General features: G+C 61.8%; 80 protein-coding genes and 2 pseudogenes. 30 read left to right on the plus strand and 52 right to left on the minus strand.

The window, feature by feature from the left end; all coding sequences use genetic code 11:
- The 5 genes from HX786_RS14335 to HX786_RS14355 all read right to left on the minus strand — a co-directional run.
- Positions 1-295: DUF2946 domain-containing protein (locus HX786_RS14335; RefSeq protein WP_178912258.1), on the minus strand; the 295-nt coding region annotated here is incomplete at its 3' end.
- Between the two features lie 64 nt (positions 296-359).
- Positions 360-842, minus strand: a complete 483-nt coding sequence (locus HX786_RS14340) for a copper chaperone PCu(A)C (RefSeq protein ID WP_177020779.1) — start codon at positions 840-842, stop codon at positions 360-362.
- Between the two features lie 46 nt (positions 843-888).
- On the minus strand, positions 889-1,284 hold the full coding sequence (locus HX786_RS14345) for a DUF2946 domain-containing protein (RefSeq protein WP_102368005.1): 396 nt from the start codon (positions 1,282-1,284) through the stop codon (positions 889-891).
- A 97-nt stretch (positions 1,285-1,381) separates the two neighbouring features.
- Positions 1,382-1,669 carry an addiction module antidote protein gene (locus HX786_RS14350; protein ID WP_008439033.1) on the minus strand — a complete coding sequence of 96 codons (288 nt, stop codon included), beginning with the start codon at positions 1,667-1,669 and terminating at the stop codon, positions 1,382-1,384.
- On the minus strand, positions 1,662-1,976 hold the full coding sequence (locus tag HX786_RS14355) for a type II toxin-antitoxin system RelE/ParE family toxin (RefSeq protein WP_102368006.1): 315 nt from the start codon (positions 1,974-1,976) through the stop codon (positions 1,662-1,664). Before HX786_RS14355 ends, HX786_RS14350 begins: the two co-directional genes overlap by 8 nt.
- 644 nt (positions 1,977-2,620) lie before the next feature.
- Between HX786_RS14355 and HX786_RS14365 the strand changes: the two genes are divergently transcribed.
- Entirely contained in the window at positions 2,621-2,872 is a 252-nt protein-coding gene (locus HX786_RS14365) for a DUF6124 family protein (protein WP_087693137.1), read from the plus strand.
- 121 nt (positions 2,873-2,993) lie between these two features.
- Here the strand turns inward: HX786_RS14365 and HX786_RS14370 are convergent, their stop codons facing one another.
- Entirely contained in the window at positions 2,994-3,713 is a 720-nt protein-coding gene (locus HX786_RS14370; RefSeq protein WP_178912259.1) for a cobalt-precorrin-6A reductase, read from the minus strand.
- Positions 3,710-4,915 carry a precorrin-6y C5,15-methyltransferase (decarboxylating) subunit CbiE gene (cbiE, locus tag HX786_RS14375; protein ID WP_178912260.1) on the minus strand — a complete coding sequence of 402 codons (1,206 nt, stop codon included), beginning with the start codon at positions 4,913-4,915 and terminating at the stop codon, positions 3,710-3,712. Before cbiE ends, HX786_RS14370 begins: the two co-directional genes overlap by 4 nt.
- A 95-nt stretch (positions 4,916-5,010) precedes the next feature.
- On the opposite strand from cbiE, the gene cobG reads away from it, so the two are divergent.
- From cobG to HX786_RS14400, 5 genes are all read left to right on the plus strand, one after another.
- Positions 5,011-6,312: a precorrin-3B synthase gene (gene cobG, locus HX786_RS14380; RefSeq protein WP_178912261.1), complete on the plus strand. Its 1,302-nt coding sequence runs from the start codon at positions 5,011-5,013 to the stop codon at positions 6,310-6,312.
- Positions 6,305-6,931: a precorrin-8X methylmutase gene (locus HX786_RS14385; RefSeq protein WP_003217338.1), complete on the plus strand. Its 627-nt coding sequence runs from the start codon at positions 6,305-6,307 to the stop codon at positions 6,929-6,931. The genes cobG and HX786_RS14385 overlap by 8 nt, the downstream gene beginning before the upstream one ends.
- Positions 6,931-7,662, plus strand: coding sequence for a precorrin-2 C(20)-methyltransferase (locus tag HX786_RS14390; RefSeq protein WP_003217336.1), 732 nt, complete (start codon positions 6,931-6,933; stop codon positions 7,660-7,662). Before HX786_RS14385 ends, HX786_RS14390 begins: the two co-directional genes overlap by 1 nt.
- Complete coding sequence (gene cobJ / locus HX786_RS14395) at positions 7,662-9,302, plus strand: precorrin-3B C(17)-methyltransferase (protein WP_102606173.1); 1,641 nt, start codon at positions 7,662-7,664, stop codon at positions 9,300-9,302. Before HX786_RS14390 ends, cobJ begins: the two co-directional genes overlap by 1 nt.
- Positions 9,303-9,604: 302 nt before the next feature.
- Entirely contained in the window at positions 9,605-10,396 is a 792-nt protein-coding gene (locus HX786_RS14400; protein ID WP_102606174.1) for a hypothetical protein, read from the plus strand.
- Between the two features lies 1 nt (position 10,397).
- Here the strand turns inward: HX786_RS14400 and HX786_RS14405 are convergent, their stop codons facing one another.
- From HX786_RS14405 to HX786_RS14465, 13 genes and pseudogenes are all read right to left on the minus strand, one after another.
- Entirely contained in the window at positions 10,398-10,994 is a 597-nt protein-coding gene (locus HX786_RS14405) for a MarC family protein (protein WP_003217330.1), read from the minus strand.
- Between the two features lie 211 nt (positions 10,995-11,205).
- Positions 11,206-13,980, minus strand: a complete 2,775-nt coding sequence (locus tag HX786_RS14410; RefSeq protein WP_003217328.1) for a hybrid sensor histidine kinase/response regulator — start codon at positions 13,978-13,980, stop codon at positions 11,206-11,208.
- 102 nt (positions 13,981-14,082) lie between these two features.
- Positions 14,083-15,375, minus strand: coding sequence for a phosphoribosylamine--glycine ligase (gene purD / locus HX786_RS14415; RefSeq protein ID WP_003217326.1), 1,293 nt, complete (start codon positions 15,373-15,375; stop codon positions 14,083-14,085).
- 138 nt (positions 15,376-15,513) lie between these two features.
- Positions 15,514-17,121 (minus strand): bifunctional phosphoribosylaminoimidazolecarboxamide formyltransferase/IMP cyclohydrolase, encoded by a 1,608-nt coding sequence (purH, locus tag HX786_RS14420; protein ID WP_003217323.1) that lies wholly within the window; start codon positions 17,119-17,121, stop codon positions 15,514-15,516.
- 81 nt (positions 17,122-17,202) lie between these two features.
- Positions 17,203-17,523, minus strand: coding sequence for a DNA-binding transcriptional regulator Fis (gene fis, locus HX786_RS14425; protein ID WP_003186237.1), 321 nt, complete (start codon positions 17,521-17,523; stop codon positions 17,203-17,205).
- Positions 17,520-18,533 carry a tRNA dihydrouridine synthase DusB gene (dusB, locus tag HX786_RS14430; protein ID WP_003217321.1) on the minus strand — a complete coding sequence of 338 codons (1,014 nt, stop codon included), beginning with the start codon at positions 18,531-18,533 and terminating at the stop codon, positions 17,520-17,522. Before dusB ends, fis begins: the two co-directional genes overlap by 4 nt.
- A gap of 185 nt (positions 18,534-18,718) precedes the next feature.
- A complete protein-coding gene (locus HX786_RS14435) occupies positions 18,719-19,981 on the minus strand; it encodes a DUF3426 domain-containing protein (RefSeq protein ID WP_178912262.1) in 1,263 nt (420 codons plus the stop codon).
- Positions 19,982-20,011: 30 nt separating this feature from the next.
- Positions 20,012-20,890, minus strand: coding sequence for a 50S ribosomal protein L11 methyltransferase (prmA, locus tag HX786_RS14440; RefSeq protein ID WP_003217316.1), 879 nt, complete (start codon positions 20,888-20,890; stop codon positions 20,012-20,014).
- A gap of 288 nt (positions 20,891-21,178) precedes the next feature.
- Complete coding sequence (gene accC / locus HX786_RS14445) at positions 21,179-22,540, minus strand: acetyl-CoA carboxylase biotin carboxylase subunit (RefSeq protein WP_003217312.1); 1,362 nt, start codon at positions 22,538-22,540, stop codon at positions 21,179-21,181.
- 17 nt (positions 22,541-22,557) lie between these two features.
- A complete protein-coding gene (accB, locus tag HX786_RS14450) occupies positions 22,558-23,019 on the minus strand; it encodes an acetyl-CoA carboxylase biotin carboxyl carrier protein (RefSeq protein WP_003217309.1) in 462 nt (153 codons plus the stop codon).
- Positions 23,020-23,044: 25 nt separating this feature from the next.
- Positions 23,045-23,500 (minus strand): type II 3-dehydroquinate dehydratase, encoded by a 456-nt coding sequence (gene aroQ, locus HX786_RS14455; RefSeq protein WP_003217307.1) that lies wholly within the window; start codon positions 23,498-23,500, stop codon positions 23,045-23,047.
- Between the two features lie 264 nt (positions 23,501-23,764).
- Positions 23,765-24,259: pseudogene (locus tag HX786_RS32320) on the minus strand (methyl-accepting chemotaxis protein); the annotation flags it as partial.
- 1,519 nt (positions 24,260-25,778) lie between these two features.
- Positions 25,779-27,449 (minus strand): PleD family two-component system response regulator, encoded by a 1,671-nt coding sequence (locus HX786_RS14465; RefSeq protein ID WP_008439016.1) that lies wholly within the window; start codon positions 27,447-27,449, stop codon positions 25,779-25,781.
- A 274-nt stretch (positions 27,450-27,723) separates the two neighbouring features.
- Here HX786_RS14465 and HX786_RS14470 point away from each other — a divergent pair, with 274 nt between their 5' ends.
- The 5 genes from HX786_RS14470 to HX786_RS14490 all read left to right on the plus strand — a co-directional run bounded on the left by HX786_RS14470 (position 27,724) and on the right by HX786_RS14490 (position 33,170).
- Entirely contained in the window at positions 27,724-28,791 is a 1,068-nt protein-coding gene (locus tag HX786_RS14470) for a DUF2333 family protein (protein ID WP_003217301.1), read from the plus strand.
- A gap of 2 nt (positions 28,792-28,793) precedes the next feature.
- Complete coding sequence (locus tag HX786_RS14475; protein WP_008439015.1) at positions 28,794-29,330, plus strand: NUDIX hydrolase; 537 nt, start codon at positions 28,794-28,796, stop codon at positions 29,328-29,330.
- Between the two features lie 297 nt (positions 29,331-29,627).
- Positions 29,628-29,999 carry a translation initiation factor Sui1 gene (locus HX786_RS14480; RefSeq protein ID WP_003217297.1) on the plus strand — a complete coding sequence of 124 codons (372 nt, stop codon included), beginning with the start codon at positions 29,628-29,630 and terminating at the stop codon, positions 29,997-29,999.
- A gap of 212 nt (positions 30,000-30,211) precedes the next feature.
- On the plus strand, positions 30,212-32,125 hold the full coding sequence (gene speA, locus HX786_RS14485) for an arginine decarboxylase (RefSeq protein ID WP_003217295.1): 1,914 nt from the start codon (positions 30,212-30,214) through the stop codon (positions 32,123-32,125).
- Positions 32,126-32,306: 181 nt separating this feature from the next.
- Positions 32,307-33,170, plus strand: a complete 864-nt coding sequence (locus HX786_RS14490; protein WP_008439014.1) for an alpha/beta hydrolase — start codon at positions 32,307-32,309, stop codon at positions 33,168-33,170.
- Here HX786_RS14490 and HX786_RS14495 read toward each other — a convergent pair.
- The 3 genes from HX786_RS14495 to HX786_RS14505 all read right to left on the minus strand — a co-directional run bounded on the left by HX786_RS14495 (position 33,154) and on the right by HX786_RS14505 (position 35,552).
- Complete coding sequence (locus tag HX786_RS14495) at positions 33,154-34,500, minus strand: MATE family efflux transporter (protein WP_177080367.1); 1,347 nt, start codon at positions 34,498-34,500, stop codon at positions 33,154-33,156. The two genes, HX786_RS14490 and HX786_RS14495, sit on opposite strands and share 17 nt — an antisense overlap.
- 164 nt (positions 34,501-34,664) lie before the next feature.
- Positions 34,665-34,967 carry a DUF6124 family protein gene (locus HX786_RS14500; RefSeq protein WP_023659366.1) on the minus strand — a complete coding sequence of 101 codons (303 nt, stop codon included), beginning with the start codon at positions 34,965-34,967 and terminating at the stop codon, positions 34,665-34,667.
- Between the two features lie 294 nt (positions 34,968-35,261).
- Entirely contained in the window at positions 35,262-35,552 is a 291-nt protein-coding gene (locus tag HX786_RS14505) for a hypothetical protein (protein WP_003212934.1), read from the minus strand.
- Between the two features lie 162 nt (positions 35,553-35,714).
- Here HX786_RS14505 and HX786_RS14510 point away from each other — a divergent pair, with 162 nt between their 5' ends.
- The 5 genes from HX786_RS14510 (at position 35,715) to HX786_RS14530 (ending at position 40,150) form a co-directional block, all read left to right on the plus strand.
- Positions 35,715-36,020, plus strand: coding sequence for a MazG-like family protein (locus HX786_RS14510; RefSeq protein WP_008439012.1), 306 nt, complete (start codon positions 35,715-35,717; stop codon positions 36,018-36,020).
- Positions 36,017-36,766: a methyltransferase domain-containing protein gene (locus HX786_RS14515; RefSeq protein WP_076017967.1), complete on the plus strand. Its 750-nt coding sequence runs from the start codon at positions 36,017-36,019 to the stop codon at positions 36,764-36,766. The genes HX786_RS14510 and HX786_RS14515 overlap by 4 nt, the downstream gene beginning before the upstream one ends.
- A 24-nt stretch (positions 36,767-36,790) precedes the next feature.
- Positions 36,791-37,396, plus strand: coding sequence for a DUF4136 domain-containing protein (locus tag HX786_RS14520; protein ID WP_008439011.1), 606 nt, complete (start codon positions 36,791-36,793; stop codon positions 37,394-37,396).
- A gap of 45 nt (positions 37,397-37,441) precedes the next feature.
- On the plus strand, positions 37,442-37,999 hold the full coding sequence (locus HX786_RS14525) for a DUF4136 domain-containing protein (protein ID WP_003212927.1): 558 nt from the start codon (positions 37,442-37,444) through the stop codon (positions 37,997-37,999).
- A gap of 129 nt (positions 38,000-38,128) precedes the next feature.
- Positions 38,129-40,150, plus strand: coding sequence for a pilus assembly protein TadG-related protein (locus tag HX786_RS14530; protein ID WP_256344538.1), 2,022 nt, complete (start codon positions 38,129-38,131; stop codon positions 40,148-40,150).
- Here the strand turns inward: HX786_RS14530 and HX786_RS14535 are convergent.
- Positions 40,147-42,894, minus strand: coding sequence for a PAS domain-containing sensor histidine kinase (locus tag HX786_RS14535; RefSeq protein WP_178912263.1), 2,748 nt, complete (start codon positions 42,892-42,894; stop codon positions 40,147-40,149). The genes HX786_RS14530 and HX786_RS14535 overlap by 4 nt on opposite strands.
- On the minus strand, positions 42,891-43,331 hold the full coding sequence (locus tag HX786_RS14540) for a TadE/TadG family type IV pilus assembly protein (protein ID WP_003212919.1): 441 nt from the start codon (positions 43,329-43,331) through the stop codon (positions 42,891-42,893). The genes HX786_RS14535 and HX786_RS14540 overlap by 4 nt, the downstream gene beginning before the upstream one ends.
- Positions 43,332-43,402: 71 nt before the next feature.
- Between HX786_RS14540 and HX786_RS14545 the strand changes: the two genes are divergently transcribed.
- Together HX786_RS14545 and HX786_RS14550 are read left to right on the plus strand one after the other, a co-directional pair.
- Positions 43,403-43,888 carry a prepilin peptidase gene (locus HX786_RS14545; protein ID WP_003212917.1) on the plus strand — a complete coding sequence of 162 codons (486 nt, stop codon included), beginning with the start codon at positions 43,403-43,405 and terminating at the stop codon, positions 43,886-43,888.
- A gap of 114 nt (positions 43,889-44,002) precedes the next feature.
- Positions 44,003-44,791 (plus strand): response regulator transcription factor, encoded by a 789-nt coding sequence (locus tag HX786_RS14550; RefSeq protein WP_003212915.1) that lies wholly within the window; start codon positions 44,003-44,005, stop codon positions 44,789-44,791.
- Here the strand turns inward: HX786_RS14550 and HX786_RS14555 are convergent.
- Genes HX786_RS14555 through cpaB form a run of 8 tightly spaced genes read right to left on the minus strand, consistent with a single transcriptional unit; the run spans position 44,788 to position 52,233 of the window.
- Complete coding sequence (locus tag HX786_RS14555) at positions 44,788-45,060, minus strand: DUF3613 domain-containing protein (RefSeq protein WP_008439006.1); 273 nt, start codon at positions 45,058-45,060, stop codon at positions 44,788-44,790. The genes HX786_RS14550 and HX786_RS14555 overlap by 4 nt on opposite strands.
- 22 nt (positions 45,061-45,082) lie before the next feature.
- Positions 45,083-45,805 carry a tetratricopeptide repeat protein gene (locus HX786_RS14560; protein ID WP_087693100.1) on the minus strand — a complete coding sequence of 241 codons (723 nt, stop codon included), beginning with the start codon at positions 45,803-45,805 and terminating at the stop codon, positions 45,083-45,085.
- An 11-nt stretch (positions 45,806-45,816) separates the two neighbouring features.
- On the minus strand, positions 45,817-46,701 hold the full coding sequence (locus HX786_RS14565; RefSeq protein WP_003212910.1) for a type II secretion system F family protein: 885 nt from the start codon (positions 46,699-46,701) through the stop codon (positions 45,817-45,819).
- Between the two features lies 1 nt (position 46,702).
- Complete coding sequence (locus HX786_RS14570; RefSeq protein ID WP_003212908.1) at positions 46,703-47,587, minus strand: type II secretion system F family protein; 885 nt, start codon at positions 47,585-47,587, stop codon at positions 46,703-46,705.
- Positions 47,588-47,598: 11 nt separating this feature from the next.
- Positions 47,599-48,870, minus strand: a complete 1,272-nt coding sequence (locus HX786_RS14575; protein ID WP_008438997.1) for a CpaF family protein — start codon at positions 48,868-48,870, stop codon at positions 47,599-47,601.
- Complete coding sequence (locus HX786_RS14580; RefSeq protein WP_177008345.1) at positions 48,867-50,057, minus strand: pilus assembly protein; 1,191 nt, start codon at positions 50,055-50,057, stop codon at positions 48,867-48,869. Before HX786_RS14580 ends, HX786_RS14575 begins: the two co-directional genes overlap by 4 nt.
- On the minus strand, positions 50,054-51,277 hold the full coding sequence (locus HX786_RS14585; RefSeq protein WP_008438995.1) for a type II and III secretion system protein family protein: 1,224 nt from the start codon (positions 51,275-51,277) through the stop codon (positions 50,054-50,056). Before HX786_RS14585 ends, HX786_RS14580 begins: the two co-directional genes overlap by 4 nt.
- A gap of 20 nt (positions 51,278-51,297) precedes the next feature.
- Positions 51,298-52,233 (minus strand): Flp pilus assembly protein CpaB, encoded by a 936-nt coding sequence (gene cpaB / locus HX786_RS14590; RefSeq protein ID WP_102605223.1) that lies wholly within the window; start codon positions 52,231-52,233, stop codon positions 51,298-51,300.
- A 315-nt stretch (positions 52,234-52,548) separates the two neighbouring features.
- Between cpaB and HX786_RS14595 the strand changes: the two genes are divergently transcribed.
- The gene (locus HX786_RS14595; RefSeq protein WP_008438993.1) at positions 52,549-52,740 is read left to right on the plus strand and encodes a Flp family type IVb pilin; all 192 of its coding nucleotides are present in this window, start codon (positions 52,549-52,551) and stop codon (positions 52,738-52,740) included.
- Positions 52,741-52,804: 64 nt separating this feature from the next.
- The gene (locus tag HX786_RS14600; protein WP_003212897.1) at positions 52,805-53,212 is read left to right on the plus strand and encodes a response regulator; all 408 of its coding nucleotides are present in this window, start codon (positions 52,805-52,807) and stop codon (positions 53,210-53,212) included.
- 115 nt (positions 53,213-53,327) lie between these two features.
- On the opposite strand, the gene HX786_RS14605 is transcribed toward HX786_RS14600, so the two are convergent.
- The 4 genes from HX786_RS14605 to HX786_RS14625 form a co-directional block, all read right to left on the minus strand.
- On the minus strand, positions 53,328-55,013 hold the full coding sequence (locus HX786_RS14605) for a ShlB/FhaC/HecB family hemolysin secretion/activation protein (RefSeq protein WP_087693095.1): 1,686 nt from the start codon (positions 55,011-55,013) through the stop codon (positions 53,328-53,330).
- 175 nt (positions 55,014-55,188) lie between these two features.
- Complete coding sequence (locus HX786_RS14610; RefSeq protein WP_218647742.1) at positions 55,189-56,889, minus strand: collagen-like triple helix repeat-containing protein; 1,701 nt, start codon at positions 56,887-56,889, stop codon at positions 55,189-55,191.
- A 292-nt stretch (positions 56,890-57,181) separates the two neighbouring features.
- Positions 57,182-58,030 carry a MaoC family dehydratase gene (locus HX786_RS14620; protein ID WP_177080362.1) on the minus strand — a complete coding sequence of 283 codons (849 nt, stop codon included), beginning with the start codon at positions 58,028-58,030 and terminating at the stop codon, positions 57,182-57,184.
- Positions 58,031-58,032: 2 nt separating this feature from the next.
- Entirely contained in the window at positions 58,033-59,385 is a 1,353-nt protein-coding gene (locus tag HX786_RS14625; protein ID WP_178912265.1) for a 3-oxoacyl-ACP reductase, read from the minus strand.
- 114 nt (positions 59,386-59,499) lie between these two features.
- Between HX786_RS14625 and HX786_RS14630 the strand changes: the two genes are divergently transcribed.
- Both HX786_RS14630 and HX786_RS14635 read left to right on the plus strand, forming a co-directional pair.
- On the plus strand, positions 59,500-60,777 hold the full coding sequence (locus tag HX786_RS14630) for an acetyl-CoA C-acetyltransferase (RefSeq protein ID WP_087693751.1): 1,278 nt from the start codon (positions 59,500-59,502) through the stop codon (positions 60,775-60,777).
- A gap of 151 nt (positions 60,778-60,928) precedes the next feature.
- Complete coding sequence (locus HX786_RS14635; protein WP_008438985.1) at positions 60,929-61,828, plus strand: PA4780 family RIO1-like protein kinase; 900 nt, start codon at positions 60,929-60,931, stop codon at positions 61,826-61,828.
- A gap of 145 nt (positions 61,829-61,973) precedes the next feature.
- Here HX786_RS14635 and HX786_RS14640 read toward each other — a convergent pair.
- The 4 genes and pseudogenes from HX786_RS14640 to HX786_RS14655 all read right to left on the minus strand — a co-directional run.
- Positions 61,974-62,183 (minus strand): annotated as a pseudogene (locus tag HX786_RS14640) (MerR family DNA-binding protein); the annotation flags it as partial.
- A 213-nt stretch (positions 62,184-62,396) separates the two neighbouring features.
- A complete protein-coding gene (cueR, locus tag HX786_RS14645) occupies positions 62,397-62,798 on the minus strand; it encodes a Cu(I)-responsive transcriptional regulator (RefSeq protein ID WP_008430758.1) in 402 nt (133 codons plus the stop codon).
- The gene (locus tag HX786_RS14650) at positions 62,795-64,996 is read right to left on the minus strand and encodes a cation-translocating P-type ATPase (protein ID WP_178912266.1); all 2,202 of its coding nucleotides are present in this window, start codon (positions 64,994-64,996) and stop codon (positions 62,795-62,797) included. Before HX786_RS14650 ends, cueR begins: the two co-directional genes overlap by 4 nt.
- A 76-nt stretch (positions 64,997-65,072) precedes the next feature.
- On the minus strand, positions 65,073-65,453 hold the full coding sequence (locus tag HX786_RS14655; protein WP_003211148.1) for a hypothetical protein: 381 nt from the start codon (positions 65,451-65,453) through the stop codon (positions 65,073-65,075).
- A gap of 147 nt (positions 65,454-65,600) precedes the next feature.
- Here HX786_RS14655 and HX786_RS14660 point away from each other — a divergent pair, with 147 nt between their 5' ends.
- A complete protein-coding gene (locus HX786_RS14660) occupies positions 65,601-65,801 on the plus strand; it encodes a heavy-metal-associated domain-containing protein (RefSeq protein WP_003211150.1) in 201 nt (66 codons plus the stop codon).
- An 87-nt stretch (positions 65,802-65,888) separates the two neighbouring features.
- Complete coding sequence (locus HX786_RS14665; protein WP_003211152.1) at positions 65,889-67,082, plus strand: multidrug effflux MFS transporter; 1,194 nt, start codon at positions 65,889-65,891, stop codon at positions 67,080-67,082.
- Positions 67,083-67,088: 6 nt separating this feature from the next.
- Here the strand turns inward: HX786_RS14665 and HX786_RS14670 are convergent, their stop codons facing one another.
- From HX786_RS14670 to HX786_RS14680, 3 genes are all read right to left on the minus strand, one after another.
- Positions 67,089-67,268: a hypothetical protein gene (locus HX786_RS14670; protein WP_003211153.1), complete on the minus strand. Its 180-nt coding sequence runs from the start codon at positions 67,266-67,268 to the stop codon at positions 67,089-67,091.
- A 145-nt stretch (positions 67,269-67,413) separates the two neighbouring features.
- On the minus strand, positions 67,414-68,427 hold the full coding sequence (locus HX786_RS14675; RefSeq protein ID WP_003211156.1) for a zinc-binding alcohol dehydrogenase family protein: 1,014 nt from the start codon (positions 68,425-68,427) through the stop codon (positions 67,414-67,416).
- A gap of 28 nt (positions 68,428-68,455) precedes the next feature.
- Positions 68,456-68,749: a putative quinol monooxygenase gene (locus tag HX786_RS14680; protein WP_003211158.1), complete on the minus strand. Its 294-nt coding sequence runs from the start codon at positions 68,747-68,749 to the stop codon at positions 68,456-68,458.
- Between the two features lie 117 nt (positions 68,750-68,866).
- Here HX786_RS14680 and HX786_RS14685 point away from each other — a divergent pair, with 117 nt between their 5' ends.
- On the plus strand, positions 68,867-69,796 hold the full coding sequence (locus HX786_RS14685) for a LysR family transcriptional regulator (protein WP_087693475.1): 930 nt from the start codon (positions 68,867-68,869) through the stop codon (positions 69,794-69,796).
- 138 nt (positions 69,797-69,934) lie between these two features.
- Positions 69,935-70,627, plus strand: a complete 693-nt coding sequence (locus HX786_RS14690; protein ID WP_008430768.1) for a helix-turn-helix transcriptional regulator — start codon at positions 69,935-69,937, stop codon at positions 70,625-70,627.
- On the opposite strand, the gene HX786_RS14695 is transcribed toward HX786_RS14690, so the two are convergent.
- Complete coding sequence (locus HX786_RS14695) at positions 70,624-71,577, minus strand: adenosine deaminase (protein WP_008430770.1); 954 nt, start codon at positions 71,575-71,577, stop codon at positions 70,624-70,626. The two genes, HX786_RS14690 and HX786_RS14695, sit on opposite strands and share 4 nt — an antisense overlap.
- A 194-nt stretch (positions 71,578-71,771) precedes the next feature.
- Here HX786_RS14695 and HX786_RS14700 point away from each other — a divergent pair, with 194 nt between their 5' ends.
- On the plus strand, positions 71,772-72,860 hold the full coding sequence (locus HX786_RS14700; RefSeq protein ID WP_003211166.1) for a calcium:proton antiporter: 1,089 nt from the start codon (positions 71,772-71,774) through the stop codon (positions 72,858-72,860).
- Positions 72,861-73,015: 155 nt separating this feature from the next.
- Here HX786_RS14700 and HX786_RS14705 read toward each other — a convergent pair whose 3' ends face one another.
- The 3 genes from HX786_RS14705 to HX786_RS14715 all read right to left on the minus strand — a co-directional run bounded on the left by HX786_RS14705 (position 73,016) and on the right by HX786_RS14715 (position 75,584).
- Positions 73,016-74,374, minus strand: a complete 1,359-nt coding sequence (locus HX786_RS14705) for an 8-oxoguanine deaminase (protein WP_178912267.1) — start codon at positions 74,372-74,374, stop codon at positions 73,016-73,018.
- A 146-nt stretch (positions 74,375-74,520) separates the two neighbouring features.
- Positions 74,521-75,207: an SDR family oxidoreductase gene (locus HX786_RS14710; RefSeq protein WP_003211169.1), complete on the minus strand. Its 687-nt coding sequence runs from the start codon at positions 75,205-75,207 to the stop codon at positions 74,521-74,523.
- 26 nt (positions 75,208-75,233) lie between these two features.
- Positions 75,234-75,584, minus strand: coding sequence for a MerR family transcriptional regulator (locus HX786_RS14715; protein WP_003211171.1), 351 nt, complete (start codon positions 75,582-75,584; stop codon positions 75,234-75,236).
- 83 nt (positions 75,585-75,667) lie between these two features.
- Here HX786_RS14715 and HX786_RS14720 point away from each other — a divergent pair, with 83 nt between their 5' ends.
- Positions 75,668-76,060 carry a hypothetical protein gene (locus HX786_RS14720; protein WP_178912268.1) on the plus strand — a complete coding sequence of 131 codons (393 nt, stop codon included), beginning with the start codon at positions 75,668-75,670 and terminating at the stop codon, positions 76,058-76,060.
- 302 nt (positions 76,061-76,362) lie between these two features.
- On the opposite strand, the gene HX786_RS14725 is transcribed toward HX786_RS14720, so the two are convergent.
- From HX786_RS14725 to HX786_RS14740, 4 genes are all read right to left on the minus strand, one after another.
- A complete protein-coding gene (locus HX786_RS14725; RefSeq protein ID WP_102368022.1) occupies positions 76,363-76,944 on the minus strand; it encodes a YigZ family protein in 582 nt (193 codons plus the stop codon).
- Positions 76,945-76,956: 12 nt separating this feature from the next.
- A complete protein-coding gene (locus HX786_RS14730) occupies positions 76,957-77,616 on the minus strand; it encodes a TetR/AcrR family transcriptional regulator (RefSeq protein ID WP_003211175.1) in 660 nt (219 codons plus the stop codon).
- 87 nt (positions 77,617-77,703) lie between these two features.
- Positions 77,704-79,098, minus strand: coding sequence for a uracil-xanthine permease family protein (locus HX786_RS14735; RefSeq protein ID WP_003211176.1), 1,395 nt, complete (start codon positions 79,096-79,098; stop codon positions 77,704-77,706).
- A gap of 86 nt (positions 79,099-79,184) precedes the next feature.
- Positions 79,185-80,105 (minus strand): LysR family transcriptional regulator, encoded by a 921-nt coding sequence (locus tag HX786_RS14740; RefSeq protein WP_087693467.1) that lies wholly within the window; start codon positions 80,103-80,105, stop codon positions 79,185-79,187.
- A gap of 125 nt (positions 80,106-80,230) precedes the next feature.
- On the opposite strand from HX786_RS14740, the gene HX786_RS14745 reads away from it, so the two are divergent.
- Together HX786_RS14745 and HX786_RS14750 are read left to right on the plus strand one after the other, a co-directional pair.
- Complete coding sequence (locus tag HX786_RS14745) at positions 80,231-81,580, plus strand: aspartate aminotransferase family protein (protein ID WP_177080352.1); 1,350 nt, start codon at positions 80,231-80,233, stop codon at positions 81,578-81,580.
- A 39-nt stretch (positions 81,581-81,619) separates the two neighbouring features.
- Complete coding sequence (locus tag HX786_RS14750) at positions 81,620-83,113, plus strand: CoA-acylating methylmalonate-semialdehyde dehydrogenase (RefSeq protein ID WP_003211182.1); 1,494 nt, start codon at positions 81,620-81,622, stop codon at positions 83,111-83,113.
- Positions 83,114-83,388: the final 275 nt, after the last annotated feature.

Raw genomic sequence — 83,388 nt, forward strand, 5'->3', positions numbered from 1 at the left:
GGGTCAGGGCGTTGGCGGGCGGCGGGCTGCCGAGGGTGACAAACGACACGCTGCCAGGCAGCGCCGGGCAACTGAAGAGCAGGCTGCAATAGCCGCACTTTTCCCAGAGCACGTGGTGTTCGTCGGGTGCTTTGTGGTGATCGGTCGCAGGCTTGGCGGCGCCATGGCAGCTCGGCGCGTCCATGGACATTTCCATCGACATGCCGGCGTGATGATCCATCGGCATCGCTTGGGAAATCAGCGGACCGATAAAGATCATCAGCATGGCGAACAGGCTGATCCAGCTGCCGCGCATAAGGCCTACAGGCTTACGGCGGTGCGGGGACAACCTGGCGCGTGGGGCGCCCATCGAGGTTTATCTATTGGGCGTGCATGTGTTCGTGGCCGGCCATGGGCGGCTGCTTCTGCACTGACACTTCCACCTTCACTGGCCCGGCCTTTTCAAAGTTCAGGGTCAGCGGAAAATGCTGGCCGTCGCGCAAAACGCTGCGGTCCTTCAGGTCCAGCAGCATCACGTGGTAGGCCATGGGCGCGAACGCCAGGTCACCTTTGGCCGGCACCGCGACGCTGGTCACCTGCTGCATCTTCATCAGATCGCCCTGCATCACATGCTCATGCAGTTCGGCCTTGGCGGCCACGGGCGTGTCGACGCTGAGCAAGCGATCCGCATGCTCGCCCTGGTTATGAATCACGAAATACGCCGCGACGGTCGGCGCATTGGGCGGCAGTTCCTGGGACCAGGGTTCGCTGACCACCAGTTCGCCGACCTTGAAGTCTTCGGCATTGGCAGCAGCACACACCGGCAGCAACAACGCAGCCAGAAGCAGGGAAGATTTGAGCATGGCAGTTCTCCAGAACGGTTCTAAACGCAGTTCACTTGCGAAGAAATCAGACCGTTGGAGAGGCGCGGGGGTTAAGGCTCGGCCATTGCTGGCGCGGGGTGGGGGATTGCAATGACGGCGGCGGCAGGTCTTGCACCGCGTCGAATCGTGCGAAATACAGTGTTGGTGAATGCCCCGGCAGCGCCACTAATGGCGCCGAGCCCGAGCAGCACCAGCAATGCTGCATGGTGGAGTGATCGTCCTGCTGCGGCGCCGGAATCTCCAGCTTGCCCAGGGCAATGGCCGTCAGCTTGTTGGCATTGGAGGAGCAGAAACTGCCCCAGAGCAGTTGGTCGAGGGAATTGTTCGAGCGCTGCATCGCTCCGGCCATCGGCATGGCAAACGCATTGAACAGCACTGCAAAGCAGGCGATCCAGGCAATTGCAAAGCGTTGACGGGCCATGGCGGACAATCCGTAGGGTTAAGCGATCAGGTGGGTATTTAGCCTGATCGGGGAGGATAAGTAAAAAGGGGCGGTGTGGTTTGGTGTCGCAGTGCTATCAACCAGCTGTGGCGTGCAGCTTCAGGCCGAGCGCTTTCATGACCTTCATGATAGTCGCGAACTCGGGATTGCCAGTGCTGGAGAGGGCTTTATATAAACTTTCGCGTCCGAGGCCTGCGTCGCGGGCTACTTGAGTCATGCCTTGGGCGCGGGCGATGTTGTTGAGGGCTGAACGAATAAGCAGTCCGTCACCGGCATCCTCCTCGAAGCACGCTTCAAGATACTCAGCCATATCTTCAGGAGTCTTGAGGTGTTCCGCTATGTCGAAGTCTGTAAATTCAGTCATGGCTTACTCCTTTTTTTTCAAAGTCTGCTGCAATTTGCTTAGCGCGCTGGATATCGCGTTTCTGCGTTGATTTATCGCCGCCTATCAACAACAGGTAAACCACCTCCTCTCTACGAGTGAAATAAACCCGGTATCCAGGACCGTAGTGGATGCGCATTTCCGAAACGCCATTTCCTACTGTCTCACAGTCTCCGAAGTTGCCTGATTGTGCGTTATTCAACCTTGCCAGTACGCGTGCACGGGCCGGTTTATTGTTTAACGAATCAAGCCACTCCAGGAAATGCTTGGATTTCTTGAAGTGAATCATCTTGGATCGTATTCCTTGGGATACAGAATGACAAGTCACGATGCTCCGCAAAAGCAGTGCATCCCCATCGCAGACTCTGGTGCAAAACTGCGGGAGGGGAGCTTAGGGCGAGGGCTTTTGGCTGAACCAGCCGGCTGGTTCGGAGGGGGGTGTAAGGCGAATCAGTTTTTAAAGCGAGGTTGTCAAAAGGATGTCGATGATTGAGGCGCTTTCCTACGAGGTCATTGCACCTTGCGATACAGGCGACTCGGTCTTCCTGCTGGAACGAGGTGATGCTATCGCAGGCAAGCCAGCTCCCACAGTTTGGATTGTGTTCGATTCGAATGTGGAGGCCCTCCACAGAAATTTCCGACAGTGATTGGCGGTTGTCTCTAGGAAACTCAATCTCTAGTCTCCGAACACCACTGCAAACTCAGTGGTCGGGCGTCGCGGCCCGGATTTCTTCAGACGCAAAAGCGTCATCGTGTCCTTTCAGTTGGCGCTTTTTTATCGTCTACTGTGCGGCGCTATGGTGGCTGTGCGCGGGATACCTTCGGGTATGCCGGTGTTCTGGAGAGCCGGTCCGCGAACCCGCGTTCAGCTACCACCCCCATCGCATCGCGGCGATCAGTGGTAGCTCCTTTGTACTTCTCCGGAGCTTCACAATGATTAAACCTACCCCCAATCCCCCTTTTCGGCTGTTCACCGTAGCCGACGGAATCAGCACCGAAGACCTGTTGGTCAACCTCATTGAAACACTCGCCTCGGCTAACGCGCTGAGTTGCGACTTGGCGTTTAGCCTGGAAGGATCGAAGCGAGAGGAGTTGTTGGGCGTCGCTCAGTTGATCGAGCTGGCGGAGTTACTGGCTGATCGGGTGCACGATGCAGCCGGACAGACGGCTGCCGCGCGGAGCTAACAGCGCGACGCAGGTTAGTGTGGGAGCTGGCTTGCCTGCGATAGCATCGCCGCGGTGTATCTGAATGACCGTGTCGTTTGCATCGCAGGCAAGCCAGCTCCCACCTTTGTTTCGTGTTGCGTCATACAGACTGGAATGCTTCCAGTACCGAGTTGACTGTCGTGAATGCCCTATCCACCTGCGCCAACACCGGCCGCCTCAACACCAACACCGGCACCCCCCGCTCCCGTGCCACTTCCAGCTTCGGCTCGGTAGCCGTGCTGCCGCTGTTCTTGCTGATCAGCACATCAATCTGCCGCCGCTCAAACAGCGCCCGTTCATCCTCGATCAAAAACGGCCCACGGGCGCCAATCACTTCGCAGCGTTCATTGCCGGGGTACACATCCAGTGCGCGCAGTGTCCAGAACTGCTCGGCGGGGATTTCGTCGAGGTGTTGCAACGGTTCACGGCCCAGCGTGAACAGTGGTCGCTTGAAGGGTTTCAGAGCTTCAATCAACTCCGCCCAGTCACCGACTTCGCGCCAGTCATCACCCGCCTGTGGCTGCCACGCCGGGCGGCGCAGGGCCCAGCAGGGAATGCCACACACACCCGCAGCACGGGCGGCGTTGGCGCTGATCTGTGCGGCATACGGATGGGTCGCGTCCAGCACCAGCTCGATACCTTCATCGCGAATGAACTGCGCCAAACCTTCCGCGCCGCCATAGCCACCGACGCGCACCTGGCACGTAAGGTCGGTGGGAACGCGGCCAACACCCGCCAGGCTGTAGATATGTTCGGGCCCCAGTGTGCGGGCGATGGCCAGGGCTTCCGTCACGCCGCCCAACAGCAGGATGCGTTTCATAGCGGCTTGATCACTTCCAGCAGGGTGATCGGCAGCGCCTGGCGCCAGGTATCAAAGCCCCCCAGTGGCTGGGCCTGGGCCACATGAATGCGGGTCAGCTCGCCGCCGTGTTGTTCGCGCCAGGCCATCAGGGTCATTTCACTTTGCAGGGTCACGGCGTTGGCCACCAGCCGGCCGCCCGGGCGCAGGTGTTGCCAGCAAGTGTCGAGCACGCCGTCGCGGGTGACGCCGCCGCCGATGAAGATGGCGTCCGGCGCTTCCAGCCCGTTCAGGGCGTGGGGCGCGGTGCCGCGAATCAGTTGCAGGCCGGGGACGCCAAGGGCATCACGGTTATGTTCGATCAACAGTTGCCGGCCTTCATCGGCCTCGATGGCCAGGGCGCGGCAGCTGGGGTGGGCGCGCATCCATTCGATCCCGATGGAGCCGCTGCCCGCGCCCACGTCCCACAGCAGTTCACCGGGCATCGGCGCGAGGCGGGCGAGGGTCATGGCGCGCACGTCGCGCTTGGTCAGTTGGCCGTCGTGCCTGAAGGCCGAGTCCGGCAGCCCTGCCAGGCGTGACAGGCGCGCTGTGTTGGCGTCGGCCACGCAGTCGATGGCCAGCAGATTCAACGCGGCAATCGGTTCGCCAGGCCAATCCCGGGCGATGCCGTCGATGCGGCGCTCATCCGGCCCGCCGAGGTGTTCAAACACACTCAGGCGACTTGCGCCAAACCCGCGCTCGGCCAATTGTGTGGCAATCGCCGCCGGGCTCTGGCCGTCATTGCTCAGCACCAGCAAACGCACGCCGCTGGCCAGATGCGCATTCAGCGCCGCCATCGGCCGGGCAACCACCGATAGCGTCACTACCTCTTGCAACGGCCAGCCCAGACGCGCCGCCGCCAGGGACACGGAAGAGGGCGCCGGCAGGATCAGCAGCTCATTGGCGGGCACCTGTCGCGCCAGGCTCGCGCCTACGCCATAGAACATCGGGTCGCCGCTGGCCAGCACGCACACCGCTTCACCACGCCTGGCCAGCACCGGTTCCAGGGAAAACGGGCTGGGCCACAGCTGGCGTTCGCCACGGATACACACCGGCAACAAGTCCAGCTGGCGTTGGCCGCCAACAATGCGCGAGGCGCGCAACAAGGCGTGCCGGGCGTTTCTGCCCAGGCCCTTGAAGCCGTCTTCACCGATGCCTACTACTGTCAGCCAGGGCGACATATGAATTCCTTGAACGACATCCGACGGGCAGGCTTTTCATGCCGCCGGACAAAGCAGGCATAATACCGCGCCTTTACCCGTGAACCGGTAGCCCCGTGAAACCAACACCACTGTCCAATACCTTGCGCCCCTCGGCCTGTCCGGGGTTGCTGCGTATTGTCCAGGCGTTGGATGGCGGGATTTGCCGCATCAAACTGGCGGGCGGTTCGATCCGTGCCGAGCAGGCGTTTGCCGTGGCCGACGCCGCCCAGGCCCATGCCGGCGGGGTGATCGAGGCGACCAACCGCGCCAACCTGCAGATTCGCGGGATCGGCGCCGAACAGGATGCATTGATCGCCGCCTTGCTGGCCGCCGACCTGGGCCCCAAGCGTGCCGCCGGTGATGATGTGCGCAACCTGATGCTCAGCCCCAGTGCCGGCATTGACCGCGAGATGCTGTTCGATACCCGACCGTTGGCCGACCAGATCCTCACCACCCTGGAAACCCACCCGCGTTTCCATGAGCTGTCGGCCAAGTTCGCCGTGCAACTGGACGGCGGTGAAGCCCTGGCGATGCTCGAGCATCATCACGACCTGTGGCTGTCAGCCTTCGATGCCAATGGCAACACGCTGTTGGCATTCGGCCTGGCAGGCTGCCCGGCGCGGGATGCGCCCTTGGCGGCGGTACCTTTGGCGCAAGGGCATGCACTGGTGGTGGCGGTGCTGGAGCGGTTCCTTGAACTGGCCCGGCCTGATCAAACCCGCATGCGCCACCTGCTGGCTGAAACCGCTGTGGATAACTTTTTGCGGCAGCTGAATATGCCATTGCAGCCGGTTGATGGCTTTTCCAGGCACTACAACCCCGCGCCGCTGCACCTGGGAAGTTATCCACAGCGCCAAAAAAACCAGGTCTACGTCGCCGCCGTCGCACCCTTGGGCCGCCTGGATTCGGCGATGCTCAGGGGCGCTGCGCAACTGGCCGTCGACCATGGCGACGCCACCTTGCGTGTCACGCCATGGCAAGGCCTGCTGCTGCCCAATATCCAGGATGCGTCGGCTGTCACCGAACGCCTCGAACAGCTTGGCTTTTTGTGTTCGGTGGACCAACCCCTCGCACGGATGATCGCCTGCACCGGCGCCGGCGGTTGCGCCAAAGGCCTGTCCGACACCAAGGCCGACGCCGTGCAACTGGCCGCGCTTGCGCCCGGCCACAGCGTGCACCTGTCCGGCTGCCCGCGTTCCTGCGCGGCCGCACACACCGCGCCGGTCACCCTGCTGGCGGTAAGCCCCGGCCACTACGACCTCTATTTTCGCGACGCAGGCCTGCCCGGTTTCGGCCGCCTGCACGCGCGCACTCTTTCTATTGAAGCGGCGGGCGCCTTGTTGCGCGCTCACCCACGGAGCAACACCGATGATTGATTACATCCGCGACGGTCAGGAGATCTATCGCAACTCCTTCGCGATCATTCGCGCAGAAGCCCGGCTTGATCGCATCCCTGCCGACCTGGAAAAACTCGCGGTGCGGGTGATTCATGCCTGCGGCATGGTCGACGCCATCGACGGCCTGCAATTTTCCGAAGGTGCCGGCAAGGCCGGGCGCGAAGCCCTGGCCGCTGGCGCGCCGATCCTGTGTGATGCGCGGATGGTCTCCGAAGGCGTGACCCGTACGCGCCTGCCGGCCAACAATCAGGTGATCTGCACCCTGCGCGACGACAGCGTGCCGGAGTTGGCCCGCGAGCTGGGCAACACCCGTTCCGCCGCCGCCCTGGAGCTGTGGCGCCCGCACCTGGAAGGCAGTGTGGTGGTGATCGGCAATGCGCCGACAGCGCTGTTTTACCTGCTGGAAATGCTCGACGCCGGCGCGCCAAAACCTGCACTGATCCTTGGGTTCCCGGTGGGCTTTGTCGGCGCCGCCGAATCCAAGGCGATGCTGGCGGCAGACAGCCGCGGCGTACCGTTCGTGATCATGCAGGGCCGCCTGGGCGGCAGTGCGATGGCCGCCGCCGCGGTCAACGCCTTGGCCACGGAGGTCGAATAATGCCGGCACGCGGACGTTTGATCGGCCTGGGCGTAGGCCCCGGCGATCCGGAACTGATTACCCTCAAAGCCCTGCGCCTGCTGCGCGAATCGCCGGTGGTGGCGTACTTCGTGGCCAAGGGCAAGAAGGGCAACGCCTTCGGCATCATCGAAGACCATTTGGTGCCCCAGCAAACCCTGATGCCGCTGGTGTACCCGGTGACCACTGAAGTGTTGCCGGCGCCGCTGTCCTACGAGCAAGTGATCAGCGATTTCTACGACACCGCCAGTGTCGACGTTGCGGCACACCTGGACGCGGGGCGCGATGTGGCGGTGATCTGTGAAGGCGACCCGTTCTTCTACGGCTCCTACATGTATTTGCACGACCGCCTGGCCGAGCGCTACGAAGCCCAGGTGATCCCGGGTGTGTGCTCGATGCTCGGTGGCGCCTCTGTACTGGGCGCACCGTTGGTGTACCGCAACCAGAGCCTGTCGGTGCTTTCCGGCGTGCTGCCCCATGACGAACTCAAGCGTCGCCTGGCGGATGCCGACGCGGCGGTGATCATGAAGCTGGGGCGCAACTTCACCAAGGTGCGTCAGGTACTGGAAGAATTGGGATTGGCGAGCCGGGCGTTGTACGTCGAGCGCGCGACCATGGCCAATCAGAAAATCGTCGCTCTGGATCAGGTCGATCCGACGTCCTCGCCGTATTTCTCGTTGATCATCGTTCCCGGTGAAAGGTGGCAAGGCTGATGACGGCTCCCGCGATTGTCATCCTGGGGCAGGGCAGCCTCGCCACGGCCCGCGCTATCCAGCAGGTGTATCCCGACGCACTGATCCACGGCCTGGCCGGGCGGGTCGAGGGCGCAGATCAGGCCTATAACGAATTCGGCGCCACAGTGCGCCAGTTGTATCAACAGGGCACGCCGATCATCGCCCTGTGTGCCGCCGGGATTGTGATCCGCACCCTGGCGCCGCTGCTGCTGGAGAAGGGCATCGAGCCTGCTGTGCTGGCCGTCGCCGAAGACGGCAGCGCGGTGGTGCCGTTGCTCGGTGGCCTCGGTGGTGTAAACGTGATGGCGCGGGAAATCGCCGCTGCCCTGGACGTTGCCGCCGCGATCACCACCAGTGGCGAGCTGCGTTTTGGTACCTGCCTGCTTAACCCGCCCCATGGTTATCAGCTGGGGGATCTGGAGCTGGGCAAACGCTTTGTCTCGGATTTGCTGGCTGGCGAATCAGTACGCATTGAAGGCGCGGCGCCGTGGCTGGATCAGGCCAACTTGCCCCAGGATCAACAGGCGCGCCTGGCGATTCACGTCGGCAGTGCCGAGCGCACACCTGCGGCCAATGAGTTGCTGATTTATCCGAAGACGGTGCTGGTTACCTGCCAGCCGGGGCCGCAACTGGCCGGGCGAATTCGTGCGGCGTTGCAGGATGCCGGGCTCGCCGTGCAGTCCCTGGCTTGCCTGCTGGCGGCTGAAACGGAGATGGCCGATTCGTCATTGCACGAAGCGGCGTTGGAGCTGGGCGTGCCATTGCGCTTCGCCGATCTGGCGCCTCAGGCGGACATTGCGATCACGGTGGCCGAGGCTCCTCTGGACCTGTCCCTGATCGGTCGTCCCCGTGGCCGCCTCGCGGTGATCGGTCTGGGCCCCGGCGCTGCCGAACTGATGGTTCCGGCAGTAAAAGCCGAGCTGGCCCGCTGCACTGACGTGCTGGGTTACGAAACCTATGTGCGCATGGCCGGGCCGTTCCGCGCGGACCAGATCCAGCATTGCACCGACAATCGCGAAGAGATGCAGCGCGCGCGTCATGCCTTTGAGCTGGCGGCGCAGGGGCGTTCGGTGGTGGTGGTGTCTTCGGGTGACCCGGGTGTATTCGCCATGGCCGCCGCGGTGATCGAAGCCTTGCACGAGTCCAGCGACCCGGCCTGGCATCAGGTCGACCTGGAGATTTTGCCGGGCGTGTCGGCATCCCTCGCCACGGCGGCCCAGGCAGGTGCCCCGCTGGGGCATGACTTCTGTGTGATGTCACTGTCGGACAACCTCAAACCCTGGTCGATCATCGAGAAGCGCCTGGACCTGGCGTCCCAGGCCGACCTGGCGCTGGCGTTCTATAACCCGATCTCCCGTGCGCGGCCCTGGCAGTTGGGACGCGCCCTGGAAATCGTCGCGCAGCACCGCACGCCTGAAACACCGGTGGTCTTGGGCCGTGACATCGGTCGCCCGGGCCAGACCCTGCGAGTCACCACCCTGGGGCAACTGACGCCGGAGCAGGTGGACATGCGCACCATGGTGCTGATCGGTTCGTCCACCACCTGCGTCTTTGCGCGGGCAGGTGGTGGCGAGTGGGTCTACACGCCACGTTGGTACGGCGAGAAACCCGCCTCCTGAAAACAACGGCGGCCCCGCCATGGGGCCGCCTTGAAACGTCAGTCATTTATGCCGGAAAGGTCTGCTTGCCGAGGTTTTTTTGCATCGGCTCAAGTCATACCTTTCTCTACGGCTTGAAGAAAAGCACGGCGCTTTTGTGTGCCGCCGCCTCATCCCCAGCGTTTACTCAGCTGCGCCGCCTGCAGTGATTTTTCCTGCGGGTCGCGGCGCGTCCCGTGGTCAATTTCCAGCAGCTCAAAATCCCCGGCAAGTCGACTAGTGTTGGCGTTGAGCCCCATGTTGGGGGTTATGGAGAAATGACTATGGAGCGAAACAACAAACGGATCAACAGCGCAAAAAGGAGGAAGCTGATTGCCGCTTACCGGCTTCCGGGCGCGCCCGGCCTGGCGTCGGGGTTGAGCGCGCCGGTGAAGCCCGAGGCGGATGATGAGCTGGACGCGGCGGTGGTGAACAACAGCGTCATGTCGTTTGTGCAAGGCATGACCAGCCTCAACAAGGAGTACACCCGCAAAAGCTATTTGCTGGCGAGCAGCTACGTCAGCGATGTGCTGCGGGTCGCCCGGGGCACAGAGGCCTGGTACAACGAATTCATCAAGGTCATGAGCAGCCTCGGCTGGATGCCGGTCAGGAGCAGTTTCGAGCGGGTGTACACCTCTCGCAAGGGGCTGTCGGTACAGCTGGCGGCGCTGAACCTGATGGCGGCCACCGTGGCCTCGACGTTTCTGTCGGGGCCGCTGATCAGTGTATTGCCCAAACGGGTGGCGGAGGCGGTTGAAGCCTTGAAGCAGCTCCCGGCCTCATTTGAGTTATTCAAGCGAAATACCACCACGCGTGACGGTGGCGATTTCGGCTTGGCGTCCTGCTCGGAAATCGCCGGGGAAGTTTCGATGGTGCTGGTGACGTACAGCTCTCACGGCGTCAGCAAGCAACTGGGCATACCGTTTCTGGAGTGGGACAGTGCATCCGTCGAGGCCTTCAGTGGCCGCACGTGCCTGGTGCTGAACAGCTCGGTGGTCAACGAAGACACGATTCAACTGCTGCGGGACAGCGCAGGGGACAAGGTCCGCCTGGCTATCGCCAACTACAGGATTTGATCTACGGCACCAGGTAACCGCGTACACCGGTGAAGATGATTTGTGCGGCCAGGGCGCACACGAACAGCCCCATCAACCGGCTGACAATCTGCAAGCCCTGGTCGCCGAGGATGCGTTCGATACGGTTGGACAGGTACAGCACCACGCCCACCGTCAGGCTGGCCAGGGCGATACTGAGGATCGCGGTGATCTTGTCGTCCCAGTGCGGCTGGCTGACGCCCATCACCAGCAGCGCACCGATGGTGCCGGGGCCGACGGTCAGGGGAATGGTCAGCGGCACGATGGTCACGTCCTGCTGCACGTTGTCGGTCTGCACCGCTGACTTGCCCTGGGCCATGCCCAGGGCCGAGATGAACAGCACACTGCCTGCGCCGATGCGGAAGGCGTCGACGGTGATGCCGAACACACTGAAAATCACCCGGCCGAACAGGTAGAGCAACACGCTCGATACCAGGGTGGCGAGGGCCACTTTCCAGGCCAGGCGCCGCCGCTCCTTGCTGGAGTAACCGCGAGTCAGGCTGATAAAGCAGGAGAGCACGAAGAAGGGGCTGTAGAGCACCAGCATCTTCAGGTAAACGCTGAATAGCACGTGGAGCATGGTGGGAGCTCGCAGCGAAGGAGGGCGAGCGGGAGTTTATCAGGCCTGTGGCAGAGCGCTATCTGTGAAGCGACAACAATCCAATGTGGGAGCGGGCTTGCTCGCGAAAGCGGTGTATCAGTCAAACATGTAGTGGCTGACGCACCGCTTTCGCGAGCAAGTCGAATCGTCGCACCGCCGCTCCCACATTTTGATCTGCGTCATGCATGGGTCAGGTGGGAGCGTGCTCAGGGCGCTGTTGGCGCTGTGCCACCCAGTACTCCACCAACTCGCGTAATTGCGACAACTCCACCGGCTTGGCCATGTGCCCGTCCATCCCGGCCTGGCGTGCACGCTCTTTATGTTCCGAAAGAATGTGCGCGGTGAGTGCCACGATTGGCGTACGAATCCGCTGGTTGCTGACTTCCCACGCGCGCAGTTGCTGGGTGGCGGAGAAGCCGTCGAGGATCGGCATTTCACAGTCCATCAACACCAGGTCGTAGCGCTGGGCCTTCATTGCCTGCAGGGCTTCTTCGCCGTTGCTGGCGGTGTCCGGCTGCAGGTTGAGCTTGCCGAGCATGCCGCGAATCACCTTGGTGGAGATACTGTTGTCCTCCGCCACCAGGATCCGGAAGTCACTCGGCACGGTCACCGGGGCCGGCGCGCTGATCGCCGGCTGGCGTGGCTGCACGGAGCCCTTGCTGCGCTGGGTCAACTCATCGGCAAGGGTGGTCTTGAGGGTATAGCCGGCCACGGGTTTGGCGAGGATGCGCTTGATCCCGCAGTTGCGCGCGATGATCTTGCTCGGCGCATTGCTGATGCCGGTGAGCATGATCAGCAGGATGTCGTGGTTCAGGCTCGGGTCTTCCTTGATCTTCGCCGCCAGTTGCATGCCGGTCATGCCGGGCATGTTCTGGTCCAGCAGCACCACGTCAAAATAGTCCCGCAGGTGCGCCTTGGTGCGCAGCAGCGCCAGGGCTTCCTTGCCCGAAGGCACGGCACTCACGTTCAGGCCCCAGGCCGTGCATTGCTGCACCAGCACTTTGCGGCAGGTGTCGTTGTCGTCCACCACCAGCACGCGCGCGCCCTTGAGCGGGCCGTCGAGGTCGGAGGTCGGGTGCTCCAGGCGTTCCGGGTCCAGCGGCAAGGTCAGCCACAGGGTGCTGCCTTGCTGGCTGCCACTCTTGATGCCGAATTCGCCGTTCATCAACAGGATCAGCTGGCGGGCAATGACCAGGCCCAGATGGCCGCTCAGGCGGGTGGCAGAGAGGAAGTTCTTGCTGTGCAACTCGCTGTGCAGCAGGGCGTCGCGCTCGGCGGGTTCCATCGGCAGGCCGCTGTCTTGCACGGCAATGCGCAGGCGCGGTTTGCTGCTGCGCTCGTCCAGTGCGACGACGATCAGTACTTCGCCTTCATCGGTTTTTTGCAGGGCATTTTCCAGCAGGCTCAACAGTGCCTGGCGCAGCCGCGTCGGGTCGCCGCTGATCACCCGGGGTACCTGGGGCTGGATAAAGCTGATCAGCTCGACGTTCTGCTGCTCGGCCTTGGCGCGGAAAATACTCAGGCAGTCTTCGATCAGCGCGTTGAGGTCGAACTGCACATCGTCCAATTCGATCTGCCCGGATTCCAGCTTGGAGATGTCGAGAATCTCGTTGATCAGGGTGAGCAGTTCGTTGCCGGCGCTGTGGATGGTTTGCACGTAGTCGCGTTGCTTGACTGAAAGCGGGGTGCCCAGCAGCAGTTCGGTCATGCCCAGCACGCCGTTCATGGGCGTGCGAATTTCGTGGCTGATCTTCGCCAGGAATTCGGCCTTGGCGGCGATTTCGGCGTTGCTGGCCGCCAGGTCGCGGCTGAGGCTGAAGTTGTCTTCGGTGATGGCGCGCTGGCGTTCGCCCAGGGCCAGGCTCATCAACAGGCCACTGAGGCAGATAAAGCCGAGCAGGGTGATGATCAAGCCTTGTGGCGGCACCAGCGTCAGGCCCAGCAAGGCCGGGAGAATAATCAGCGTGCCGATGTTGAAGATCACCATCGCCAGCATGAACAGGCGCGCCGGGCGGTAGCCCTTTTGCCAGTGATAGGCCGAGACGAACAACATGCTCAGGCCGGCCAGCGCCACCAGGGCGTAGGTGATGATGTTCAGGGGCAAGGTGTTGACGAACAGCAGCAACAGGCCGGTCAGGACGATCAGCAGGATGTCGGCCATCAACAGCTTGTTCAGCGGATGCGGGCCCAGTGGCGCAAAGAAGCGGTAGGCAAACATCAGCCCGCACGGCGCGGTCAGCAGCAGGGCGAGGTAGGCACCGGGGGTTTGTACCGCGTGCCAGTTCGGCAACCACGGGCCCAGCACGTTGAGCAGCAGCGCAAGGCTGAGCAGCAACAGCAATTCGCAGGCGGCGAGCCACAGGCTGCTGCGGGAGCGATGGTAGGCGTAGCGGGTGAGGTTGTGCAGGATCAGCATCACCAGGCAACCGAACAGCAGCCCGTAGATCAGCGTCTGGTTCTGGTTGGCCGCAGCCAGCACGGCCGGCTCAAGGGTGATGTAGGGGCGCAGCTCGTGTTCCGAGACCATGCGCAGGTACACGTCCAGCGGCTTCTGGCTTTGCGGCATCGGCAGCATGAAGTCGCTGCTGGGCAGCGGGCGCTCGGCCTGGGGCTGGCGGGTGCCGGTAGCTTCCTGCTCCACCAGGGTGTCGCCGTCGAGTACATACAGGTTCAGGTGTGACAGGTCAGGGGCGAATACCCGCAGCACTTGCTCGTGTTTGCCGGGTTGCAGCCTGAAGCGTACCCACAACGCACCGTCCGGTTGCGCGGCGGTAATCCGGTCCAGTTCGATGGGGCTGAATTGATTGATGTAGCGGGGCGAGCGGATGTCGCTCAGTTGCAGATCGGCCTGTTCATCAAGCAATACTGCCCAGCCACTGCCTTGTGCGGCGGCCTGGGCCGGGAGCAAGCAGAGCAAGGTCAGCAGACTGACAGTGAAACCTATGGCGATCCTGAGCCAGCGCACGGCGAAATCCCTTCGTAGGTTGATGCATGGGTATAACTATGCGCGGGGCCACAAGCGTAGGGCAAGGGCCAGAGGCCCCTGCCTAACCGAACGGATAGCTGTTTACTGACTTTCGCCACGCTCACGGGCAATGGCGCGGTAGCCAATGTCGGTGCGGTAGAAGCAGCCTTTCCAGTCGATCTTCGCCGCCAGCTTGTAAGCCTGTTGCTGGGCGGCATCTACGCTGCTGCCCATGGCGGTTGCGCACAGTACGCGACCACCGGCGGTGACGACCTTGCCATCCTTGAGCGCGGTGCCCGCGTGGAACACCTTGCCTTCCAGCGTAGCAGCCGCGTCCAGACCTTCAATCACATCGCCCTTGGCGTAGTCGGCCGGGTAGCCGCCGGCGGCCAGCACGATGCCGACGCTCGGGCGCGGGTCCCACTGGGCTTCGACCTTGTCCAGGGCCTGGGCCAGCGCAGCTTCCACCAACAGCACCAGGCTCGATTGCAGGCGCAGCATCACCGGTTGGGTTTCCGGGTCGCCGAAGCGGCAGTTGAACTCGATGACTTTCGGGTTACCGGCCTTGTCGATCATCAAGCCGGCGTACAGGAAACCGGTGTACACATTGCCTTCGTCGGCCATGCCGCGCACGGTTGGCCAGATGACCAGGTCCATCACGCGCTTGTGCACTTCGGCGGTAACCACTGGCGCCGGGGAGTAGGCACCCATGCCGCCGGTGTTCGGGCCGCTGTCGCCGTCACCCACACGTTTGTGGTCCTGGCTGGTGGCCATCGGCAGTACGTTCTTGCCGTCGACCATCACGATGAAGCTGGCTTCTTCGCCGTCGAGGAACTCTTCGATCACCACGCGCGAACCGGCTTCACCGAAAGCGTTGCCGGCGAGCATGTCGCGCACGGCGTCTTCGGCTTCAGCCAGGGTCATTGCGACGATCACGCCTTTACCGGCGGCCAGGCCGTCGGCCTTGATCACGATCGGTGCACCGACTTCACGCAGGTAGGCCAGGGCCGGCTCGATCTCGGTGAAGTTCTGGTAGTCGGCGGTCGGGATCTTGTGGCGCGCCAGGAAATCCTTGGTGAAGGCTTTCGAGCCTTCCAGCTGGGCAGCGCCGGCGGTTGGGCCGAAGCAGTCCAGGCCGCGGCTGCGGAACAGGTCCACAACGCCAGCTACCAAGGGCACTTCCGGGCCGACGATGGTCAGGGAAACGTTTTTCTCGGCAAAGTCCGCCAGTTGCTCAAGGGCCAACACGTCGATGGCGACGTTTTCGCACTTGGCTTCAATGGCGGTACCGGCGTTGCCGGGGGCGACGAAAACTTTCTGGACACGTGGGTCCTGGGCAACTTTCCAGGCCAGGGCGTGTTCACGGCCACCGCTGCCAATGATCAAAACATTCATTTCAAAAACCTCGGATGACGCTGAATTCTGACCGTTCCCACGCTCTGCGTGGGAATGCCTCTTGTGACGCTCTGCGTCACGCTTTGGGACGCGGAGCGTCCCGGCCTGCATTCCCACGCAGAGCGTGGGAACGAGCAATCAGTGACGGAAGTGGCGCATGCCGGTGAAGACCATGGCAATGCCGGCTTCATCAGCCGCTGCAATCACTTCTGCGTCACGCATCGAGCCGCCCGGTTGGATCACGGCGGTAACACCGGCTTTCGCGGCGTTGTCCAGGCCATCACGGAACGGGAAGAATGCGTCGGACGCCATCACCGAACCCTGCACCTGCAAGCCGGCATGTTCCGCCTTGATCGCAGCGATGCGTGCCGAATTCACGCGGCTCATCTGGCCCGCGCCGACACCGATGGTCTGGCGGTTCTTGGCGTAGACGATGGCGTTGGATTTAACGTACTTGGCGACTTTCCAGGCGAAGATCAGGTCGTTGATTTCCTGTTCGGTCGGGGCGCGCTTGGTCACCACTTTCAGATCGGCGCTGCCGATCATGCCGATGTCGCGGCTCTGTACCAGCAAGCCGCCGTTGACGCGCTTGTAGTCCCAGGCAGCGGCACGCTCGGCCGACCACTCGCCGCAGGCCAGCAGGCGCACATTGGCCTTGGCGGCAACGATGGCGCGAGCCTCTTCACTGACGGATGGCGCGATGATCACTTCAACGAACTGACGCTCGACGATCGCCTTGGCGGTCTCGGCATCCAGCTCACGGTTGAAGGCGATGATGCCGCCGAAGGCCGACTCGGTGTCGGTGGCGTAGGCCAGTTCGTACGCCTGGCGGATACCGCCTTCAGCGTCCGGGCTCACGGCCACGCCGCACGGGTTGGCGTGCTTGACGATCACGCAGGCTGGCTTGACGAAGCTCTTCACACATTCCAGCGCGGCGTCGGTGTCGGCCACGTTGTTGTACGACAGCTCTTTGCCTTGCAGTTGGGTCGCGGTGGCGATGCCGACTTCAGCAGGCTTGGCCTCAACATAGAACGCCGCGCTCTGGTGCGGGTTCTCGCCGTAGCGCATTTCCTGGGCCTTGATGAACTGGCTGTTGAAGGTGCGCGGGAACTGGCTGCGACCTTCTGTGCTGAGGGTTTCAGCGGCCTGGTTCACGGTGCCCATGTAGTTGGCGATCATGCCGTCGTAGGCAGCGGTGTGTTCGAAGGCCTTGAGCATCAGGTCGAAGCGCTGGGCGTAGGTCAGGCCGCCGGCTTTCAGGCTTTCCAGTACGTTGGCGTAGTCGCTGGCGTTCACCACGATGGCCACGTCTTTGTGGTTCTTGGCTGCCGAGCGAACCATGGTCGGGCCGCCGATATCGATGTTTTCGATGGCGGTCGGCAGGTCGCAGCCTGGCTTGTTGATGGTGGCTTCGAACGGGTACAGGTTAACGGCCACCAGGTCGATCGGCTTGATGCCGTGCTCGCTCATGATGGCGTCGTCGATACCGCGACGACCGAGGATCCCGCCGTGGATTTTCGGGTGCAGGGTCTTGACCCGACCGTCCATCATTTCTGCGAAACCGGTGTAGTCCGCCACTTCCACTGCGGCCACGCCGTTGTCCTGCAGCAGTTTGAAGGTCCCGCCGGTGGAGAGAATCTCCACGCCCAGGGCTTCCAGCTCCCGGGCAAATTCGAGGATCCCGGTCTTGTCGGAGACACTGATCAAGGCACGGCGGATCGGCAGGCGGGTAGTCTGGTCGGTCATTTCAATTTCCATCAAAAGCAAAGGAGTCAGCAAAAAAGGCGTCCGTTTTTACGCGGGCGCCTTTCTGGTTTGATTGAATGCTTACAGCAAATCGTACTGCTTGAGTTTCTTGCGCAGCGTGCCACGGTTCAGACCGAGCAGCTCACTGGCCTTGGTCTGGTTGCCCTTGACGTAGTTCATCACGCTTTCGAGCAACGGCGCTTCGACTTCGGAGAGCACCAGGTTGTACACGTCCGTGACGGCAGCGCCCTCAAGGTGGGCGAAATAATTGTGCAGCGCCTTCTCGACACTCCCGCGAAGGGTCTGGCCTTCTTCGCTCGGCGTGTTGAGGTGCTGTTTCAAATTGACGTTGTCGCTCACGGGTGTTGTTCCACTCACTAAAGTCTCGGTCATCATCGTCATGCGGCCACCCCTTCTCCGTCCCCTGTCACCAGGCTCTTGTAACGCTCGGAGAAGAACTCACGAACGTTGGCGCACTGTGCTTCCGTATCATCCAAACGATTGAAGTGGGCGCGAAACTCCCTGGCGCCCGGCAAGGTTGCGAGATACCAGCCCACATGCTTGCGAGCAATGCGTACTCCCATCACGTCTCCGTAGAAGGCGTGCAGGGCGGCCAGATGCTCTAGCAGAATACGTTCCACCTCGATCAGCTCCGGTGCCGGCAAGGTTTCGCCGGTACGCAGAAAATGCTCGATCTCACGAAAAATCCACGGCCGCCCCTGGGCAGCCCGGCCAATCAACAGGCCATCGGCGCCGGTCGCGTGCAGCACGCGCCGGGCTTTCTCGGCTGAGTCGATGTCGCCGTTGGCAAAGACGGGAATCGACACCGCCTGCTTGATCGCGGCAATGGTGTCGTACTCGGCTTCACCGGTGTAAAGGTCGGCGCGGGTGCGGCCATGCACCGCCAGCGCTGTAATGCCCGCCTGCTCGGCGATCTTCGCCACCGTCAGGCCATTCTTGTTGTCCCGGTCCCAACCGGTGCGGATCTTCAGGGTGACCGGCACATCCACTGCTGCGACAACGGCATGCAGGATCTCGCTCACCAACTGCTCATCCTTCAACAGGGCAGAACCTGCGGCCTTGTTGCAGACCTTCTTGGCCGGGCAACCCATGTTGATATCAATAATCTGCGCCCCCAACTCCACGTTGGCCCGGGCCGCATCCGCCAGCATCTGCGCATCACCGCCGGCGATCTGTACCGAGCGGGGCTCGGGATCACCTTCGTGGATCATGCGCATCCGCGATTTGCGGGTGTTCCACAGGCTCATGTCGCTGGTGACCATTTCCGAGACTACAAGCCCTGCGCCCAAACGCTTGCAAAGCTGACGAAAGGGCTGGTCGGTGACGCCCGCCATCGGGGCGAGGATCAAGCCGTTGTGCAATGTGTATGGGCCGATGCGTACCGCCGACATAGGACTTCCCTGTTGTGGGGCCGGATCATTAGAGTTCGAAAAAGGGTTGGCATGATACCCGCTCTCGATGACTGGATAAAGGCTGAATTGGATAAAATCTGAGCAGTTATTTTCTTATCGCCGCAGGTTTGGTCAAAGGCGATGCAGTCAATAATCTGCCGTCAAGCACCGGCCAGGCAGCCGTTTCACTCGGGGGAGTGGAAGCTCAGGCTGTAATTCACCGCTTTGTTGCCCGGGTCGAGGATGTCCAGGGCAATGTGGATCGGCGTCTGGGAGGGCATCTCGGTCACGCCTGCCAACTCGCCGCTGAGGTATTCGGCGGGTTTGAAGCGACGGCTGGCGATCATATTCCCGTTCATGTCGGCAAAGCGTAGCTCCAGCAGCGGGAACGGTTGGGAGAATGTCGCGCGGTTATAGATGATCGCGTCTACCACCAGGGCACCGGCAAACTCCGGGTGGCTGCGCACCACCAGGTTGCTGCTCTTGATGTGGGCGATATCGACCCGGGATGGCACGGTGCAGCCCAGTTTCGGGCACAGTTCCTGGAACCATGGGCGGTAGGCGTCCTGGCGTGCCAGGTCGTCGAATTGGTAGGCGACGTATTGTCCCGCCAGGCCGGCGGCGGCCAGCAGCACCAGCAAGCCCCAGAACAAACGGCGGCCCCAGCCGGAGGAGCGCTTCCGGGAATACAGGTGCAGCGGGTCGTCTTCCAGGTCCGAAAGCAGGTCGTCGTGGGCGCCGGCCTCGGGGCGAGGGCGCTTGCGTTTGGGCTGCGGGCGTTCCGGTTGTTCGGGTTCCGGCTCGTCTGCTACGGCGGTTACCGGTGGGTCGAGTTCGTCATCGGTGGGGCTTGTGTGCAGCGGTGGTTCGTCGTCCGGCTCGACCGCTTCAAACGACATCGACGGTTCGGTGCGCTTGGGTTTGCCTGGGCTTGCCTTGGCCGGTTGCGGTTCCTCGTCGACCGTTTGCGGGGCTTGGGCCCGTTCATCCCGGGGTTCGCTGAACAGGCTGGAGGCCCATTGCTCTTCCTCGGCCTTGGCCGTATCACGGCTGGCGCTGAGGGCATCTTCCTTTTGCCGACGATCGGCGCCGGGCTGGCGACGGTCGGCACCCACGGGTTGGGTGTGCTGGATCTCGCGGCGTTCCAGCTTGGCCAGTTCTACGTCGAGGTCCAGGTTATCCAGGTCCAGCTCTTCGGCGGTCCATTGCTTCTGGCTGATGGCTCGCGGCGCTTGGGGTGGCGGTTCTACGGCTGCCGGCGGCTCTGCCGCAGGTGGTGCCTGGGGCGCGGGCGCATTGGCGCGCTGCTCCAGCAGTTGGCGAGCGGCATTGAACACTTGCAGGCACGACCCACAGCGCACCACGCCACGGGCCACGCTCAATTGAGCGTGGTTGATGCGAAAGCGTGCTTGGCAGTGTGGGCACTGGGTGACGAAACTGTCGGTCATGCGGCCATCCGATTCATGCAGGCGCTCATTCTAGCGCCGACGACCACTGATGCGTACCCAGCCATCGCGGTTGGCGATCGGATCCAGCTCAAAATCCTGGGCGTAGGCGGCGGCAACATCTTCGCCCTGTTCGGCGAGGATGCCCGACAGCGCCAGGCGGCCGCCCGGCTTGACCAGGCTCGACAGCTGCGGCGCCAGGGAAACCAGCGGCCCGGCAAGGATATTGGCCACCAGCACGTCGGCTTGCACCTGGGGCAATTGCTCCGGCAGGTACAGCGGGAATTTCTCTTCAGCGATGTTATTGCGCCCGGCGTTATCGCGGGAGGCTTCCAGGGCTTGCACGTCGATATCGGTACCGACCGCTTCCTTGGCGCCCAGCAGCAGGGCAGCGATCGCCAGGATCCCCGAGCCACAGCCGAAGTCCAGCACGTTGCAGTCTTTCAGGTCCTGGCCATCGAGCCATTCCAGGCACAGCGCGGTGGTGGGGTGGGTGCCGGTGCCGAACGCCAGGCCCGGGTCCAGCAGCAGGTTCACGGCGTCAGGCTCGGGGGCGGCGTGCCAGCTCGGCACGATCCACAGGCGCTGGCCAAAACGCATTGGCTGGAAGTTGTCCATCCAGCTGCGTTCCCAGTCCTGGTCTTCGATGATTTCGCTGTGATGCTCCGGCAGCGGGCCGCCGGTGAGCAGTTCCATGTGGGCCAGGACGCTGGCGGCATCGGTGCCGTCTTCGAACAGGGCCAGCAGATGGGTGTGGGACCACAGCGGGGTGGTGTTGAGCTCGGGTTCGAAGATCGGCTGGTCTTCGGCGTCCATGAAGGTCACCGACACGGCGCCCACTTCGAGGAACGCGTCTTCGTAGGTTTCGGCTTGTTCTGGGCTGATGGCGAGACGGACTTGCAGCCAAGGCATGGCGGGCACCTTTGAAAAAATGAGTGTGCAGCGGGGTAGGGCTGCGAAAGACGCGCAAGTTTACGCGAGCGAACAGCAGAAGACGACTGTACTGCTGGTGTACACAGAACAAAATGTGGGAGCGGGCTTGCTCGCGAATGCGGTGTGTCAGTAATGGATGTGTTGACTGGCACACCGCATTCGCGAGCAAGCCCGCTCCCACAAGGGGAATGTATCCATCCAGAAAAATCGGGTGGGCAGAAACAACAAAACCGCCCGAAGGCGGCTTTGTTGGGTGGAGCACTTCGCTTACTGATTAGCCAGCTTGTGTTCCAGGTAGTGAATGTTCACACCACCTTCGCAGAAGCCTTCATCGCGAACCAAGTCCCGATGCAGCGGGATGTTGGTCTTGATGCCGTCTACCACAATTTCGTCCAGGGCATTACGCATACGGGCCATGGCCTCGTCGCGGGTGGCGCCCCAGGTGATCAGCTTGCCGATCAGCGAGTCGTAGTTGGACGGAACCTTGTAGCCGCTGTACAGGTGCGAATCCACACGTACGCCGTTGCCGCCGGGCGCGTGGAAATGCTTGACCAGGCCAGGGCTTGGGATAAAGGTTTTCGGGTCTTCGGCGTTGATCCGGCACTCCAGGGAGTGGCCGTGGATCTTCACATCATCCTGGGTAAACGACAGCTTGTTGCCAGCGGCGATGCTCAGCATCTCCTTGACGATGTCGATACCGGTGACCATCTCCGAAACCGGATGCTCTACCTGCACACGAGTGTTCATCTCGATGAAGTAGAAACGGCCGTTCTCGTACAGGAACTCGAAAGTGCCCGCGCCACGGTAGTTGATGTCGATGCACGCCTTGACGCAGCGAGCCAGTACTTCCTGGCGAGCTGTTTCGTCCAGGCCCGGTGCCGGCGCTTCTTCCAGCACCTTCTGGTGACGACGTTGCAGCGAGCAATCGCGGTCACCCAGGTGGATGGCGTGGCCCTGGCCGTCGGACAGTACCTGCACTTCCACGTGACGTGGGTTGGTCAGGTACTTTTCTAGGTAGACCATCGGGTTGCCGAACCAGGCGGCAGCTTCCGAGCGAGTCTGCTTGGCGGCTTCGATCAGTTCTTCTTCCTTGTGCACCACGCGCATGCCGCGACCACCACCGCCACCGGCGGCCTTGATGATCACCGGGTAACCGACTTCGCGACCAATGCGCAGGGCGGTTGCCTCGTCTTCAGGCAGCGGGCCGTCGGAACCTGGAACGGTAGGTACGCCGGCCGCGATCATGGCGTCCTTGGCCGATACCTTGTCGCCCATCAGGCGAATGGTTTCGGCTTTCGGGCCGATGAAGGCAAACCCGGATTTCTCCACCTGTTCGGCGAAATCGGCGTTTTCCGCGAGGAAGCCGTAGCCGGGGTGGATGCCATCAGCGCCGGTCACTTCAGCGGCGGCGATGATGTTCGAGACTTTCAGGTACGAGTTCGTGGCCAGTGGCGGGCCGATGCAGATGCTTTCGTCCGCCAGTTTCACGTGCATCAATTCGGTATCGGCCGTCGAGTAAACAGCGACGGTCTTGATGCCCTCTTCCTTACAGGCGCGCAGGATACGCAGCGCGATCTCGCCGCGGTTGGCGATCAGGACTTTTTGCAGTTTCTTCGCAGGTTTCAACATCGAAGGCGCTCCGCGGTTCAAACGATGGTGAACAGCGGCTGGTCGTACTCAACCGGCTGACCGTTTTCTACCAGGATGGATTCGATGACGCCGGCTTTTTCCGCCGTGATGTGGTTCATCATCTTCATCGCTTCAACGATGCAGATGGTGTCGCCCACTTTCACGGTTGCGCCGACTTCAACGAAGGCTGGCGAGGTCGGTGCCGGGGTGCGGTAGAAGGTACCGACCATTGGCGACTTGACCACGAAACCGTTCAGTTTTGGAGCCGCAGGGGCTTCGGCAGCAGCCGCGACCGGAGCAGCCGCCACGGGTGCAGCGGCCGGAGCCGGCGCTTGCATCTGTGGTGCGTAGAACTGTTGGGCCGGGGTCTTGCTGTGACGGCTGATCCGTACGGACTCCTCGCCTTCCTTGATCTCCAGCTCGTCGATACCGGATTCTTCCAGCAGTTCGATCAGTTTCTTAACTTTACGGATATCCATGAATCATCAACTCCCAAAGGGTCGGTCAGGGGCGCTTGGCCGTGTCTTCAAGCTGTTCCAGGGCGGCCTCCAGGGCCAGTCGGTAACCGCTGGCGCCAAGGCCGCAGATCACTCCTACCGCAACGTCGGAGAAGTAAGAGTGATGGCGGAAAGGTTCGCGTTTGTGCACGTTCGATAAATGCACTTCGATGAATGGGATGCTCACCGCCAGCAGCGCGTCACGTAATGCAACGCTTGTGTGCGTAAAAGCGGCGGGATTGATCAGGATAAAGTCCACGCCTTCGCTGCGCGCGGCATGGATGCGATCAATCAGTTCGTACTCGGCATTGCTTTGCAGGTAGAGCAAATGGTGGCCGGCATCACGTGCCCGTCGTTCCAGATCGAGGTTGATCTGTTCGAGGGTCACTGCCCCGTAGACGCCCGGTTCGCGGGTGCCGAGCAGGTTCAGGTTGGGTCCGTGAAGAACCAGTAAGGTCGCCATCGGCTGTTCCTTGTTATTGATGTGGGCACGGTAGAACCCGGCGACTATGCCGCAAAGGCTTTGTGACTGTCCAGTTCTATGCAGTAGGCAGCACGATTAGCGAGGATTGCGCAAAATATGTGACCGCAAGGCTGAATCCGGTCAGTGTGGGAGCTGGCTTGCCTGCGATGGCGGTGGTTCAGCCGCCACATGCGTTGACGGGTGCGCCGCCTTCGCGAGCAAGCCCGCTCCCACATTTTGATCTTCACAAGACGGGAGAGCCGGTCAGACGCGGAATGCCTGCACGGCGGTGTTGAGTTGCCCGCCTAGTACCAATAAGTGCTCGCCCTGGCGGCGTCCCTGGCCAATTCGCAGCAAGTTGTCCTCGCCCAACTGGTGAATCCTCTCACTGTTATCGCGGATTTCACTCACGGCGCCACTTTGCTGGGCCGTCACATCGGCGATCCGCACGGCGGTGTCGGAAATGGTCTGGATCGCCCCGACGATTTCATCCAGCGCGCCGTCAGCCGCCTGGGCTTGTTCGGCAGTGGCCTCGGCGTGTTCGACCTGGGCACGCATGCCTTCCACCGATTGCCGGGCGGCGGTTTGCAGGCCGGCGATCAGGTGCTGGATTTCGGCGGTGGCGCCAGCGGTGCGCTGGGCCAGGGAGCGCACCTCATCGGCCACCACGGCGAACCCGCGCCCGGCTTCACCGGCCCGGGCGGCTTCGATGGCGGCGTTCAGCGCCAGCAGGTTGGTCTGGTCGGCAATCGAGCGAATCACCGTGAGTACGCCGCCGATGGTCGCGGACTCTTCGGCGAGTTTCTCGATCATCTGCGCATTTATCTGCACTTCGCCGACCAATGCGTGCAACCCGGTCAGGCTCAGGCCGATTACCCGTTGGCCCTGCTCGACGGCCTGGCCCGCGCTGCGGCTGGCCTCGGCAGCCTGGCTGGCGTCGCCGGCAACCTGCTGGATAGTCGCTTCCAGTTCGCCCAGGGAATCGCGAATTTGCGCGGTATCACCGGCCTGGCGCTCGGCCCCGTCGTGCATGCCGCTGCTCAACTCCGCCAGCGCGCTGCTGCTGCCGGCCACTTGCTCGGCGTTGCCTCTGATGGTGCCCACCAGGTCCACCAGGTAGGCGCGCAGGCGGTTCAGGGACTCTTCGATATCGTGCAGTTCGCGGTTGGTCTTGCCCAGGGCAATGTGTTGGCTGAAGTCACCTTCGGCCCAGGTGGACAAGGCCGGCGCCAGGTTGGTCAGCACCCGCGCCAGGCGCCGCTGCAAGGTGTCGATCAAGAGGGCGATCAGCAGAATCAGGCCGATCATCACGCCTTGCATCAGCCGCACTTCGCCCTGGATCTGCGCGTGCTGGGCGCGCACCACAGGCTCCAGCCCGGCGATGGCTTGCTGCACGGCGTTGATTTTCAGGTGGGTGGCGGTGGCCAGTTCGGTGCGTTGCTGGATTTGCTCGCGGGTGCGTTTCAGCTCGGCGGGGTAGCGGGTCAGCAGGCTGTTGAGTTCGCGCTTGAGGTCGACGCCGGTGTCCTGGGCCACGGTTTTTTCAGTGTTTTCCAGGCCCATCATGGCCGAGAAATCGTCGGTACTGGACTCGCTGCTGGTGGTCACCCCCAGTAATGGCAGCTGCCCCAGCACGTCAGCCTGGCTGCGGATATTACTGACTTCGCGCTCCACATCGTCGGCCAGTTCGCTGCGCCCGCTGCTCACCAGCTTGTCCCGGGCCAGGGAGAGTTTCGCCAGGTGCTGGGACGCAGCGAGCAACGGCGGCAGATAGCGCGCCGCCTCGGGCGTACTGACGCCGCTGGCGTACTGGTTCAGTTGCTCAAGGTTGGCACCGAGTTCGCGTTCGGCTTGCAGCAACAGGGCTTGCGGGTCGCCGGCCAGCTTACCGGCGGCCAGCAGGTCGGTCTTGCCGAAGGTGTCCAGGTCGGCAAGGCTGGGACGCAGGTTTTGCGCCAGCTCTGCGGGTAACTCATCCAGCTGCTGTAACAGGTTTTCCAGGCTCTGGCTGGCGCCGCTCAGGCGCAGGGCGTCGCCGCTGGCGAGGTAATCGTCGATATTGCGCGCGGCCTGGTTCTGGAACGTCTGCGACAGGCCAAGGTAGCGCTCCATCAGCAGGTAAGGCCGTTCCAGGGCACGTTGCGACCACCAGAGCGTAGCGCCCAGGGCCAGGCAAACGGCGACCAGAAGGAGGGTGTTCAGATTCGTCAGCAGCTTCAGGCGCATGCGTGGTTTCAACCGACAGCAGAAGTAAGTGCCTGAAGTTATTGCGTTTCCATTACAGAGTTATGACGGATTCGGTGGATTCCGGTGAAAAGGTGGCACTTTGCTTTGATGCACGCGCCGACATCACCCGGTTACGCCCGGCATCCTTGGCGCGGTACAGCGCCTCGTCGGCCTGGGCCGCCATCATCAGGCTGTCGGAGCCATCACACAGCTCCACCACGCCGGCACTGAACGTGCACCACAAATCCTGGGGCTGGGCGGGATAGTGAATCTCGGCAAAGCGCCCGCGAATCTCGTCAAGTACTTGGCAAGCCCTGTCGAGGTCGGTGTCGGGCATCACGATGGCAAATTCTTCGCCGCCGTAACGGCCTATATAGTCGGTCTTGCGCAGGCGCTGCTTGAGAAACAGCGCGAGGCTCTTGATCACCCGGTCGCCCATGGGGTGGCCGTGGCTGTCGTTGACCCGCTTGAAGTGGTCGATGTCGAGCATCGCAAAGCTCAGTGGCTTGCTCTCGCGTCGCGCGCGGAAGCTGCAGTCTTCGAGCAGTTGCAGGATGTGGGTGTGGTTGTACAGCCCGGTGAGGCTGTCGCGCACCATCCGCGCCTTGAGGTTGCGTGCCCGCGCGGCGCGGTTGCGTACGGTGGTGATCAGGTGCCGGGGCTTGATCGGCTTGGTGAGGAAGTCGTCGCCGCCTTCGCTCATGGCGTCCAGTTGCTTGTCCAGGTCGTCTTCGGCCGAGAGATAGATGATCGGCACGCTGACGTAGCGGTCATTGTGACGGATCACCTTGGCCAGCTCGGTACCGGTGCAGGCCGGCATATACATGTCGAGGATGATCAGGTCGGGCTGGAAGTCCGCCAGCTCGGCCATGGCCTGGATCGGTTCGATCAATGTGCGGGTGACGATGCCGGCGCTGTTGAGCAGGCGCTCGGTGTGCATCGCCTGGGCCCGCGAGTCGTCGATGATCAGCACTTTATAAGGTTCGTACTGGGCGACGCAGGTCAGCACTTCGATTTTTTCCAGCAGGCTCGACGCCTCCAGGGTGCCGGTGAGGAACTCCTGGCCGCCGGCGCGCACGGCGGCCAGGCGGGTGGGGGTGTCGGTTTCGTGCAGGCTGAAAAACAGCAGTGGCAGCTTTTGCTCCAGGCCTTCCTGAGCTTCGGCGGCGAGCTTCAGGCCGAGGCCGGCGCCGCAAAAATCCACATCCATCACAATGGCCGCCGGCAAGCGCTCGGCCATGGATGAGCGAAACGCCGCCACGCTGTCGAGGGACTGGGCGCTCAAGCCGAAAAATTCCAGCTGCTTGGCCAGGCGGTCGGCGCGGTCGTGATCGGCCAGCATCACGTAGATCGGCTTGCGCATCGGCGGCAGCAGGGTTTGTTCCAGCTGGTCGCCCTGGCGCAGCCCGGTGCGCGACAGGCGCTGCATCAAACGGTTGAGTTCGGTGATCAGGTGGCTGCTCAGGCGGCCGCGGTTGTCGTCCACCGCCTTGAGTGAAGCGCCGATCTGGTGCGCCAGCTGGCCGTGTTCCGGCTGCTCGAAGCGCTCGGCAAAACGCAGCAGGCGCAGGTTGGCCTCACTGAGCTCGGACAAGTCAGTGGTCGACCATTCGCTGCGTTGCAGGCGCTGCCAGATCTCAAGAATTTGACGTGCCTGATGAATTACCCGCTGGGCAAAATGGTGCTTGAGACGCTCACGGCTGGGGTCTTCTGGCTCGGTCATATCCTGACTACTAGTTAGGCTGCATGCTGAGGTCGAACTGATGGCTCTATGCTAGCACCTCTTTTCCGTTGCACGAGTGTCATACGTCAATTAACTGCAAGGTCGCAGAGATTCATTTATCGACCATGCAGTCGCGCGGGCGTAAACAGCGTGCATCCTTTATAGTCGAACCGCGTACTCGCGCCACCCTGGCTAAAAGCGCCGCACTGCTCGGCACGATGGGGCAGGGTTGTGGTCGTAGCTATTGAACTCAAGTGATTGAAAGGATATCGCCATGCTGGACTGGAAAAACCGCGCAGGCAGTGCAAAGGGCCCGGCCCCTGAAACCAAGTCGGCCCCCCGCAGCTATTTCCGTAACCTGCTGATGAGCCGCGCGTTGCTCTCGCTGGTTGCGTTGTACCTGTTGGTCACCGGTGCCCTGGGTTGGTACTGGAGCGAAGAGCCTGCGTTGTTCCCGGTCCAGCAGAATGCGCAAATTGCCGCCGAGAAGGACGGCAAGCAGATGGTGGTGGGCTTTACTACCGTCGAAACCCTCAAGACGGTGGTGGGCACCCTGCTGAACAAGCCGGGTGGCTACATTTCCAACGACCGTTTCCCGCCGGGCCTGTGGATGGACAACATGCCAAGCTGGGAGTACGGCGTACTGGTGCAGGTGCGTGACCTGACCCGTGCCCTGCGCAAGGACTTCGCCCGCTCCCAGTCGCAGTCGGCGGAAGACGCAGACCTGGCCAAGGCCGAACCGCGCTTCAACTTCGACAACAAGAGCTGGGTGCTGCCGTCCAGCGAGTCGGAATACCAGGAAGGCATCAATTCCCTGAGCCGCTACGAAGCGCGCTTGTCCGACCCGAATCAAAAAGGCGCGCTGTTCTATGCACGTGCCGACAACCTCAACAACTGGCTGGGTGATGTGGCGACCCGCCTGGGCTCGCTGTCGCAACGGCTGTCGGCCAGTGTGGGGCGGGTCAAGCTCAACACCGCGCTGAAAACCGAAGCGCTGGCGCCGGGTGAAGTGCCGCAGGTCGACGAAGAAGTGGTGGAAACCCCATGGATGCAGATCGACAACGTGTTCTACGAAGCCCGCGGCCAGGCCTGGGCCCTGTCGCACCTGCTGCGCGCCATTGAAGTCGACTTCGCCGATGTGCTGGCCAAGAAGAACGCCACCGTCAGCGTGCGCCAGATCATTCGTGAGCTGGAAGCTTCGCAAGAGCCGGTATGGAGCCCGATGATTCTCAACGGCAGTGGCTTTGGCATCCTGGCCAACCATTCGCTGGTCATGGCCAACTATATTTCCCGGGCCAACGCTGCAGTGATCGACCTGCGTCAGCTCCTGAACCAGGGTTGATGATGGACGCTTCCACCAGGGAGGCAGCGCACCGCGCCGCCTCCGACGCCGAACTGATTGCCTGGGTCGACGAGCAGGACAACCTGCTCGGCAGCCTCGTACGTTCCGATCTGCGCCGGCGCGGGCTGATCGGGCGCTGCACCTTTATCTTCCTGTTCAACTCGGCCGGTGAGCTGTGTGTGCACCGGCGCACCCTGAGCAAAGCCATGTACCCGGGTTTCTGGGACACGGCGGCGGGCGGAATGGTGGCGGCCCACGAGTCCTATGCCGAATCGGCGGCCCGTGAGCTGGAAGAAGAGTTGGGCGTCAGCGGCGTCGAACTGACCGCCCACGATCACTTCTACTTCGAAGACGGCGACAGCCGGCTCTGGTGCACCTCGTTCTCGGCCGTGTGGGACGGGCCGCTGCGAATCCAGCCGGAAGAAGTCATGGAGGCGCGCTTTCTGCCCCTGGCCACGGTGCTTCAGGAGGCCGAGCAAAAGCCCTATTGCCCGGATGCCCAGGAAGGGTTGCGTCGTTATTTGGCCCTGCGTCGCTAAAGTTGCATAAATTGGCGCCATTTGGCTCTTAGCAAGGGGCGTTTTTGCCGTTACACTGCGCGACTTTTCAGGCTGAACCGCTGTTGTTCCACCCTGTAGGAGCGAGCTTGCTCGCGAAAAACGTAAGCACGACGCGTGCTGTCTGAAGGCCCGCGTTATCGTTGACGACCTTCGCGAGCAAGCTCGCTCCTACAGTGGTTTGAACATCGGCGGCTCAGTAGCGCTGCCCCTGCCTGAGTGGGGCTTCGCGGTCGATGATCCCATCGATCAGTCTTTGTCCTCCCAAGAGGATTGCCGGTGGCCAAAAAAGCCGCATCCTTCGCCGCCCTTGGTGGCCTGGTATTTTCCACCGACGCAGGTCGACACTGCCCGGACTGTCGCCAGCCCGTGGACGCTTGTACCTGCAAAACAACCCTGATTCCCGAAGGCGATGGTATTGCCCGCGTTCGTCGCGAGAGCAAGGGCCGTGGCGGCAAGACAGTGACCACCATCACTGGCGTGCCCCTGGCCGAAGAAGCCTTGAAGGAACTGGCCACCACGCTGAAAAAGCGCTGTGGCACCGGTGGCGCCCTGAAAGACGGCGTGATCGAGATCCAGGGCGACCACGTCGAGTTGCTGTTGGCCGAGCTGATCAAGCTGGGTTACAAGGCGAAGAAATCCGGCGGCTAGCAGCCTCTGTGAAAACCACCCCGATAGCCCGCTGGCTGAACGCGAACTGTCGTCTCCATGGTTTTCACAGAGCCTGTTCCTGACCGGTGTCTAAACTCTGTCCTGCAAGTGGGGTCTACCCCTCTCACAGGCAAATCGTCATTTTAATTCTTTAGACTGCGCCAGCCTCTGATCAGGCCGGTGCACTTCGACTTCATTTATAGGGGACTTCGATGTCCGTACGACGCACACGCAAAGACGATGGCAGCCAATGGACAGTTGCGGACAGCCGCAGTGTTTACGGGATTCGCCATTGGGGGGCCGGGTATTTCGCGATCAATGATGCCGGTCGCGTTGAAGTCCGTCCGAACGGCCCGAACAGCACGCCTGTGGACCTGTACGAGCAAGTCGACGAGCTGCGCAAAAGCGGCCTGTCCCTGCCGTTGCTGGTGCGCTTCCCCGACATCCTGCAAGACCGCGTGCGCCAGCTGACCGGCGCGTTCGACTCCAATATCGAGCGCCTGGAATACCAGAGCAAATACACCGCGCTGTACCCGATCAAGGTGAACCAGCAGGAAGCGGTGATCGAGAACATCATCGCCACCCAGGACGTGTCCATTGGCCTGGAAGCCGGCTCCAAGCCCGAGCTGCTGGCCGTGCTGGCCCTGGCCCCGAAAGGCGGCACCATCGTCTGCAACGGTTACAAGGACCGTGAGTTCATCCGCCTCGCGCTGATGGGCCAGAAGCTGGGCCACAACGTGTTCATCGTGATCGAGAAAGAATCCGAAGTCGGCCTGGTGATCGAAGAAGCCGCCAACCTCAAGGTCAAGCCGCAGGTGGGCCTGCGGGTGCGCCTGTCGTCCCTGGCGTCGAGCAAGTGGGCGGACACCGGCGGCGAGAAATCCAAATTCGGTCTGTCGGCGGCGCAATTGTTGTCGGTGGTCGAGCGCTTCCGCGCGGCGGGCCTGGACCAGGGCATCCGCCTGCTGCACTTCCACATGGGTTCGCAGATCGCCAACCTGGCCGACTACCAGCACGGGTTCAAGGAAGCCATTCGTTACTACGGCGAACTGCGCAACCTCGGCCTGCCGGTAGACCACATCGACGTGGGCGGCGGCCTGGGCGTGGACTACGACGGTACCCACTCGCGTAACGCCAGCTCGATCAACTACGACATGGACGACTACGCCGGCGTGGTCGTGGGCATGCTCAAGGAATTCTGCGACGCGCAGAGCCTGCCGCACCCGAACATCTTCTCCGAGAGCGGCCGTTCCCTGACCGCCCACCACGCCATGCTGGTGGTGCAAGTTACCGACGTCGAGAAGCACAACGACGACGTGCCGCTGATCGAGAACAAGGAAAGCCTGCCGGAAACCGTGCAATGGCTGGTGGACCTGCTGGGCCCGACCGACATTGAAATGGTCACCGAAACCTACTGGCGCGCCACTCACTACATGAGCGACGTGGCAACCCAGTACGCCGACGGCAAGATCACCCTGGCCGAGAAGGCCCTGGCTGAACAATGCTACTTCGCCGTCTGCCGCCGCCTGCACGACTCGCTGAAAGCCCGCCAGCGTTCCCACCGCCAGGTGCTGGACGAACTCAACGACAAGCTGGCCGACAAGTACATCTGCAACTTCTCGGTCTTCCAGAGCCTGCCGGACACCTGGGCCATCGGCCAGGTGCTGCCGATATTGCCGCTGCATCGCCTCGACGAAGAACCGTTGCGCCGTGCGGTGCTGCAGGATTTGACCTGCGACTCCGACGGCAAGATCAAGCAGTACGTGGATGAGCAAAGCATCGAGACCAGCTTGCCGGTGCACGCTGTGAAAGAAGGCGAGGACTACCTGCTGGGGATCTTCCTGGTGGGTGCCTACCAGGAAATTCTCGGCGACATGCACAACCTGTTCGGTGACACCGACTCGGTGAACATCTACCAGCGTGACGACGGTTCGGTGTACAGCGCCGGGATCGAGACCCACGACACCATCGAAGACATGCTGCGCTACGTGCACTTGTCGCCGGAGGAGTTGATGACTCACTACCGTGACAAGTGCGCCAGCGCGAAGATCACGGCGGCGGAGCGGACTCAGTTCCTGGATGCGTTGCGTCTTGGTTTGACGCGTTCGTCGTACCTGTCCTCGTAAGGACACCGCTCCCAGGCTGACAAAGATCTCAATGTGACAGAGATCCAGTGTGGGAGCGGGCTTGCTCGCGAAGGCGGTGTGTCAGTCGATACATGTGCAGACTGATACACCGCCTTCGCGAGCAAGCCCGCTCCCACATTTGGATCGCCGCAAGTCCTGCAGTTTTTATAGGGCCTGAATAATGTCGAAAAAACTCCTGCAAGTGTTCACTCTGGCCATCGCGACGCTGCTCGCAGCCTGCTCCCCGATCAAAGTGCTCAACGCACTCACCCCCACCAGCACCTTCACCAAAACATCCGCCATCGCCTACGGCGATGACCCCCGCCAGAAACTCGATATCTACCGCCCCGTCACCGCCTTGCCCGACGCGCCCGTCGTGGTGTTTTTCTATGGCGGCAGCTGGAACAGCGGCTCAAGGGATGACTACGGTTTCGTCGGCGAAGCCCTGGCTTCGCGCGGCATCGTGGTGGTGATCGCCGACTACCGGCTTTACCCGCAAGTGCGCTACCCACTGTTTTTACAGGACGGCGCCCAAGCAGTCGCGTGGGCGTATCAGCACAGTGCCGAATACGGCGGCGATCCCCGCAAGCTGTATGTGATGGGCCACAGTTCCGGTGCCTACAACGCCGCAATGCTGGCGCTGGACCCGCAGTGGCTGGCCGGGGTTGGCCTGTCGCCGTCAGTCTTCAAGGGATGGATCGGCCTCGCCGGGCCGTATGATTTCCTGCCGATTGAAAACCGCGATGTGCGGCCGGTGTTCTTCTACCCGGACTCGCCGCCCGATTCCCAACCCATCAACCACGTGAGCCAAAGCGCGCCCCCCAGCCTGTTGATTGCTTCGGTGGACGACAACCTGGTCAACCCCAAGCGCAACACCGGCGGGTTGGCGAAAAAGCTGCGAGCGGCGGGTGTGCCGGTGGAGGAGTTCTACTTCACCAAGACCAGCCACGCCACATTGGTGGCGTCGATGTCCCGGCCGCTGCGCTGGCTGGCGCCCGTGCTGGACCGGGTCACGGCGTTTATCACGTTCACGCCGGGCCAGTAAGCCAGCGGTCCTGCTTGTTCAGGCGCCAGGCAATTGCCCACAGCGTCAGGCTGCGCAGGGCCATGAACAACAGGAAGGTTATCCACAAGCCGTGGTTGCCCAGGCCCTGCAAGGCCCAGGCGAAGGGCAGCACAATCACCACCGTCAGCAGCATGCCGTTGCGCATTTCCCGGGCGCGGGTGGCGCCGATGAACAGGCCGTCCAGCAGGTAGCTCCACACGGCGATCAACGGCAGTACGGCGAGGTAGGGCAGGTAGATGTCGGCGGTTTCGCGCACGCTCGGGATATCGGTTTGCATGGCGATAAACAGGTGGCCGAACACGGCGAACAGGATCGCGAAGCCGATACTCGCCAGCAACGACCAACCACAGGCCACCACCAGCGAGCGGCGCAAGGCCTGGCGGTCGTGGGCGCCGATGGCGTGGCCGCACAAGGCTTCCACGGCGTGGGCCAGTCCGTCCAGGGCGTGGGCCGTCAGCAACAGACCATTGAGCAGCAGCGCATTCGCCGCCACCGTGGCATCCCCCAAGCGAGCGCCTTGCACGGTGATCATGAAAAACACCGATTGCAGGGCCAGGCTGCGGATGAAGATATCGCGGTTCACCGCCAGCAGCGGGCGCCAGCTTTGCCACAGCTTGAGCGCGGCCCAGGCGATATGGCCGGGGTAGGCGCGCAGGGCTTTTTGGGTGAGGGCCAGGCCGAGCAGGGCGCCGGTCCATTCGGCGATCACCGAGGCGCGGGCCGAGCCGACCACGCCCCAATCCAGACCCAGCACGAACCACAGGTTGAGCGCGATGTTCACGAGGTTGGTGGTCAGCAGAATCGCCAGCGGCGCGCGGGCGTTCTGGGTGCCAAGGAACCAGCCCACCAGCGCATAGCTGGCCAGCGCTGCGGGCAGGCCGAGGAGCCGGGTGTGGAAGAATTCGCGGGTCAGCTGGTTCAGTTCGGGCGAGGGCTGCATCCAGTCCAGCACCAGGCCGCTTAACGGAATGCCGATGCTGCCGAGCACTATGGCCAGGCCCAGCGCCAGCAACAGCCCCTGCAACAGAATCTGCCGCAGCGCCGCGCCATCACCACGCCCGGCGGCCTGGGCGGCAAACCCGGTGGAGCCCATGCGCAGGAAGCCCATGGCCCAGGCGAGGAAGGTGTACAGGCTGGCGCCAACGGCCACGGCGCCGAGTTGGTGGGCGTGGGGCAGGTGGCCGATGACCATGCTGTCCACCAGCGCCACCAGTGGTACGGAGATGTTCGACAAAATCATCGGCGCGGCGAGGGCCCACACGCGGCGGTGGGTGGGGCGGTCGCGCCAGTCGGTTAGCAGGGAAGTCATGCGGGCTCCTTTGGGGAGCGGTAGTGTAACTGTCCATTAGCTACGCCGCAGGGCCAATGTGGGAGCGGGCTTGCTCGCGAAAGCGGTGTGTCAGTCGCCGGATGTATTGGCTGATCCACCGCTTTCGCGAGCAAGCCCGCTCCCACATTTTTGACCGCGTAGTGTCAGGTTTTGCGCGGGTGCAGGCATTCGATGGAGCGGTCGACGGTGGTCTTGGCAATTTCCAGCAGATGCCACACCGCCAGGATCTTCGCGCGCTGCGGGCTTTCCAGCAGTTCGCCGCAATCAAGCGCAGTCGCCGAGGCGCTGCTGAGCAGGCTGGCGGTGTAGAGCAGGGAATCTTCGAAGCTCAGGTCTTCGTTGATGGTGTGGAAGCCTTGGGATGGCAGGTAATGTTCGAGGGCGCGATTGAAGGCGGCGCGGTCGTTGAGGAGGTCGCTGGGTGGGTCGGGGACGAGCTTATGCATGGTGTAACTCCACTAGTAGGTAAGGAGCTGACACCCGCGCGACTAAACGAGGGTGGCGGCTGTACGCAGGTTAGTCGACCGGCTAGTGGAACCCGGCGCACCCGAAGGTGCCCTGCGCACAGCCGCCATGAAGCATGGCGACAACTTGCGCTCACTAATTCCGGGCGACTAAACCCGATCACTGATATGCAGTGAAGGGCCGAAGACTAGCCACCCATCCCAACAGGCACAAGGCCGAAAGATTGTCTCGGAAACGTCCCTCAAATTAAAGGGATTTACCCTGCTGGCCCTTTATTAATGCACCACCCAACTGAGCACCCAGAGCCCGAGCATCAACCAGATAATCCCCATGATGATTGAAGCCCGCATAAACGCGCGCACCGCCGAGTACAGCAGCATCAAGCCGATAATCAGCATGAGGATGCTGATGATCGAGGTGTCCATCCCCAAGGATCTGGACAGCCCGTCGACAAAGTCGCCGCCCGCGTGGGACAGGGTATTGAACAGCCCGCTGAACAACTCGACGATAAAGTGGATGATCTGGCCGATCTTGAGACCCAGCCATCCGAAAAAGTCTGTTTGCATGTGTGTGTCCTGATAAGACGGTGGGCGTAGCTGCCGAACCTGAGCCTTTGTTCGTTATTGGCCCAAGCTAGTTCCCTTCTAGCATAGAGGTTTACGGGCCGCAGGGATTCACTTGCCTTCGCGCGGCTTGCGCCCGAAGCTATACACCTTCAGGAGCCCCCCATGAACCTCGATCACCTCACCGAACGCCTGCACCGCATCCGCGATACCAACGACTGGAAGCAGTTCCACAGCCCCAAGAACCTGGCCATGGCCGCCAGCGTCGAAATGGCAGAGCTGGTGGAAATTTTCCAATGGTTGAGCGAAGACCAGTCGCGCGAGTTACCCGCCGACAAACTCGCCCATGCCGGCCAGGAAGTGGGTGACATTGTGCTGTATCTGCTGCTGTTGTGCAGTGAATTGGGGTTGGACATGGATCAGGTGGTACAGGCCAAGCTGGCCGACAGCGAACGGCGGTTTGCCAAATGAGCGACCGTCATTTCGACCAGTTGGCCACCCGTTTCGCCGAGAAGATCTATGGCGGTGCCAAGGGCGCGATTCGCCTGGCGGTGCTGCAGGCCGACCTGATTGAAGCGCTGCCGGACCGCCCGTTGCGGGTACTGGATATCGGCGCGGGGCTGGGCCATATGTCGCTGTGGCTGGCCGAGCGCGGCCACGATGTAACCCTGGCCGAACCCGCCGAGCCGATGCTCGAAGGCGCGCGCCAGCGTTTCGCCGAAGCCGGGCAGACCGCCACCTTCATTCAGGCACCCTGGCAGGACCTGCTGGGCCAGCTCACCGAACCCTATGACCTGGTGCTGTGCCACGCCGTGCTGGAATGGCTGGCCGAACCCCATGCGATCCTGCCGGTGCTGCACCAGTTGACCGCGCCCGGTGGCTGGCTGTCGCTGGCTTTCTATAACCGCGACGCCTTGATTTACCGCAACCTGCTCAAAGGCCACTTCCGCAAAATGCGCAAGAACGACATGGCCGGCGAAAAGCAGAGCCTTACGCCGCAACAACCCCTGGACCCACGGGAGTTGGCGACGCAACTAGAGGGCCTGTGGCAGGTCGAAACCCAAAGTGGCGTGCGGGTGTTCCACGACTATATGCCGGTGGAATTCCAGGCCCGCGCCGAGTTGCAGGATTTGTTGGAGATGGAGCTCGCACACCGTCGTCACCCAAGCTTTGCCGGACTTGGGCGTTATTTGCACTGGATCTGCCGTCCGGTTTAAGCGGCCCAGTCTGCGGAGGTCGAAATGAAGCGCTGTCTTGGACTGATCCTGCTGGGCCTGGGCCTGGCGGGTTGCCAAAGCCCCAACCCGTATGTGGCGGCGTCTGCCCCGATGCCGCCGGCGCCTGCCCAGGCGGCCAACACCTTTGATGCCAGCGCCTACCCGGCGCCGGTGCGCGACTACGGCGCGTACCGCAGTTGGGCCTGGCTCAACAACCAGCTGCCGGCAGGCTCGGCCTGGGCGGATTCGGCGCAGATTGCCGAGGCGGTCAGCGGCGCCCTCGACCAGCGCGGCCTGCGCCCCTTGCATGACAACCGCGCCCCCGACCTGCTGGTAAGCGCCGACGTGCGCCTGGAAAAACGCCTGCGCCAGGTCCAGGACGACTATGGCTACGGTTACGGCGGCTATAACCGCTACGGCAACGGCTACGGCATGTACAACACGGTGCCGGTGGTACGCACTTATGAAGTGACGGTGGCCGTGGCGCGCATCAGCCTGTTCGACGCGCGCACCCGCCAGCCGGTATGGAGCACCAGCGCCGAAACCACGAGCCAGGGCAGCCTCAGCGAGCGCGCCGACTCGCTGCGTGAGGCGATGCAAAAGGCAATGACTGCCTACCCACCCAGTTAGCAGCTATTCTCATCTCAGGCCCGGATTGTCTTTTGGAGAAAAACCATGCTTCGTCGTATTGCTGCACTTGCTGTTGTTGTGTTGCTGGGCGGTTGCCAGACCAGCCAGGTCAACCATGATTTCGACGCCAGCCGGGACTTTGGCGCCTACCGCAGCTGGAGCTGGAAAGAACCCGCGCTGCAATACCGCCCGGATGACCCACGGATCAAGAGTGACCTCACCGAACAACGCATCCGCCAGGCCGTGGGCGAGCAGCTCGACCAGCGTGGCCTGCGCCCTGCCGCGCCGGGCACCAAGGCTGACCTGAATGTACAGACCTACCTGATCGTCGAAGACCGCCAGCAACAAGTCACCACCAATTACGGCGGCGCCTGGGGCGGCCCGTGGAATGGTTATTGGGGCGCGCCGATGTATAACGAAACCCGCAACATCACCTACAAGGTCGCGACCATCCAGATTGACTTGCTCGACGGCAAGGATGGCAAGCTGGTGTGGCGTGGCAGCGATGAGCAGATCCTCGCCAGCTCGCCTGAACCCCAAGACCGCAGTGCCGCTATTCGTGCCACGGTGACCAAGGTGCTTTCCAACTACCCGCCGCATTGATCGCCTGATCAGCCCTCCGCCAGTCGTCGATCTATGGCGACTGGCCTGCAGCCCCCGCCGCTCTTGACTACACTCCCAAGCAACACAGGAGAGTAAGCGCTCGGCAGTGTGCCGGCAAAGGAGTGCTCGATGTCTCTTCGACTTCGTTCCGGTCACCACGCCGGGCCTGCAAGGCAGCGCGGTGCGGTTGGCTTGGTGGCGGTCTTGACCCTGGGCATGGTGCTGGTATTCATGTTGCTGGTGGTTGATAGCAGCCGTTTGTACCTGGAAAAACGCCAGTTGCAGGGGATTGCCGATATGGCGGCACTGGAGGCAGTGCAGCGTAAGGGGGATTGCCTGCCCGCCACCAATACCGCGCCCACCTATGCCGGTGCCAGCGCAGTGCGCAACGGTTATGTCATCCCGCCAGCAAACGCCCTGATAGTGAAATGCGGCGTGCTGACCACCGGCGCCACCAACCAGCGGGTGTTCTCCGCAGACGCGACCAAGACCGATGCCATCCAGGTAACTGCCTCGCGCCCGATCATGACCAGCGTTGCCGGGGGTGTCTGGGCGTTGTTCAGTGGTAGCGGCTACAACTTCAACACCCAGTTGTCTGCCGTCGCGGTGGCGGCGCCGAAGATCCTGCCGCCTCAGGCGCAACTGACGATCAAATCGACCCTGGTCACCGTGGACTCGAGCAAATCAGCAGCACTGAACCTGTTGTTCGGCCAACTCTTGGGCGGCTCACTGAACCTGAGCGTGGCAGGCTGGCAGGGCCTGGTAGACACCAACATCAACTTGCTCAGCTACCTCAACCAGTTGGCGTTGAACGTGGGCGTCACGGCCGGAGCCTACGATCAACTGCTGACCAAGACGGTCAAGATCAGTCAACTGGTCGACGCAGCCATTACGGTGCTCAGTGCCGGAGGCAATACGACCAGCGTGGCGGTCAGCGGTCTTACCAGTATCAACGCGATAATCGGCAACCTTGATGTCACCCTGGGCAGCCTGCTTCAGCTGCAAACGGGGGCGGTGTCGGCGGGGCTGAACACCAGTTTGAACGTATTTCAACTGGCCGAAGCCTTTGTACAACTGGCCAACACCAAGAACGGCGCGGTAGCTACCATCCCCATGAATATCCCGGGCCTGCTTAACGGCGGGGTCCAGTTGAAAGTGATCCAGCCGCCACAATTGTCGGCGATCGGTGACCCTACCTATGCCAAGGACAAGACTCCAGCGACGCGTATTTATGTGAAAACCGCCCAGCTAAGCCTGGGCCTGACCCTGGGGCTGCCAGTGCTGAGCTCTCCGGCGGTGGACCTCGCGTTGAATGGCCTGGTCGGACCGCTTTCCGACGTATTGAACAACCTGTTGAGCTTGAACCTGGGCGGAACAATCAATTCGGTGTTGTGCCTGCTGGGTGGCTATTGCCAGATGACGAGTTTGCAGGTGTTGTCGTCTTCCTCAAATCCACCGGCTGCCAGAATAGACGTGGTACTTCAACTGGGTACGGCGGAAAGCTATGTCACCGGGTTTACCTGTGTCAGCGACGCGACGAAGACCCTGACTACCCAAACCAACGCCTCGATTGTTACCGTACAAATTGGTCAGAGCCCGCAGTTGATCAACGCGTTTAACAGCAACACCGTGCTCAATCCGATTCCGCCTTTACCAGTGGTGGATATCGGGGCCATTACCTGTTTCAGGCCCTTGCTGGGGCTCGGCCCGACGACGTGCGACCCTGCGACCCGCAAGCCGTTTTACGGTGGTGGTATTGGCCTCAGCATCAATAGCTCGGTGGGCGCTGCGACGAGTGCTTTGCCTTCCCACACGTACCCCCAACCGCCGGAAATCAACCTGCCGCCGCAGTACTACGCCTCATCGACAGCCAGCCTTCTCAGCGCGATCAGTAACGCGTTGAGCGGTATCCAGTTCCAGGTCTACAAGCCAACGGGGTTCAATCTGCTGGGAGGGTTATTGACGACGGCGGGCACAGTGCTCAACGGGCTCAACAGCACCTTGGGCACCGTGATTGGCGGAGTGCTCAGCCCTATTCTGGACCCGGTGGTGAACAGCCTGTTGTCGAACCTTGGGGTTAACCTGAACGCGGTGGAAGTGGGCGCCAATCTCAGTTGCCGGCCCCATGGGCAAGCGGCCCTGGTGAATTAGGCTTCAACCACCGGCAACTCCACACAGAACTTCGCCCCATGCTCGCTGTTGGCGACGCTCAACCGGCCGCCCATGTTCTCGACAATGCCGTAGCTCACCGACAACCCCAGGCCGGTGCCCACGCCAATCGGCTTGGTGGTGAAGAACGGCTCGAAAATCCGCTCCAGCAGCCGCGGGTCAATCCCGCCGCCGTTGTCCTCGACCCAGATGCGCACGTGGCGGCTGTCGTGCTCGATCTGCACCGAGATCCACGGTTGCAGGTCGCGGTCGTGCTCGCGTTTGCTCAGCAGGGCATCGCGGGCGTTGACCATCAGGTTGATCAGCACCTGCTCCAGCTGGTCGACATAGCCTTTGACCTGCACCGCAATGTCCGTCTGCGTCACCCGCAGTTCTATGCCTTTGCCACGCAGGCCTTCCGTGAGCAGCGACAAGGTGCCTTCCACCGCCTGCGCCGGGTTGAAGGGCTGTTGTTCGACTTCAGAGCGGCGGCCGAACACGCGCATATGGTCCACCACGCGGGCGGCTCGCTGGACCTGGGAATCGATGCGTTGGAGTTTTTCCGTCAGGTAGTCGATCTGTGCATCACCGTTGCTCAAGCGCTTGAGCACGTTGACGATGGCCATGCGCATCACATTCAACGGCTGGTTGATCTCGTGGGCCAGGCCGGTGGCCATTTCGCCGAGGGTGGCCATTTTGGCGCTTTGGGTCAGTTGCTGCTGGGAGCGGCGCACTTCAGTGTTGTCGCGGCCCACGGCCTGCACTTCCTGCAACTGGCCCTGTTCGTCGAACACGCCCCGGTCCGACCACACCCACCAGGCATGTGTGCGCCCCGGCAGTTGCAGGCTGATTTCGGCGGTGCTCACGGGGAATTCCGGGGTGAGCTGGCGGATGCGCAGTACAAACGCCTCGTGTTGTTCGTCCGACAACCATTGGCGGAGGTTCATGCCCGGCAGCTGTCCAGGCAGGCATTCCATGTAGTTGGCCAGGGGCGTGTTGCCGAAGGTCAGGGTCAGGTCCGGAAGGTAGCGGCAGATCATGGCCGGGGAGTCTTCCACGAGGATTCGATAGCGCTCCTCGCTTTCCTTGACCCGTTGCGCCGCCAGGGTCGTCTCGGTCACATCCAGCCACAGGCCCACGGCTTCCACGGGCAACCCGAGGTCGTCGCGCAGCAGCCGGGCTTCATCCAGCAGCCAGTGGTAATTGCCCTGTGTGTCGAGCACCCGGTAGCGACTGCGCACGCTGCCTTCGCGCAGCAGTTGGCGGGTACGGTCGAAGTAGAGGTCGCGGTCTTCGGGGTGGATCCACTGGTTCAGCGTCGCCGGGGTGAAATCGGCCAGGGTGCGGCCAAGCAGCGGCAGCAAACTGTCGCTGAAGAACACCGGTTGCAGCGTGCCCTCGACGTAGCGCTGCACATAGATCACAGCCGGGGAACTGGCGATCAGGTTATCCAGGCGTGCGTGGGCGGCGGCGGCCTGTTGCTCCTGGTTTTTTATGTCGCTGATGTCGAGCATGAAGCCCACCAGGCGGCGATGCTCACCCGAGCCCAACGCTTGCCCCTGCACGCGATACCAGATGGGGTTAAGCGCCGCGTCGGCACGTTGCAGGCGCACGCTGGTGGACAGCGGTTTGCCCAGGGTCTTCAGGTCTTGCAGGCGGCTGGCGAGTTCTTCCCGGTCGGCAGGGTGAATCAGCTTGAGCCACATGGGTAGCGACAGCTGTGTGATGGCCTCGCCTTGGCTCAGGGTGTGCAGCAGCGGTGGGGCGAGTTCGAGGTCTTCAGTGTGTGGGGACAGCTCCCACCAGCCGGTGCCGAGCAATCCTTGCAGCGCGTCGAGGCGTTCCAGTTGCTGTTGATGGCGCAGTTCGCGCAGGCGGCCGAGCAGCGGTGCCGCGAGGGCGGCGGTCAGTTGCAACCAGTCACGGTCGCTGGTGTGTTCCTGGCGGTGATACACCCCGCACAGCAGCCATGCGCCCACGCCCAGTCCATCGCGGTAGGGCACCAGAAAACCATCGGTATTGCCAAACAGGCCTTGCAGGCGTGGGTGTTCGCTGTGGCCACGGTTTACCTCCAGGCTCACTGGCGCCGTGCCGCCCAGGCTGTCGAGGCTGGAGCCCAGGGCTTGGCCGTTGCTCCAGAGTACCGGCGCATCGTGGGCGGTGTAACAGCCCTCGATGCACCACGCCTGGCCCTGCTCATCCTGCAAGGCGATGGCGACGCAGGGGATGTGCCAGTGCTGGGAAATAGCCTGCAGAGTGTCTTGCAGTACCTCGGGCCGGCGCACCAGGCTGCAGACCCGCAGTTGCTCGCTGATCTGGTCGCTCACCCGTTGATTGTGTTCGCGCACCTGGGTGAGTTGGCGATGGGCAATCAGGTCGCCAATGTCGAGCAATTGCAGGAGCCAACCCTTGCCTTCGGGTTGAACCCAGCCACGGGTATGCAGGGTTTGCCCGGCGAGCCCCTTGAACTCCAGGTCCAGGCTTTGCCCCTGCCAGTCGCTGGGCGTGCCCTCGATCACCAGGCGGCTCGCCGCAGTGAGGTAGTCGAGCAGCGAGGGTGCCTGTTGCTGTTGCGCAGCGGGGTGTTCGAGTCGATGGCGAAGCGGGCCATGGACATCCACTACGCGGCCCTGGGCGTCCAGGTAGAACAACAACGCGGCGGTTGCCGGGATCGCTGCCGGTGCGTCAGCAGGCAGCTGGTTGCCGCGTCCGAGCAGGCGGCCGAAGAGTTTATCGCCTGAGGTCAAAACTGCATGCTCGACTGGGCGGACAGCATGGGAGGCAGGGCGGGGACGGTACCGATGCCTGGCAGTACCAGGAACGGCAGCACACTTTGGAGGCTGGACGTCGGGTAATTGATGTACACCGTCAACACGCCTGACGAGTTGTAGACGGCCGTCACGTACCCGGGAAGGAATTTGAACTGGGAGGGGATCCACGCCAGTTGTGCCTGCGCCGCACTGACGGCCTGCAGCGGCAGTGCCGTGACGTAGCCAGGCGTGGCGGGGTCCAGCGCGACGCTACGTCTTACGCCTTCGGCGGCGGCCTGGGTAAAGGACTGCATCAGCAATAACGGCAAGCTGTAGCTGACCAGGCCATAAAAAATCGCAAAAAAAATCATGAAGACCATCGCGAACTCCAGCGCGGCGGCACCTTTTTGCTTTTTAGCGAGGCCTTTTTTCATGACTCGTCTACCCTGACTACTACTACCTGATATCAGCATAGAATCATTCAGCAAAAAGGGATTTTTTTTACGTGATTCAAAGCCTCGTCCTGGTCGTTTGGCTCGCGCTGTGCGCTGTGCAAGATATCCGTCTACGTCAGGTCTCCAACCGTTTGACCCTCGGCGCAGCCTTGCTGGCGTTGGGTTACCTGTTCTGGAGCGGTACGACCTGGCTCGGTGCGCCGGCTGTCGAGGGCGGCGTGGCCTTTGTCCTGGCGTTGTTGTTCACCCTGCCGGGGTACGCGCTGGGCCGCCTGGGCGCCGGTGACGTGAAGCTGATCGCGGCATTGGGGCTGGCAACCGACTACCTCTACGTACTGGGCACTTTTATCGGCGCCGGCCTCGCGAGCGCAGCCTGGCTGTTGCTGGCGCCCAGGGTGTGGCCGCTGATGAATCAAGGGCTTAGGAATACCTTGCAGTACCTTGATCCGGCACATTCGGCCAGGCAGCCGTTCGTGCCGTTTTTACTGATCGGTTTTTGCCTGTCCTGGTTTTGGATCCCATTAGTCGCCACGTAGGGTATCGCTATGTACATAGTAGGAAAGTACGTCTACGTTTATGGGTAAGTTGTATAGGAAAAATGGTCGGAATGGATACATCGGTCCTTTTGCTTGCCAGGCATGGAGTAGCGCGTGAACAAGCTTACCTCTCAAGTGAAAGTGCTCGTGGTGGACGATCAGCCTTTGATCGTGGAAGAGCTTTGCGAATTTCTTGAAAGCAACGGTTACCGTTGCGTCCCTTGCGCATCCAGCCAGGAAGCCATCGAGCGTTTTCGCGACGATGCCGAGATCGGCCTGGTGCTGTGCGATCTGCATATGCCCGAGATGGATGGCATCGAACTGGTCCAGGCCCTGCAACACTTGGCCGGCAAGCAACGGGTCTTTGAGGCCATCATGCTGACCGGGCGTGCAGACAAGCAGGACGTGATCAAGGCCTTGCGCGCCGGGATTGCCGATTACTACCAGAAGCCGATCAATTTGGGCGAGCTGCTCGAAGGGTTGCAACGCCAGGTGGTCGCGCTGCAGGACCGACAGAAAGATCTCGACCTGGGGCACCTGAACCAGAAGCTGCAGTTTCTCTCGGCGTCCATCGATGACCTTTATCATGACCTCGACAAGGTGCGCAGCAGTCCGCAATCCGGCCTGTCGACTGAAGCCGAGGGTGAAGTCAGCGACACTGACCGGGTTGAAATACCGGCGATCTTCAATCAGTTGTCGCCCCGCCAACTGGATGTCGCAAGGCTGGTAGGCAAGGGCCAGACCAACTACCAGATTGCCTGTGAGCTGGGCATCACTGAAAACACCGTGAAACTCTACGTGTCCCAAGTGCTGCGCCTGACCCATATGCACAACCGAACCCAGTTGGCGCTGGCGTTATCGCCGAACAATTCTGCGGCGCGCCAGCGCGTCACTGCGCATTAGTTGTTGCTGCCTGGGGTGTTGCCGCCCAGTTTCTGGTCGTAGTACTCAGGAATAGGGTGTTTGTAACTGTCCAGCAGGCGTTGCATGGCCTGGTCGCGTTCAGCGGGCGTGGCCTTCTGCCGGATGGGAGATGCGCGTTCGCCACTGACCTGCAGTTGCAGCCAGCCTTCGGTCTGTTTTTGCTGTGGCGAAGAAGGCCCCGGCTCAATAGCCAGCACCGTCAGCGGCAGGCTGGCGAACAGCAGCGTGGCGAGCAGTGTGAATTTCATCGTGTGTACTCCCTTCAGAGACCTATTTGACCGGCGCTTGCAGCACGTCGCCTACGGTTGCGACCTGATCTTTTGGCGCTGTCGTCGGTGAGACGGGCGCCTTGAGTTGCTGCGCCCGGGCCTGGGCTTGCGTCACTTGTTCCGGGCTCAGGCCCATGCGGCTGGCCACTTGTGCGGCTTGTTCCCAGTTGTCCTGGTAGATCATCAGCGTCACCAGATTGATCGCCGCCAGTTGATCGCTCTGCTTGAGCTCCATGGCCGTCAAGAATTCGAAGCGTGCATCTTCCACGCGCCGTTGATTGAGGTACACCACGCCCAGGTCGTTGCGGATTTTCTCATCGGTGGGCGACATCCTGGCCGCGCGTTGCAAGTGCGCCATGGCCTGGCCGTTGTCTCCCCTGGCCGCTGCCAGCTGGCCGAGCCCGTGCTCGCCTTCGGCAGCCATGCAGGTGCCGAGCAGGCTGCGGTACAACGGTTCGGCTTCGCTGCGGCCCAGCAGGCGGTACACCTTGGCCTGGCGCTGGCGCACCTGTGGCAGGTTGTCCGGCAGGTTTTGCAGGTTGGCCAGGCTGGCGTGCAGCTTGCCCTCGTTGGCCATGTCGTCGGCCAGGTTCAGCGATAATTCCTGATCGGAGTTGGGCTTGGCACAACTGCCCTGCGCGCTGAAACCCGCCCACGGCAGTTGCCCGTTACTGGCGCAACCACTTAACAACAACAGGCTGCAGGCGACCATCAATGTCTTCATTGCATGTCCTCTCAAGGCACGAAGGCTTTGGCGATGGCGATAAAGCCAGGGCCGGCCAATACGATCAGTAATGCGGGAAACAGGAACAGCATCATCACCACGGACATTTTGGCGGACATCTTGGAAATGTATTCCTGCAGGCGGGTCAGGCGCCGGTCATCCAGCAACTGCTTGAGCGATTGCAGCGACTTCATCGCCCCGCCGCCCTGATGCAGAAGTTGCTGGAGGATCAGGCACGTGTCGCTGAGTTCATCGACGTCCAGCATCTGGCTGGCCTTGTTCAATTCCTCCCCCAGTTCCAGCCCGGAATCGACGCGTGCCAGCACCAGGCGCAGTTCGGCGGTCAGTACCGGCAGCAACTTTTGCGCGTCGTAGGCCATGACCCGCAGCGCCTGCTCCACGGCCATGCCTGACTCAAACAGAATGCGCACCAGGGGGATGAAGGTCGCTACTTCCCGGGAGATTTTCCCCTGGCGCCTTTTGGCGAGTGCCACCAGTATTCGCTTGGGCAGCAGGTAGCCGATGATCAGGCCCAGCAGGGAGATCACAAACTCATGCTCGGTGCCGGGAAAGAACAGCTCCAGTGTCATCGCGGTCAGCCCCAGCAAAACTATCGGTGAACCGATCTGGCAAGCGGCGAACATCGAGCGTTGGCTGGTTTTTCTCCAGCCCATGCGGTTGAGCAGGATTTGGGTTTCGTTATCGAGGCTGATGGTGCGCTGGCCGATCCGGGTGCTGCCCAACTGGTGCAACCACTCACTCATTTTGTCATTGCGGCCTGGCTCGCCCTGCAGCCGCTGGGCGACCACGCGTTGTTGACGACGACTGCTCAGGATATTCGCCAGCAGCAGTGATAACGCGGCAAGAAACAATACGGCACTGATCAGTATCGCCATCTCAGATACTCCGCAACATGCGCCACAGCGCCACGCATCCGATGACTTGCAAGGCGAACGCACCGAGCATCAGGCGTTGGCCGCTGTGGTCATCCCACATGGCCATCAGGTACGTCGGATTAACGAGCAGGAAGTAGCCCGCGACACTCACCGGCAGTACCGCCAGCACCAGCGCGGTCACCCGGGTTTCACCGGTCATGGCGCGTAATTGCCGTGCGCCCTGGTCGCGCTCGCGGATCATCTTGATCAGGTTTTCCAGCAGCTCACTGGCGTTGCCGCCGTAGCGGTGGTTGACCTTGAGGCCCAGGGCAAACAGGCGCAATTCATCCTGTTCATAAAACTCGGCATAGTCATGAGCGGCCTCCGGCAGGCTGACACCCAATTGCACATTGCGCTTGATACGACCCATGGACTTTTTCAACGGGTCGTCACTGGCATCGATTCCGCTCAGGATGGCGTCCGCCAGGGTGCGTCCGGATTTCAGGCTGCGTACGGCGTGATCGAGCAATTGCGGGAGTTGTTCGATCATCCGGCGCAGCCGCCGCTGGTAGCGTACGGCGATGTACAGGCGCAGTGCCAAGGGCGGTGCCGCCACCATCACAAACAAGCCTATCCACTGGCCCACGAGCCCCCCCAGCAGGGCGCCAAAGGCCCACAGGGTCAGCCACAGGCCGAGGCGCTCGGTTGGCCGGCCGAGGCCGGCACGGATAAACGTGCGTTCCAGGCTGGTGGTCACCGCGTTGTCTTTCATGGCCTGGGGTTGCCCTTCGGCCAGGCGTTCCAATACCCGGTCGGTCTGGGCCTTGCGCAAACCGTTGCGCATCAGGCCTATCCCCAGCACCAGAAGGGCCACGGCGAGCAGGGCGAGCAGAATCGGACCGATCATCGGGTTGCCTCCTACACCGGCAGGTGACCTTCGTGACGCAACTTGTCACCGGCCGGGTTGACCGCTTCGCGCAGGAAGCCAAAGCCGGTGCGCTTGTCGTGGCGAAACAGGGTGTTGGTGACGTACACGTCTTCGCGGATGCCCACCACTTCCACCACTTCGCTGACACAGCGGCGGCCATCGGGCAGGCGCGTCAGCTGGATCACCACATCCAGCGCCGCGCAGATCATTTGCCGCAGGGTTTTTTCCGCGACGACCCGGCCGGTCAGGCCCACCAGGGTTTCCAGGCGCAGCAAGGCGTCCTGGGCGTTGTTGGCGTGCACGGTACTCATCGAGCCGTCGTGGCCGGTGTTCATGGCGGTCAACACATCGATGACCTCCACGCCCCGGATCTCGCCGAGGATGATGCGGTCGGGGCGCATCCGCAGGGCGTTGCGGATCAAGTCACTGGCCTTCACTTCCCCATGCCCCTCGGCATTGGGCGGGCGGGTTTCCAGGCGCACAACGTGGGGATGGCCCAGTTGCAACTCGGCCACGTCTTCGATGGTGACCAGGCGCTCGCGGGGGTTGATCAACTGGCTGAGAATGTTCAGCAGTGTGGTTTTACCGGTGCCGGTACCGCCGCTGATCAGGATGTTGCAGCGCTTGCCGACGGCTTCCTTGAAAAAGTCGAAAATGGCCTGGTCGATGGTTTGCATGGCCACCAGGTCGCTGCTTTTAAGCATGTCCTTGCGAAACTTTCGAATCGACAGGCACGGCCCGTCCAGGGCAATCGGCGGAATGATCGCATTGACCCGGCTGCCATCGGGCAGGCGCGCATCGACCATCGGCGACGACTCATCCAGCCGGCGTCCCAGGGGTGCGAGGATGCGCTGCATGACCCGCTCGACATGGTGGTCGTCAATGAAGCGCAAGTCACTTTGTTGCAGCAGGCCATCGCGTTCGACGAATACCCGGTGCGGGCCGTTGACCAGGATCTCGGTGACGGTCGGGTCGCGCAGCAGCACTTCCAGCGGGCCGAAACCGGTCAGCTCATCGACGATCTCTTCGGCCAGGCGCTCCATCTCATAGCGGGAAATCGCCAGGTGCATACGTGTGATGTATTCGGCCACCTTGTCGATCACAAACTGCGCCAGGGACTGGCGTGTGCCTTCCAGCAGATTTTTTCCCGAATCCTCGATGGCATCGATGATGTAGCGATGCAGCACCAGCTTCAGGCCGTCGTGATCAGTGTTGCCGACGTTGCCGCGCGGGGCGACGCCAAACAGCTTCTCGCCGTTCATTTGGTCCTCAGAAGGCGGTTGAGCCAATTGGTGGAGGGTTTTTCCAGGCCCTCGGAGCGTTTTGCCAGGCGCTCACCCAAGCCGCGCAACGTCTGTGTCAGGGCTTCCCGTGGGGCCAGGGCGAACAGGGTCTGGGCCTGGTTCTTGGCACTCAGGCGCACTTCCGGGCTCCAGGGCAGGACGGCGATTACTTCCAGCCCGAAGCTCTTGCCCAGTGCCTCCGAGTCCGGGGCGGCCCCCTTTAGGTAGCGGTCTACCAGCAGGCGGGCATGGTCGAGTTTCATGCCTTTTTCCCGCCACAGGTTGAGTACGGCCAGGTTGCGGCGGCAGTCCGGCACGCTTTGGTCGGTGCACCACAGCAGTTTGTCGCAATGGCTGACAAAGGTGCGCAAGGCTTCGCTGTCGGGTTGGCCGGTCAGGTTCACCACGATGTGCTGGAAGTGCTGGCGCAGGGCGCTGAGCAACATGTACAGCTCGGCCGCGCTGGTACGCTCCAGGGGCTCGTCGTTGTTGTGGTAGGCGAGGATGCGCAGACCGGCTTCGGCGGTGGTGAAGGCGCTGTTGATCAGGGTTGAGTCCAGGCGCCGCAAGTGACGCAGGGCGTCGCCGAAATGAAAAGAACTCTCCAGCCCCAGCAGTGCGAGGCTGTCAGCGAGTGGCAGGCCCAGGTCGAGCAACAGCGTTTGCTGCCCGCTTTTTTGCACCACCAGCGCCAGGTGGCTGGCGATCAGCGCGCCGTCGGCATTGCCTTGGGTGCCGTAGAGCACGGTCAGTCCGCCCAAATGGGTATTCGGGGTGACCGCCGGCAAGCGTTTGCTCAGGCGCCGAACCAGGCCGGCAACCTCACTGGAGCGCGAGCCGTAGGCCACGAAATCCCGTGCGCCGGCGCGCATCGCGTTCAGTACAAGCTGGTTGTCCATGCCATCGCCCAAGGCCACGATGGCAAGCATCGGCTTGGCTTCCAGGGCACCTTCGATCAGGGCGCACTGGGTGGTGACGTGTTCCCGGTCCAGGCCGATGAACACCAGGTTGGCGAACGTCACGTCTACCAGTGCCAACAGTTCGTCGAGGCTGCCGGCACCGGCGCTGACCACTTGCCCCAGGGGCGCGAGTGCGCCCTGAAGCCATTCCAGATCCGTGGTGTTGCGGGTAATTGCCAAAAAGGTCTGGCTCAGGCTCTCACTCATTCGGACAGTCCACTGCGGCGGTCGAAATTGCCGTTTTCGAGGAAATACAGGCGGTACCAGTTAGGATCGTAATTGCGCAGCTTTTCCCCTGGCAACGAAGGCAGTTGGGCGTTGGCCGCCAAGGGCTGCACGAGGTGCGGGGTGACGATCATCAGCAGCTCTTTTTCCTGGCGATTGATGCTGGAGTCGCGAAAGAATGCACCGAGGATCGGGATGTCACCCAGGCCCGGGAATTTGCTGACGCTGGAGGTGTTGTTGGTGCTGATCAGGCCGCTGATCACGAAGCTTTCGCCGTCGGCCAGGGAGATGCTGGTGTCGGTGCGCCGGATGGTCAGCGCCGGCACGGAGATACCCTGGATGTTGACCGCGTTGGTGTAGTCCAGCTCACTGACCTCTGGCGCGACCTTCAGGGAAATTCGCCCATGGTCGATGACGGTCGGGGTCAGGGTCAGGCGAATACCGAACTCTTTGTATTCGATGGAGATGGTGTTGCTGCCGCTGCTGGGCACCGGGATCGGTACTTCACCACCGGCGAGGAAGGTCGCACTTTGGCCACTGAGCGCCACCAGGCTCGGCCGGGCCAGGGTGTAGGCAAAGCCGCTGCTTTCCAGGGCGTTGATCATGGCCGAGACACGTCCGCCGCCAAAGCCGATGTTGAAGGTGTCGTTGTTCACCGGGAGCCCACGGAATCCTGTGGCCGCGGCGTTGGCAACATTGTTCGGGGCGCCGAACAGAAAGTTGCCACCCCGGCCAAATATCGAGGTACTGGCCTCCTTGAGTTTGGTGCGGCTCACTTCCACAAAGCGGATGTCGGTTTGCACCTGGCTGGGCAGGGTCGGGTCATCGGACGGCGACAGGGCCAGGCTGGTCAGGGCCGACGTGGCCTTGCCCTTGACGAACACCATGCTTTGGCGCGGGCTGCTGGAGCAGGCCGTCCAGACCATCAGGCTGGTGGTGCCCGAGGCGATGCCGGTGAGCAGGAACGCCTGGTTGCCGTTGACCTGCACATCGGCCACTTTCGGATCGCCAATGGCCAGCCGCGTAATCGGCACCGGCGACTGGATAGCCTGTTGAGCGCCTTCACCCACCTCCAGCACCGCCGGCAGTTGGCCCAGGCCCGTGCAGTTGCCGGGTGCTGCCAGTGCAACGCCGACAGGCAGGCTCAGGGTGAGAAGTGCCCAGAAAATTCGCGAAAAAGACCACACGAAACGACTGCTCATTCAAGGCATCCTTAGCTCTTTCAGGGCGTTTGTTGGGTAACCTGATTGCCACGTATTACTTCGACGCCTGAACGCCTTGGCGCACCATTGCCGGCGGGACTCAGGCCGTTGACGGGCGCTGTACTGAAGGCCAGCTGGTTGAACTGGTAGAGCTCGCGCCGGGTGTTTTCCAGGTGGGTCGCGGACTCCGTTTCACCGGCCCAGTATTGGCTCAGCAGTTGTTCGTCGGCACTGCGTACAGCCAGGCGCAGTACGCCGGACTGGGCTGCGAGCATCAGCCGGCTCAGGAGCTCCTCCGGTACGGCGAGGAGTACCGTGCGCGCGCTGGCGCGACTCTGCTGCGCCTTGAGTTTTTCGTCCGGGGTGGTCGGTGGCACGGAACCGGGCGTGCCGTCGTTGGTCAGCCCCAGTTGATCGCCGACGCCCAGCAGGCGCAAGGCGGGCACCACGATTTGTGCGGACTGCTGCGGGTTGCTGGCTTCCTGGCGCAGGAAGAGCAGGACGTCCACATAGTCCCCCGGGGAGAGTTGCCCGCTGGCGCCGATCACTTCATCCACGGCGACGGCAAGCGCGCGTTCGTTAGGGCGGATCATTCGCGCCAGGGTGCCGCCGGAGTTGAAGCTCTCCTCGGTCAGCCAGGTCCCGGCCGACAGCGGCCGCCACGGGATCTTGCCCACGGCCTGGTCGAGGCTGGTGAGGCTGCCGGCGGGAACCGTGCGCAGTTTTTCCAGGGTCAGGTCGGCGGCGGTGAGCGCAACAAAAGGTGCAACGTCATGGGCCAGCACCACCACCGGTTGGCGGGTCTGGTCTTCGGCGACGGGTTGCACGACTTCAGGTGTTTGGGGCACGGGCGGTGCGACAGGGGCAGGGCGGCTGAGTACCAGGCCCCAGTAGCCTGCAATCAGTGCACCTACCAACAGCAGCCCGGCGAGGATCAAGCTAATCCGACTGTTCATGAAGGCTCTCCCTTTCCTGCTGCATCCACTGCTGTTCCCACTAATGCTTGCGTATCCGGATCGCTTCAAGCTTCTAACTATTTCGCTATTTGAAGGTAGTTCAGCTAAGACAAAACGCCATTACCGGGCGAAAAATATCTCCAGAAACCTCTGCGAAAGTGGGATTTTTGGCGTCAGCCGGCCGACTAATACTTTGTGATTAATCAGTTCTTACAGTTGTTGGTCTGGGGTTTGTTGACAATGCTCTAGTGGCACACCGAAATCATTTTTGTGATGCCGCGATACCAGCGCCGTGGGCGCAAAGGAGAAGTCATTATGTTCCTTGATCTTATTCGCATGGGTTTCATCAAAGTCCAGATTTTTTTCTATTCCAAAGAGGGCGCATCGGGTATCGAATACGCACTGGTTGCGGCGATGGTCGCTGTGGCGCTGGCTGCTTTTATTACACCTATCCGGACGGCCATAACCGGCGTCTTCAACTCGATACAGGCCGGCATTCATACCTGACCCCGGTACTCGCCTAAACGTGCAGGTTCCGCTGAATGATCTATTGCGTATCAGGCATTTCCACATGAACTCCTCTTCGGCTCCCCGGCAACAAATCCTTTTGGTGGATGACGAAGAGGACGCCCTTATTGAACTGGCCGAGTCGCTGGAGAATGAAGGCTTTGTCTGTTTTACCGCGACCTCGGTCACCTTTGCCTTGCAGGAGCTGACCCTGCACCCCGATATCGCACTGGTGATTACCGACCTGCGCATGCCCGAGGAAAGTGGTATTTCCTTGATCAAGCGTCTGCGCGAACACACCGCTCGCCAGCACTTGCCGGTGATCGTCATGTCCGGCCACGCCGAGATGGATGATGTCAGTGACATGCTGCGCCTGCAGGTGCTGGACCTGTTCCGCAAGCCGATCTACCTGGTGCGCTTGATCGATACCCTCAACAACCTCTTCCCCATCCCCAAGATCAGATTGATGTAGGAGCGAGCTTGTGTGGGAGCGGGCTTGCTCGCGAAAAACGTCAACGATAACGCGGGCAGTCTGGTTCCCCGCGTTGTCTGGACGTTCTTCGCGAGCAAGCTCGCTCCCACAGGGTTCAGAGTTGGTAGCTGAAACTCAGCGTATACCGCGGCCGCCGATTGAAGCTGTCCAGGGCGATATCCGACATTGGCTTGGCCGCTTCCAGCGCGATGTTGTAGTACTTGTTATCCCCGAAGCGCAGGCCCACCGCTGCCGATGACATGTTGTTGCCCTTGGCCGGCAGTTCGTTGAACCAGGTCTTGGCCTTGTCGAGCACCACGTACGGCTGCAGGATTTTTACCCACTCACCGCTGCGGTTGAAGCTGTAGTTGACCTCATACGCCACGCCCCAGCCCTTGTCGCCCGAGCCCTGGTCATCCGGGTAGCCACGCCCGAAATTCTGCCCGCCGAACGTCGCGCGTTCGCTGTCGGGCAGGGTGTCGTTGCTCCAGTAGAAGGCACCCGATGCCACGCCTTGCCAGTTGTCGAAGAACTTGTCGCTCTGTACGCCCGAGACGCGCAGGCGGAAGAAGTCGATGTCGGGTTTTATACCCTCGAAGTCACTCCGGGTGCTGGCGCCCAGGCCGTCGATGCCCTGGTACAGGCCGGCGCTGAGAATGCGCAGTTGGCGCGTGTCGGATTTGCGCCAGTCACCTTCGAACGCCAGGGCGCGCAGGTTGGTTTCCAGGTCGAAACGTTGCGGGAAACCCACCAGTTGATAACGGGTGGTCTGGTCCACGGCATAGAGTCGCGTGCCCAGGGTCAATGACTCGGTAGGGGAGGCAATCAGCGGATGGCTGAGGCCGACGGAGTAGCGGTCAACCTCCTGGTGTGGCTTGAGTTCAAAACCGCCGTCCAGCTGCACGTTGCTGCGCGGGTCGGCGCGGTAGCGCTCGGCGTTGACCACCAGTTGAGTGCCCTCGGCATTCACGAACTGGCTGTAGCCCAGGCGGTAGTAGTGCTCCTTGTCCTCGCCGGGCGGGAACAGGCCGCTGACGCTCAGTTGTTCGCCCATGGATGTCTGGGAATTGCTGGTGCCGGTGATCAGGGCTTGCAGGCCGCCACGGCTGTCGTCCGTCATGCTCATGCTGCTGGTGAAGGGTTTGCGCGAGGCCTGGATCTGCATGCGCGTGCCGCCATCGGTGGTGCCAGGCGGCGGTACTTGCGCCTGCAGCGTTACACCTGGAATGCGGCCCATCAAGGTGGTGTAGCGTTCGAAGGTCTTGCGGGTCAGCGGGCGCTCGGCCAGCAGCTTGGCCGCCAGTTTGTCGACGTAGGCCGAGACCGAGCCAATGTCGCCCTGCACGTTGTAATCCTTGATGTAGCCCTCCACCAGCACCACGCGCACCAGGCCGTTTTCGAAGCGCTGGTCGGGCAGGTACGCGTAGGACAACAGGTAGCCGTCCTGCTGGTAGCGGCGGGTGATGCCGCGGGTGGCTTCGATCAGTTGTGCCAGGTTGGTTTCATGGCCAATCAGCGGTTCGAAAACCTTGGCCACATCCTGGAGCGGGTAGATCGTCCCACCGTCGATTTGCAGCTTGCGGATGGTCACTTTGGTGTCCATCAACAATGGCTGGCCCTGGGTTGCCGCCGGCTCGGGCAGTTGGGTCTGTGGGGTGACCGGGCGATAGGCATCGGCGGGGAGGTTGGGTACCGGCAGGTTGCGAATGGTGTCGTTGCTGTTGAGGTAGCTGGGCAGGGTCTCGGCATGGACGCTGGCAGCAATGAGGGTGAGTAGAAACAAAGGCGTCAAGGCGCGCATAGGACACTCCATGGTCAAAACTGCTGCAGCGTTTTCGCTAGGCCCGCCGGGTTCTGGGACACGGTTCGCAAAGCCATTCATTGGCCAATAAAAAAGACGAGAGACTCGTTGGAATCTCTCGTCTCAACCAAGCGTAGGCGCTGTAGGGGAGGCCGTCTAATGGCCAGGTGCAATTCTATTTTTTGCCGGTCAGCCCACCGAGCAGACCTCCCAGGCCGCCGCCTGTGTTTGCATTTGCATTGGCAGTGCCCGTAGCGGTGGCACCGGCACCCACGTTCAAGCCACCGAGCAGACCGCCACCGTTACTGCTGGTGCCGCCGGTTACCAGGCCACCCACCGAGCCGACGGTATTGCCGACGGCATTCAGGGTACCGCCCACAGCGTTAGTCACCGGATTGGCATTCGCCGCCGTCAGGTTGGTGCCCAGGCTGCTGACTGCGCCGCCGACCTGGGTAACCAGACCATTCACCGGTGCGCCGATACCGGTGCTGGTGCCGATGTTTTGCGTCAGATTGGCAACACCCGAGGTCACTGGGTTGAGTGCGGTGCCGACATTGGTCGCCAGGCCTGCAACGGGAGCCGTGGCTGCAGTGTTGGCCACGCCATTGCCACCGATCAGGGTGCCGAGCGACGCGACGGTGTTACCCACTTGGCCGCCGGTCACACCGGCTGCACTGACAGTGCCGTTGGTGTTGCCGGCATTCAGGCCGTTGCCGACGTTGGCGACAAGACCGCCGACGAGTTCAGGCAGGCCCGATTGAGGGGTCGTGGTGGCCGGGTTGACGTAACCGCTCGACTTATCAAGGGTGGTGCCAACGCCAGTCAACACGCCACCGACGAGTGTCCCGACAGGGTTGCCTGCGCCGCCGGCGCTGGCCACCTGGCCGCCAAGGCCGGTGACAGTGGAGCCGACTTTATCCAGTACGCCGCCGACCGGGTTGCCCAGGCCTGTTTTATTGCCCAGGTTGCCGGTGGTGTTTTCCACCAGGGAGACCACCGGTACCAATACGCTTTTACCCACCGTATTGGTCACGCTGCCCAATGGCCCGGTGGTGCTGGCAGTGCTCAAGGTATCGCCGAGCATGGTGACGGCCTGGCCGACCTGATCAACCACGCCACCTGCCGCACCGCCAACGCCACCGGTCAAGCCGCCGACGACGGGAATGCCGCCAAGGGTGGTGCCCAGGGATTTGCCGGTGTTGGAAACGCCGGTGCCCAGGTCGGCAACGCCATCGGCCACACCGGCAACGGTTGTGCCCACGGAGTTGCTATTGGTACCCAGCGTGCCCAGGCCGTTGCTCAAGCCGCCGCCGATACTGTTGACGGCGGTGCCTGTCGCGGTGACCAGCCCGCCGGCAGTGGTGCCGACAATGGGAACCGTGGTCAGGGTTGTGCCCAGGTTACCTACCGTGGTGCCGACATTACCGACGACACCGCCCACAGCGCCTACTACCTGGCCGGTGACCAGGGGAGTGGTCGAGCCGGTGCCGCCGCCAGTACCACCGCCAGTGCCGCCACCGGTACCTCCACCAGTGCCGCCGCCGGTGCCACCACCGGTACCGCCGCCGGTACCTCCACCAGTGCCTCCGCCGGTGCCTCCACCAGTGCCGCCGCCGGTGCCACCACCGGTACCTCCACCAGTGCCGCCGCCGGTGCCACCACCGGTACCTCCATCAGTGCCGCCGCCAGTGCCACCACCGGTACCGCCGCCGGTGCCTCCACCTGTTCCACCGCCAGTACCGCCGCCAGCATCCGGAGAGGAGGCTGCGACGCTACTGTGATGACCACCACCACCGCTGCTGCAGCCTCCGAGGCTTACTGCCAGAATCAGGGCCAGCGCGGTACTTGCTTTCCACAACACGACTTGAGTTTTCATGATTGAGTTCCTTGCACCTGGTACAGCCTTTGTTGTTTTCGAAGTTCGCTGTTTCTAGGGACAGCGATACATTCGTCCGTTATGGCTATAACAGTCCCGGGTGCGCGCTCTCGCAACGCTCAACTTGGTATTAACGATTTATATACACGAAGAGTTAGTTTGCTTAACGACTAATACCAAGGGTGTAGAAGGCAGCGGTGTTTAAGTTGTAAGTTTATTAAAATCAATGAGTTGATAAGAGTAGCGAGCTATCGATAGCTCGCTATAACTTAGGATGTATATATACAATTTATCAGGCGATGGGCCGCCAGCGGCCGACCATGTGTTCAATGTCCCCGGCGCCTTTAAGTTGCAGCTCACCGCTGGAGCCGGGGGCGCTCGTGAACAACGTTACCTCACTGGGCAAACGCACCGGCTTTTTAAACTCGACATCTATCTCGAGATTGGCGGCTGGCAAATGCTCACTCAGTGCCGCCAGTGTGCGGGCCTTGTTCCACAGCCCATGGGCGATGGCCTGGGGAAAGCCGAATAACCTGGCAGTGAGGGCGCTCAAGTGAATCGGGTTGTAGTCGCCGGACACCCGGGCGTAGCGGCGGCCAACATCGGCGGGGGCTTTCCAGCGGGTCAGTTCGGCGACGGCGGCAGGGGGTTGCAGCGGGTTGTCCGTTGCTGCGCCATCGAGTTTCACACCGCGACAGAGCATCCGGCTTTGCGCTTCCCACAGTAGCCCCAGTGAATCTTCGACCGTGGTCACAATATCGAATGTCGCGCCCTTGGCATGGGGCTGCAAATTCTGCGCGTAAACACCGACCGTCAAGTCACTCACACCGCCCAACGGGCGCAGGATGCGGATCCGGTTGCTCAGGTGGATCAATCCCAGCAGCGGGAAAGGAAACGCCTTGTCAGTGAGCAATTGCATCTGCAGGCCGAATGCCAGGATATGGGGATAAGTGGCCGGCAGTACCGGGCTCTCGGCAAACCCGCAGACCTTGCGATAGGCCGCCACTTCCCTGGGGTTCACACTGACCCGGCAGCGCAACCCTTGCTCGGGCAGCGTGGTGCCGGTGATCTTGCGCTTGAGTGCCGCGCGCCAATACAGCGGCGGCAGGAACGGGGTGCTGCCTAATGTGTGCCACTCCATGCTTACGCTCCCAATAGACTTTGTCCGCACACCCGAAGTGCCTGCCCGCTGACCGCGCCCGAGCCCGGCTGGCCGAGCCAGGCCACCGCCTCGGCGACGTCCTGGGGCAAGCCGCCCTGGCCCAGCGAACTCATGCGGCGCCCGGCCTCACGCAGGGCGAAGGGAATGTGTGCGGTCATCTGGGTTTCGATAAAGCCTGGGGCCACGGCATTGATGCTGATCCCGCGCTCACCGAGCAACGGCGCCCAGGCCTGGGCCAGGCCAATCAGCCCGGCCTTGCTCGCGGCGTAGTTGGTTTGCCCGCGGTTGCCGGCGATGCCGCTGATGGATGCCAGCAGCACCACGCGACCGTTGTCGTGCAGGGTGCCGCTGTCCAGCAGCGCCTTGGTCAGCAGTTGCGGCGCGTTGAGATTGACCGCCAAGACTGCGTCCCAATATTCCGGCGTCATGTTGGCCAGGGTTTTATCGCGGGTGATGCCGGCGTTGTGCACCACGATGTCGATGCCGTCCGGCAGGTGTTCGATCAGTTGGGTGGCGGCGTCTTCGGCGCAGATATCCAGGGCGATGCTGCGGGCGCCCAGGCGCGCGGCCAGGGCATCGAGGTCGGCCTTGGCTTGTGGCACGTCCAGCAGGATCACCTCGGCACCGTCGCGGGCCAGGGTTTCGGCGATCGAGGCACCGATGCCGCGGGCGGCGCCGGTCACCAGGGCCTTGTGCCCGGCGAGTGGGCGCGTCCAGTCCGCGACCTGGGTCGCGCAAGGGTTCAGGCGAATGACCTGGCCGGAGATATAGGCACTTTTCGGCGAGAGGAAGAACCGCAACGCACCCTCCAATTGATCCTCGGCCCCGTCGCCCACGTACAGCAATTGCAGGACGCCGCCGCTGCGTAGCTCTTTGGCCAGCGACCGGCTGAAGCCTTCAAGGGCCCGTTGGGCACTGGCGGCAAATGGGTCGCCGAGGCTTTCCGGGGCACGGCCAAGGATCACCAGGTGCGCGCTGTGATCGAGATTTTTCATCAGCGGCTGAAAGAACTCCCGCAGCTGTTTGAGTTGATCGGTGTGCTGCAGTTGGCTGGCGTCGAATACCACGGCCTTGAGCTTGGGCCCGTGGCCGGGAATCCAGGTGGTTGCCGTCGACGGTTCGGTGCCGTAGCTATAGATAGCGTCGGTCAGCTTGTTGGCGAACGGCAGGATTTTTGTCGCCAGCGGGCCGCCGCCGATCAGCAGCGCACCCTCCACCGGACGCAGGCGTCCGGCCTGCCAGCGTTCCAGGCGTACCGGTGACGGCAGGCCAATGGCGGCGACCAGGCGATGGCCGAGGCTGGAGTTGGCGAAGTCGATATAACGGTCAGACATGGAACGCTCTCCGAGTGCTGGGGTTCAAACGGTGGACCATCAATAGGTGAAAGTCGTTCGATTGAGCCTAGGCTAGGCTCAGAGATTCACCCCATAACCTCAAGGGAGCTTTCCATGACTCAATTGCGCCGTGTAGCGATCATTGGCGGTAACCGCATCCCCTTCGCCCGCTCCAACGGCCCTTACGCCACGGCGAGCAACCAGGCGATGTTGACCGCCGCCCTCGAAGGCCTGATCGAACGCTACAACCTGCACGGCCTGCGTATTGGCGAGGTGGCCGCCGGGGCGGTGCTCAAGCATTCCCGCGACTTCAACCTGACCCGCGAGTGCGTGCTGGGCTCGCGCCTGTCGCCGCAAACCCCGGCCTACGATATTCAGCAGGCCTGTGGCACGGGGCTGGAAGCCGCGTTGCTGGTGGCGAACAAGATTGCGCTGGGGCAGATCGAAAGCGGGATTGCCGGCGGCGTCGACACCACGTCCGACGCGCCTATCGGGGTGAATGAGGGCCTGCGCAAAATCCTGCTGCAAGCCAATCGCAGCAAATCCATGGCGGATAAACTTAAAGTCTTGTTACAACTTCGTCCCCATCACCTCAAGCCGGAGCTGCCGCGCAACGGCGAGCCGCGCACCGGGTTGTCCATGGGCCAACATTGCGAGTTGATGGCGCAGACCTGGCAGATCCCCCGCGCCGAGCAGGATCAGTTGGCGCTGGAAAGCCACCAGAAAATGGCCGCGTCCTACGCCGAAGGCTGGCAAAACGATTTGCTCACGCCCTTTCTTGGCCTGACCCGCGACAACAACCTGCGCCCCGACCTGACCCTGGAAAAACTCGCCAGCCTCAAGCCCGCCTTCGAGCGCAGTGAAAAGGGCACCCTCACCGCCGGTAACTCGACGCCGCTGACCGATGGCGCCTCGTTGGTGCTGCTGGGCAGTGAAGCCTGGGCCAAGGAGCGCGGCTTGCCGATTCTCGCCTACCTGCGCGATGGCGAAGCGGCGGCGGTGGATTTCGTCAACGGCGCCGAAGGCCTGCTGATGGCGCCGGTGTACGCCGTGCCGCGCCTGCTGGCTAGGAATGGCCTGACCCTGCAGGACTTCGATTACTACGAGATTCACGAAGCCTTTGCTGCCCAAGTGTTGTGCACGCTGAAAGCCTGGGAAGATCCGGAATACTGCAAGACCCGCCTGGGGCTGGATGCACCGCTGGGCTCTATCGACCGCAGCCGCTTGAACGTCAAGGGCAGCTCATTGGCCGCCGGCCATCCGTTTGCTGCCACGGGCGGGCGGATCGTCGCCAACCTGGCCAAGCTGCTGGACGCAGCCGGCAAGGGCCGGGGCCTGATCTCGATCTGCGCCGCCGGGGGCCAGGGCGTCACCGCGATTATTGAGCGCTGATCTCGGCTATGATCGGGCCGCCGGTCAATTTGGCATATTGGATGCATTCTTAAGCGGTCAAAGGTCGGTACCCTCTCCCCGCGGCGAGAGGATTGCCGTATAACGAGTGCCATACGCGTGTTTGGTAATAAAGGACCCACAATAAAAGCTGATGAAGACTCCTAAACGCATTGAACCCCTGATCGAGGACGGTCTGGTCGACGAGGTGCTGCGCCCACTCATGAGTGGTAAAGAAGCAGCTGTTTACGTGGTGCGCTGCGGCAACGAGTTACGTTGCGCCAAGGTCTACAAGGAGGCGAATAAACGAAGTTTTCGTCAGGCGTCCGAATACCAGGAAGGCCGCAAGGTCCGCAACAGCCGTCAGGCCCGGGCCATGGCCAAGGGCTCCAAGTTCGGCAAGAAAGAAACCGAAGATGCCTGGCAGAACGCTGAGGTAGCGGCGCTGTTTCGCCTGGCCGGTGCGGGTGTTCGCGTGCCCAAGCCGTACGACTTCCTCGAAGGCGTGCTGCTGATGGAGCTGGTGGCCGATGAATACGGCGACGCGGCGCCACGTTTGAACGACGTGACGCTGGAGCCGGACCAGGCCCGTGAATACCACGCCTTCCTGATTACCCAGATCGTGCTGATGTTGTGTACCGGCCTGGTGCACGGTGACCTTTCCGAGTTCAACGTGCTGCTGACGCCGACGGGCCCGGTGATCATCGACCTGCCTCAGGCGGTGGATGCCGCGGGCAACAACCACGCGTTCAGCATGCTGGAACGGGATGTGGGCAACATGGCTTCCTACTTCGGGCGCTTTGCCCCGGAATTGAAGAAGACCAAGTACGCCAAGGAGATGTGGGCGCTGTATGAAGCCGGCACGCTGCACCCGGCCAGTGTGTTGACCGGCGAGTTCGACGAACCGGAAGAGCTGGCTGACGTGGGCGGTGTTATCCGCGAGATCGAAGCGGCGCGGCTCGATGAAGAGCGTCGCCAGGCGATTCGCGCGGCAGACGATGCGCCACCGAGCAAGGCGTCGGAAGAACCGCCACCGCCGCCCTGGATGCAGTGATCCAACGGCGAGTGGATATCCAAATGTGGGAGCGGGCTTGCTCGCGAAAGCGCTGGTTCAGTCAACTGATGTATTGACTGACACTCCGCATTCGCGAGCAAGCCCGCTCCCACATTAGGTTCCGTGCATGCCTGGTTAAACTTGCTCAGGTGCAACAACTGCCCGACGCCAACTCCTTGAGAATCGGGCAATCCGGCCGATGGTCGCCCTGGCAGTGTTCCACCAGGTCCTGCAACGTATCGCGCAATTGCCCCAACTCGCGGATCTTCTGGTTCAGCTCATCGATATGCTTGCGGGCCAGCGCCTTCAGGTCGGCACTCGCACGGCCCCGGTCCTGCCAGAGGGTCAGCAACTCGTGCGGCAGACGATGCGCCACCGAGCAAAGCGTCGGAAGAGCCGCCACCGCCGCCCTGGATGCAGTGATCCAACGGCGAGTGGATATCCAAATGTGGGAGCGGGCTTGCTCGCGAAAGCGCTGGTTCAGTCAACTGATGTATTGACTGACACTCCGCATTCGCGAACAAGCCCGCTCCCACATTAGGTTCCGTGCATGCCTGGTTAAACTTGCTCAGGTGCAACAACTGCCCGACGCCAACTCCTTGAGAATCGGGCAATCCGGCCGATGATCGCCCTGGCAGTGTTCCACCAGGTCCTGCAACGTATCGCGCAATTGCCCCAGCTCGAGGATCTTCTGGTTCAGCTCATCGATATGCTGGCGGGCCAGCGCCTTGACGTCGGCACTCGCGCGTCCCCGGTCCTGCCACAGCGTCAGCAATTTGCCGACCTCTTCCAGGGAAAACCCCAGGTCCCGCGAGCGCTTGATAAACGCCAGGGTGTGCAAGTCATCGGCGCCATAAATGCGGTAGCCGCTGTCGGTGCGATGGGCGGCTTTCAACAAGCCGATGGACTCGTAGTAACGAATCATCTTCGCGCTCAGGCCGCTTTGGCGTGCTGCTTGGCCGATGTTCATGGACGCTCGTCCTCCAGGTCCTTGGGTTTCCAGGTTTTCAACAGCAGTGCGTTGCTCACCACGCTGACACTGGACAGGGCCATGGCCGCGCCAGCCATCACCGGGTTGAGCAGGCCGAACGCCGCCAGCGGAATGCCGATCAAGTTATACACAAAGGCCCAGAACAGATTCTGTCGAATTTTCGCATAGGTCTTGCGGCTGATTTCCAGGGCTGCCGGCACCAGCCGTGGGTCGCCGCGCATCAGGGTAATACCTGCCGCGTGCATCGCCACGTCGGTACCGCCGCCCATGGCGATGCCGATGTCGGCCGCGGCCAGGGCCGGTGCGTCGTTGATGCCGTCGCCGACCATTGCCACCACGCCGGTCTTTTTCAGCTCGGCGACGGTAGCCGCCTTGTCCGCAGGCAACACCTCGGCGTGCACGTCATCGATGCCCAGGGCTTCGGCCACCACGCGGGCGCTGCCACGGTTATCGCCGGTCAGCAGGTGGCTGCTGATATGCCGAGCCTTGAGTGCTTGTATCGCTTGCAGGGCGCCCGGTTTAAGCGTGTCACCGAAGGCAAACAAACCCAGCACGCGGGGCTGCGGGCCTTGCTCGATCAGCCAGGACAAGGTGCGGCCTTCGGCCTCCCACGCACTGGCCGAATCGGCGAGATCACCGGTGCTCAAGCCGGTTTCTTCCAGCAGGCGACGGTTGCCCAGCGCCAGTTGCCGGCCATCTAGGGTGCCTGCAATGCCACGCCCGGTAAGGGATTGGCTGGCGCTGACATCCGCGACGTTCAAACCTTGTTCGGCACAGGCATCCAGCACCGCCTTGGCCAATGGGTGTTCACTGCCGCGCTGCAGCGCGCCGGCCTGTTGCAGCAGCGCCCCTTGATTGCCGTCAATGGCGGCCAGGTGCGCAATCTTTGGTGCGCCGGAGGTCAGGGTGCCGGTCTTGTCGAACACCACGGCGCTGACTTCATGGGCGCGCTCCAGGGCTTCGGCGTCCTTGATCAGGATGCCGTGGCGGGCGGCAACGCCGGCACCGGCCATGATGGCGGTAGGTGTGGCCAGGCCAAGGGCGCAAGGGCAGGCGATCACCAATACGGTCACCGCATTGATCAGCGCGACCTCCAGCGGTGCGCCATACAGCCACCAGCCGACCAGCGTGGCCAAGGCCAGCACCAGCACCACCGGCACGAACACCTGGCTGACTTTATCCACCAGTTTCTGGATCGGTGCCTTGGCGGCCTGGGCGTCTTCCACCAGGCGGATGATCCGCGCCAGCACGCTTTCCGCGCCGAGGGCCAGGGTACGCACCAGCAGCCGGCCTTCGCCGTTGATGGCGCCGCCGGTGACTGCGTCGCCAGGCTGCTTCGGCACCGGCAGGCTTTCACCGCTGATCAAGGCTTCGTCGGCGTGGCTTTGGCCTTCGACCACTTCGCCGTCCACCGGGAAGCGTTCGCCGGGTTTGACCAGCACCAGGTCATTCAGCTTGAGGGCGGTGATGGCGACGTCCTGCTCGCGGCCGTCGATCACCTGAATCGCCCGTTCCGGACGCAAGGCTTCCAGAGCGCGGATGGCACTGGCGGTCTGGCGCTTGGCGCGGCTTTCCAAATATTTGCCCAGCAGCACCAGGGCGATCACCACCGCCGAGGCTTCGAAATACAGGTGGGGCATTGTGCCGGCGGACGCCGTGAGCCATTCATAGATACTCAGGCCGTAACCGGCGCTGGTGCCGATGGCGACCAGCAGGTCCATATTGCCCGCTCCGGCGCGCACGGCTTTCCAGGCCGCGATATAGAAGCGCGCACCGAAGATGAATTGCACCGGGGTGGCCAGGGCAAATTGTACCCAGGCCGGGAGCATCCAGTGCAGCCCGAACGGTTGCACCAGCATCGGCAGCACCAACGGCGCGGCGAGCAGAATTGCCAGCAGCAGCGACCAGCGTTCATGGCTCAGGCGTTGTTCCTGGCTGGCCTGGGTGGCGGTTTCGCTTTGGGGCAGGGTGGCGGTGTAGCCGGCCTTGTCGACGGCGGCGATCAGGACGCCGGGGTCCATCTGGCCGAGCACTTCAATGTGGGCGCGTTCGTTGGCCAGGTTGACGCTGACACTTTGCACCCCGGGCACTTTGCCCAGTGCCCGTTCAACCCGCCCGGCGCAGCTGGCGCAGGTCATGCCGCTGATCGGCAGGTCGAAGGTGGTGGATCCGTTCATGGGCAGTACTCCAGGAGAGATTGCCCCTAGGATCAACCTTGACCTGTGGGGAAGGTCAAGGCGTTAGATCAATGTTTCAGTATTCCAGTGCGGCCGGTTTCAGGTACATGCCGTCCGGCCCTTGCGCGATACGCAACTTGCGCACGTCACCCGCCTTCAACGTAATGTTTTGCGCCGGTGGTGCGAGCATGCCCGGCAAGCAACCCTGGGATTGCCCCGGCAACAACTTCAGGCGCAACGACACATTCCCGGCCGGCAAGTTGAAGGAGGTGGCCTGCTCCTGGAACAGCCGCCCGGCCAACTGGTCCTGGATGTACAAGCCAATCTCGCAGTTGGTCGGCACTTCCAGGCGCTCCCGGGAAATGATCAGCACCGCATAATCTTCATCTGCGCTGGCCGGTGGCACAGCAGCAAACAAGCCCATCAGGCTGACAAGGCCAAAAAATGACCAGCGCATGGCGAATTCTCCGAGGTTCACATCGTGGATAAGTGCAGCTTGGCCGAGGGCGCGAATGAATGCCAGCCCGGCCGATGTTTTCAGAACTTGACCTTGCCATCATGGCAAGGTCAACACTGCGGGCAACCTCATTAAAGGAGTCATGTCATGCAAGTATTCAGCGTTGAAGGAATGACCTGCGGCCACTGCGTCCGCTCGGTAACCCAGGCGGTGCAGGATAAGGACCCGGCGGCCAGCGTGCGCGTCGACCTCGCGACAAAGGAAGTCGGCGTGGAAAGCAGCCTGCTGTCGCCGGCAGAGGTGATCAACCTGATCAGTGAAGAAGGCTACAGCGCCAAGCTCGCCTGACTTTTTGAATAGTTAGCGAGCTAACTTAATGTTCAAGGCACCCGAGCCCGGCTAGACTGTTGGGCTGCCGACTCACCTGGGTGCCTGATGAACCTTCGTATAATCCTGATCTTGGGGGCCTTGAGCGCGTTCGCGCCGCTGGCCATCGACTTCTACCTGCCGGGGTTCCCGGCCATGGCCGTGGCATTCGGCACCGACGAAAAACATATTCAGCTGACCTTGGCCGTGTACTTCACGGGCCTGGCGATCGGCCAGTTGATCTATGGACCGCTGGCAGACCGTTTTGGCCGGCGCGGGCCGCTGCTCAGCGGCGTCACCCTGTTTACCCTGGCGTCCTTCGCCTGTGCGTACGCGCCGTCCCTGGAATGGCTGATCGGCGCGCGTTTCGTCCAGGCCCTGGGCGGCTGCGCGGGCATGGTGATCTCGCGGGCGGTGGTCAGCGATAAATGCGACGCGGTGGGCTCGGCCAAGGTGTTTTCCCAACTGATGCTGGTCACCGGGCTGGCGCCGATCCTCGCGCCGCTGGCGGGCGGGGTGATGGTTGGCGTGTGGGGCTGGCAGTCGATCTTCCTGGCGCTGACGGCGTTCAGTGTGATGGCGGCCATTGCGGTAGCAGTCGGGCTGCCGGAAAGCTTCCCGGCCCATCAACCGCGCCAGCCGCTGTCAGGCGCACTGCGCCAGTACGGCCGGTTGCTGTCGGACCGGGTGTACCTGGGCTATGCCTTGACCGGCGGCATCTCGATTGCCGGTATGTTTGCCTACATCGCGGGCTCGCCCTTCGTCTTTATCAAGCTCTATGGCGTGCCCGCCGAACACTATGGCTGGGTATTCGGCTCGAATGCCGCGGGCTTTATCCTGGTGGCACAGGTCAATGCGCGTTTGCTCGCGTCGCGTGGCCCGGCATTTTTGCTGTCGCGCACGGTGTGGGTTTACTTGGCGGCGGGTCTGTCGTTGCTGGCAATTACTGCGCTGCGCACGGACGCTTTGTGGCCACTGCTGGTACCGCTGTTTATCTGCATCGCCAGCCTGGGCTGCATTTTGCCCAATACCTCGGCCTGCGCCATGAGCGGGCAGGGCGCTCGGGCGGGCAGCGCGTCGGCGTTGCTCGGCTGCATTCAGTTTGGTGTGGCCGCAGGCGCAGCGTCGTTGGTCGGCGTGCTGCACGACGGCACGGCGATGCCGATGGCAATGGTCATCAGCTTGTGTGGCGTATTGGCCGTAACGTTCGCGATGCTGACCCGGCGCCTGCAGCGCCAACGGGCACTGCAAGCGGCGGACTGATCAGGATCAGCCAGCAGAACGCTGCTGGCTTTCGGGGAATCGGTGAGGCGCCTGGATACGGGTTTGCAGGGTGTCGGCAAACGCGCGGGCCTCGGCCTCACTGCGGAAGGTAAAGGCGTTCTGGTCGAGACGGACCTGCCATTTGTTGCCTTCGGATCTTGCTAGCGCTTTTATCAGGATCTTCATTGCTGACTTCCTCACGTAAATTGCGTGGCAAAGGCGGCCAATATAAACCCGAATACGCTCACAAATATGACAAGGATCAAGTCTCTGACTAGCGGTGTCGTCCATTACTCACATGAATAACAGACGACACTGACAGAACCTTTCGTTAGAACCCTTCCAGCACGATCTTGCCCTTGGCCTTGCCGCTTTCCAGCAGTTCGTGGGCGCGGCGCAGGTTAGCCGCGTTGATCACGCCAAAGTGCTCGCCCACGGTGGTTTTCAGAGTACCGGCGTCGATCAGTTCGGCGACGCGATTGAGCAGGTTGTGCTGCTCGATCATGTCGCTGGTCTCGAACATCGAGCGGGTGTACATGAACTCCCAATGCAGCGACAGGCTCTTGCGCTTGAGCTTGCTTACGTCCAATGCCTTTGGATCGTCGATCAGCGCCAGTTTGCCCTGGGGAATCAGCGCTTCCACCAGTTGGTCCAGGTGCTGGTCGGTCTGGGTCAGGCTGGCGACGTAGTTCACCTGCGGATGGCCGGCGTTTTTCAGCTCTTCGCTCAACGGTTTGCTGTGGTCGATCACCAGGTCGGCGCCCAGGTCCTTGGCCCATGCCTGGGTTTCAGGACGGGAGGCGGTGCCGATGACTTTCAGGCCGGTGAGCTGTTTCGCCAGTTGGGTCAGGATCGATCCCACACCACCCGAAGCACCGACAATCAGCAGGCTCTGGCCTTCATCGGCCTTGCCTTCACGCACTTGCAGGCGTTCGAAGAGCAATTCCCAGGCGGTGATGGCGGTCAGCGGCAGTGCAGCAGCGTCGGCAAAACCCAGGGTTTTCGGCATATGGCCGACGATGCGCTCATCGACAGTGTGCAGTTCGCTGTTGCCGCCGGGGCGTACCAGGGAGCCGGCGTAGAACACCTTGTCGCCGACCTTGAACAGGCTGACTTCGCTGCCCACGGCCTTGACCACACCGGCCACGTCCCAGCCCAGCACTTTGGCCGCGCCGTTTTCCGGGGCGACGTTCTGGCGCACCTTGGTGTCCACCGGGTTCACCGAGATGGCTTTGACTTCCACCAGCAGGTCGCGGGGGCCGGCGACCGGTTCGGGCAGTTCGATGTCTTGCAGGGATTTTGGATCGTTGATCGGCAGTGCGGCGTAGTAGGCGATGGCTTTCATGATGGTTTCCAAAAAAGGGGGCGGTTGATCAGGCAATAAACTTCAGGCGCTTGAGTTCGAAATGCTCAAGCACGTCGGCAGCCTTGGTGCGGAAATTCTGGATATGCGCGCTCTGGTCGTGGTCGGCCAGCGCGGCGTCGTCACTCCAGCGTTCGAGCATGTAGAAGGTCTCGGGGTGTTGCAGGTCTTGGTGCAGGTCGTACTGCTGGCAGCCGGCTTCGATGCGGGTCGGTTCCAGCAGCTCGCGCAGCAGGGTTTCCAGGGTGGCCTGTTGGCCGGGTTTGGCGATCAGCGTGGCGATGACGTTAAAGGCAGCAGACATATTCGACTCCAGACACGTGATGAACGGGATGGACAGATGATTGGCTATTTCTCTGGAAGATAAAACCCGCTAAAAGAGCAGTCTCTTTCAATGCTTTTTTGATAATGGGCGGTCGGCGTGCTGCGTTTTGATGACTTGCAGTTGTTTGTGCGTGCGGCAGACCTGGGCAGCCTTTCGGCGGCAGCACGGGTGATGGACATGTCGGCGGCGGTGGCCAGCGCGGCGTTGAAGCGCATCGAGCAGCAGTTGGGCGCACGGTTGTTGGCGCGTTCCACCCGCAGCCTGCGCCTCACGGCCGAGGGCGAAGGCTTCCTGGAGTACGCCCGGGCCGCCTTGAGCAGCCTGGATGAAGGCCGGCGGTTGTTGGCCAGCGGCCAGGATCAGGTCAGCGGGGTGCTTCAACTCTCGGCGCCGTCGGACTTTGGCCGCAACCAGCTGCTGCCCTGGCTGGATGAGTTCCAGCGCGAATACCCCGACCTGAGCGTACGCCTGTTGTTGGGCGACCGGATTGCCGACCTGTTCCGCCAGCCGGTGGATATCGCCCTGCGCTACGGCGAACCCGAAGACTCCAGCCTGATCGCGTTGCCCATCGCCCCGGACAACTGCCGCGTGCTCTGCGCTGCTCCCAGCTATCTGGCGCGGCACGGCGAGCCGCGCCACCTGGAGCAACTGACCCAGCACAATTGCCTGCTGTACATGCTCGGCAGCCGGGTGCATGACCATTGGGGGTTTAACGATGGCAAGCGTGATGTCGGCCTGACGGTGACCGGTGACCGCTTCAGTGATGATGCCGATGTGGTGCGACGCTGGGCGGTGGCGGGGGTAGGTATCGCCTACAAGTCCTGGCTGGATGTCAGCTCGGATGTGCTGGCGGGGCGCCTGCGGCTGATCCTGCCGGAGCTGCGGGGCGAACGTACGCCGCTCAATCTGTTGTGTGCCCATCGCGCGCAACTGAGCAAGCCGATCAATCTTCTGCGGGAAATGCTCGTTGCCCGTTGTGCGACATTGACTGCGCAATTGCCGGAGCGATCAGCCTCTACACCATAACCCCGGGGATATCGGGAAATTTCCTTCAGCTTCTGTCCTTGGTTGCGCTGTAAGACGGCACGGAACCCGGCGTTTTCACGCTTATACTTTTCCGCCCGACGCAGCAGACAAATGATTCAACAGGGAGTGAATGAGCACATGGAACAGGCACCTTGCATCAGTCAGATCGCCACCTTGCTGGCCGACCCGAAACGCACCGCGATGGTGTGGGCATTGATGGACGGCTCGGCCAAACCCTCCGATGAGTTGGCGACACTTGCCGGGCTGTCATCGGCCTCGGCGAATGCGCATCTGACGCGATTGACGGCCGGTGGCCTGTTGCGTGTCGAAGCCCGCAGCGGCAAACGCTTTTTCCGGGTGGCCGCCGCCGATGTGGCGGCCGCCGTGGATGCATTGGCCTGCACCACGATGGCCAGCGTCGCCCGCAGCACGCCCATTCATTCGCGGTCATTGACTGCGCCTGCGGCTTTACGGCGAGCGCGGCTGTGCCATGGTCACCTGGGGGGCGAGCTGGCAGCGGGTTTGTATCAACGGATGATGGCGGCCGGGTGGATCGAGCGCGCGGAACAGCGTACGGACGTGACGCCGTCAGGTGCGCGTAAACTCGCAGCGCTGGGGATTTTTACCCAGGCACTGGCTCAGCCGATCGTGTGCGATTGTTTTGATTGGAGCGAACAGCAGCCACACCTGGGCGGTGCGTTGGGGGCCGCGTTGTTGCAGTTGTGCCTGCAGTCGAACTGGGTCAGCGTGATCAATGAGTCCCAGGCGTTGCAGGTCAGTGAAGCCGGGCAACTGGAAATTGCCCGGCTCGCCAGACCGGTCGGTGATTAAGGCTTGACCAACCGTGCATCCAGGCTGTTTTGCGCCAGGCGTTTGGCCTGGTCCTGGGTCATGCCCAGCGAGGTGTACAGCGCATGGAAGTTCTCGGTGACATAACCGCCGAAGTACGCCGGATCGTCCGAGTTCACCGTCACTTTCACCCCACGCTCAAGCATGTCGAGGATGTTGTGCTGGGACATGTCGTCGAACACGCAGAGCTTGGTGTTGGACAACGGGCACACCGTCAGCGGGATCTGTTCGTCGATGATCCGCTGCATCAGGCGCTCGTCTTCAATGGCGCGTACGCCATGGTCGATACGCTGGATCTTCAGCAGGTCGATGGCTTCCCAGATGTACTCCGGCGGGCCTTCTTCACCGGCGTGGGCGACGGTCAGGAAACCTTCGTGACGGGCACGATCAAACACGCGCTGGAACTTGCTCGGTGGGTGGCCCATTTCCGAGCTGTCCAGGCCCACGGCAACAAACGCATCACGGAAGGGCAGTGCCTGGTCGAGGGTTTTTTCGGCCTCTTCTTCGCTCAAGTGGCGCAGGAAGCTCAAGATCAAACCGCTGGTGATGCCCAGTTGTTGCTCGCCGTCTTTCAAGGCGGCGGCAATGCCGTTGAGCACCACTTCGAACGGTACGCCGCGGTCGGTGTGGGTCTGCGGGTCGAAGAACGGTTCGGTGTGGATCACGTTCTGCGCCTTGCAGCGCAGCAGGTAGGCCCAGGTCAGGTCGTAGAAATCCTGGGAGGTGCGCAGTACATCGGCGCCCTTGTAGTAGAGGTCGAGAAACTCTTGCAGGTTGTTGAAGGCGTAGGCCTTGCGCAGGGTTTCGACGTCGTTCCACGGCAGCGCGATCTTGTTGCGTTCGGCCAGGGCGAACAGCAGCTCAGGCTCCAGCGAGCCTTCCAGGTGCAGGTGCAATTCAGCCTTGGGCAGGGCGTTGAGCCAATCGTACATTTATAAATTCTCATCAGGTGCAATGGCGGCATTCTACAGGCGCACGCCGAAATAATCGGCAAAACCTGACCAAGCGGTGAGCATCCACAGGCACCGTGCAAGCAGTGCATGAACTAAGGTGTAACGAAACGTTAGCGGCGCGGTGCAGTCTGTACCCCATCAATGACGGATTCGCCGCGTTCAAAAGGCCTGCAATGCTCACATCTATCAAGCAAGAAAAATTCATGCTGCTGGCGCTGATTGCCGCCATCGCTGCCTACCCGCTGGAGCACTGGATGCTGCACAGCGGGCAGATGGTGGCGCTGTTGGCTGGCATAGCGCTGATCGGCTTTATCGTCGTGGCCTCGATGCGCGTGGCCCATCACGCCGAGCAACTGGCGGAAAAGGTCGGCGACCCCTACGGCACCATGATCCTGACCCTCGCCGCCGTGCTGGTGGAAGTAGTGATCCTGGCGATCATGATGAGCAACGAGCCCTCGCCGACCCTGGTGCGCGACACCATTTATTCGGCGGTGATGCTCGACATCAACGGCATCCTCGGCCTGGCCGCGCTGATGGGCGGCATCAAGCATGGTGAACAGTCCTACAACGACGATTCGGCGCGCACCTACAGCGTGATGATCCTTACCGCCATGGGTGTGTCGATGGTGGTGCCGGAATTTATCCCCGAGGCCGACTGGAAAATTTACTCGGCCTTCACCATCGGCGCGATGGTAGTGCTCTACACGTTGTTCCTGCGGATGCAGGTGGGGCCCCACAGTTATTTCTTCAGCTACAGCTACCCGGAAAAACGCCGCAAGAAACAGCCGGAAGAAGAGTCGCCGCCGATCAACCTGGCGTTTTCCATCGGGACGTTGGTGTTTGGCGTGATCGTGATTGGTGCGTTGGCCGAGGTGATGTCCAAGACCCTCGACCTGGGCCTGGAAGGCACGGGCGCTCCACCGGTAATCACGGCGATCATCGTGGCTGCGATTTCCGCCGCCCCGGAGATTTTGACCGCGTTGCGCGCAGCGCTGGCCAACCGCATGCAGTCGGTGGTGAACATCGCGCTGGGGGCTTCTCTGTCGACGGTGATTTTGACCGTACCGGTGATGGAAGCCATGGCCTTGTACACCGGCCAGCCGTTTCAGATGGCGATGACGCCGGTGCAGACCGTGATGGTGTTTATCACGCTGATTGTCAGTGCGATCAACCTCAACGATGGCGAAACCAATGCCATCGAAGGGATGACCCATTTTGTGTTGTTTGCGACGTTTATCATGCTGTCGCTGCTTGGACTGTAACCAATCCTGAAAACACCGCAGAAATAATTGTGGAAACCGGGCTTGTGTGGGAGCGGGCTTGCTCGCGAATACGGAGTGTCAGTCGCCAGATATGTTGACTGACCCAACGCATTCGCGAGCAAGCCCGCTCCCACATTTGAAAAGTGTTTCTTCAGTTAAGTCCGGTTGATCAGTTCCCGTGCCGCCTGGCTGTGATCGGCAATCAAGCCTTTCAGGTCCAATCCTTCGACCTGCCCGTCGATCACCCGCCATTTGCCGCCGACCATCACCCGGTCCGCTCGGTCGGCGCCACACAGCAGCAGCGCCGAGATCGGGTCATGGCTGCCGGAGAAGCGCAGTTCATCGAGCTTGAACAACGCCAGGTCGGCCTGTTTGCCTACGGCCAGTTCGCCGATGTCGCTGCGACCAAGTAACTGCGCCGAACCTTTTGTCGCCCAACCCAACACCCGTTCCGGGGTGATCTTCTCTGCCCCGTAACGCAGGCGCTGGATGTACAGGGCCTGGCGCGTTTCGAGGATCATGTTCGACGCATCATTGGACGCCGAACCGTCCACCCCCAGGCCAATCGGTGCGCCGGCGGCCAGCAGGTCCAGCGTTGGGCATATCCCGGAAGCCAGGCGCATGTTCGAGCTCGGGCAATGGCAGATGCCGGTACCGGCAGCTCCGAGGCGTGCGATTTCTTCAGGGTTGAAGTGAATCCCGTGGGCCAGCCACGTGCGCGGGCCTAGCCAGCCGACGCTGTCGAGGTAATCCACGGTGCGCAGGCCGAAACGCTGCAGGCAGAAGTCTTCTTCGTCGAGGGTTTCCGCCAGGTGGGTATGCAGGCGCACGTCGAGGTTGTTGGCCAGCTCGGCGCTGGCTTCCATGATTTCCGGGGTGACGGAAAACGGCGAGCAGGGCGCCAGGGCGATCTGGATTTGTGCGCCGTCACCGCGCTCGTGGTACTGGCGGATCAGGCGGCGGCTGTCTTCCAGAATCACTTCGCCTTGCTGCACGGTTTGTTGCGGTGGCAGCCCGCCGTCGGCCTCGCCCAGGCTCATGGAGCCGCGGGTGAGCATGGCGCGCATGCCCAGATCGCGCACGCTGTCGACCTGCACGTCGATCGCCTGTTCCAGGCCGTCCGGGAACAGGTAGTGGTGGTCTGCCGCCGTGGTGCAGCCCGAGAGCAGCAGTTCGGCCAGGGCCACTTTGCTCGCCAGCGCGAGTTTTTCCGGGGTGAGTCGGGCCCAGACCGGATACAGGGTTTTCAGCCAGGGAAACAGCGGCTGGTTGACCACCGGCGCCCAGGCGCGGGTCAGGGTTTGATAGAAGTGATGGTGGGTGTTGATCAGCCCCGGAAGCACCACATGCTCGCGGGCATCAAAGACTTGCCCACAGGGCACGGAGGGTTCTTGGCCCCAGCCCAGCACTTCGGTGATCACACCGTCTTGCAGCACCAGGCCGCCACGGGCGTCGAGGCCATTGGCAGTGAAAATCGCGAGGGGGTTTTTTAACCAGATACGGGTCGCAGGCATTGGCCGGCTCCTCTGAATGATGGGTTCAGGTTTGCCAGCTCAGTGTTGCCCTGTCTGCTGATCCAGGGTCGCCGGGGAGGGCGAGGTGCGCAGTTTACGTGTGGATCGTTATCGACGGCAATCGGCCGATAACGATCCCGGTTTTTTTACCAGGCGATGGTGTCGCCCTTGTAGTCCACAAAGTGATGGCCGCCCTTGCCGGTGTAGGCATTTACCTGGTCAACCAGGCCGCGCACGCTGGTGGGCACGTCGATGTGGGCGTTTTCGCCACCCATGTCGGTCTTCACCCAGCCCGGATGCAACGACAGCACGGTCAGTTTCTGATCGCCCAATTGGGTGACGAAGCTGTTGGTCATGGAGTTGAGGGCGGCCTTGCTGGCCTTGTACAGCGCCAGGTCCGAGCCGTCGGGAATGGTCACACTGCCCAGGATCGAACTCATGAAGGCCAGCACGCCGGTGCCTGGGCGGATCTGCCCGACAAAACGCTGGGCCAGGTTGATCGGCGCCACGGCGTTGGTGAAAAACAGTTGGCCGACTTCAGCCAGGGTGGCGTGGCCCGGTTCCTGGTTGGCTGGGCCTTTGACACCGGCGTTGACGAACAGCAGGTCGAAGGTTTTTTCCTTGAGGCGCTGGCTGAGGGCGATTACCGCCTGCTGGTCATCCATGTCGAGCTTTTCGATTTGCACCTCGCCCAAGGCCTTCAAGGCATCGGCCTTTTGCGGGTCGCGCACGGTGGCGGTCACCTCCCAGCCGTCCGCCAGCAGTTGCTTGGCCAGGCCAAGGCCCAGGCCCCGGGAGGCGCCGATAATCAGTGCGGTTTTTGAAGTGGACATGAATGGCTTCCTTTGACGGTGGAGGTTCACGGGTTCAGTGGACAACGCTGGCCGAGCCTTTGCTGCAACTCCTGGCGCAGTTGGTCGAGTTCGGCGATGCGGGTTTCGATCAGGTTGAGCTTGTCTTGCAGGAGCTGGGTCACGGCGCTGTCGGGGTCTGGAGCTTGCCATAATGCGCCGACGCTGTTGCCGATTTCACCCAGGCTGAAGCCCAGGCGCTGGGCGGTCTTGATGTACAGCACCAGTTGCACCATGTCGGCGGGGTAGTCACGGTAACCGTTGGCACTGCGTTGCGCGGCAATCAGCCCGCGTTGCTCGTAGAAACGCAGGGTGTCGCGACTGACCTGGCTGGCCTGGGCTAATTCGCCGATACGCATGTAGAGGGCTCAAGGGGGCTTGACCCTGGAGCATACTCCAGGCTTTAGCCTGCTGGCTTCTTGAATTTAAGGAGCTTACGGCTATGTGGACCGCACACCAATACCGTCGACTGGTTCGGGCCAGCGGTTGGTACGACCTGATCGTCACCGCCGCACTGGTCACACCCTGGACGTTTGTCCTGCTGCATAACGCCCTGGTGGCGTTGAACCTGCCCGGCGAGCTGCCGCCGTTCGCGCCTGTGCATATGTTGATGGCGAACCTGATGGGCTCGATTGTCTGCGTGTGGTCGGTGCTGCGAATCCGCGACCCACAAGCGATCTTTGGCCGCTACGACGCCGCCGGCCGAGTGCTGTTTGCCACCTGGCAGATCTACGCGCTGGCCCATGGTGCCAGTACTGTATTGGTGATTGTCGTGGTCTTTGAAGTGCTGTGGGCGGTGGCTCAGTTGATACCGGTGCGCCGAGTAACAAATTGATCAAAAAATGCTCAGTTGTGCCGGAACGTTGCAGGCTCTGCTGGGGGGGCACTCTTGCACGGGTTATCCACAGGTTGCTCCACAGTAATTGTGCGCAAGCGTGACCGGTGGATATAAGCGATGTGGCCCTTTGTTCTAAAGGACATAACCCGCCTAACTGACTGTTTTTGAGCTGGATTAATACTTTCGTGCAGTGCCTTGAACAAAAACTGTACAACCGCCTGAAACCCTTGTGACAGAAGGGTTACAGGCGAGTGTGCTCAGGTTATCCACAGGCAGGTGCACAGTAGATGTGGGCAGTTTCAGCGCTCCAGCAGAATGCGCCCGCGACTCAGGTCGGCGAGCTGCGCTTGCAGGGTGTCGATATGTGCCTCGCCCAGGGCCAACTGCAGGTCGACGCCATTGGCGGTGAAGGTTTCTTCCATCACCAGCCCACCCAGTTCGGCCACTCGCAGCTTCACCAACTGCAGCTCGGCAAAACCACAGGAGCAACTCAGCGGCACCCGTTTGATCAGCTCGACGCGTTCGGCGGCTTGCAGGCATTTGTTCGCGCCGCCGCCATAGGCGCGGGCCAGGCCGCCGGTGCCCAGTTGGATGCCGCCGTACCAGCGGATCACCAGCACCACGACCTGGTCGCAATCCTGCGCTTCGATCGCGGCCAGGATCGGGCGCCCGGCCGTCCCGCCGGGTTCGCCGTCGTCGTTGCTGCGGTATTGATCGCCGAGTTTCCAGGCCCAGCAGTTGTGCGTGGCGTTCAGGTCGCTGTGCTGGTCGATGAAGGCCTGGGCGTCCTGGGGGCTGCTGATCGGGGCGGCGAGGGTAATGAAGCGGCTTTTGCGAATTTCTTCGCGAAACTCGCAAAGGCCGGTAAGCGTGAAAGGCATGGGTAACTTCGTTTAGAGGGCCGGCTTGATGCCACAGCCTTTGAGAATGATGTGGATAAGGTTGGTGCCGGCGTCTTCCATGTCCTGCTTGGTCAGCTTGGTGCGCCCGGTCACGCGGCAGATCTGGGTGGCAAAGTCGGCGTAATGCTGGGTGCTGCCCCACAGCAGGAAGATCAGGTGCACCGGGTCGATAGGGTCCATCTTGCCGGCGTCGATCCAGGCCTGGAATACCGCCGCACGGCCGCTGAACCAGGCGCGGTAGTCCTGGCTGAAATATTCGGTCAGGCACTCACCGCCGCTGATGATCTCCATCGCGAAGATCCGCGAGGCTTGTGGCTGGCGCCGGGAGAATTCCATCTTGGTGCGGATATAGCGGGTCAGGGCGGCCGCCGGGTCATCCTCGGCGGTCAGGGTGTTGAAGGTGCTGTCCCACAATTCGAGGATGTTGCTGAGCACCGCGATGTACAGGCCCAGCTTGTTGGTGAAGTAGTAGTGCAAGTTGGCTTTCGGCAACCCGGCGCTCGCCGCGATGGTGTTCATGCTGGTGCCTTTGTAGCCATGACGGGCGAACTCGTCTTCGGCGGCCTGCAAAATCGCTTGTTCGTTCTTTTGGCGAATGCGGCTTGCAGGTTTTCCGGCGTGGTTGCTGTGGGCAGGAACTTCGAGGCTCATGGAGGTTTCCGTGCAGATCGATGAAGGCGACGTGTGCACAGATAACCCACCCTCAAGCCCCAGACAAGTCCCGATACGATAAAACCCTTAAAGCGGCTCCAGAGTGTCGCTTTCCAGGGTCCGGTTTGCGGCATCCACGGGAGCCTTGGCTTCAGGTAGCAGCAGGCACAATACGATGGCGGTCAGGCCGCCGCTGGTGATGGCCGAGTCGAACAGGTTCTGCACCAGGGTTGGCATCAGGTGCAGCAGGTTCGGTTGCGCCGCGATCCCCAGGCCGACGCCGAACGAGGTGGCGATGATCAGCATGCTGCGCCGATCCAGCGGGGCCTGGGCGAGAATGCGCACGCCGGCCGCCGCTACGCTGCCGAACATCACCAGGGTTGCGCCGCCCAGCACCGGCTTGGGGATTTGCTGCAGCACCGCACCAATCAACGGAAACAGCCCGAGGCAAAACAGTACCGCGCCGATGTACAAGCCGACGTAACGGCTGGCCACGCCGGTCAGCTGGATCACGCCGTTGTTCTGGGCGAATGTGGTGTTGGGAAAGGCACTGAAGGTGGCGGCGATCATGCAACTGATGCCATCTCCCAGTACGCCACCCTTGAGTCGGCTTATATAGGAAGGGCCGCTGATGGGCTGGCGGGCGATCATGCAATTGGCAGTGAGGTCGCCGACGGTTTCGATGGTGCTGATCAGATAAATCAGTGCTACCGGCAGGAAAGCGCTCCAATCGAAATTGAAACCGAAGTGGAACGGTGTAGGCAGGCTGATCAATGGCAAGTCAGGCAAGGCTTGGGGCACCAATTTGCCGCTGAACCAGGCGGCGAGGCTGCCCAGTGCGAGGCCGATGATAATGGCGGAGAGCCGTACCCATGGCGTGTTCGAGCGGTTCAGCAGGATGATGGTCAGTACCACGAACAGGCCGAGTGCCAGGTTGGTTGGCGCGCCGAAGTCCGGGGCATTGAAGCCGCCTCCAAGGTCAGTGATGCCGACCTTGATCAGGCTGATGCCGATCAGTGTGATGACGATGCCGGTCACCAGCGGCGTGATTACCCTTTTGAGCTGACCGATGAAACGGCTCAACACGACCTGCACTGCGGCGCCGAAGAAGCAGATACCGAAAATCATCGCCAGGATGTCTTCCGGGCTGCCGCCGCGTTGCTTGACCAGAAACCCGGCCGACAATACGGCGCCGAGAAACGCGAAGCTGGTGCCTTGCAGGCAGATCATCCCGGCGCCAATGCCAAACGGCCTGCGCGCCTGGATGAAGGTGCCCACACCGGAAACCATCAATGCCATGCTGATCAGGTAGGGCAGGTGGGCGGTCAGGCCCAGGGTAGAGCCGATGATCAGCGGCGGGGTGATGATGCCGACGAAGGCAGCCAACACATGCTGCAACGCGGCAAGCAATGCAGGCAAAGGTTTGGGCCGATCGTTGAGGCCGTAGATCAGGTCGCTGGGGGTGTTGGATTCTGGCGGCATGGCGGGGAACTCATGGCTGACGGTTCGAGATCCCCTTGTCTTGCAAAAAGCTGTCCAGTTGCTCAGGTTTTTCTGTAAGGCCCGTGTTAGCGCGTTGCGGCCAGACTTTCGAGAAAACTTTCCAGCACCAAATGAGGGCGACGGCCCTTGCGCGTGACCGAAGCGAGGCTCAAATCGTAAAAACGTGTTGCCGGTTTCAGCGCGCGCAGTCGGCCTTGTTGTACCCACAGGCTGGCGTAGTGGTCGGGCAGGTAGCCGATGTAGCGGCCGGTCAGGATCAGGAAGGCCATGCCCTCGCGGTCCGAGGCACTGGCGGTGCAATTGAGTGCCTGGTAGTGCGCCTGGATATCCGCGGGCAGGCGGAAGGTTGGGGCGATGGCGTCCTGGCTATTGACGCGGTCGTCGTCCAGTTGCTTGTCGTCGGCGTAAAACAGCGGGTGGCCCACTGCGCAATAGAGCAGCGAGCGTTCGCTGTACAGCGGCTGGTATTCAAGTCCCGACAAGGCGCTGGCCTGGGGGACTACGCCGACATGCAGGCGGCCGTCGAGCACCCCTTGTTCGACTTCATTGGGGGCGATCATGCGGATCTGGATCTGTACATCCGGGCCGCGTTCCTTCAACTGTGCCAGGGCGTGGGTGATGCGCATGTGGGGCAGGGTGACCAGGTTGTCGGTCAGGCCGATGATCAGTTCGCCGCGCAAGTGTTGGTGCAGGCCGTTGACCTCGGTGCGAAAACTTTCCAGGGCGCTGAGCAGCTGCAACGCCGACTGGTACACCTCGCGTCCTTCTTCGGTCAGGGAAAAACCCGCCCGCCCGCGTTGGCACAGGCGCAGGCCAAGGCGCTGTTCAAGATCACTCATTTGCTGGCTGATGGCCGAGCGGCCAATCCCCAGTACGGTTTCCGCCGCCGAGAAGCCACCGCACTCCACCACGCTGCGAAAGATGCGCAACAGTCGGATATCGAAGTCGCTGACTTGGGCCAGAGGGTCGGGTCGACGGCTGCTCATAGTTTAGTAAAGGCCTGACTGAAGGTTAGAAGAGTTGGATTTCACCGACTTTATCCCCGTGGCAATTTAGCTGCAACAACGCTTTTCAATCCCGACGCTGCCTTTTGCCTTGCGAGGTTTTGCTCATGAACATGCCCGAAAACGCTCCGTCCACCCTGGCCAGCCAACTGAAGCTGGACGCGCACTGGATGCCGTACACCGCCAACCGTAACTTCCATCGTGACCCGCGCCTGATCGTGGCGGCCGAAGGCAGCTGGTTGACCGATGACAAGGGGCGCAAGGTGTATGACTCGCTGTCGGGTCTGTGGACCTGCGGCGCCGGGCACACTCGCAAGGAAATCCAGGAAGCGGTCTCCAAGCAGTTGGGTACGTTGGACTACTCGCCGGGCTTCCAATACGGTCATCCGTTGTCGTTCCAGCTGGCAGAAAAGATTACCGACCTGACCCCGGGTAACCTGAACCATGTGTTCTTCACCGACTCCGGCTCCGAGTGTGCCGATACCGCGGTGAAGATGGTGCGTGCGTACTGGCGCCTGAAAGGCCAGGCGACCAAGACCAAGATGATCGGCCGTGCCCGTGGTTATCACGGCGTGAACATCGCAGGTACCAGCCTGGGCGGCGTGAACGGTAACCGTAAGATTTTTGGTCAGGGGCTGATGGATGTTGACCATCTGCCTCACACCCTGCTGGCGAGCAATGCGTTCTCCCGTGGCATGCCGGAGCTGGGCGGGATTGCCTTGGCGGACGAGCTGCTCAAGCTGATCGAGTTGCACGATGCGTCGAACATCGCTGCGGTGTTTGTTGAACCGATGGCGGGCTCTGCCGGCGTGCTGGTTCCGCCGCAGGGTTACCTGAAGCGTCTGCGTGAGATCTGCGATCAGCACAACATCCTGTTGGTGTTCGACGAAGTGATCACCGGCTTCGGTCGTACCGGTTCGATGTTTGGTGCTGACAGCTTCGGCGTGACCCCGGACCTGATGTGCATTGCCAAGCAAGTCACCAACGGCGCGATCCCGATGGGCGCGGTGATTGCCAGCACCGAGATTTATCAGACGTTCATGAATCAGGCGACGCCAGAGTACGCGGTGGAGTTCCCGCACGGCTACACCTACTCGGCCCACCCGGTTGCCTGCGCGGCTGGCTTGGCGGCACTCGACCTGCTGCAGAAGGAAAACCTGGTGCAGAGCGTGGCCGAAGTCGCACCGCATTTCGAGAATGCGCTGCACGGCCTGAAGGGCAGCAAGAACGTGATCGACATTCGTAACTATGGCCTGGCCGGTGCGATCCAGATTGCCCCGCGTGATGGTGATGCCATCGTGCGTCCGTTCGAAGCGGGCATAGCCTTGTGGAAAGCCGGCTTCTACGTGCGCTTTGGCGGCGACACCCTGCAGTTCGGCCCAACCTTCAACAGCAAGCCGCAGGACCTGGATCGCTTGTTCGATGCGGTCGGCGAAGTGCTGAACAAGATCGACTGATTCCTCCTTCTATATAGAACAACTTTTCAGGAGCCCTGCATGAGCCTCATCCAGCATTTGATCAACGGCCAATTGGTCACCGAAAACGGTCGCACTGCCGACGTGTACAACCCGTCGACTGGCCAGGTGATTCACCAGGTGCCGTTGGCCAGCCGTGAAACCATTCAAAGCGCCATCGATTCGGCCAAGGCAGCTTTCCCGGCCTGGCGTAACACGCCACCGGCCAAGCGTGCCCAGGTGATGTTTCGTTTCAAGCAATTGCTTGAGCAGAACGAAGCGCGTATCTCCCAGCTGATCAGCGAAGAGCATGGCAAGACCCTGGAAGATGCGGCCGGTGAGCTCAAGCGCGGGATCGAGAACGTGGAGTACGCGTGCTCGGCGCCGGAAATCCTCAAGGGCGAGTACAGCCGTAACGTTGGCCCGAATATCGATGCCTGGTCTGACTTCCAGCCGTTGGGTGTGGTGGCCGGTATTACGCCGTTCAACTTCCCGGCGATGGTGCCGTTGTGGATGTATCCGCTGGCGATCGTCTGCGGTAACTGCTTCATCCTCAAGCCGTCGGAGCGTGATCCAAGCTCGACGCTGCTGATTGCACAGTTGTTGCAGGAAGCTGGCTTGCCTAAAGGCGTGCTGAGTGTGGTGCATGGCGATAAAGGCGCGGTGGATGCGCTGATCGAAGCGCCGGAAGTCAAGGCGTTGAGCTTTGTCGGCTCGACGCCGATCGCCGAGTACATCTATTCCGAAGCCACCAAGCGCGGCAAGCGTGTACAGGCGTTGGGCGGGGCGAAGAACCATGCGGTGCTGATGCCGGATGCGGATCTTGATAACGCTGTCAGTGCCTTGATGGGCGCGGCGTATGGTTCTTGCGGTGAGCGTTGCATGGCGATCTCTGTTGCCGTGTGTGTCGGCGACCAGGTGGCTGACGCATTGGTCGCCAAGCTGGTGCCGCAGATCAAGGCGCTGAAGATTGGTGCGGGCACCACGTGTGGATTGGACATGGGGCCGCTGGTCACTGGCCAGGCGCGCGATAAAGTCAGTGGCTATATAGAGGACGGCGTTTCTTCGGGTGCTGAGTTGGTCGTCGATGGTCGTGGCCTGAGTATTGCCGGTAATGAAGATGGCTTCTTCCTGGGGGGCAGTTTGTTCGACCGCGTGACCCCGCAGATGCGCATCTATAAAGAAGAGATCTTCGGGCCGGTGCTGTGTGTGGTTCGGGTGAACAGCCTGGAAGCGGCCATGCAGTTGATCAACGATCACGAGTACGGCAACGGCACCTGTATCTTCACCCGTGACGGTGAGGCGGCGCGGTTGTTCTGTGACGAAATTGAAGTGGGTATGGTTGGCGTCAACGTGCCGTTGCCGGTGCCGGTGGCTTATCACAGCTTTGGTGGCTGGAAGCGCTCGCTGTTTGGCGACTTGCATGCCTATGGGCCGGATGGGGTGCGGTTCTATACGCGTCGCAAGGCGATTACCCAGCGCTGGCCGCAACGGGCCAGTCATGAGGCGTCGCAGTTTGCCTTTCCTAGCTTGTAGGTTCGGTAAGTAGAAGGCCGGCCCCTTGGGGCCGGCCTTTGCTTTTCAGGGCATTTTTGACCGATATGACAGTATTGTGAAAAAAGGTGTTGACGGCAGATTCTGGAAGTCTATAATTCGCCCCACTTCCGGCGCAGTCGAAACGGAAAACTCCTTGGTAAACAAAGAGTTATGTAGGTTTCGACAGCGAGCTGCTTCAGATCATCGAAGCCCAGAAGGAGTTAGTAAGGCAGTGTTGTTTGGCCCTATTAACGTTTCGATCTTCTCGGTCGAAA

This window comes from Pseudomonas sp. 21615526 (genome assembly GCF_013386245.1).
GTDB lineage: Bacteria > Pseudomonadota > Gammaproteobacteria > Pseudomonadales > Pseudomonadaceae > Aquipseudomonas.

Excerpts from the sequence above, each read along its gene's own strand:
- HX786_RS14340 (WP_177020779.1), bottom strand. The coding sequence starts at position 842 with ATGCTCAAATCTTCCCTGCTTCTGGCTGCGTTGTTGCTGCCGGTGTGT.
- HX786_RS14345 (WP_102368005.1), bottom strand. The coding sequence starts at position 1,284 with ATGGCCCGTCAACGCTTTGCAATTGCCTGGATCGCCTGCTTTGCAGTG.
- HX786_RS14350 (WP_008439033.1), bottom strand. The coding sequence starts at position 1,669 with ATGACTGAATTTACAGACTTCGACATAGCGGAACACCTCAAGACTCCT.
- HX786_RS14355 (WP_102368006.1), bottom strand. The coding sequence starts at position 1,976 with ATGATTCACTTCAAGAAATCCAAGCATTTCCTGGAGTGGCTTGATTCG.
- HX786_RS14365 (WP_087693137.1), top strand. The coding sequence starts at position 2,621 with ATGATTAAACCTACCCCCAATCCCCCTTTTCGGCTGTTCACCGTAGCC.
- HX786_RS14370 (WP_178912259.1), bottom strand. The coding sequence starts at position 3,713 with ATGAAACGCATCCTGCTGTTGGGCGGCGTGACGGAAGCCCTGGCCATC.
- cbiE (WP_178912260.1), bottom strand. The coding sequence starts at position 4,915 with ATGTCGCCCTGGCTGACAGTAGTAGGCATCGGTGAAGACGGCTTCAAG.
- HX786_RS14385 (WP_003217338.1), top strand. The coding sequence starts at position 6,305 with ATGATTGATTACATCCGCGACGGTCAGGAGATCTATCGCAACTCCTTC.
- HX786_RS14390 (WP_003217336.1), top strand. The coding sequence starts at position 6,931 with ATGCCGGCACGCGGACGTTTGATCGGCCTGGGCGTAGGCCCCGGCGAT.
- cobJ (WP_102606173.1), top strand. The coding sequence starts at position 7,662 with ATGACGGCTCCCGCGATTGTCATCCTGGGGCAGGGCAGCCTCGCCACG.
- HX786_RS14400 (WP_102606174.1), top strand. The coding sequence starts at position 9,605 with ATGGAGCGAAACAACAAACGGATCAACAGCGCAAAAAGGAGGAAGCTG.
- HX786_RS14405 (WP_003217330.1), bottom strand. The coding sequence starts at position 10,994 with ATGCTCCACGTGCTATTCAGCGTTTACCTGAAGATGCTGGTGCTCTAC.
- purD (WP_003217326.1), bottom strand. The coding sequence starts at position 15,375 with ATGAATGTTTTGATCATTGGCAGCGGTGGCCGTGAACACGCCCTGGCC.
- purH (WP_003217323.1), bottom strand. The coding sequence starts at position 17,121 with ATGACCGACCAGACTACCCGCCTGCCGATCCGCCGTGCCTTGATCAGT.
- fis (WP_003186237.1), bottom strand. The coding sequence starts at position 17,523 with ATGACGATGATGACCGAGACTTTAGTGAGTGGAACAACACCCGTGAGC.
- dusB (WP_003217321.1), bottom strand. The coding sequence starts at position 18,533 with ATGTCGGCGGTACGCATCGGCCCATACACATTGCACAACGGCTTGATC.
- HX786_RS14435 (WP_178912262.1), bottom strand. The coding sequence starts at position 19,981 with ATGACCGACAGTTTCGTCACCCAGTGCCCACACTGCCAAGCACGCTTT.
- prmA (WP_003217316.1), bottom strand. The coding sequence starts at position 20,890 with ATGCCTTGGCTGCAAGTCCGTCTCGCCATCAGCCCAGAACAAGCCGAA.
- accC (WP_003217312.1), bottom strand. The coding sequence starts at position 22,540 with ATGTTGAAACCTGCGAAGAAACTGCAAAAAGTCCTGATCGCCAACCGC.
- accB (WP_003217309.1), bottom strand. The coding sequence starts at position 23,019 with ATGGATATCCGTAAAGTTAAGAAACTGATCGAACTGCTGGAAGAATCC.
- aroQ (WP_003217307.1), bottom strand. The coding sequence starts at position 23,500 with ATGGCGACCTTACTGGTTCTTCACGGACCCAACCTGAACCTGCTCGGC.
- HX786_RS14465 (WP_008439016.1), bottom strand. The coding sequence starts at position 27,449 with ATGACCGAGCCAGAAGACCCCAGCCGTGAGCGTCTCAAGCACCATTTT.
- HX786_RS14470 (WP_003217301.1), top strand. The coding sequence starts at position 27,724 with ATGCTGGACTGGAAAAACCGCGCAGGCAGTGCAAAGGGCCCGGCCCCT.
- HX786_RS14475 (WP_008439015.1), top strand. The coding sequence starts at position 28,794 with ATGGACGCTTCCACCAGGGAGGCAGCGCACCGCGCCGCCTCCGACGCC.
- speA (WP_003217295.1), top strand. The coding sequence starts at position 30,212 with ATGTCCGTACGACGCACACGCAAAGACGATGGCAGCCAATGGACAGTT.
- HX786_RS14490 (WP_008439014.1), top strand. The coding sequence starts at position 32,307 with ATGTCGAAAAAACTCCTGCAAGTGTTCACTCTGGCCATCGCGACGCTG.
- HX786_RS14495 (WP_177080367.1), bottom strand. The coding sequence starts at position 34,500 with ATGACTTCCCTGCTAACCGACTGGCGCGACCGCCCCACCCACCGCCGC.
- HX786_RS14500 (WP_023659366.1), bottom strand. The coding sequence starts at position 34,967 with ATGCATAAGCTCGTCCCCGACCCACCCAGCGACCTCCTCAACGACCGC.
- HX786_RS14505 (WP_003212934.1), bottom strand. The coding sequence starts at position 35,552 with ATGCAAACAGACTTTTTCGGATGGCTGGGTCTCAAGATCGGCCAGATC.
- HX786_RS14510 (WP_008439012.1), top strand. The coding sequence starts at position 35,715 with ATGAACCTCGATCACCTCACCGAACGCCTGCACCGCATCCGCGATACC.
- HX786_RS14515 (WP_076017967.1), top strand. The coding sequence starts at position 36,017 with ATGAGCGACCGTCATTTCGACCAGTTGGCCACCCGTTTCGCCGAGAAG.
- HX786_RS14520 (WP_008439011.1), top strand. The coding sequence starts at position 36,791 with ATGAAGCGCTGTCTTGGACTGATCCTGCTGGGCCTGGGCCTGGCGGGT.
- HX786_RS14525 (WP_003212927.1), top strand. The coding sequence starts at position 37,442 with ATGCTTCGTCGTATTGCTGCACTTGCTGTTGTTGTGTTGCTGGGCGGT.
- HX786_RS14530 (WP_256344538.1), top strand. The coding sequence starts at position 38,129 with ATGTCTCTTCGACTTCGTTCCGGTCACCACGCCGGGCCTGCAAGGCAG.
- HX786_RS14540 (WP_003212919.1), bottom strand. The coding sequence starts at position 43,331 with ATGAAAAAAGGCCTCGCTAAAAAGCAAAAAGGTGCCGCCGCGCTGGAG.
- HX786_RS14555 (WP_008439006.1), bottom strand. The coding sequence starts at position 45,060 with ATGAAATTCACACTGCTCGCCACGCTGCTGTTCGCCAGCCTGCCGCTG.
- HX786_RS14560 (WP_087693100.1), bottom strand. The coding sequence starts at position 45,805 with ATGAAGACATTGATGGTCGCCTGCAGCCTGTTGTTGTTAAGTGGTTGC.
- HX786_RS14565 (WP_003212910.1), bottom strand. The coding sequence starts at position 46,701 with ATGGCGATACTGATCAGTGCCGTATTGTTTCTTGCCGCGTTATCACTG.
- HX786_RS14570 (WP_003212908.1), bottom strand. The coding sequence starts at position 47,587 with ATGATCGGTCCGATTCTGCTCGCCCTGCTCGCCGTGGCCCTTCTGGTG.
- HX786_RS14575 (WP_008438997.1), bottom strand. The coding sequence starts at position 48,870 with ATGAACGGCGAGAAGCTGTTTGGCGTCGCCCCGCGCGGCAACGTCGGC.
- HX786_RS14580 (WP_177008345.1), bottom strand. The coding sequence starts at position 50,057 with ATGAGTGAGAGCCTGAGCCAGACCTTTTTGGCAATTACCCGCAACACC.
- HX786_RS14585 (WP_008438995.1), bottom strand. The coding sequence starts at position 51,277 with ATGAGCAGTCGTTTCGTGTGGTCTTTTTCGCGAATTTTCTGGGCACTT.
- cpaB (WP_102605223.1), bottom strand. The coding sequence starts at position 52,233 with ATGAACAGTCGGATTAGCTTGATCCTCGCCGGGCTGCTGTTGGTAGGT.
- HX786_RS14595 (WP_008438993.1), top strand. The coding sequence starts at position 52,549 with ATGTTCCTTGATCTTATTCGCATGGGTTTCATCAAAGTCCAGATTTTT.
- HX786_RS14600 (WP_003212897.1), top strand. The coding sequence starts at position 52,805 with ATGAACTCCTCTTCGGCTCCCCGGCAACAAATCCTTTTGGTGGATGAC.
- HX786_RS14605 (WP_087693095.1), bottom strand. The coding sequence starts at position 55,013 with ATGCGCGCCTTGACGCCTTTGTTTCTACTCACCCTCATTGCTGCCAGC.
- HX786_RS14610 (WP_218647742.1), bottom strand. The coding sequence starts at position 56,889 with ATGAAAACTCAAGTCGTGTTGTGGAAAGCAAGTACCGCGCTGGCCCTG.
- HX786_RS14620 (WP_177080362.1), bottom strand. The coding sequence starts at position 58,030 with ATGGAGTGGCACACATTAGGCAGCACCCCGTTCCTGCCGCCGCTGTAT.
- HX786_RS14625 (WP_178912265.1), bottom strand. The coding sequence starts at position 59,385 with ATGTCTGACCGTTATATCGACTTCGCCAACTCCAGCCTCGGCCATCGC.
- HX786_RS14630 (WP_087693751.1), top strand. The coding sequence starts at position 59,500 with ATGACTCAATTGCGCCGTGTAGCGATCATTGGCGGTAACCGCATCCCC.
- HX786_RS14635 (WP_008438985.1), top strand. The coding sequence starts at position 60,929 with ATGAAGACTCCTAAACGCATTGAACCCCTGATCGAGGACGGTCTGGTC.
- cueR (WP_008430758.1), bottom strand. The coding sequence starts at position 62,798 with ATGAACATCGGCCAAGCAGCACGCCAAAGCGGCCTGAGCGCGAAGATG.
- HX786_RS14650 (WP_178912266.1), bottom strand. The coding sequence starts at position 64,996 with ATGAACGGATCCACCACCTTCGACCTGCCGATCAGCGGCATGACCTGC.
- HX786_RS14655 (WP_003211148.1), bottom strand. The coding sequence starts at position 65,453 with ATGCGCTGGTCATTTTTTGGCCTTGTCAGCCTGATGGGCTTGTTTGCT.
- HX786_RS14660 (WP_003211150.1), top strand. The coding sequence starts at position 65,601 with ATGCAAGTATTCAGCGTTGAAGGAATGACCTGCGGCCACTGCGTCCGC.
- HX786_RS14665 (WP_003211152.1), top strand. The coding sequence starts at position 65,889 with ATGAACCTTCGTATAATCCTGATCTTGGGGGCCTTGAGCGCGTTCGCG.
- HX786_RS14670 (WP_003211153.1), bottom strand. The coding sequence starts at position 67,268 with ATGAAGATCCTGATAAAAGCGCTAGCAAGATCCGAAGGCAACAAATGG.
- HX786_RS14675 (WP_003211156.1), bottom strand. The coding sequence starts at position 68,427 with ATGAAAGCCATCGCCTACTACGCCGCACTGCCGATCAACGATCCAAAA.
- HX786_RS14680 (WP_003211158.1), bottom strand. The coding sequence starts at position 68,749 with ATGTCTGCTGCCTTTAACGTCATCGCCACGCTGATCGCCAAACCCGGC.
- HX786_RS14690 (WP_008430768.1), top strand. The coding sequence starts at position 69,935 with ATGGAACAGGCACCTTGCATCAGTCAGATCGCCACCTTGCTGGCCGAC.
- HX786_RS14695 (WP_008430770.1), bottom strand. The coding sequence starts at position 71,577 with ATGTACGATTGGCTCAACGCCCTGCCCAAGGCTGAATTGCACCTGCAC.
- HX786_RS14700 (WP_003211166.1), top strand. The coding sequence starts at position 71,772 with ATGCTCACATCTATCAAGCAAGAAAAATTCATGCTGCTGGCGCTGATT.
- HX786_RS14705 (WP_178912267.1), bottom strand. The coding sequence starts at position 74,374 with ATGCCTGCGACCCGTATCTGGTTAAAAAACCCCCTCGCGATTTTCACT.
- HX786_RS14710 (WP_003211169.1), bottom strand. The coding sequence starts at position 75,207 with ATGTCCACTTCAAAAACCGCACTGATTATCGGCGCCTCCCGGGGCCTG.
- HX786_RS14715 (WP_003211171.1), bottom strand. The coding sequence starts at position 75,584 with ATGCGTATCGGCGAATTAGCCCAGGCCAGCCAGGTCAGTCGCGACACC.
- HX786_RS14720 (WP_178912268.1), top strand. The coding sequence starts at position 75,668 with ATGTGGACCGCACACCAATACCGTCGACTGGTTCGGGCCAGCGGTTGG.
- HX786_RS14725 (WP_102368022.1), bottom strand. The coding sequence starts at position 76,944 with ATGCCTTTCACGCTTACCGGCCTTTGCGAGTTTCGCGAAGAAATTCGC.
- HX786_RS14730 (WP_003211175.1), bottom strand. The coding sequence starts at position 77,616 with ATGAGCCTCGAAGTTCCTGCCCACAGCAACCACGCCGGAAAACCTGCA.
- HX786_RS14735 (WP_003211176.1), bottom strand. The coding sequence starts at position 79,098 with ATGCCGCCAGAATCCAACACCCCCAGCGACCTGATCTACGGCCTCAAC.
- HX786_RS14740 (WP_087693467.1), bottom strand. The coding sequence starts at position 80,105 with ATGAGCAGCCGTCGACCCGACCCTCTGGCCCAAGTCAGCGACTTCGAT.
- HX786_RS14745 (WP_177080352.1), top strand. The coding sequence starts at position 80,231 with ATGAACATGCCCGAAAACGCTCCGTCCACCCTGGCCAGCCAACTGAAG.
- HX786_RS14750 (WP_003211182.1), top strand. The coding sequence starts at position 81,620 with ATGAGCCTCATCCAGCATTTGATCAACGGCCAATTGGTCACCGAAAAC.